This is a genomic window from Sphingomonas sp. SP3, assembly GCF_058514305.1.
In genome coordinates, this window is sequence record NZ_JBZSOE010000001.1 from 1,440,016 (window position 1) to 1,547,863 (window position 107,848).

The following is a 107,848-nucleotide window of genomic DNA, read 5'->3' on the forward strand; positions in this document are numbered from 1 at the left end:
GCGGTGCGGCCAGCGCAGGGCTCGCCAAACCAAGTCCGGTGACTCCCAGTGCTGCGATCGAGGCGCCCGAGAGAAGCGTGATACGCCGGTGCGAGGTCTTCATGTAATGTATCCCCTGTATTTAGCCCGCGGCCGCGGACCATTGTTACTACTTGGAACTGCCCCACTTGAAGGACCGCGTATGGACCGCGCCAGATGGCACGCGACGCAGCCCGCCCCCAGGCGAGACATTCCCGTAAGTGTGGCTTATCCACGCAAATGGGGAAAAGCAAAGCCGAAAAGTTGATCCGAATTGCAGATTAGCGCCTTTTGCACCCGTCGCTGTGGCACCCGCGCCACAGTAACAGGCTCCGGCCAAAGGCGTTTCTCGCGCGCGTGCTATATATTAGGGCCGCGTTGGCGGTCGCCGATTGTTCATGTTCCAGTTCAGTTGAGAGCAAGGTAAGCTCGCCGACATAGCCGTAGTCGACGGCGCCGGCGCGAATCGCTACGTGACGCCGTCATTGAAAACTCCACGATCTGTGTAGGGGGAAGTTAGAGTGGTCATTCGTTATTCTTCGCTTGCGGCGCTGCTGGCGCTTGGCGCCGCTCCGGCGCTTGCAACCGCGGCTGCGCCCGCTGCAGCTCCGGCCGCCGCAAAGCCCGCGGCCGCACCGGCCCAGACCGCGACCCGGGCAAATCTCATCAAGGGGGCCGATGCGACTTTCAAGGCGATCGACACCAACGGCGACGGCACCTTGAGCGCGGCCGAGCTCCAGGCGGCTGAGTCGACTGTCCAGCAACGGCGCCTGGCGGCCTTTCGCGCCCGCGTCGACGCGGAGTTCACCAAACTCGACACGAACAAGGACGGCCAACTGAGCAAGGCCGAATTCATGGCCGCCGCGCCGACCACGCCGACCAAGGCTCCGAACGGCGCTGCGCTCGTAACCCAGCTCGACAAGAACAAGGACGGCAAGGTGACCGCGGACGAATATCGTTCGCCGCAGCTCACGTTGTTTGACAAGGTCGACACCAATCACGACGGCGTGCTGAGCGACGCCGAGCGCAAGGCGGCCGCCGCGGCTGCGACGCAGCGTCCGAAGTAACGCTACAGAAAATTGGTTTCGTGAAGGGCCGTGCGTCACTGGCGCGCGCCCCTTTCGCGTCTTAATGACGACTCTTCCCCGGGGAGCTCGCGAGAGCTGAGAGGCGGCAATCCGGCCGCGACCCGCTGAACCTGATCGGGCTAGCACCGGTGGAGGGAGAGAGAAGATGGCCGACGCGCCTGCACGCACTGAGTTGAAAGTCACCACCGGCCCGATCCGCGGCAGTCGTAAGATTCACGTCGGCCCGCTGGGCGTCGCCCTGCGCGCGGTCGACCTCGAGCCCTCGGCGGGCGAGCCCGCGGTCGTGCTCTACGACACCAGCGGGCCCTACACCGACCCTATAGCACGCATCGACATCATGGCCGGACTTCCCGAGCTCCGCCGCGACTGGATTCGGGCCCGCGGCGATATCGAAGAAGTCTCCCAGCGCGAAGTCCGCCCCGAGGACAACGGACAACTCGGCCCCGACCGCAGCGGGGGCGTTCAGCCCTTTCCCAATGTTCGCAAGCGCGTGCTCCGCGCGAAGCCCGGCGCCAACGTCACTCAGATGCATTACGCGCGACGCGGCATCATCACGCCGGAGATGGAATATGTCGCGATCCGCGAGAACCTCGGCCGCGAGGAAGCGCTGAATTCCGCACGCGACGGCGAAAGCTTCGGCGCAGCGATCCCCGACTTCGTCACCCCGGAATTCGTCCGCGATGAGATCGCCCGCGGCCGCGCCATCATCCCCAACAACATCAACCACCCGGAATCGGAGCCGATGGCGATCGGCCGCAATTTCCTGGTCAAGATCAACGCCAACATCGGCAACAGCGCAGTCGCCTCCGACGTCGCGTCCGAAGTCGACAAGATGGTGTGGGCGATCCGCTGGGGCGCGGACACGGTCATGGACCTCAGTACCGGCCGCAACATCCACGACACGCGCGAATGGATCATCCGCAACTCGCCCGTGCCGATCGGTACCGTGCCGATCTACCAGGCTCTGGAGAAGGTCGGCGGGATCGCCGAGGACCTGACGTGGGAGATCTACCGCGACACCTTGATCGAGCAGGCCGAGCAGGGCGTCGACTATTTCACTATCCACGCCGGCGTCCGCCTGCCCTACGTCCCGCTGACCGCCAAGCGCGTCACCGGCATCGTCAGCCGCGGCGGATCGATCATGGCCAAGTGGTGCCTCGCCCACCACCGCGAGAGTTTCCTCTACGAGCGGTTCGATGAGATCTGCGAGATCATGAAGGCGTACGACATCGCCTTCTCGCTTGGCGACGGACTTCGTCCCGGCTCAATTGCCGACGCCAATGACGAAGCGCAGTTCGCCGAGCTCTACACGCTTGGGGAATTAACGAAGAAGGCGTGGGAGCACGATTGCCAGGTGATGATTGAGGGCCCCGGCCACGTGCCGATGCACAAGATCAAGGAGAACATGGACAAACAGCTCGAAAGCTGCGGGGAAGCGCCCTTCTACACCTTGGGGCCGCTGACCACCGACATCGCGCCCGGCTACGACCACATCACGTCGGGCATCGGCGCGGCGATGATCGGCTGGTTCGGTACGGCAATGCTTTGCTACGTCACGCCCAAGGAGCATCTCGGGCTCCCGGACCGCGACGACGTGAAGGTCGGGGTCGTCACCTACAAGCTCGCCGCCCACGCGGCCGACCTTGCCAAGGGCCACCCGGCCGCCAAGCTCCGCGACGATGCTTTGTCACGCGCCCGCTTCGAGTTCCGCTGGCGCGACCAGTTCAACCTGTCGCTCGATCCGGATACGGCGGAGGAATATCACGACCAGACCCTTCCGGCCGAAGGTGCGAAGACCGCCCACTTCTGCTCGATGTGCGGGCCCAAGTTCTGCTCGATGAAGATCACCCAGGAGGTTCGAGACTTCGCACGTCTGCAGGAACAAGAAGCCGCCTCGGTAGACGCCAACGAGGGCATGGCGGAGATGAGCAAGCGCTTTCACGACGAAGGCGGGGAGATCTACTTGCCGGCGGCCGAATGATGCTGGCGCTTCTAGTCTTGGCCGCGGTTCAGGCGCCCTACGTTGCCCAGGCCGAGCGTGCCGTCCGTGCCCAGCGCGCCGCCTTCAACCGCGCGCTCGCTGCCGGGAGTGTCCGTGGCGTGGCCCAGTTTCTTGCTGACGACGCGCAGATGATGACTGGCGCCGACAGCATCATCGTGTCTGGAAAGGCGGCTCAACTAGCGCTTTGGCGCGAGGATCTCAGTGGACCCAAGCGTCGGTCCTACGTCCGAACTCCCACGAGCATCCAAGTTTCTGCTGTCGGCCCGATGGCGTTCGAGATCGGCAAGTGGCGCGGGTACCAGCTGTCCGCGAGGCGCAACTGGGCGTCGGGCGATTATGTCGCCAAGTGGCGGCGGATCGGGGGCAAGTGGCTCATCGAAAGCGAGACCTACATGGCGAAGAAGTGCGGCGGCACCTTCTGCCCAACCCGTAGGTGATCGTAGCTCCTCAGATCCAGCGCCTGACCCGGCCCTTGTACGCCAGATAGTCGCGCCCGAACGTGCGTTCCAAGTAAGCCTCCTCCCGTGCGATGACCTGCGTCTGCGTGACCGCGATGACGACGGGGAGCAGGACCAGCGCGCCCACACTATCGAACAGGATCGCAAGCGCGACGTAAGTCAGCGCCATGCCGAGGTACATCGGATTGCGGGTGATCCCGTAAATGCCGGTGTCGACCAGGCAGGTGGCGGGCTTGAACGGAATGATGTTGGTCTTGCGGCTCCTCAAAAGCCCGGCGCCGGCAAACATCACGATGACGCCCGCGATGAGGAATCCGCCGGTGAGAATGTCGCGGACTGCATGGCTCAGACCGAGATGCGACAGGTTCAGCGCTCGTCCGGCATAAACGCCGATGACCAGGGCGATGATGTAGATGAGCGGCGGCGGAAAGCGCACGCCAGCGCCGTCCTGAGCAGTTTCCATTAAGCTGTTCCCCTTGGGTCATGCCGCGAACGCGGTGGATCGGAGTAAGCCACTGGCGGCGGAAAACCGCGTTGCTCAGCTAAAAGCGGCCTGCTCCCTTCGCCAATCAAACCAACGGTCCCGCCCCCAAGCCACGCTTATGAAGGAAGCGATTCGAGCGTCGATATGCGCCCGCCCCCTAGCTCGACCGCTTGGGATTAGCCGCGATCGTCTTCGGCTTCTCCTTCTTCGGCTTGCGTGCTTCCTTGTTCTTTCTCACCTGACCCTTGGCCATCGGTCTCTCCCATGCTTGATTTCGCGGTTCTACATCGGCCTGCGCGAGATGTCTTTGGTCCCTCCCCCGTCGAACCTGCCCGTCATCCGTCTATTGGGGATGGAGCGCCGCGCGCCGCCGGCGTAAAAGGATCGACGTCCGCTCGAGGGGAGCAAAAATGCGCCGCGCATTGCCCATTGCATTAGGGCTGACCATCGCCGCCGTGGCAGGAGCCGCGATCGCGGCCGACCCGCCGGTAATCCGCAAGCCGATGCCGGCGCCCAATTCGACGCCCAACGTGCCGGCGCTACCGCCTGCGGTCTTCGACAACGCGCTCGACATCGCCGGCGACGATCTCAAGGCGAAGAAGATCGACACCCGTCTCTACGTCGATGTGTTGGTCAACGCGCGGGGTCCCTATAAATTCGTCGTCGACAGCGGAGCCGATACCTCGGTGGTCGGGCTTAAGGTGGCCCACGATCTGGAGTTGCCGTTGGGCACCCCCGCGATCCTCAATGCTACCACGTCGCGTAACCTGGTCGATCGCGTGCGCGTCGACCAGCTGACGCTCGGCCCGACGACGGTGCACAACCTTGAGCTACCCGCGCTTAAGGAGTCCGATGTCGGCGGGGACGGACTGATCGGTATTGATGCCCTCTCCAAGCAACGCCTGATGCTCGACTTCGAGAAAAGGCTGATCAAGGTCGAGGACGCGTCCAAGGCGCCCAAATATGACCCGCGCGACATCGTCATCATCGCCCGGCGCGAGCGCGGCCAATTGATCCTGACTCAAGTCCGCGCCTCGCGACTGTCGCTCGATGCGGTGATCGATACCGGGTCGGAAGTGACGATCGGCAACACGGCTCTACGCGACAAGCTTTTGCGCAAGGGCCGGACCAAGTTTGAGACGGTCGTGGCCACGGGCGTCACCGGGGTCTCTATGAAATTGCAGATCGCGCGGATCGACGAGCTGCAGCTCGGGCCCGTCATGCTTCGTGACGTGCCGATTGCCTTTGCCGACGTGCCGCCATTCAAGCTGTTCGGCCTGGCCGACGAGCCCGCACTGTTGCTGGGGACGGACCTGCTTGAATCGTTCAAGCGAGTGTCCCTGGATTTCAAGGCGCGCAAGGTCCGCTTCCAGCTCAGGCGCTGCAGGACAGACGCGGTCGTGATCAGCACTTCGTCGAGCTATTCGCTGACCCGAATGTGGTCGACCGGCGGAGCGGAGACCTGCGGCGGCTGAATGCGGAACCGCCGTCCGTTTTCGGACGGCGGCTCTCCTTTCCTTGAGAGTAGGGACTAAGCAGTTTCCTCGAGGCTTTCCGGAAGGCCTGCATCCGGGTCGATCGGTGCAGCTTCACCTGCCGCGACCTCGCGGTCCCGCTTCTCGAAGAAGGCCGCCCGCTTCAGCCGCTTCTTTAGCGACTGCGACGGATTGTCCGGCGTTGGTCCGCATTTGGCGCGGTCGACCCAGCTTTCGAGCTGCTCGCAATCGCTGCTATCGGCCGTCTCGCGACGCGGCCCATTGCCCAAGTCGAAGGCCGACATCAGCGGCGGGACCATGGCTGGCTGTCCCTCGGCGATGTTCATCGGAGGCGCCGGCTCGGGCCGCATCGCAGCTTCCGATTGTTCGTCGAATTGCCACGATTCCTGCTCGCGGCGACGTCGCCGGCTGCTGATGGCAACCGCTGCGCCGCCGGCGACCAGCAACGCCAGCGCGCCGGCGCCGAGTTCAATCGTCGTCCGATCGGGCTGGGCGTCCTTCTTCGACGCCGGGGCCGCGTTATCCTGACCGTTCAGCGCGGGGCTTTGCGACAGGTCAACGATCGGCTTGGGCGGGGCCGCATAGGTTGGGGAAAGCGCCATGACCGCGGCAATCGCGGCGACGCTGGCTCGTGCATACTGCATTCTGGACGTAGTCATCATGCCGGATTCAACGGCGGACAACGCCTTACGGTGGCGAGATTATCGCCGAGTTGCGGCCTTCGAGTGACGAGCGGCGGAAGCGGAAAAGTTCCCTGAATTACCGAGATTTCATAAGACGCTCACGCCAGGGCAGGCGAGCCCTTGGGCCACCAATAATTTACCAGCAGGTTGAAACGCTCAAGCGCCTCGACATGGTGAAACCAGTCGGCGGGAATGAAGATCGCGTCGCCCGGTTCGAGCACTGCCTCCAGCGCCTTGTCGAGCGCCGCCTGATAACCGGGGTAGGTGCCGAAATCGGGGGCGGTTACGTGAACCATGCTGACCGGCGTCCCTGCCGGGCTGGGGCTGGCGGGGCCCATGTAGAGATCGTCCTCGGCCTCGGGCGGAAACAGCGTAAAGCGCCTTCGCCCTGCAGCGACGACGGCGATGTTGTCGGTGGGGTCATTGTGGGTAGCGACCTTTGCCGCATTCCCGATCCATAGGCGAGGCTCGGCACTTGGCGGCACGAGCGGCATCGGATGGGAAGCTCGAAAGCCGGGCAGGTAACGCTCGGCAATCGCCCCTTGGGCAGCCATCGCATATGGATGCGCCTGCTGTTCCTGCTCTCGAAGCACGGTGAGAAATACCGGCAACGGCGCGAATCCCCGTTCGAAGTTCAGTCCCTCGTCATTGCCGTAATGGAAGCGTCCATGCTGAGCCGGATCGGCGCGGATTACGTCGATCAGCTCCCGGCTCGCCTGACGGGACATCAGCGCCATACAATCGTGCGGATCGTCCAGCGCAGTCCTGACCAGCGGCCACGAGGCCGCGGTCCCCCGCAGAACTGCCGGCGCTCGCCGGGCCGCGATATGCTCGCGGAACTCCTCCGGGGTGGGAGCATTCCATTCTGGGATCTGCTGCATCGCCCTCAGACAGCCACCGAGCGGTGATGAAGACAAGCCCGAATTCAGACGAAACCGCCCTTCCTGCTCTCGTTTAAATGTGGTTCAACCCGCCTCGATGACCAATTTCCGTGCACGTTGCCTGTTCATTGCCCCGTTGGTTTGCCTCGCGTCCCCCGCGGCGCCCAAGGAAGTCGCCGATCCTCTCCGATTCTTCAGCGGCAGGACGGAGACGCAGGGGCTTGTGAAAGTGCTTTTCAAGAAGCCGTATAAGTCGCGAAGCCTGGGCCTCGGGCGGATCGAGGCTGACGGCAGCCTGACGTTGATCCAGCATGTGCAGGATGACGGGAAGCAGACCCATGAGCGTCGCTGGCGGGTTCGTCGAGTCGGACCTGGACATTACACCGGCACCATGTCGGAGGCGTCCGGCCCGGTCGACATTCAGCAGGTCGGGGACCGGTACGTCTTCCGGTTCAAGATGAAGGGCAACCTCAATGCCGAGCAATGGTTGAGCCCGACCCCCGACGCGTCGGTAGCCCGTACCTCGACCAAGGTGCGCAAATTCGGGGTTGTCGTCGCGACGACCGAAGGAACGGTGCGGAAGCTGGACGACAGCTGAGCCTTTTGATGCCCGCCCTCTTTTCCTATGGCACGTTGCAACAGCGGGAAGTTCAGCTCGCGAATTACGGACGGGAGCTCGATGGTCACTCAGACACGCTCGCCGGCTATCGGCTCGAGCAGATCTCGATCGACGATCCACAGGTAGTCAGGCTGAGCGGGAAGTCGATCCACGTGATCGCTCGGCAAACGGGCAACGCGGATGACCAGGTGGCGGGGACCTTGTTTGACCTGACCGACGCCGAGCTCAGAGCGACGGACGATTACGAAGTCGCGGCCTACTCGCGGATCGAGGTGAGGCTGGAATCTGGCCGGTTGGCCTGGGTCTACGTCGCCGTCTGATCAGCAGCCAAACGAGATTGACATGCTATCGCGTTTGACGATGCGAACCGCATCCTTGGGCGTACCGGGTGCAAGCTCGGCGTGGATGTCGTCGAGGTCAGGTTGGCCTTCCTTGGTGAATACGGTCAGGAAATGACGATGGTCGAGCACCTCATGCTCGTCGAGCGGCTTGCACCCGGTCGACTTCACCGTCCGCAGTCCAACCAGCATGCCGTCGGCATCGTACAGCGCGTCGTAGACCCAGTCGGCTTCGATCCCCCCCTCCTTGAGAACGCCCTGGCATTCGGCGCGAACCGCCTCGCACACCACTTCGGGATCGGGGTCCTCGGCCCAGCGGGGCTTCGGGTCGTAGAGAAAAGCAGTAGGCTCGGCGGTCGCGGCACCCGCAAGCGCGATCAGGCCGGCGATGATGACCCCCCGCACGGACGCTACTTCAGCGATTTTACCGCGGCCAAGGTCCGCGCGACGTGCTGGCTGAAATCGAGGTCATCATGGACCATCACGACCTTGCCGCGGCGATCGATCACGTAGGAGGTGCGGGTGGTGATTCCGGGGTGTGCCGCCCAGGCGACATCATAGGCTTTCTGCGTCGCGGGCGTCGCCGTCGCGACGGGAAAGGCGTTGCGGCATTCCTTGACCGAGAAGTCCTTGAGCACCGGCAGCGGGTCGGCCGACATGCCGATCACCTGCGCGCCGGCTTTCTTGAAGTCGGCGATCGATTCGCTGAAGGCGTGCGCCTCGGCAGTGCAGCCGGAGGTGAAGGCTTTGGGAAAGAAGTAAAGGACGACCGGGCCCTTCTTCAGCTGCTGGGCAAGATGCAGCTTGAACGCCTTTCCGGCAACGGCCCCGGTAGTGGTGAAATCAGGCGCCTTGGCGCCGACTTGAAGCGCCGCCGTGGCGGGCGCTGCAGCGAACATGATGGCGGTAGCGAACAGAAGCTTGCGCACGTCGGTCTCCCAGAAGTCCTGATCGCTTCGTGGGCTGCTTAGCGCGCATCGTTCAAATGTGCGAGGGCGAGTGCTTACTGATGCGGCGCGAGCAGCCCGGCCAGCACGTAAAACAGGACCATCAGCGGTCCGGTGATCAGGGTCGCGGCGACGAAGCCGAGGCGGATGATCAGCGGGTCGATGCCGGTGTAGTCGGCAAGCCCGGCGGCGACGCCCATGACCTTGGCGTCGCGCCGGTTGACGAGGAAGCGTCCGTTCATACTGTTCTTCCCTATATCCGGGGGGTTCAGGCGATCGGCAGCGAGGTCGCGGCCGAGACGAGCAGAAGCGCGGAAATGAAAGCGCCGGCGAAGAGCGTGGCGGTCTCACGGGCGGTCGAGAGAGAAGCAAACATCGAAAACCCCTTTTCAATTCGGCGGGCCCGACTGCCGGGTCCGTGCCATTATCATTGCAATGGCCGTGCCAAATTGAAAAAGTCTTGTGTTTTCAATGATCGCAAGTATCGAGCGGCAGATTTTGCTGGGCAATTCCGCCGTCTGTTGGGAAATTTCGCCAGCCGCTGATCAGCTTGACGTTGTGTTTCCGCCATCCGGGTGGAGCACCTGCCCCGTCATGTAGCTCGAGTCTTCGCAGGCAAGGAACAGGAAGCAGGGCGCGACCTCGTTCGGCTGGCCCGGCCGCTTCATCGGGGTCGATTTTCCGAACTCGGGGATCTTTTCGGGAGGCTGGCCGCCCGAGGGGTTGAGCGGAGTCCAGATCGGGCCCGGCGCGACACCGTTCACACGAATGCCCTTCTCGACGAGATTCTTGGCGAGGCTGCGGGTGAAGCCGAGGATCGCCCCCTTCGTCGAGCTGTAGTCGAGCAGCCCGGGCGATCCCTTATAGGTCGTCTCCGAGGTGCAGTTGACGATCGCCGAACCTTTGGTGAGATGCGGGAGCGCCGCCTGGGTCAGGTAGAACATGCTGAAGATGTTCGTCTGGAAGGTGCGTTTGAGCTGATCTTCGCTGATATTGGCGAGATCTTCGTCATAATGTTGCTCGCCCGCATTGTTGACGAGGATGTCGAGCTGGCCCAGCTCCTCGACCGTCTTCCTGACCGCGTCCAAGCAGAATTTCTTATCGCCAAGGTCGCCGGCAATCAGGATCGCTTTGCGCCCCTCGCCCTCGACGATCTCCTTGGTCTTCTTCGCGTCGTCATGCTCGCACAGGTAGGAAATGGCGATGTCGGCGCCCTCGCGGGCGAACAAGGCGGCGACCGCGCGGCCGATCCCGCTGTCGGCGCCGGTGATCAGCGCAACCTTGCCCTTGAGCCGGTCCGATCCTTCGTACCGAGGCTGCCAATCTGGCTTGGGCTCGAGCTGGCTCTCATGTCCCGGAAGCTGATCCTCATGGACCATCGGCTCCATCACGTCGGACATGATCAAACTCCTACTCCTTGGGCGCGACGCCCATGCCCTCGCGCTCGAATTCCTTCGCGGTCGCTTGATTGGCCTTGCTCGATGCAGGCCTCACGCCGCGCTTGCCGCGCGGAATTTTTGGCTTGGTGGCGTTCGCTTTCATGCCGCTTCAAACCCGCGGCGCTTGAGCACGGTTCCTTGCGCCTAGCCGCGCCGCGCGCTTGCGGGGATGACGGGGGCGGGGCGCGCGTCGGCGCTTGTCCGGGCCGAGCCGGAGCGGCAGCGGGCGACGAGGGTCGGAAAGTCGAACTGGGTATTGGCTTCGAGCGCGGCTGGTGTCGCGGCGGCGCACTGCTCCGCATTCTGATAGCGGGTCTGGAGCGTCGCCACCGGCGTGCACGCGCTGCCCCCGTCGGCGCAGCCCAAGATAGCGATTACGAAATAACCCGGTCCCATGTTCGTCCCCGTTTGTCAGCGGGATCAGAACCGACAATTTAATCAGTGGTTCCAGTCATTTCGCAGGGCTTCAATTGCTCAGCGCGGCCTGCCTTCCTACGTAGGGTCGCGATGGCATCCAGCGACAATCCGAAGACAGGACCGCAGAGCGGGTTCGGCCCGCTGTGGCGGTTCCTCCCGCTGCTGTGGCCGAAGGGCGAAGCCGAACTGAAGCTGCGCGTGATTGCAGCGGTGGTGCTCGTGCTGGCCGGTAAGGCAGCGGTGCTGCTGATGCCGTTTGCATACAAAGCGGTGATCGACGGCATGTCGGCGAAGACGGTCGCGTTCGGCGTGATCGCAGGCCTCGTCGCGGGCTATGCCACGGCGCGCTTCGCCGGCGTCCTGTCTGACAATCTGCGCAACGCCTTGTTCGAAAAGGTCGGCCAGACTGCCGCCAGGCGCTTGGCTGGACAGGTGTTCCGGCACATCCACGACCTGTCGCTGCGCTTCCACCTCGAACGGCGCACGGGATCGCTGAGCAAGGTCGTCGAACGCGGGACGAAGAGCATCGACATGATGCTCTATTTCCTGCTGTTCAACATCGGCCCGACCCTGATCGAGCTGACCGCGGCGTGCGTCATCTTCTTCATAAAATTTGGCGCCGGCCTCGTCGCCGCGACCTTGGCGATGATGGCGATCTACATCGTCTTTACGCGCCAGGTCACCGAATGGCGCGCCAAGCTCCAGCGCGAAATGAACGACGTCGACAACAAGGCGATCGGGCGCGCGGTCGACAGCCTACTCAATTACGAGACGGTCAAATATTTCGGCGCCGAGGAGCGCGAAGCGCGCCGCTACGACGAAGCGATCGGCGCCTTTGCGCGAGCGACCGTGCGCAACGAAGTCAGCCTCGCGTGGCTCAATATCGGGCAGGCATTCATCACCAACCTGATGATGGCCGGCGCCATGATCTACACCGTCTGGGGCTGGAGCAAGGGGCGGTTCACGCCCGGCGATGTCGTGTTCATCAACACGATGCTTCTGCAGCTCTTCCGGCCGCTCGACCTGTTGGGTTGGGTGTATCGATCGATCCGCCAGGGCCTGATCGACATGGAGGCGATGTGGAACCTGCTCGATACGCCGGCAGAAGTGGTGGACGCCCCCGGTGCGCCACCCCTCAAGGTCGGCCGCGGCCACGTCCGCTTCGAGAAGCTGCGGTTCGGCTACGAGCCCGGCCGCGACATTTTGAAGGGCCTCGACCTCGATATCCCGGCGGGCACCAGCTGCGCGATCGTCGGCCCATCGGGCGCCGGCAAGTCGACCATCGGCCGCCTGCTTTATCGCTTCTACGATCCGTCGGCCGGGCGCATCACGATCGACGGCCAGGACATCGCGAAAGTCACCCAGTCGAGCCTTCGCGGCGCGATCGGCATCGTCCCCCAGGACACCGTGCTGTTCAACGACACGATCGGATACAACATCGGCTATGGGCGGGATGGCGCCGGGCAGCCCCAGATCGAAGCTGCCGCACAGGGCGCCGCGATCGATCAGTTCATTCACAGCCTGCCCGAAGGCTATGAAGCCATGGTCGGGGAACGCGGACTGAAGCTATCCGGCGGCGAGAAGCAGCGCGTGGCGATCGCCCGCACCCTGCTCAAGAACCCGCCGATCCTGGTGCTGGACGAGGCTACCAGCGCGCTCGACAGCCGGACCGAGCAGGCGATCCAGGAAACGCTCGACCGGGTCGCCGAAAGCCGAACCACGATCATGATCGCGCACCGCCTGTCCACGGTCGTGAACGCCGAGCAGATAGTGGTGCTCGACGGCGGCAAGGTGGTCGAGCGCGGGACGCACGAGGAGCTGCTCGACCTGGACGGGCTCTACGCTGATTTGTGGACCCGCCAGGCGGCCGAGCAACTGCTTGAAGAGACTGCGGAAGCCGCCGAATAACATTCATGCTTGCGCAAGCGGCCAAGTTGTTAAAGAGCGGCGATCCTTCCCGAAAGATAAGCCGAGGAACCCCATGATCCGTCATCTCCTGCTTGCGTCCGCCGCGATTACGCTGGCCGCGGGCCCGGCCCTTGCCGCCGCCAAAAAGCCAGCGGCCGCCGCTGCCGCGACGCTCGCCGCGACCAATCCGTTCGCCAAGCCGAGCACGCTGCCGTTCCAGGCGCCCGATTTCGCCCACATCAAGGACAGCGATTATTTGCCGGCTTTGCTCGCCGGCATGGCCGAGCAGAAGCGGGAAGTCAGCGCGATCGCCAACAATCCCGACGCGCCGACCTTCGACAACACAGTCGTGGCGATGGAGCGTTCCGGGCTGCTGCTCGAGCGCACGAACCTCGCCTTCTCGGCGGTCAACGGCGCCAACACTAACGACACGTTGCAGGCGACGGACACCAAGACCGCGCCGCTGTTCGCCGCGCATAACGACTTCATCTACCTGAACCAGAAGCTCTACCAGCGCTTCAAGACGCTGCACGACAACCAGGCGAGCCTGAACCTCAACCCCGAGCAGGCCAAGCTTCTCGATGTTTATTACAAGCAGTTCGTCCATTCGGGCGCCGAGCTCAGCCCGGCGAAGCAAGCGCAACTGAAGACCCTCAACGGGCGCCTGAGCACACTTCAGACCCAGTTCGGGCAAAAGCTGCTTGCAGCCGCCAAGGCCGGCGCGCTTCACGTGGCCGACGCCTCGGCGCTGGCCGGCGTCTCGCCGGAGCAGCTGGCCGCCGCCCAGGAAACGGCGAAGGAGCGCAAGGTCGCGGGCTATGTACTGCCGTTGCAAAACACGACGCAGCAGCCGTCGATCGATTCGCTGACCAGCCACGACACGCGCCAGAAGCTGCTCGACGCCAGCCTCAACCGCGCCGAACATGGCGATGCCAATGACACGCGGGCCGTGATCCGAGAGATCGCGCAGCTTCGCGCCAAGAAGGCTGCGCTGTTCGGCAAGTCCAACTGGGCTGACTACACGCTCTACGATCAGATGGCGCAGAACCGCGACACGGCCGTCGCTTTCCTCGACCGCCTCGCGCCGGGGACGGCCGCCAAGGAGCGCCAGGAATGGTCCGACATCGTCGCCCTTGCCAAGTCACAGGGTGCGACTTTCGAGCCGACGGCAGCGGACTGGAATTACTATGCGGAGCAGATTCGCAAGAGCCGCTACGACCTAAACCAGGACGAGCTGAAGCCGTACTTCGAGTTCAACAAGGTGCTGAACGACGGCGTCTTCTACGCCGCGAACCAGCTCTACGGCCTGACCTTCACCAAGCGTACGGACATCCCGACGTGGAACCCCGACATGCAGGTGTTCGACGTCCATGACTCGGACGGCAAGCAACTGGCCCTGTTCTACATCGACCCGTGGAAGCGCGACAACAAAGCCGGCGGCGCGTGGATGTCGAACCTCGTCAATCAGTCCTATCTGCGCGGCACGATCCCGGTCGTGTTCAACGTCGAGAACTTCACCAAGCCCGCGCCCGGCCAGCCGGCGCTGATCAGCTTCGATGACGTGACGACGATGTTCCACGAATTCGGCCACGCACTTCACGGCATGTTCGCGGCGCAGACCTACCCGACCTTGTCAGGCACCAACGTCGCGCGCGACTTCGTCGAGTTCCCCTCGCAGTTCAACGAGAATTGGGCGCTCGATCCGAAGATCCTGCCCCACTACGCAGTCCATTATCAGACTGGGCAGGCGCTGCCGCAGCCGCTGGTCGACAAGATCAAGGCCGCGCGCACCTTCAACCAGGGCTATGAGAATGGCGAGGTGCTCGAGGCTGCGCGTCTAGACCTCGACTGGCACTCGCTGCCGGCGACCGCGCCGCTGCAGGATGTCGACAAGTTCGAAGCGCAGGCGCTCGCAGCCAGCGGCTTTGCGACCGACATCGTGCCGCCGCGCTACCGCTCCAACTACTTCCTGCACATCTGGAGCAACGGCTATTCGGCGGGCTACTACGCTTATCCGTGGACCCGCATGCTGGGCCAGGATGCGTTCGCGACCTTCGAGGCCAATGGCGGCCTGACCCGCGCCAACGGGCAGCGCTTCCGCGACCTGGTCCTGTCGCGCGGCAACACGCTCGATTATGCCGAGATGTACCGTGCCTGGGCCGGCCACGATCCGAAGATCGAACCGTACCTCGAATATTATGGGCTCCCGACCAACGCGACGGCAGCGCCGGCCGCCCCGGCACCCGCCCCTACGCCGGCGCCCGCTCCGGCGCCGACCAAGGGCGAACGCGGACGCTGATGATCCGGGAGCTCGGCAACCGGACTTTGGTGAGCGGCCAGATCGCTCCGGAGGAGGTTGCCGGGCTCGCCGGCATGGGCGTGACCGTACTGGTCAACAACCGGCCCGACGGCGAAGAGCCCGGCCAGCCGATGGCCGCGGATATCGAGGCCGCGGCCGAGCAGGCGGGGATCGCCTATCGCTTCGTGCCGATCATTCGCGGCATCGGCCCCGCCGACGTCGAGGCGATGCAGGACGCGATGCAGGCGGCGGGCGATGGCAAGGTGCTGGCGTTCTGCCGGTCGGGCTCGCGCTCGGCCTTCGCCTGCGCGCTGGCCCATCGGGAAGAGGGCGCTTCATCGGAAGAGATTAGCGCGAACCTAGTCCAGGCCGGGTTCGACCCCGGCCCGATCGCGCACCTGCTTTAAGCGTCGTAGGCCCCGAACAGGCGCTCGGCCTCGGGCAGGTCTTCGTCGAGCACCATGACCCGAACACCGGTGATGGCGCCGTCGGCATAGAATGAGGCCTGCGTGTCGAACACGACGGCTCCGACACCATGCTGTTCGAGAAAGATCCGGAACAGCTCGGCTTGATAGGCCCAGTTGAACCGCGCGGCCTCCACAAGCTCCGTCACCAGGGCGTGACCTTGCCCGCCGCCAGCTCCGCCGGGCGGGGCGCTCGCCCGAGCATGGCGTTGCGATGCGGGAAGCGGCCGAATTTCGCGATTATGTCGCGATGAAGCTTGGCATATTTAAGCTGCCGCTCGTCGCCGAGCTCGGTGAACAGCAAGAGCGAGCGGTTCTGGTCGCCCAAGTCCTCGCTGTGCTGGAACGGCATGTACAGGAACCCGCGCTCCTGCGGTTCAAGCTGCTCATCCAGCCCTCTGTCGACAGTGCCCCTGGCGATCGCGAGCGCGAGATGATCGGTCGCGAACTGATCGGCGTGGCCGCGAAACATGTTGCGTGGAAACTGGTCGAACAGGATCACGGCCGCCAGCGCGGTGAGCCCGTCGCTCAGGAACGCATCCGCGGGGAGTTCGCGCTTCTCCGCCCACAATTTGAGGAAGACCTGCTTGATGCGGTGGTCGAGCGCGGCGTCGCCGTTCCACCATTGGTCGTAAGTGAGCGAGAACCAGAACTTGAGGACTTGGCCGCGCCAGTCCTCCCCGCTCACGCGGCCGTGCCCCCGACCGTGAGGCCGTCGATCAGCAAGGTTGGCTGGCCGACGCCAGCGGGCACGCTCTGGCCGCCCTTGCCGCAAATGCCGATGCCCTCGTCCAATGCGAGGTCGTTGCCGATGCCCTTCACGCGGGTCAGCACGGTCGGGCCGTCGCCGATCAGGGTCGCGCCCTTGACCGGCTCGGCGATCTTGCCGCCGCGAATGCGATAGGCCTCGGTTACCGAGAACACGAACTTGCCGCTGGTGATGTCGACCTGCCCGCCGCCAAAACTCTTGGCGTAAATGCCGTCCGTGACACGCTCGACCAGCTCGGCCGGGTCATCCTTGCCGCCGAGCATGAAGGTGTTGGTCATGCGCGGCATTGGCGCATGGGCGAAGCTTTCGCGTCGCCCGTTGCCGGTTGGCGCCATGCCCATCAGCCGGGCGTTGAGCCGGTCCTGCAAATAGCCCTTGAGGATGCCGTCCTCGATCAGGGTCGTGCGGCCGGTCGGCGTGCCCTCGTCGTCGATGGTCAGGGAACCGCGGCGGCGATCCATCGCGCCATCGTCGACCACGGTGACTCCGGGCGCAGCGACCCACTCGCCGATCCGCCCCGAAAAGGCCGAGGTGCCCTTGCGGTTGAAGTCGCCCTCAAGGCCGTGCCCCACGGCTTCGTGGAGCAGGACGCCCGGCCAGCCCGGCCCGAGCACCACGGGCATTTCACCCGCCGGCGCGGCGACGGAATCGAGGTTGACCAGCGCCTGGCGAAGCGCTTCGTCGATCGCGCGATTCCACTCGGCATCTTCGAACAGCCGGCCGTAGAGATAACGTCCGCCAAGACCGTGATAGCCGGTCTCGCGACGGCCATTCTGCTCGGCCACGATCTGAACGCCGAGCCGGACGAGGGGGCGAACGTCGCTGGCGACGAAGCCGTCGCCGCGAACGATATCGATGACGTTCCAACTGGCGGCGAGGCTGACGCTGACCTGCGCGACGCGGGGGTCGCGCGCGCGGGCCGCAGCATCGATCTTCTGGCACAGCGCGACCTTCTCCGCGAACGGCACGAGCACCAGCGGATCTTCCGGGCCGTACATGGCCTGGTTGGTGCGCTGCGGCGGGGGTGCTGGTGCGCCCTTCGCCGGATCGAGCAACTGCAAGGTCGCCGCCGCGCGCTCGATCGCCGCCTCGCTGATTTCATTGGCGTGAGCAAAGGCCGTCATCTCCCCCGTCACGCCACGCAATCCGAAGCCCGAATCGCTGTGATAGTCGGCGGTCTTCAGCCGGCCGTCGTCAAAGCCGAACGCCTCGCTCGCGCTATATTGAAGATAAAGCTCGCCATCATCATGGCTCGACAGGTGCTTCGCCGCGAGCCGCCGCGCCGCATCTGGATCGAGGCTGCGATAAAGAAAGTGACGTGGGTCTTGCGCAATCATGCGCCAGAGTCCGCAGGTCCCCCCTCAAGGACAAAGCGCCGGTCGCAATAGCCGCACTCGACGAAGCCGGTGTCTTCCTCGATGCGCAGGTACACTCGGGGGTGCCCAAGCTCGGGCGTGACTTCGCCCGATCCGTCGCAAGCGACGCTGAGTGACGAGACGCGAATAACTTCGGGCGGCGGAATCTGGGATGCCATTCCCCCGAAGTAGCAACCGCCCCGCCGCCGTTCAACGGCGCGGGGTCAATTGTATTGCGCGAGCACCGTGAACGTACCGCTGTAGAGGCCGTCCGCCTGGTTGGCCCCCACGTTCACTGTGCCGCCGACGCCGACCAGGAATGCACGGGTCGAATCGATGATCACGCTGGTCGATTCGAGGTTCAGCGAGATCGGCATGCTGTGGCCATTCCCATCCGTAATTGTCGCGGGAGGCGCAAGGAACAGGTTGACCTGCTGATTGGGCGTTCCCGCACCACCGAACTGCGCGCGCAACCCGGACGTGCTCGCCAGCGCCGTCACGCCGCCCGTAACGCTTTGACCGCTTCCGTCGGCGGCGATGCTAACGGTCCCGGGCGAGCTCGAGGTTATCACGGTGCCAAAATCGAGATCGTCGATCTTGGTGAGCGTGAGCGGGACAAGCAGGATGGCTTTTCCTCCCGCGTCCGTTGTCGCCGGAACCGGCGCTGCTTCCGCGGGCGCCGCAAGCGTCGCCGCTGCGGCAGCCGCGATGATGAAATAACGATGGTCCACGCGATACACTCCCCGAGCATTCAAAATGTTCGGGCAGTTTGCCGATGCGGTCTCACCACGCATTGAACGGGCGAGGTTCCACGTAAATTAACCGTCCGCTGAAACCATGGCGGCGAAACTCAGGGGTATTGGACAGTCACGTCGAACGTGCCGACATAGGTCCCGTCAGCCTGGGCTGCGCCAACCGTCAACGTGGCGCCGACCGCAAAGTTGAACGCGCTCGTGAGCGGGATCTTGCGGTTGGAATTTCCGTCGAGCGTCCAGGTCGAAACCGTCATTGTCTGGGTCCCGCCGACGCGGGTCAGCGTGATCGGAGCCGTCGGAATACGGATATGCACGTTCGACGTTCGCGAGCCTGTGGCGGTAAAGACCGCGGCCTGCGCTGGAGGGCCTACCGGCGTGATTAGCCCGGTGGTAGTCAATGCACCGCTGACGGGATCAATGATCGCCGTGCCCGCGCCCCTAACGACGAGCTCGCCAAAGTCCAGATCGGACTGCTTGAGAATCGTCAGCGGCCTCAGCAGGCTTGCGTTACCAGAGGCGTTGCGCGCGGCCGGCACCGGCGCGCCAACCGCTGCCGCAGAAAGCAGCAACGGCAGCGCAGCGGCAATTCCGCGAACGAGAAACAGGCCGGTCATGACGAGGCTGGAGATATTGGGTTAACCTGAAAATCACTCTGACGGTTAGGGTAAACAGGCGATTCACCTTGAATGCTTGTCGCTTCTGACCGCCGCTCCTATGCCCGCGGCACCATGGATGAGCCCGCAATCCGCATCGAATCGCTGTCCAAAACCTATGCTGGCGGCAAGCGTGCGCTGAACGAAGTCAGCTTCGACGTGCCTCGCGGACAGATCTTCGGGCTGCTCGGGCCAAACGGCGCGGGCAAGTCGACCCTGATCAACATTCTCGCGGGACTGGTCGTGAAGACCGGCGGATCGGTGAACATCTGGGGCTTCGACATCGACGAGCATCCGCGTAACGCCAAGCGGTCGATCGGGGTCGTGCCGCAAGAGATCATTTTCGACCCCTTCTTCACGCCGCGCGAGACACTGGAGATCCAGGCCGGGCTTTACGGGATCGCGAAGAGCGGCCGGAAGAGTGACGAGTTGCTCGCGGCGATGCACCTCACCGACAAGGCCAACGCTTATTCGCGTACGCTTTCGGGAGGCATGAAACGGCGCCTGCTCGTCGCCAAGGCGATGGTTCATTCGCCGCCGATCCTGGTCCTTGACGAGCCGACGGCCGGCGTGGACGTCGAGCTTCGCCGCCAATTGTGGGACTATGTCCGCCGGCTCAACGCCCAGGGCGTCACCATCGTCCTCACTACCCATTATCTCGAAGAGGCCGAGGAGCTGTGCGATCGCATCGCGATCATCCATCACGGCCGCGTGATCGCGAACGAGCCGACCCGCGAGCTGGTGTCCAAGGCGCAGGAGAAAGCCGTCGTCGTCACCTTCGACAAGGATATTACCCAAGTCCCCACGCACGACCGCTTCCAGGACATCGCCCTGGTCGATGAGCGGACGCTGGAAATCACCTACCGCAAGGACCAGGCGAACGCCGGCGACGTATTGAGCGCGCTTACCGCCGCCGGCCTGTCGATCGTAGACGTTTCGACCCGCGACCCCGACTTGGAGGACGTGTTCCTGAGCCTCGTCGCGGCGGACCAGGAGGCGGCGTGAAGCCGACTGCCGACGTCCTCATCGTCGGCTCCGGGGCGGCGGGCCTAACCGCTGCGCTCAACCTCGCCGAAACGCACAAGGTCGCGGTAATCGCCAAGGGCGCGCTGGGCGACAGCGCCTCCGCCCGGGCGCAGGGCGGCATCGCCGCAGTACTCGAGGAGGGCGACAGCTTCGAAGCGCACGTCAACGACACGATGATCGCCGGTGCGGGCCTTAACGACCGCAAGGTCGTCGAGCATGTGGTCGAAGCGGCGCCGCGCGCGATCCAGCATTTGATCGAACTCGGCGTGCCGTTCGCGTCGGAAAATGGCGCGCTTCACCTGACCCGCGAGGGCGGGCACAGCCACCGTCGCATCGTCCACGTCGCCGACGCGACCGGGTGGGCAATCAGCCAGGCGCTCGAATCCGCGGCGGCCAAGCATCCAAACATCACCCTGGTGCCCGACATGGTTGCGGTGGACCTGGTGACCGGCCGCAACGCGACGCATTTTTCGACCAGCGGCGCGATCCACGGCCTCTATGCCTACAACCGCAAGAAGAAGCGGGTCGAAACACTGACTGGACGCGCGACGATCCTGGCGACGGGCGGCGCCGGGCGCGCCTACCTCTATTCGACCGCGCCACGCGGCGCGACCGGCGACGGCATTGCGATGGCGTGGCGGGCGGGCTGCCGAATCTCCAACATGGAGTTCATGCAGTTCCACCCGACCTGTCTGTACAATCTGGAAGTCAAGAATTTCCTGATCACCGAAGCGGTGCGCGGCGAAGGTGGCCAATTGAAGCTCCCCCCTGGAGTCAAAGGCGGCGGGCAAAGGTTCATGGACCGGTTCGACAAGCGCGGCGAGCTTGCCCCGCGCGACATCGTCGCCCGCGCCATCGATCATGAAATCAAGCGGCTCGGCCTCGATTACGTCCATCTCGACATTTCGCAGCGCGACCCCGACTTCGTACGCGGGCACTTCCCTAACATTTACGAGAAGCTGCTGGGGCTCGGGATCGACATCACCAAGGAGCCGATCCCGGTTGTTCCGGCTCAGCATTACACCTGCGGCGGGGTCGTGGTGGACTTGCACGGATGCACCGACGCGGCAGGACTTTATGCGGCGGGCGAGGTGACGCAATCAGGCCTTCACGGCGCGAACCGCCTGGCGTCCAACAGCCTGCTGGAGTGCCTAGTGTTCGGCGAAGCGGCGGCGAACCACATCCGCGACAATTGGGCGAGCCTTCCGGACGTGCCAGCCATCCGGGCATGGGACGAAAGCCGCGTTACCGACAGCGACGAGGAAGTGGTCATCGCCCAGACCTGGGGCGAAATTCGCCGCTTCATGTGGAATTATGTCGGGATCGTCCGCACGACCAAACGGCTGGAGAGGGCCAAGCACCGGATCGACATGCTGCGCCAGGAAGTCCGCGATTATTACGCGCATTTCCGCGTGACGCCCGACCTCATCGAGCTTCGTAACCTGGTCGAGGTGGCCGACCTCATCATCCGCTCGGCGCTGTCGCGCCACGAAAGCCGCGGGCTTCATTATACACTCGACTATCCGGAAACCTTGGCCCAAGCGAACGACACCATTCTGGTTCCGTAATAAGTTGATGGGGGGACAATGCCGGTTGAACTGAAGATCCTCGCGCTTGGCGCGGTGCTGCTGTTTATCCACATTTTCGCGGCAACACGGTTCAAGACCGCGCAATATGGCCGCGACTGGAACGTGGGCGCGCGTGACGAAGACCTGCCGCCGCCCAATGCGATGACCGGGCGGTTGATGCGCGCCCAGGCCAATTTCCAGGAGACGCTGCCAATCGCGATCATCGCGCTCCTCGGCGTGGTCGTGGCGGGAAAGACCGACTCTTCGACCGCCCTGGGCGGGGGGATCTGGCTTGGGGCGCGCGTGCTCTACTTGCCGATTTACGCGGCGGGAATCCGGTTCGTCCGGACCCTGGTCTATGCCGTATCGATCTTCGGCCTGGTGATGGTGATCAAGCCGCTGCTGTTCGGCTGACGCTTACTGGAGGGTCGGTTCGATCTCGACGCCGCCGGTCACCGCCGCGCGGTGAAATTGCATGAGCTGGACAAGGAGGTCGGCGCGGCCGTGAAGGGTCGCCTGCTCGAGCAGGGCCTGCTTGGCGCCGACGTCGAACGGGGCGACCTGCGCGATTGCGTTGACCAGCATTTCATCGTCGAGCTGCGCAACCGCCGCCCAATCGACTGCCAAGCCCAGTGCATCGCCCAGACGGCGCGCCTCGCGCTCGACCTCGGCGCGCTGAATCAACGCGAGCGGATCAGGCTCGCTGTCATCGAATTGCGCGACATCGACTTCAGCGCAGCGATACGGCGCTTCCACATCGGATTCCTTGACCAGCCGGAAGCGCTCGGAGCCAAGCAGCACGATATTGTATCGGCCGTCGTCTAGCTCCTCGACCCCGACGATCTCCCCGACGCAGCCCACACCGTAGAGCGGGGCCAGATTGTCGTCGTCGAGCCGTAGCGGCTGGATCATGGCGATCCGGCCGGCGCCGTCGATCACGTCCTTCACCATCTCCCGGTAGCGGGGCTCAAAAATATGAAGGGGAAGCTGCGAGCGGGGAAACAGGATCGCGCCCGGGAGCGGAAACAAGGGGACCCGGAGGATCCGGCTCATGTGAAGAGCAAGGCCGAGAGGCGGCGGCGCTGTGCACTCGACCAGGGGTCTTCGAGTCCCTGCGCTTCAAGCAGCTGGAGGAAGCGAGCGCGGGCCGCGCCCTCGTTCCACTCCCGGTCGCGGCTCACGATCTCGAGTAGCGCATCGGCCGCGCCGTCGCGATCGCCGGCCGCCATCTTGGCCGCGGCAAGCTCGAACCGCGCCTCATGATCGTCGGGATTGGAGGCAAGACGTGCATCCAGCGGACCAGTGTCGGCCACGGGGGCCGAGGCGACCTCGAGCGCGGCCTTGGCGCGCGCGATCTCGGGCTTTTTCCACAACTCTTCGGGCAGCTCTTCGAGCAGTTTTCGGGCTTCGTCCTTCTGGCCTGCGGCGACTAGCGCACGGGCAAGACCGCCAAGGACATCGGGTCGATCGGGCGTCATATCGCGGACCTGCTGGAAGATTGAGACCGCGCGCTCGGCCTCACCGTCGGCCAGGACCGCCTCGCCCATAGCGACGAGCGGCTCGATCTCAGCCTGCGGGACCGCGCCTTCCGGCTCGATCTTGAGCTGCGCAAGCAGCTGGTCGAGCACCTTCTTGAGCTGTCCCTCGCTGCGATAGTTGGTGAGATCGGCAACCGGTTGGCCGCGGTAGATGGCGTAGACGGTGGGGATCGACTGGATCCGGAATTGCGACGCGAGGAGCTTGTCCTTGTCGACGTCGACCTTGACCAGCTTCACGCCCTTGTCGGCATAATCCTCGGCGAGCTTCTCGAGCACGGGCGACAGCTGCTTGCACGGGCCGCACCATTCCGCCCAGAAATCGAGGATGATGAGCGCGGTCATCGAAGGGTTGATGACCTCGGCTTCGAAGCGCTCGATCGATTCGCGCTCGGCTTCGGTAAGGCCCAAAGTCGCCACTATGTTCGATGCTCCTGCTGACGCGCTGCCCATATGGCGCGGCGGGCGCGGCCTCACAAGATAAGAGGCGCTTAACCATAAGCTGTTAGCGCAACCGCCATGGACGTGGGGGAACGCCAGTCCCGGCTTTGGTGGGCGGCGGTCGGCGCAGCGACGCTGGCCGGCCTTGCGCTGCGCATTGCCATGGCCCGGGGCGCGCTCTGGACCGACGAAGCCTGGTCGGTGATCTATGCAGCGCGCGCCGTCGACCCCGCCGGCGTGTTCCTCCGCATCAACCACGACAACAATCATCACCTCTACTCGCTGTGGCTGCAGGCGGTGGGCGCGGATGCCTCGCCGTTCCTCATGCGGCTACCGGCGATCGTCGCGGGGACGTTAAGCGTGCCCCTCGCCGCATCGGCAGTGGCGAGGCGATCCGGATGGGCCGGCGTGATTGCCGCGATCTTGTTCGCCGTGTCACCGACGATGGTGAATTTCGGGTCGGAAGCGCGCGGCTATGCGCTGATGATCCTCGCCGCGCTCGGGTTCCTGTGGCTTTCGGCGGAGGCGGTCGAAGGTCGCGAAAGGCAGGGGACGCCATGGTGGTTGGCGCTTGTAGCCGCGCTCGGCATGCTGTCGCATATGACGATGGCGGCGCCGGTCGGCCTCGTCGCGCTGTGGGCTTATCTGGAGAAACGCGCGGCGCTCGGTCCGGCAAAAGCGATGAGAGACGCCGGAAGGTTGATGGGGCCGGCGCTGGCAGCGACGGCGGCCGTCGTGCTGTTCGTTTTCGCAGCGGCGGCGGCAAGCCCGACCGGCATGCAACTCGGCGGATACCTGCCGTTCGCCTGGCATGAGTTTTTCGCAGGCCTCAACGATATGACCGGCTGGACCGCAGGCCTCGACTGGTTGCGCGATTGGGTCGCGCCGCTTGCGCTGGGCTGCGTGGCTGTGTGGATCGGCCTGAGGCCGCCCAAATGGCTCGGAGCGCGGGCGCGGCTTTATGCGCTGCTGATCCTCGGCGTGCCGGTGGGCGCGGCCCTTCTCCAGTCCGGCAACAGCGGGTTCGGGCGCTATTATCTCTCGGGCGCGATCGGTCTCCTCCTGCTCGGTTCGGAATGGATTGGGCGCGGACTGAGCAAGAAAGCACCGGTTCGCGCTGCCGCTGCGGTCCTGCTCGCGGTGCTGGTGGGGACGAGCCTATGGCGCGATTCGGAGCTGATCGATCTCCAGCGCGGACGACCGGACCAAGCCGTCGCCTTGATGGCTCAAGAAGCGCCTAGTGGCGCGCGCGTCGCGCTCGAGCCCAAAAGGCTCGAGGGCGCGCTGACCGTCGCCGCAGACAAGGCACGCTACCCGGTCACCATCGCAAAGGGGTGCGCATATGCCGACTTCGTCTTCGCGGCGCAGCGCCGGTGGGAAATCACTCCGGCGACGATCGACCATTGCGGAATAAAGATGCGCGCGCTTGGATCTTCGGTGACGACGTCGCTGACCGGCGAAGCCTGGGTGCTCTACGCTCCGGAGCGCTTGCAAACGGCAGAAGCGCCTGTTAGCGGGCGCCCTCCAACGGCGAGCGATCGCCGTATTTCCGGCCGAGCGGGCGTAGCTCAGGGGTAGAGCACAACCTTGCCAAGGTTGGGGTCGAGGGTTCGAATCCCTTCGCCCGCTCCAGCCGTGAAACTAGTGCCTGAAGTGGCGCATTCCCGTGAACACCATCGCCAGCCCCGCCTCATCGGCGGCGGCGATGACTTCATCATCGCGGATCGATCCACCCGGCTGGATAACCGCTGTCGCACCGGCTTCGGCCGCAGCGAGCAGCCCATCGGCGAACGGGAAAAAGGCGTCGGACGCGACCGCCGACCCGACCGTGCGCGGCTCCGGCCAGCCGTTGGCGTCGGCGGCCTCCTTTGCGCGGATGGCAGCGATTCGCGCGCTGTCGCGGCGGTTCATCTGCCCCGCGCCCACCCCGGCGGTGACGCCATCCTTGGCGTAAACGATCGCATTGGACTTCACATGCTTGGCGACTGTCCAGGCGAACAGGCAGTCCTTCAGCTCCTGCTCGGTCGGCTGGCGCTTGGTCACGACCTTGAGTTCGTCCTCGCTGACCATGCCATTGTCGCGGTCCTGGATCAGGATCCCGCCGGCAATGACGGCGATGGTCTGGCCGGTACGCGCCGGATCGGGCAGCTCGCCGGTCAGCAGCAGGCGCAAATTCTTCTTCTTGGCGAAGATTGCCTTGGCAGCGTCATCGGCGCCGGGCGCGACGACGACCTCGGTGAAAATCTCGGTGATCGCCTCGGCTGTCTCGGCGTCCAGCACCCGGTTGCTGGCAACGATGCCGCCAAACGCGGAGACGCTGTCGCAAGCGAGCGCTTCCTTCCAAGCGTCAATCAGCGTGTCGCGGGTGGCGACACCGCACGGATTGGCATGCTTGACGATGACGATGGTGGGCGGGCCATCGCGGAACTCGGCGACCAGTTCCAGCGCGGCATTGGCGTCGTTGAGGTTGTTGTAGCTGAGCTCCTTGCCCTGGACCTGCTCGGCCTGCGCGACGCCGCGCGCTGCGGGCCCGACCGGCAAATAAAGCGCAGCCTCCTGATGCGGATTCTCGCCGTAGCGAAGCGGCATCTTCAGGGTCGAGGCACGGGTCCAGGTCTGCGGCCAGCGCTCGCCCTGGTCGGCAAAGGCGAACCATTGCGAAATGGTCGAATCATAGGCGGCGGTGAGGGCATAGGCCTTCGCAGCAAGGCGTCTGCGAAGCTCAAGCGAGGTCGCGCCGCCGTTCGTGTCAAGTTCACTTAACAGGGCCTCGTAATCTACCGGGTCGGTGAGACAAGCGACATGCGCGTGGTTCTTCGCGGCCGACCGGACCATCGACGGCCCGCCGATGTCGATATTTTCGATGATCGTATCGCGGTCCGCGCCACTCATCACCGTGTTGAGGAATGGATAAAGGTTCACGACGACGAGATCGATCGGTGCGATCTCGTGCTCGTCCATCGCCGCGGCATGTTCGGGATTGTCGCGCACACCAAGGAGGCCGCCGTGGACCTTCGGGTGAAGCGTCTTGACCCGGCCGTCCATCATTTCGGGAAAGCCGGTGAGGTCGGAGATGTCGCACACCTCGGCGCCGCTTTCGCGCAGCTTTGCCGCGGTGCCGCCGGTCGACACGATCTCGACGCCATGCCGCGCGAGGCCTTGCGCCAGAGCGTCGAGCCCGGACTTGTCGGAAAGCGAAATCAACGCCCGGCGAACCGGAACCAGGTCAGTCATCAAATATCCCTCGATTTAGCTGGTGCGGCGCAGCTGCCAGCCGATTTCGCCGCCCAATGCCGAAACTTCACCACTAACGACAAGCTGCGTCGTGCGCTGCGGGATTCCGCGCCCATCGACCCACAGGCTTTCCTCAAGGCCCAGATTGCCGCCACGGCAGCGAAAATTCCATGGCGGTGCGCCCTTCGAGCGAAGAATCGCGCCCATGCCGTCGGCCGTCACCGTTGCCTCGACGCCGGGCGCGAGATGGAACCGCGCCGCATAAGCGACCGAATCGCGGATCTTCTTGCGGCCCTTGGCGATAAGCTGATCGGCACCGCGCAATTCCTTGCCGTCATTGCCGAGCATCAGGCTGCGTTTATGGGTCAGGCCGAAGCCGCGGACATAACCGTCGTGGCTGGCTTCGAGGCGGCTCGCGTCATTGTCCTCCGTCCGGTCGATGGTCACGTCCTCGACGCCTTTGCCAAGCGATCCGTCGGGAAGGATGCTGGTCGAATTCGTGTCAGCAAGGATGAGCGTGCTGTGCGCCGCGGTACTGCGCAACGCGTCGACAAGTTCCGGCGGCAGACCGGACGGAAGAGGCCCCGGGCCGCCACAATTGACGATCAGGCGCTGGCCACCGTCCGACATTTCGAACGCAAGGGTGGAAGCCGAGCCCTGCGCCGCGATCTTCTGTGAAGGGGGCGGCGCGGCATCGAGCACCGCGATCGTGCCCAGCGCCGACATGCGCTGATAGCCCCAACCGCGGGCCTGGCGGAGCGGGCGCGCGCGCATGCCGCACCCTTCGATCAAGGCGGTCAGTCGCGAGGCACGGCCGGGGCCGCAGCCCTGCCAGCTGGACAAGGAACCATCGCCCAAAGTGACGCCGTGGAGCGCGGCTAATGACGCCGCCGTCGCTGCTTCGATCCCTTCAGGGATTTCCTGCTTGGCGGCTTGATAGCAGGCGCGCAGCAGGCCGAAGCGGTCAACCAGCAGGATTTGTTCGAACGGCGAGCGGCTGACGAGGCCGCCATCGTCGAATTGCGCCGTCGTGAGCGCCCGGGCGAGGCCGGCCTCCCCACGCGCGACACGGGGCACGCCGCCCTGGACGAGGAGTCCCGCAGCAACGACGCCGCACCACGCGGTGACGCGCTTAAGGCCGACCGGTGCCTTATCCGCGGTCGAATCGAGATGCCGCGCACCGCGCGCGAGCGTGTTGAGAAGCGCCGACCGATAGCCGCCATCGGCACTCGACAGGATGTAGGGCGCGTAAGCGGTCCAGAAGAGGACCCGCTCGCCCCACAGATGCGGTGCCCAGGCCTCGTCGACCTTGGCGCCGTGCGCGATCAGCCAGCGGCCGACGACCGCCTCGGCAAGCCGCGCGCCATTCTCTCGCGAGGCGGCCGCAGCGAGATCGCGCAGCCAGGAAAAGCCCTCGACCCGCTCCGCAATGGGGCCGGTCGCGCCAAGCGCGGCGAAGTCGAGGTCGGCCAGGTTGATCGATTCGCTGCCAACGGGGAGCCGGCCGGCAAGGATTGAATCTCCCCGTTGCCGGTCGCCCTGCACATGGTCGCGGGGGACAGCGGCAAGCTTCAGAGGCTGGCGGGAGCTCCTCAGGCGGGACAGGAACGAGCCGCGCGCCAGCTTCGAAACGAGAGCGCGTTCGGCCGACGGGTCTTGGCTCATCCCCCGCGTAGCGCCTGGATGTTTGAAGCATAGTTCGGCGGCCCCCCGCGGAATGCCGCCGTACCGGCCACGAGCACATTCGCTCCAGCGTCGATCGCCTGGGGCGCGGTCTCAGGATCAATCCCACCGTCCACCTCGATCTGCGCCGAAAGGCCTTCCTTGGCGATGCGGTTCGCGATCGCCTCAATCTTGCGAAGCTGGCTCGATATGAATTTCTGCCCGCCGAAGCCCGGATTGACGCTCATCACCAGGACGAGGTCGATTTCCTCGAGCACATAATCGAGCGCCTTGGCCGGGGTCGCGGGATTGAGCGACACGCCGGCTTTCTTGCCCAGTCCTTTCACCCGCTGGACGGTCCGATGCAGGTGCGGTCCTGCCTCGGGATGGACCGTCATGATATCGGCCCCCGCTTCCGCGAACGCGTCGAGGAAGTTGTCGACCGGGGAGATCATCAGATGGACGTCGAACGGCTTCTTGCTGTGCGGGCGAAGCGCCTTCACCACGCCTGGGCCGATCGTCAGGTTGGGAACGAAATGCCCGTCCATCACGTCGATATGGATCCAGTCGGCGCCGGCTTCATCGATCGCGCGCACTTCCTCGCCGAGCTTCGCGAAGTCGGCGGAGAGGATCGACGGGGCGATAAGGGTTGTGTTGGTCCCGTGGGCCATGGAGCCGATTAGACGGGATCAGCCCTTGCGGACAAGCCGTGCCATGAAGAAGCCGTCGAGACCGCCTTCGGCCTCAAGCAGGCCGGGCAGGATTCGAACCCAGCCTTCCGGCGATGACGTCACGAAGTCAGGCACATCTGCCTTGCCAGGCGCGTCAATGGTGAAATCGGGATGATTGGCGAGGAAGGCGCGCACGATCTCCTCCCCTTCCTGAGGCTCCAATGAGCAGACCGAGTAGACCAGAGTTCCGCCTGGATTGAGCCATTGCGCAGAGCGATCGAGGAGGCGGCCTTGCATGTCCGCGCTGCCTTGAATGATTGGCGGGCGTGCGCGGTGAAGCACCTCGGGATGGCGGCGGAAGGTTCCGGTCGCGGAGCATGGGGCGTCGAGCAGGATCGCGTCGAACGTGCGCTTTGGGTCCCAGGTCAATGCGTCGGCCATAACCAGACTGGCCGCGAGGTGAGTCCGGTCGAGATTGTCCTGAAGGCGGGCAAGGCGATTTTTCGACGAATCGATCGCGGTGACGGCATGGCCCGCGGCCGCGAGCTGCATGGTCTTGCCGCCCGGCGCCGCGCACAGGTCGAGCACGTCCTTTGCGCCTTCGGGGATCAGCCGTGCGGGAAGCGAGGCGGCAAGGTCCTGCACCCACCAGCGGCCCTCGCCAAAGCCGGGCAGGTCGGCCACCGACGTACTGTCGACGCGCGCGTGGCTAGGCGCCAGTGACTTGCCGTCAAATGCCTTGGCCTCGCTTTCCTCGGCAAAGCTGAGGTCAAGCGGCGGCCGGTTGGCGATCTGGCGCCGCGCTGCATCAACGACATCATCACCCCACGCCTGACGCCAGCGCGTCTCGACAGCATCGGGAAGGCGCGGCGCGTCGATCGGCGGGAGGCCCCGGCGCAGCAACGTGCCGAGCACGCCATGCACCAAGCGTCGCGGGCCGCCGTCGACGAGCGGCAGCGCGGTCGCCACAAGTGCGTGCCCCGGCGTTCCCAGCCCGATCTTCTGCGCAAGCGCGAGGCGAAGGACCTGGCGCGCTTTCGAGTCGTCGGGCAGGCGCTGCCGTGTCGCGCTGTCGACCAACGCGTCCAGGTCCGGCAGTCGGCGCATCGTCTCGCCGGCAATGGCGACGGCGAGCGCGTGATCGGGTGGACGAAGGCCACGGATCTGCTGGGCGGCGCCGTCGATCGTCTGGCCGCGCCGGAGCACACCATCGAGGATCTGCAACGCCGCGCGCCGGGCGGGCAGGCCTTCAACGGTTGGCATCGGCATTCGCAAGCATCATCTTGAGGCCATGAAACGGCCGAAGCATCTCGACCCGCCCGCGCACCTTAGCCCGTCGCCGCCAGTTCCCGAGCCCGAGCCTTCGAACCCCGCCGCGCCGCCCGCGGGCGAGGAAGAACGGCTCGATCCCACGCGCTACGGCGACTGGGAGAAGAAAGGGATTGCGGTCGATTTCTAGATGCCCTCGGCTCGCGGCGGCCGGGTCAGTAGCGCATCGAGCACCTGGTCGACATTGGCCCGGCCGGCGATCAGCGCATCGACCGCGTCGACGATCGGCATGTCGATATTCTTCTCGCGGGCGAGCCGCGCCAGCACCGGCGCAGTGAATGCGCCCTCTGCGACCGTCTTGCGGTCGGCGAGCAGATCAGCGGCCGCGCGGCCCTCACCGATCCCCTTGCCGAGCGAATAATTGCGCGAGCTGGTCGATGAGCAGGTCAGCACGAGATCACCGAGACCCGACAGGCCGGCCAGCGTTTCGCGCTTGGCACCATAAGCGAGCCCGAACCGGGTCATCTCGGCAAAGCCGCGCCCGATCAGCGCCGCGCGGGCGTTTTGGCCGAGGCCCTTCCCTTCGACCACGCCGCAGGCGATCGCGAGGACGTTCTTGACCGCGCCACCGATCTCCGCGCCCGCGACATCGTCCGACACGTAAATGCGGAAAGCGGGCAACGCGAGGCGTTGGCGCAGGCGTTCGGCGAGCGCCGGATCATCCGCCGCCAGGGTGACCGCGGTGGGCATGCCGCGGGCGACCTCGTGCGCGAAGGTTGGGCCCGAGAGCACCGCAACGGCAGCGTTGGGACATGCCTCCTTCGCAACCTCGTGAAGCAGGCGCCCGCTCGCCTCCTCGATGCCCTTGGCGCAGAGGATCAACGGCTTGTCGCAGTCCGCCGCGCGGCCGAGCACCGCGCGCATGTGCTGCGCCGGCGTGACCACCAGCCAGGCATCGCACGCCTCTAGATCTCCAAGGTCGGCAGTTGCGCGGATTGAGGGATGGAGCGGGATGCCGGCGAGGAAGGTCGCGTTCTCATGTGCAGCGTTGACCGATTCAACCACGTCAGGCTCGAGCGCCCAGAGCAGCGTTTCTTCCCCGCCACTTGCCGCGACCTGTGCGAGCGCGGTGCCCCAGGCGCCGCCACCAATCACCCCGAGTCTCATGCTTTCACCCCCGCGCCGCGCACCTTTTCGGCAGCTTCGTCCAGGGGCCAGCGGGCGCGCGCCGGCGCATCGAGCTCATCCGTCAAACCTTGGGCGAGACGCTCGCCCCCGGCCCAGGCGATCATCGCCGCATTGTCGGTGCACAGCCATGCAGGCGGAACGCTGAACCTGCGGCCCTCGCGCGCTGCGAGCTCGGCCAGCGCCGAGCGAATGGCCTGATTGGCGGCAACGCCGCCGGCGACGACGAGCGCCGGCGCATCGCTGGTCGAGAGCGCGAGCGCGGTGCGATCGACGAGGCAGTCGACAACCGCCTGCTGAAAGCTCGAGGCGATGTCTTCGGGCCGATAATCGCCCGAAGCGACCGCGCGCTGAACCGCACTCTTGAGACCCGCGAAGGAGAAATGGGGCTCGCCGGAACCGACCAGTGGGCGCGGCAGCGGCACCGCCTTCGGGTCGCCGCCCTGCGCAAGCTCTTCGATCGCGGGGCCGCCGGGATAGGGCAGGCCGAGCAGCTTCGCGGCCTTGTCGAACGCTTCGCCGGCAGCGTCGTCGATGGTCGTTGCGAGGCGCCGGTAATCCCCAACCCCCCGCACTTCGAGCAACTGGCAATGGCCGCCGGAGACCAGCAGGAGTAGGTACGGAAAGCCAAGGTCGGGGTCGACCAGGCGCGGCGACAGCGCATGACCTTCGAGATGGTTGACCGCGATCAGTGGCTTCCCGGCAGCGAGCGCCAGGCCCTTGCCGGCGAGCAGCGCGACCATCACCCCGCCGATCAGCCCCGGGCCGGCGGTCGCCGCGATCGCATCGACATCGTGGATTCCCACCTTCGCCTCGGCCAGCACGCGGGTGATCAGCTCGGGCAGGATCTCGACATGGGCGCGCGCGGCGATCTCCGGCACCACGCCGCCATAGGGCTGGTGCGCGCTATTCTGGCCGACCACCGCCTGCGCCAGGATGCGCCGATCGGACGTGACCAGCGCCGCAGCGCTGTCGTCGCACGACGATTCAAGGCCCAGGATGATTTTGGGGATCAATGTCATTTCGCGTCCGGCCCTTTGCCTGATCCTCTTGAGATGCACTAGGGGTGAGGGATGAACGGCCTTCGCCTCGGGACTCGCGGATCACCGCTCGCACTGGCCCAGGCGCGCAAGGTCGCCTCCGCGATCGAAGCCGCGCAGCGATGGCCAGATGGCTGGGTCCAGATCGTCGAGATCACCACGACGGGCGACCAGGTTCAGGACCGGCCCCTGGCCGAGATCGGCGGCAAGGCGCTGTGGACCAAGGAACTCGACCGCGCGCTGCTCGCTGGTGAAATCGACTTCGCGGTCCATTCGATGAAGGACGTCGAGAGCGTCCGGCCAAAGGAAATCCATATCGCTGCGGTGCGCCCGCGCGGCGACGTGCGCGATCGCCTGATCGGTGCCGAATCGATCGCCAAGCTCAGCCAAGGAGCGACAGTAGGCACGTCATCACCGCGTCGCGCGGCGCAGCTTCTTCGCCTTCGCCCCGACCTCAAAATCGTTCCGATCAGGGGCAATGTCGAAACCCGGCTGCGCAAGGTCGAAGAGGGAGAGGTCGATGCGACGTTGCTCGCCTCCGCGGGGCTGAAGCGGCTCGGGATCGATGCGGGCTTTGCAATTCCCACCGAGATCGTGCTGCCCGCCCCTGCCCAAGCCGTGATCGGGATGGAATGCCGGACCAATGACACGCGCACTCAGAGCGTGCTCAGCACCGTCAATAACGGCATCACTTATTCCTGCGTGATGGCCGAACGCTCCTTCACCCGGGCGTTGGGCGGGAGCTGCTCGTCCCCTGTCGCGGCTTTTTGCGTGCTTGAGGATGGCGATTTGAGGATGCGTGCGCAGATCTTCAGCGAAGACGGCTCCGAGATGGTCGAAGATCGCGCCGTCTTCGATTGCGACGACGTGAAAACGCCGGAGGCACTGGCGCATGACATGCTCGCCAAGGCGCCCGACGCGATCCGGAGCCTGTTCGCGGCGCAATGAGCCAAGTGCTAGTCCTGCGCCCCGAGCCGGGCGCGAGCGCGACGGTCGAGCGAGCGCGGAACCGCGGGCTCGACGTGGTGGCGATTCCGCTGTTCGAGATCGAGCGGGTTCATTGGATGGCCCCCGATATTCACGGCTTCGACGGCGTCCTGCTAACCAGCGCGAATGCCCTGCGTGAAGGCGGCGAGCCGCTCGAATCGCTGAGAGCGTTGCCGGCCTATGTTGTCGGGAACGCGACTGCGGAGGCCGCGCGGCAAGCGGGCTTCGATATCGCCGCGACCGGCGATTCGGGTGTCGAGAGGCTGCTCGATTCGATCGATTCCGACCTGAACCTGCTGCATTTGTCCGGCGAGCAGCGCCACCCCCCGCAACATTCGCGGCAGAAGATCACGCCGGTCGTGGTCTATCGCGCCAAGCCGATGGATGCGCGCCTGCCAGATAGTGGCGTCGCACTCGTGCACTCACCCCGGGCCGGGCGCAGGCTGGCGGAGTTGGTCAGTGAGCGTGCCGGGATCGCAGTTGCGGCAATCAGCAAGGCAGCGGCTGAGGCAGTCGGCAAGGGCTGGAAAGCTATCGAAGCTGCCGATCAGCCCAATGACGACGCGCTGCTGGCCGTTGCGGAACGGCTGTGCAACAATCCGCCGCGATGAACGGCACGTCTAGAGGCATGGGTTGGGGGAGCCGGCTGCTGGTTGGTCTGGTCTTGCTGCTGATCGGCGCGGCTGCCGCCACCTGGGGCCTGGCCCATTACCAACCCGCGGCGCGCGTGCTCGGCGTCACTTCACCGACGCAAGCGCCGCAAACGCCCAAGCCGATCGCGGTGACGGACGCTCAGCAGGAGCCACAAGCGCAGGCACCGGAAGACCCGCGCATCGCCAACCTCGAGAGCCGACTCGCGCAGGTCGAGAATGCGACGCAGCGCGCCGAAGGGTCGGCGGGACGCGCCGACGCTTTGGTCATCGCCTTTGCCGCGCGGCGCGCGATCGATCGCGGCGTGGCGCTTGGCTATCTTGAAAACCTGCTCGTGAACCGCTTCGGGCCGGACCATCAGAAGGCAGTCGCAACGATCATCACGGCGTCGCACCAGCCGGTACGGCTCGACAGCCTCATCACCGAATATGAAGCGCTCGGTCCTGACCTTCGCCGTGGCGGACCGCAGGACAACTGGTGGAGCGGGTTCAAGCGCGAGATCGGCAGCCTGATCCAGGTCCATCGCGCCGACCGGCCCTCGCCGAGCGCCGATGCGCGCTACAACCGCGCGCTCCAGCGGCTGAGTGTCGGCGAAGTGGACCAAGCCTTGGCCGAGACGATGCGCCTGCCGGGCGCGAGCAATGCGAATGATTGGGTGGCGCAAGCCCGCCGCTATATCGCCGTCCACCGCGCGCTCGATGAGATTGAATCGGGCGCGCTCCTGACCGGACCCGCACCCGCCGCCTGACCGGCGTCAATTTGCAGGCTTGGCAAGCGACTCGCACAATGCGATTCTTTGCCCGGCGCGCACAGCGAGTGTTCAGCCGTGTTGTGCCAAGCGATTGCAAACAGGCGATATTGTTGCGGAGCATTGAAGGCATGACGTCACTTTTGCGGGGCATCGGTACCGCTCTCGTTTTGCTCGCGTCGGTGCAGGTCGGGACCTCGTCCGCCAAGCAAGCGACCGCGCCAAAGGCTCCGGAGCCAGCGACCCGGAAGGCGGCCGCCGAGCGCCCGGCCCCAGCTGCCCCCAAATATCTTCGCGACCAGGTCGACCAGCTCGGCCGCGCCTTCAACGGCAGGGTCGGGATTGCGGTGCGCTCGGTCGACGACGGCTGGGCGACCGGTTGGAAGGAAGACGAGCTTTATCCGCAGCAGAGCGTCAGCAAATTGTGGGTGTCGATCACCGCGCTCGATGCGGTGGACAAGGGCCGGGTCCGGCTGACCGACAAGGTCACGCTCGACAACAGCGACATCACCTTGTTCCACCAGCCGATCGCGGCGCTGATCCGCAAAAGCGGGAGCTATACGACCACGCTCGACGAGCTGATGTTCAAGGCAATCACCACCAGCGACAATACTGCCAACGACAAGCTCATGCGTTCGGTCGGCGGACCCGAAGCGGTGCGCAACATGATCGCCGCCAAGCACTTGGGGTCAATCCGCTTCTACAATGGCGAACGCGCGCTTCAGTCGAAGATCGCGGGGCTGATCTGGAGCCCGAGCTATTCGATCGGCAACGCTTTCTACGATGCTCGAGACGCGCTGCCCAAGGCCGTACGCAACGCTGCGTTCAACCGCTATGTCGAAGATCCCTATGACGGCGCTGCGCCGAGCGCGATCGTGGCCGCCCTGGCGCGATTGAAGCGGGGCGAACTCCTGTCGCCTGAATCGACCCGCAAGCTGCTGTGGATCATGGGCAATACCAAGACAGGCGCGAACCGGTTGAAGGGCGGCCTCAAGCCCGGCTGGACCCTGAGCCACAAGACCGGCACCGGCCAGGTCAACGGTCCGATCCAGGCGGGATATAACGACATCGGCGTGCTCACCGCCCCGAACGGCAAGAGCTACGCGGTCGCAGTGATGATCAAGAAAACGTCGGTCCCGCTGCCGACCCGAATGACCTTGATGAACAACGTGGTTCGCGCGGTCATCAACCAGCACGACATGCTGAACGCGCCGGCGGCCGTCGGACGTCAGTGACACCGTCGGCCAAGCTTGCGGCAACGCCGGGAGTCCAACGCGTCCCGACCCGCGAGCTCGAGCTCTTCATCGTAAGGCGTTTTCTAGACCCCGAGACGTGCGCCGCCCTGGTCGCGCAGATCGACGCAAAGCGCCGGCCATCCGAGATTGCCGACGATATCGGGGTCGAAAATTTCCGGACAAGCGAGACTTGCGACCTCGACCGGCGCGATCCCGTGGTCGGCGGCGTCGACAGCAAGATTGCGAACCTGCTTGGCCTTTCGCTTGATTCGAGCGAACCGATCCAAGGGCAGCGGTACGCGCCGGGGCAGGAGTTCAAGCCGCACACCGATACCTTTGAGCCGGGCGGTTATGATTTTTACGTCCACACCGCCGACCACGGCCAGCGGACCTGGACGGCTATGATCTATCTGAACGAGCCGGAAGATGGCGGTGCGACGCGGTTCAAGCTCATCGGAAAAACCGTTAAGCCTGAAACGGGCAAGCTCCTCGCCTGGAACAACCTGCTTGCCGACGGGCGGCCGAACCCTGCGACCCTGCACCAGGGAATGAAGGTGCGCCGCGGCACGAAATATGTCGTGACCAAATGGTTCAGGGAGCGAGCGGCGGATTAGGCGCGCCGGAGCGCCCCGCGAATATCATCGGCCAGCTGCGCGAGCGAATTGGCAACCCCATCGATCGCCTGGATTACAATCACCTGGACGGTCGTGAGGGCGTCTTCCGATGCGAGCTGTTCATTAGCTTGAAGCAGGAGATGCTGGAGCCGCACGAGCTCCGCCCGAAGGCTCGGTGCCGAGCGCGAGACCGGTTCTAGCGGTTTTGGAGGAGCCGCCCCGAGCCGCGCCCGGTGCATGGTTTCATCGATCAGCTGCTGGCCCCGGCCACGCTCTCCCATCGGCAGCCAGTCCCCGGCCGAGACAGCCGAAGCGAGCTGGAGACCGCCCTTGTGCCCTGTGACCCACATCATCTGGCCGGCAACGCTTAGGCTGCCGCGGCTAAGTCGTACCGCAGTTCCGGCTGGTGGTAGCGCGGCCGCCTCGACCAGCGCCCCCCGCCGCGACAGGTTGCGGATCCGCACGGGTGTCGATCCGCCCGTTGCGTAAAGGGTGCCCGTGACGAACATGTTGCTTCGTCCCTCGCCCCGACTGTCAGGTGCCGCCGCGCTTTTCATGCGGCCTGCTAACCGCGAGGCCTGCAACAAAGTTTTGCACTTCGATCCGCTTTGGAGCGGATTGCTTATTCGATGCCGCTGGTCCCGCCGTGGCCCATCGGCTTCACGTGGACCGTTTTGATGTTGGTGAATTCGCGGATGCCGAACGCGGCGCATTCGCGCCCGTAGCCTGAATGCTTGACCCCGCCGAACGGCGTGCGCGGGTCGGAGCGGACATTCTCGTTGACGAAGCTCATGCCGGCTTCCAGCTCCGTGGCGGCGATCCGCCGGCCGCGGTCGAGGTCGGCGGTCAGCACGCCCGAACCCAGGCCGAACTCGCTGGCGTTGGCTGTGCGAATCGCGTCGGCCTCATCGTTTGCGGCGATGATCGCGGCGACCGGGCCGAACACTTCTTCGTCATGCGCGGGCTGGCCTTGCTTCACATTGCTCAGCACCGTCGCCGGATACCAGGCGCCGGGACGGTCGGGGACTTCGCCGCCGAGTAGCAAGCGCGCTCCATTGGCGACGCTTTGCTTCACCTGTTCGTGGATCTCGTCGCGCGCCTTGATGCTCTGCATCGGCCCAAGCTTGGTGCCTTCCTGCGCCGGGTCACCCATCGCGTAGGTCCGCATCGCCTCGACCATCGCCTCCTCGAACGGCTCGATGATCGAACGGACGACGATGAACCGCTTGCCGGCGATGCAGCTTTGCCCGCCGTTGACCATGCGCGCGGTCGCTGCGACCTTAGCCGCAGCCGCCATATCGGCATCCTCGAGCACGAGATAGGCATCGGAGCCGCCAAGCTCGAGCACGCATTTCTTCAACACGGAGCCGGCGGCCGTCGCGACCGCTTTCCCGGCGGCCACGCTGCCGGTCAGGGTGACGGCGGCGATGTGATCGTCCTTGATCAGCGCCTCTACCTCACTCGACGGCAGCAGCATGGTGCGGAACAGGTCGTTGGGCACCCCAGCGTCATGGAGCACCTGCTCGATCGCCAGCGCCGAGCCGGGCACATTGCTGGCGTGCTTCAGGATTGCGCCGTTGCCGGCCATCAGCGCCGGGGCGATGAAGCGGAACACCTGCCAGAACGGGAAATTCCACGGCATCACCGCGAGCACGATCCCAATCGGGTTGAAGGTCACGAACGCTTCGCCGCCGCCGATGTCGGCCGGTTCGTCGGCCAGATACTCGTGCGCGTGGTCGGCGAACCAGTCGCAATTGGCCGCGCATTTCTCGACCTCGGCGCGGCCGTCGTCGAGGGTCTTGCCCATCTCCTCCGTCATCAGCCGCGCATATTCGTCCTTGCGCGCGCGAAGCAGCTCACCCGCCTTGCGCACGATTGCCGCGCGCTCATCGAACGATGTCCTTCGCCACGACAGGAAGGCCCGGTGCGCGGCCTCCGCCGCGGCCCTCGCTTCGTCGAGCGAATGGGCGGGATAGGATTTGCCGGGTTGCCCGGTCGCGGGGTTGGTCGTCTGCAAGGAGGCGCGCTTGCCGCTGCGGGTCATTTCGAGCTGATCGGACATGGGGCGCTCCTTCGAGTCTTAAACGATATCGTCGACAGTCTGTTCGCGGGCTTCGGCATCCCGAAGCTCCTTGACGTCGGCCTTGTTCATTCGGAACAACTCACGATCCTCGGGGCCGAAGCCCTTGACCCACAAAACCGCGAAGAAGGCGACGAGGATCAGCGGCAGGCCGAGGAACAGTTGGAGCGTTTCGGGAAGCAAATAGCGAACGCCGGCGCCGACGATGACGCCGGACGCGGTTGCCCAGGCGAGGTCCCAGCGCCAGCCAGAGACCGGCGCCTTCAGCTGGCGCTTGAGCAGCCACGACTTGGCGATCGAGGCGAAAGCCAGCGCAATGCACAGCGCGATCGCGGGACCGGTCGCCTGCCATGACGGCGGCAGGCCTTCGTCGCGCATGATCAGGATCAGCGCGGCAGCAAGCCCGGCCTCAATAGCCAGCATCGCCAGGCTGATCGCCATGTTCCGCTTGCGCGCGATGTAGATGAGCGCGGCTTCGCTCACCACCGCGGCGGCGGCGATGACTTCGGCGGCGAGGAGGAAGCTCACCATCGCGGTACCGCCGGTGAACTGCGAGCCGACCAGGCCCATGACCGCGCGTCCGGGGATCGCGAGCGCGAGCGCAATCCCGAGCTGGGCGGCGATGATCCAGTAGGTGACCTGGCGCACCTGCTTGGCGATGCCGGCAAGGTCGTTGACCGCGAGGCGCCGCACGATCGCGGGACCGAGCACCGGCTCAAAGCTGGTCTTGAGCTTGGCGGGAAGCGTCGCGACCTGCTGCGCAGCATAATAAATGCCGACGAAGGTCGCCGGCACGAACGCACCGAGGACCGCAAGGTCGATCCGGCGCGAGGCCCATTCGACCGTGTCGGCGGCCGCGAGCGGCGCATTGCGCACCGCCGTGCCCCAGGCGAGCGGAAGGTCGGGCTTCCAGCCGTGCGGGATGCCGTAGCAGCGCATCAGCGGGATCAGCGCGGCGACCAGCGCCGCGACCATCGAGAAAACGTAAGCGACGATCAGGCCGTCATCCAGCGACACGTAGGACCAGGCGAAGGCGACGATGCTGATCACCCAGGGCTGGACGATCGAGCGGGCGCGCACGGTTGCGCCAACGTCGTGATGATATGCCAGGGCAGCGAGAGCGATGTCAGTCCAGGCGATCGCCAGCACGGTGATCGCGAGCATCCGGTCGAGGCCGTGGATGACGGTGGTCGGGTACATGGCGCGCGGAAAAGCGAACAGGATTGCCATGCCGACGGCCGAGCCGATCGCCGCGACCAGCATCGCATCGGCGACAACACACGCCTGCGGCTTCTTCGCGTCGGACAGCAACTGGGCAAGGCCGCGGCGGAGGCCGAGCGCCGCAAGCTGCGCGGCGAACTCGACGGTCAGGACGGCATAAGCGAACCGGCCGAGCGCGGCCGGGCCGTAAATGCGCCCGCCGATGAACAGGAACGGCAGCATCCCCGCCAGCCGGATGACAAAGCCAAGAATGTTAAGCCGGCCGCCCCGCGCCAGGGTCGCCATGTCGGCGTCGGGCGACGCCTGTTCCGGCGCGACGCGCTTGGCCTTGGTCAATGCGCCTCGCCCCAGTGCGCGCCCCAGCCGACCTCGACGTCCAGCGGCACGTCGAGCATCATCGCCGGCTCTGCGGCATTGGCCATGACCTCGCGAATTACGGCTGCAGCCGCTTCCTCACGCCCGTCCGGGACTTCGAACACGAGCTCGTCGTGGACCTGGAGGAGCATGCGCACGTCGCCCAACCCAGCCTCCGCCAGCGCAGAATCCATCCGCGCCATCGCGCGCTTGATGAGGTCGGCGCTGGTGCCCTGGATCGGCGCGTTGATCGCGGCTCGCTCGGCCCCGCCGCGGATCGACGGATTGGGCGAACGGATATTAGGCAGGAAGTGCGTGCGCCGGCCAAACAGCGTCTTGGTGAAGCCATGCTCGCGCGCGAACGCCAAGGTGCTGTGGGAGAAGGCGCGGATGCCGGGGAAGCGCTCGTAATAGCGATCGATGATCGCCTTGCCCTCATCCTTGGGCAGGCCGAGCCGCCCGGCGATGCCCCAGGCCGAGCTTCCGTAAAGGATCGCGAAGTTGATCGTCTTGGCCTGATTGCGGGTGTCGCGGTCGACCTTGCCGAACAGCTCTTCGGCGGTGATCGCATGGATGTCGGCGCCGGCGCGGAACGCCTCCTTGAGCTGGGGGACGTCGGCCATGTGCGCGGCAAGCCGAAGCTCGATCTGGCTATAGTCGGCCGAGAGCAACTTGTTGCCCGGCTCGGCGACAAACGCGTCTCGGATCTTGCGCCCGAGCTCAGTCCGGATTGGGATGTTCTGGAGGTTGGGATCGTTCGACGACAGCCGACCGGTCTGCGCGCCGGTCAGCGAGAAGCTGGTATGGACGCGGCCGCTTTCTGGATTGATCTGGGCCTGGAGCGCGTCGGTGTAGGTGGACTTAAGCTTAGTCAGCTGGCGCCATTCGAGGACAAGGGTTGCGCATGACACGCCCTCGGCGGCGAGCCGCTCGAGCTCATTTACGTCGGTCGAATATTGGCCGCTCTTGCCCTTGCGCCCGCCCTTCAGGCCAAGCCGCTCGTACAGCACCTGGCCGAGCTGCTGCGGCGATCCGATGGTGAAGGGCCCGCATGCCGCCTCGTAGATCTTTTCCTCGAGCGCCTGGATTTCGTGGCCGAACTCCGACGACAGCCGCGCGAGATAGTCGCGATCCACCTTGATCCCGCGCTGCTCCATCCGTGCGAGCACCGGGACGAGCGGCTTGTCGACCCGTTCATAGACCCGCGCCGCATTCTCCTCGGCAATGCGCGGCTTCAGGCGGAACCACAGGCGGAGCGCGATGTCGGCGTCCTCGCCGGCGTATTCGGTGGCCGGGCCAAGCGCGACCTTGTCGAAGCTGATCTGCTTCTGGCCCGACCCGCAAATCTGCTTGAACGGGATGCACTCGTGATCGAAATGCGCCTTGGCCAGTTCGTCGAGCCCGTGACCGAACGACTTTCCGGCGTCGAGATCAAAGCTCATCACCATCGTGTCGTCGATCGGGGCCATCTCAATGCCCGCCTTGTCGAACATGACCCAGTCGTACTTGAGGTTGTGCCCGACCTTGAGGACTGCCGGGTCCTCGAGCAGCGGCTTCAGCTTCGACAGGACAAGGTCGAGCGGAAGCTGGTTCGGGGCCTCGGCAAACATATCGAGGCCGCTGTGACCGACCGGGATATAACAGGCCTTGTTGGGCGCGGTTGCGAGACTGACGCCCGCAAGCTTGGCGATGATGCAGTCGATGCAGTCGGTTTCGGTGTCGATCGCGACAAAGCCCTGCGCCCTGGCTTCGGCGATCCAGCGGTCCAGTTCCGCCTCGTCCGTGACGGTCACATATTTGGAGCGGTCGACCTCGATTTTCTCGGGCTCCGCCAGCTTCTTAGGTTCCATTGACGCCATGACGTCATTGTAGCCGGCACCGCTGCTACTCCGGGCCGCGGCGGGCACGCTTCCGCCAGTCGTCAGCCGGTTGAGCAGAGTCTTGAAGCCCTGGTCGGCGAGGAACTCGGCAAGGGGCGCCTCCGGAATGCCCTTCAACGCCAGATCTTCGAGCGGCTCCGGAAGCGGCGAATCGCAAACCAGGCGAACGAGCTCGCGGCTCAGCCGTGCGTCGCCCGCGAATTCGACGAGATTCTGCTTGAGCTTCGGCTTGGTGATCTGGTCGGTTGAAGCGAGCACGGTTTCGAGGTCGCCGAACTGTTGGATCAGCTGCGAAGCGGTCTTCGGGCCGATTCCCGGCACCCCCGGGACATTGTCGACGCTGTCGCCCATCAGCGCGAGGACGTCGCCGACCTTCTCCGGCGGCACCCCGAACTTCTCCAGTACCTCGTTCCGCCCGATCCGCCGGTCGTTCATCGTGTCGAGCATGTCGACGCCGGCGTCCTCGTCGATCAGCTGCATCAGGTCCTTGTCGGAACTGACAATGGTGACCTTCCACCCAGCCTTGGTCGCCGCCGTCACGTAGCAGGCGATGATGTCGTCGGCCTCAAGGCCCGCTTCTTCGATGCATGGAATCGAGAAGGCGCGGGTTGCGACACGGATCAGCGGGAATTGCGGGACCAGGTCCTCGGGCGGCGGCGGGCGGTGCGCCTTATACTGGTCGTACATCTCGTTGCGGTGGGTATGCTCCGACGCATCGAGGATCACCGCCATGTGCGTCGGGCCCCCATCTTGCTGCGAGCCGCGGCTGAGGTCGCCGGCCAGCTTCCACAGCATGGTCGTATAGCCATAGACGGCGCCCGCCGGCTGGCCGTGCCGGTTCGTCAGCGGCGGGAGCCGGTGATAGGCGCGGAAGATGTAGCTCGAGCCATCGACGAGATAGAGGTGCGGTTGGGCGGATGGCGTGCTGGCGTCAGGCATGAAGCGGCGGGTTTAGCAGGGTGGCGGCGCGAAGGAAGCCAAGCCCAAGATAGTGTCGGAGCCCGCCACTTTCGAGCCGTCAGATCGGTAGTCCCCGAAGCAGCAATGGAAGATCGCCGCTGGTGCCGCGCGCTTCGCTCTTAAGCTTGTCGCGCAAGGGCGTGATCCGGCCGACCAGACCCATGCCAAAGCGGCGGACCGCCGAGGCGGTCTTGCCCGGAACGCCGTAGAGCCGGGTCAGCGTGTCGGTTGCAAAGGCGACGGACAGCGCATCGAGCGAGCGCCAGCGCTGGTAGCGGTCGAGCAGCTGCTTGTCGCCGAGGTCGAGGCCCAGCCGGGCACCTTCGACCAGCACTTGCGCGAGTGCGGCGGCGTCGCGGAAGCCGAGGTTCAAGCCCTGTCCCGCGATCGGGTGAATCGCATGCGCCGAATCGCCGACGAGTGCGACGCGCTGCGCGGTGATCTGCGCGGCATGATGGAAGCCGAGCGGGAAGGAAGAGCGCGGCGCCAGCATCTGCACCTTGCCGAGGAAGCCGCCCATCGCCGCTTCGGCCTCGGCTGCGAAATCATCGTCGTTGAGCGTCAGCCAACCCGCCGCATCCTCGTTCGGAACCGACCAGACGATGGCAGAGCGATGGCCTCCCGCGTCGTCGTTCATCGGCAGCAGCGCGAACGGCCCCGATGGGTAGAAGATTTCATAGGCGACATGGTCATGCGGTTGCTCATGGCGGAGCACCGAGACGATCGCCTGGTGGTGGTATTTCCAGCGCGCGATCTTGATTCCGGCCGCTTCGCGCGTCGTCGAATTGCGTCCGTCCGCAGCGACCAGAAGCGGTGCGTGGAGCTTGCGCCCGTCCTCCAGGTCGACCGTCACGCCATGATCGCCGCGGTCGACCGACGCTACCTTTGACTTCCACATCAGCCACAAATTCTTGCCCGCGTCCGCACGCGCATGGAGCGCCGTGCGCAAGTGTCGGTTCTCGTGCATCCACCCCAGCGCCTCGTCGTCATCGGCGTCAAAATGAAGCGCGCCCGGCTCAAGGCCGTCGGCGACGGCGATCCGGCGGATCGGGCAGCCCGGCTCGGCCAGGTGATCAGTGACGCCGATCGCCTGGAGCATGCGCATTGAGCTCGACGAGACCGCGCTGGTCCGGCCGTCGAACGATGCTTCGCCGCGTGGCGCAGGGTCGGCCGGATCGACGACGATCGCCGTCAGCCCGCTGGAATCGAGCGCCGACGCCAAGGCAAGTCCAACCAATCCGCCGCCAAAGATGATCACGTCCGCCCGATCCATGCGCGGGCCGATACCCCGTTCATCGCAATGACGCCACGACTTCGCTTGACCGCGGACTCCGGGTGGGGGATTCTTGGAGGCAAGAGTTTGTTAGGGGTGGGACATGGCGACTGTGGCCACGCGCGCGCCAAAGCGTGAATTGGGGCCGGACTGGCGGGATGCATTGCGCCAGGCCGTGCGCCGCTTCGCGTTCCGCGCCTGGGGCGCATTGCTGGTTGCCGCAAGCGTCGCTGCCGTAATTTCGCTGGCGAGCCATAGCCCAACCGACCCTTCGCTAAGTACCGCCGCAGGCGGTCCCCCGGCCAATTGGCTGGGAGCCACCGGCGCATATTTCAGCGATGCGCTGTTGCTCTTGTTCGGGCTGGGTTCCGTGCTCTTCTTCCCGGTGATCGCGATTGCGGGACTGCGCATGCTTAGGCTCGAGCCGGCCGGAAGGATCGGCCGCGGCCTGTTGCTGGCCGGCATCGGCGCATTGCTGATCGGCGTCGCGCTCGGCCTTACCAGCGGGTCCGCGGTATCGGGACTGCCCGGCGGCTGGGGCGGCGCGCTCGGCCTTGCGGCCGCGCATGGCGTCGATGCGGCGATCGGCCTCATTCAAAATCCGCAGATCGCGGGCCCGACCCACTTTGGCGTGCTGCTGCTGTTTGCCATCGCCGGGCTGGTGGTCGGTTACCTCGCGCTCGGCCTTTACCCCGACGAGCGCGCATGGTTCGCGGGCCTGTTCAGACGCACGCCGCGCGAGCGCCGTGCGGCGCCGCGACGCACCGAGATCCAGGAAGGGGACGACCGCATCGTTCCGGCCGCGCCGCCAAGGTCGAGGCCCGCGGTCGCGGTGGCCGAACCGGCGCGAACCGTTGCTCCCGCAACGCGCGCGCCGCGCAAGCAACCCGGCCTGGCGCTGGGCGACGCCTATGTCTTGCCGACCGTCGACCTGCTGGCCAAGCCGCCGGAAAAGGGCAAGCAGCAGATCGATCGCGCCGGGCTCGAGCGAAATGCGCGCTTGCTCGAATCGGTGCTCGACGACTTCCACGTCCGCGGCGACATCGTCGAAGTGCGGCCGGGGCCCGTGGTCACCATGTACGAGCTCGAGCCCGCGAGCGGGATCAAGGCGAGCCGCGTCATCCAGCTTGCCGACGACATCGCCCGCAACATGTCTGCCTTGTCCGCGCGCGTTGCGACGATCCCGGGGCGGAGCGTGATCGGCATCGAGTTGCCCAACCCGAAGCGCGAGACGGTCAGCCTGTCCGAGCTAATCGGAAGTCAGGCGTTTGAAGACCAGAACATGGCGCTGCCGCTGATCCTGGGGAAGAATATCGCCGGCGATCCAGTGATCGCCGACCTCGCGCCGATGCCGCATTTGCTAGTCGCCGGCACCACCGGGTCGGGCAAGTCGGTCGGCCTCAACTGCATGATCCTGTCGCTGCTCTACCGCTACGGGCCGGACGACTGCAAAATGATCATGATCGATCCGAAGATGCTCGAATTGAGCATGTACGACGATATTCCTCACCTACTCGCGCCGGTGGTCACCGAGCCGGGCAAGGCGATCCGGGCGCTTAAATGGACCGTCGAGCAGATGGAGGAACGCTATCGCATGATGGCCAACCTCGGCGTGCGCGCGCTGCCGAGCTTCAATGCCAAGGTGCGTGAGGCCAAGGCCAAGGGCGCCAAGCTCGGGCGGCGAGTCCAGACCGGCTACGACGCCGACACCGGGCAGCCGCTCTACGAGACGGAGAGTCTCGAATATGAGGTGCTGCCGCAAATCGTTGTGGTGGTCGACGAACTCGCCGACCTGATGATGACGGCGGGCAAGGAGGTCGAGTTCCTGATCCAGCGGCTGGCGCAGAAGGCGCGCGCGGCGGGCATCCATTTGATCATGGCGACGCAGCGGCCTTCCGTCGACGTCATCACCGGCGTCATCAAAGCCAACCTCCCGACCCGAATCAGCTTCCAGGTAACGAGCAAGATCGACAGCCGCACCATCCTCGGCGAGCAGGGCGCCGAGCAGCTGCTGGGCAAAGGCGACATGCTGTACATGCCCGGCGGCAAGCAGATCATCCGCGTCCACGGACCGTTCGTCAGCGACGAGGAAGTGCGCGCGGTGGCCGAGCATTGGCGCAAGCAGGGCGCGCCCGACTACGTCCAGGCGGTGACCGAGGAGCCGGAAGACGGCGGTTACCTATTCGACGGCCAGCCGACCGGCGAGGACGACGCCGAGACCCAATTGTACAAGAAGGCGATCCAGATCGTCGCCGAGAGCCAGAAGGCTTCGACCTCCTACCTCCAGCGCCAGCTTCGCGTCGGCTATAACAGCGCGGCGCGGCTGATCGAACGGATGGAGAAGGACGGTCTCGTCGGCCAGCCGGACCATGTCGGCCGGCGCGAAGTGCTGATCGATCCCGACGGGCATCCGATCTGACCTGAACGGACCGGAACCGTAAGGTTCAGTGCGCATTCAATGGGGAAAGGCCAGTTTCCGGCCAAAATTACCCAGGAGTTTGAAATGAGTTTTTCGATGAAGGTAGCGCGCGCCCTGGCGCCGGTCGCGATCGCTGGCGTCGCCGTCCCCGCCGCCGCCGCCGATTCGCCCGACATGGCCAAGCTCAAGGCGCACTTGGGCTCGGTCCAGACGATGACCGCGAACTTCGTCCAGACCGATGCACGCGGCCGCGCCGCGGCGGGCACCTTGCAGCTCAAGAAGCCGGGCAAAGTCCGCTTTCAATATGGCAGCAATGATTTGGTGCTGGTCGCCAACGGCAAGACGCTGACCATGGTCGACTACCAAGTCGGGCAGAAGTCGAGCTGGCCGCTCAACCGCACGCCCTTGGGCGTGCTACTTTCGGGATCGCCCGACCTCAAGGGTCGCGCACAGATCATTCCGAGCAATGATCCCCGCGTCGTTTCGGTGCGGGCCCGCGACCCGTCGCAATATGGTTCGCTGACCCTGGTGTTTACCCGCACCAGCGCCGCCCCGGGCGGGCTCCAGCTCTATGGCTGGACGGCGATCGACGCACAGAATCGCCGCACGACGGTCAAGCTTTCCAATGTCCGTTACAATGTCGGCGTGCCGGAAAGCGCGTTCAGCTACGCTGAACCGAAGAAGAAGTGAGATTAAAAAAGTTTCATATTGCGACCCGTTCATCGCACTTTCAGGCGCGCCTACCTACATAGAAGGTCGGTTCTGCACTTACCCGGGGTTTCCCCCTGTTACCCGGGGTTCCGCAGGATCCCTTGCGTGACGAACGCTAGGCGGCCCTCGCTCCATGCCCCCGGAGCGGGGGCCTTTTTCATATGCGTCCGGAGCGGCTAAGCGCATCAGCGTGAGCAAGCTCAAGATCGCTTCCTGGAACATCAACTCGGTGCGCGCGCGTACCGCAATCGTCGAGCGGCTGATCAAGGAACAGCAGCCCGACATCCTGTGCCTGCAGGAAACGAAGGTGCTGGACGACATTTTTCCGGCCGAGATGTTCAATCGCCACGGTTACAAGCATCGGGCGCTGAACGGCCAGCGGATGCACCACGGCGTCGCGATCCTGAGCCGGGTTCCACTTCGGGAGCCAGGCAAGCACGATTGGCAGGACAATGGCGAGGCGCGACACGTCGGGGTCCGCCTGGAATGCGGAATCCGGCTCGAGAATGTCTACGTCCCGGCGGGCGGGGACACGCCCGACCGCACCGTCAACCCCAAGTTCGGGCAGAAGCTGGACTTCATCGGCCGGATGACGCGCTGGTCCGAGGATCTGCGCGAGCCGAGCATCATCGTCGGCGACTTCAACGTCGCCCCGCTGGAATGCGACGTATGGAGCCACAAGGCGCTGCTGAATGTCGTCAGCCACACGCCGGTCGAGGTCGAGGCGCTCAACCGGCTGCGCGATGCCCACGACTGGATCGACATCGGCCGCAAATTCGTGCCCGCGCCCGAGCGCTGCTTTACCTGGTGGAGTTATCGCTCGCCCGACTGGACCAAGAACGACCGCGGTCGGCGGCTCGACCATATGTGGGCCTCGCCCGAACTCGCGGGGCATTTGATCGGGCACGAGGTGCTGGAGCCGTGCCGCAATTGGGAGCGGCCGTCGGACCATGTGCCGCTGATTCTCGAGGTCGAAGTTTGACGCGAAGCTCCCCAATGGCCCGAGCGATCGCGGCGCTTCGGGCGGGCCGGCCGGTGCGGATCGACGGGCCCACGCCGGTCGCCGTGATCGCGGTCGAGACAGCGACGGCCGAGCTGCTCGAGCTGGTCGACCCTGAGCGGGATGCGCGGCTTCTAATTAGCGGCGAGCGCGCGGCTGCCTTGTCGCTCGCGAACCTCAAGGACGCCGCCGACCCAGTTCAGCCGGTGCTGATCGAGCGATCCGATTGGCTGGATGCGGAGACCGCACTGGCAGTTGCCGACCCCGGGCGGGATTTCGACCGCGGGCCGGTCGGTCCGCTCCACCCCGTCCCCTGCGACTGCGCGGAGACGGCCAAGGCTGCGCTGATCCTGGCCCGGTCCGCGGGCCTGCTGCCTGCGCTATGGCTCGTCGAAGCCAGGGCGGCCGCCATCGCCGTCAGTGCCGGAGACATTGTGCGCTCAAACCGCGAGCCGGGGATCGAGATCGTCGCCCGAGCCAGGCTGCCGCTCGACGGCCTTCCCGAAACACAGATCGTCGCGTTCCGCGCCTCGGATGACGGCGAGGAGCATGTCGCGCTGGTCGTCGGCGCGTTCGGAGGCAAGCCGCCGCTGGTTCGCCTACACAGCGAATGCCTGACCGGCGACGTGTTCGGATCATTGAAGTGCGACTGCGGCCCGCAGCTGAAAGAAGCGCTGCGAATCATCGGCGAAGCGGGCGGCGGCGTGCTGCTCTACCTGCGGCAGGAGGGTCGGGGGATCGGGCTCGCCAACAAGTTGCGCGCTTACTCGCTGCAGGACCGCGGTCTCGATACGGTAGACGCCAACGCGAGGCTCGGCTTTGCCGACGACGAGCGCGATTATGGCCACGCGGCGGGGATGCTGCGGGCGCTCGGAGTCGAGGCGATGAAGCTGCTCACCAATAACCCCAACAAGGTCGCGGGACTGGAAGCGGCCGGGATCGAAGTGGTGGAGCGGGTGGCGCACCGCATGCCGGCCAATCCGCACAATGCCGACTATCTCGCCACCAAGCGCAGCAAGAGCGGCCACTTAATCTAGGCCGACGAGCCGCCGCGCTTCGTCAAAACTATGGACGATATGCTCGACGCCGAGCCCGCGCAGGATGTCGGCGTGGCCATCGAAGCAGTGCGAGCCGCCGGCGAAGCCGATTACCGTCGCGCCTGAGGCCAGCGCGCCCATTGCACCGGTCCGCGAATCTTCGAAGACGGCCGATCGCTCGATCGCGACGCCAAGCTCGCTCGCGGCATGGAGATAGAGATCGGGCGCCGGCTTGCCGCGTTCGACATGCTCACGCCCGCTGTAGACGTGGCGTCCGAACGCGTCGGTCAGCCCGAGATGGGCAAGATGGCCGCCGAGCCAACGCGTCGAGCTTGATGACGCGACGGCCCTGGGGAGATCGGCCGGCAGCGAGAGCACGAAGTCGACGGCCCCCGCGACGGCGCGCACGCCCTCTCGCAGCGCGCGCACGCTCTGCTCCTTGCGCGGTCGTGGAATTCGGGCGGCAGCGGCCCTCCGATACGTTGCTCGATCGCGGCGATGAATTGCGGGCCGCTCAGCCCGACGAAATGCTCAATCGCTTCTTCCGTCGTAATCCGGTGACCGAGATCGGTCAGTAGTTCCGCCAGCTGGCGGTTGCCCTCGAACTCGCTTTCGAGGAGCACGCCGTCGAAGTCGAAGATGATCGCGTCGAAGTTCCGCATTAGTCCTCGAACAAAGCCGTCCCGACCCGCACGGCGGTCGCGCCCAGCATCACCGCAGCTTTGAAATCCGCCGACATTCCAATGCTCAAGCCGGTGACGTCATGGCGTCGGGCGAGCTTACCGAGAAGCGCGAAATAAGGCGCCGGCTCAACGCCAAGCGGCGGGATCGCCATCAACCCGGCCAGCGGCAGCGGAGAGGCGCGGACGGCCTCCACCAAAGCGCCGATCTCGCCGATCGCGCAGCCGCCCTTCTGGTCTTCCTCGCCGATATTCACCTGGACGTAGACGGAAGGATGGCGGCCCGCGCTGTCTGCCTCCTTGACCAGCGCATCGAGAAGCGACGCGCGGTCGACCGAATGGACAGTATCGAACAGCTTCACCGCCTCGGCGGCCTTGTTTGATTGTAGCCGCCCGATCTCGTGCAGCCGTGCGTCGGGATGGCGCGCCAGCAGCGCCGGCCACTTGGCAAGCGCCTCCTGGACTCGATTCTCGCCGAAATCGCGTTGCCCGGCCTCGATCAGGGGCTCGATCTCTTCGGCTGGCCGGCCCTTGGTCACGGCGATGAGCTGGACGCCGGCTGGGTCGCGCTTGGCCAGCGCGGCGGCCGCTGCGATCTCGTCGCGAATTTTCTGAAGTCGTTCGGCGGCGCACGTCATGAGCGGCTTAAGGCCACAAATGTCACGCGGTTAGGCGCCAAAAACGTGAACTTAAGCCTCGGCTTAGAACTTGAAGGCGGTGCCGACGTAGACGGCCTGGCTGTCGCGACGGTCGTCCTGGAGCGCTGACATCCGGTCACGCTCGACGTTGTAGCGGACGCCGCCGGTCAGGGCGAAGCGCTTCGACAGCGAATAAGAAGCGCCGGCATCGAGCGAGACATTGTCGCCGCGACGAAGTGCCGCAAGCGGGCTCCCGGTCGTGCGCTCAGCGCCGACCGCCACTCGGGTGCTCAGGCGGTTGTTGAGCGAATAGCTAACGCCGACGATGGCGCTCTCGCGACCGCCGAGCGCCGGATTCGCATCCTTCACCTTGGCGACATCGCCGGAAACGGCGAAGCGGCGCCAGCCCACGGCAACGCCGAGGTTGTAGGTGCTGGGCGCGAGCGACGCGACCGCGGTTGCGGCGGAGGCATCAGTGAGGCGGCCGGTCGCAGGCTGCGCTGCCTGGGCACGAATCGCGACTCGAACCTGCGAAGGCCGTCCCTTGGCGGGCGCGGGCGTGAATTTGAAATCGGTCAGGGACAGGCCCTTGCCGGCAAGCGCTGCAGCCAGCTTTGGATCGGCGTTGGCCGGGGTAAACGAAGCGACCGGGTCGAAGCTCAGCGACACCGCCGGAGCGCGCTTCTTCGTCGGAGACGCGAACGCAGGAGACAGCATCAGGCCGGCCGCGGCGGCGGCCGCGAGCAGCTTGGCTTCCTTTCGTTTCGCGAGTCTCAACACGACAGACGAACTCCCTGTTCGTGAGTCGATATAGTCACAGCAAGCTGAAGGTTCCATGACTGGAATCGATTCATTTCGCGCCTGTTGCCGACAAGGCACAATATCGTTCAGCCAAGGGACACGCTTGCGAGACAAGTTTGGCCATCTATAACGCCGCCCAACTTCCGAGATGCTGCCTTTCAAGGATCGCCGATGAACCGCTTCAAAACGACCGCTGCCGCATTGATTGTTTTGGCCTTGGCCACATCCGGCTGCGCTCGGAACCGCAACCTGCCGACCGGCTATGCGCCGACCCGGCTGACCACGATCGGCGTCAACAGCTATCTGTGGCGTGCGGCGCTCGACACGGTTTCGTTCGCTCCGCTCCTCCAGGCCAACGCCAGCGATGGCGTGATCATCACCGACTGGTACGCCAACCCGCGCGTCCCGACCGAGCGCGTGAAGTTGACCGTCGCGATCCTCGACCAGGATCTCCGCGCCGACGCTATCCGCGTCTCGGCGGCGAAGCAGGTCTATGCGAATGGCGGCTGGAGCGATGCACCGGTATCCGCCGCCACGGTCCAGAAACTCGAAGACATCATCCTGACCCGCGCCCGCGATCTCCGCCGCGCCGCCGTCGGGGGATAAGCCGACACAATGACGAGCGGGCGTTTCGACCCGGGCGCGGCCGACCGCCGCTGGCAAGCGCGGTGGGAAGAGGAAGGCTGCTTCCACGCCGATAGCGCGAGCGCCAAGCCCAAGACCTACGTGCTGGAGATGTTCCCCTATCCGTCGGGGCGCATCCACATGGGGCACGTGCGCAACTACACGATGGGCGACGTCATCGCCCGATACCGGCGGATGCAGGGCCATGAAGTGCTTCATCCGATGGGGTGGGATGCATTCGGCATGCCGGCCGAGAATGCCGCGATGGAGCGCAAGGTCCATCCAGGCGAATGGACCTGGGCGAATATCCGGACGATGCGCGAACAGCTGAAACAGATCGGCTTCGCGCTCGACTGGAGCCGCGAGCTCGCGACCTGCGACCCGGCTTATTACGGGCATGAGCAGGCGCTGTTCCTCGACCTGTTCAAGGCCGGCCTCGTCTATCGCAAAGAGAGCGAGGTCAATTGGGACCCCGTCGACATGACCGTGCTCGCCAACGAGCAGGTGATCGACGGTAAGGGGTGGCGTTCGGGTGCTCCTGTCGAGCGGCGCAAGCTCAACCAGTGGTTCCTCAAGATCACCCAGTTCGCGGACGAGCTGCTCGAGGGTCTGAAGGGGCTCGAGAATTGGCCCGACAAGGTTCGACTGATGCAGGAAAATTGGATCGGCCGCAGCCGCGGCCTCCAGTTCCGCTTCCGCCTGGCCCAGCCGGTGGAGGCGACCGGCGAGGTCGAGGTGTTCACGACGCGGCCTGACACGATCTTCGGCGCGAGCTTCGTCGCGGTCGCCGCCGATCATCCGATCGCGCTTGCGGCGGCGGCGTCAAATCCCGCGGCCGCGGGGTTCATCGCCGAGTGCAAGGCGGGTGGCACCAGCGCGGCGGAGATCGAGACGGCCGAGAAGAAGGGCTTCGACACGGGGCTCCAGGTGGTCCACCCGCTCGATCCAGAATGGCGCCTACCGGTCTACATCGCGAATTTCGTGCTGATGGATTACGGGACCGGGGCAATCTTCGGCGTCCCGGGCCATGATCAGCGTGATTTCGAATTTGCGAAGCAATATCATCTGCCTATCCGGCGCGTGGTCGCCGCGAATATCGATCTCGCATCCGAACCGATCGGCAGCGAGGCCGAAAATGCGCCCGGCGTGGCCGTCAACTCACAATTCCTCGATGGTCTCAGCAGCAGCCAGGCATCAGCGGAGGTGATCCGCCGTGCCCAGGCCGCGGGTTGGGGACAAGGGACGGTCCAATACCGCCTGCGGGATTGGGGTGTTTCTCGCCAGCGTTACTGGGGCACGCCGATCCCGATCATCCATTGCGCTAAGTGCGGCGCGGTGCCGGTGCCGCGCGAGCAGCTGCCCGTCGTGCTGCCGGAAGACATCGACTTCGAGACGCCGGGCAACCCCCTCGATCGCCACCCGAGCTGGAAGCATGTTGACTGCCCGAGTTGTGGCGGCGCAGCGACACGGGAGACCGACACGCTCGACACCTTCGTCGATTCAAGCTGGTACTTCATCCGCTTTGCAAGCCAGCCCAAGGACCGGCCGTTCGATCGCGCTGAAGCCGAGAAATGGCTGCCCGTCGCGCAATATATCGGCGGGGTCGAGCACGCGATCCTGCACTTGCTCTACGCGCGCTTCTGGACCCGCGCGCTGCAGCATCTCGGACAACTGGGCATGGCCGAGCCATTCAACGGCCTCTTCACGCAAGGCATGGTCACGCACGAAACCTATCGCGCCGGCGACGGCAGCTGGCTCAGCCCGGACGAGGTCAAGAAGGACGGCGACGACTGGATTCATGTTGAAAGCGGGCATCCGGTCACGCCCGGGCGCATCGAGAAAATGTCCAAGTCCAAGCGCAATACGATCGACCCAGAACCGATCCTCAAGAAATATGGCGCCGACGCCGTGCGCTGGTTCATGCTGTCCGACAGCCCCCCGGAGCGCGACCTCGAATGGTCCGAAGCCGGGATCGAGGGTGCATCGCGCTTCGTCCAGCGGGTATGGAAGCTGGTCACGGGACTGACCCCGGGCGAGGGCGAAGACGATGGGCTGAAGCGCAAGCTCCACCGCGCCGTCGCTGCGGTCGGTGAGGCGATCGACGGGCTCCAGTTCAACAAGGCGGTGGCCCAGCTGTACGAGCTGGTCAGCGCGATCGAGAAGGCGAGGCCGTCGGCGACGCGGACAGAGGCGGTTCACGCGATGGTCCGGCTGATAGCGCCCGCCGCGCCGCATCTTGCCGAAGAATGCTGGGCGGTTCTCGGCGGCGAAGGCCTGGTCGCCAATGCCGAGTGGCCGGCCTTCGACCCGGCGCTGCTGGTCGACGATCAGGTGACGCTCGCGGTCCAGATCAACGGCAAGCTGCGCGACACATTGAGCGCCCCCCGCGGGCTGGATCGCGCCGCGGCCGAAGCGCTTGCGCTCGCATCCGACAAGGTCCAGCGCCAGTTGAACGGCGCCGCCCCGCGCAAAGTCATTGTCGTTCCCGACCGGCTGGTGAATATCGTCGCATGATGCGGCGATATCTTCCGATCCTGCTTCTTGCCGGCCTGACCGGATGCGGCCTCCAGCCGCTCTATGGAGGCGGTGCCCACAGCCCGATTGCCGCGACCCTCCGCTCGGTGAAGGTCGGGCCGATCGCGGGGCAAGGCGGTTGGCTGATACGCAACAAGCTGGTCGATCGCCTGGGCGAGACCGGCGATGGACCGGCCGACTATCGCCTCGACGTGACGCTCGACGACAACATCACCTCCTTCGGTATTCGGGGCGACCGGGCCGCGACTTATGAGCGGCGTACGCTCCGCGCGCGCTACCAGCTGGTCAGTGCCGCGACTGGGACGGTCGTGCTCGACGCGACCGCCGGATCGGACGCCGGCATCGACATCGTCAGTTCGGAATATGCAACGGTGGCGGCCGAGCAGACCGCGCTCGAAAATTTGTCGGACACGGTCGCCGACCAGATTGTCGCCCGCTTGGCGCTCTACGCGCGGGCGCAGGGCAAGAAGTGAAGGCGGCCAAGGGCAGCATCGACCGAGCGGTCGACCAGCCGAACCGCGACATCCGTTTCTATCTCTTCCACGGCCAGGACGAATCGCAGTCGCGGGCGCTCGCGGCCCGGGTCGCCGAGGCGCTCAGCGCCAGCCGCTTTCTGATCTCGTCCGCCTCGATCAAGGCCGATCCCGCCTCGCTCGCCGATGAAGCCGGCGCGATGAACCTGTTCGGGGGCACGCGCGTGGTGTGGATTGAGCCGGCGACGAAGGACATCGAGGACGGCGTGGTCGCTCTGCTGGAGGGCCCAGCGACCGAGAACCCGGTTCTGGCGATTGCGGGATCCTTGCCCAAGACGTCGCCGCTGCTGAAGCTTGCCGAAACATCGCCGATGGCGCTGGCCTACGCCTCTTATGCGCCAGAGGGCCAGGAGGCGGAGCGCATGGTGACTGATATCGGCCGCCGCTTTGGGCTGAAGGTTTCGCCGCAGGTGGCGGCCCGGATCGCCGACGCCGCCGGCAACGACCGAGCGATCGCTAGCCAAGAGCTGGAGAAGCTCGCTTTATATATCGACGCATCGCCGCACGCCCCCAAGGAGCTCGATCATGACGCGGTCGACGCCGTCGGCGCGGAGGGCAACGAGGGCGACTTCATGCGCCTTGCCGATCTCGCGCTGAGCGGAAGCGTGGGCGAGCTTGCTGATCAGCTCGCGCGGCTGCCGGCAGGCGGATCGGAGGGGATCCCGGTCGTTCGTTCGCTGCAACGACGACTGCTTATGCTGGCGCCGGCGCGCGCCCGCGTGGAGCGCGGCGAACGACCAGATGCCGTCATGGCGTCACTGGGCAGAGCATTGTTCTGGAAGGATAAAGCGATCGTCGAGCGGATGATCGGCAAATGGCGCGCGGACGAGTTGGCGACGGTAGCGGAGCGCGCCGGGCGCCTCGAGCGCGACCTGATGTTTACCGACGCCCCGGAGCGCGAAGCCTTGGGCGAAGAACTAATGGCGATCGCGCGCAAGGCGCGCAGCCGCTAGGGTCAGATCGGCTCGCCGCTGAGGCGCTGGCAGATCATGTCGAGCTGATCGAGGCTTGAATATTGCAGCGTGACCGCGCCGCCCTGCCCCTTGTGCGCGACCTTGACCGTAAGCCCGAGGATATCGCCCAGCTGGCGTTCGAGCGCGATCAGGTCCGCGTCCACCGGATGCGCGTTCCGGGCGCTGGCACGAGCAATGTCGATCCCCGGCCCAGGCTTGATCTTCTTCGCCAGCTGCTCGGCCTGGCGCACCGAGAGGCCCTTGGCGACGATTTCGCGGGTCAGTTCTTCGGGATCAGGAGCGGTTGCGATCGCTCGCGCGTGCCCCATAGTGATATCGCCTTGCAATAGCGATTGCTTCACGAACTCCGGCAATTCGAGCAGCCGTAGCAAGTTCGCGACATGGCTGCGGGACTTGTGGACCAGCTTGCCGACCTCGTCCTGCGTGTGACCATGTCGCTGGATCAGCTGGCGGTAGCCTTCCGCCTCTTCGAGCGCGTTGAGATCCTCACGCTGAATGTTCTCGATCAGCGCGATCTCGGCGACGGTCGATTCGTCGATCTCGCGCACGATTGCCGGAATCAGGTGAAGCTGCGCCTTCTGCGCAGCGCGCCAGCGGCGCTCGCCGGCGATGATCAGGTAATCGTCACCGTGTGGCCGAAGCAGGATCGGCTGAAGCACGCCGCGCTCGGAGATGGATTCGGCGAGCTCCGCAAGCGCGTCCTCGTCGAAATGCACGCGCGGCTGCTCGGGATTCGGGCGGATCCGTGCGATTTCGATCTCGCGAACCCCGCCGCGCTGTACATTGCCTTCGCCCGAAGGTCTCTGCGGCTGTTCGCCTAGGAGCGCCGAAAGGCCCCGCCCCAGTCCTGCAGCCTTGCTCATGCCGCCACAGCCAGCTGCGGCAGGCGGCCGATTACTTCGCGCGCGAGGCGGATATAGGCCTCGGAGCCTGGGCATTTGAGGTCGTAAATCAGCGCCGGGAGCCCATGGCTCGGCGCCTCCGACAGCCGCACGTTGCGCGGGACGACCGTGTCGAAGACCGCCGAGCCAAGGCATGCGCGGACGTCATCGCCGACCGCCTGGCTGAGATTGTTGCGGCGGTCGAACATCGTTAGCGCCACGCCCAAGATCGACAGCTCCGGATTGAAAGCGACACGGATTCGCTCAACGGTTTGAAGGAGTTGGCTCAGACCCTCGAGGGCAAAGAACTCGCACTGAAGCGGGACGAGCAAGTGGCGCGCTGCGACCAGTGCGTTGACCGTCAGAAGGCCAAGCGAAGGCGGGCAATCGATCAAGGCAATGTCCCACCGGCCGGGCGGAATGGCGCCCAAGGCGCGGCCGAGACGGTGCGCGCGGTCCTCAAGGCCGACCATTTCGACTTCGGCCCCAGACAGGTCAACCGTCGCAGGCAGCAGGTCGAGCCGCGGGACGCGCGTCGCGACAGACGCTTCGGCGACTGACGCACCGCCGATGAGCACGTCGTAGCTCGACTGGGTTCGTTGCGACGGCGAAACACCCAGGCCCGTCGACGCATTACCTTGAGGATCGAGGTCGATCAGCAGCACTCGCCAACCAATGGCCGCGAGCGCGGTGGCGAGGTTGATCGCCGTCGTTGTCTTGCCGACGCCGCCCTTTTGATTGGCCACCGCGATGCGGATCATTTTCTTACCCTCACCCCTGTCCCGACGACGATCCAGGAATCCGCGTCGGTGACACTTCGTTCCACGTGGAACGCACCTTGCCATGTGCGCTCAGCCTCGGCCAGTTCCTCACGCCCGTTTCTCCCCTTCGGAAGCGCCCAGACGGTATTTCTTGTGGACAGATGTGCGGATAGTTTGAGCAAATCACTCAAATTGGCGACAGCACGCGCCGTAATGACATCGAAGCTGCCGCGAACGTGCTCGGCCTTCGCGCAGGCCACTTCGGCATTGAGCTTCAGTGATTCGCTCACCTTGTGGAGGAATTCGGCGCGCAGCCGTCTTGGTTCGATCAACGTTACTGGCCCCTCGGCGAGGCAAGCGATCACGATTCCCGGCAAACCGGCTCCCGAGCCGATGTCGGCCCAAGAAGCGGCGGGATGCGGCTCAAACCGCAATAACTGCGCCGAATCGAGGATATGGCGCTCCCACACCGCGACCAAAGTCGCCGCGGAAACGAGGTTCTGCCGCTTATTCTCCTCGCGAAGGAGTGCAACGTAGGCTTCGAGCTTCTCGAATGTTTCACGTGAAACAGGCCGGCCCGCGACCTGTGCCAGGCGATCGATCACGCCGCAGCGCGCCGGCTGGCCGCGACGTAAAGCGCCGACACCGCTGCCGGCGTAACGCCTGGGATGCGCGATGCTTGATCGAGCGTTTCAGGCCGCGCCGTGGTCAGCCGCTCGACCATCTCGTTCGACAGGCCAGGTATCGCGCCATAATCGAGCTCCGCGGGAATCCACACATTCGAATCGCGCTGGACGACCGCCCACTCGCGTTCCTGGCGAGCAACGTACGGGGCATAGAGGCGATCCGCTTCCGCTTCGGCCGCTTCGGGACCTTGCGCGAGCCGGGCTTCCACCTGCGCGCGTCGCCGCGCAGACACGCAGTCTGCAGACAGGGCCACCTCACCGAGGCGTGCGGTGGCGTTGTCGGCGCGCAAGCTCAGACGATACTCCGCGCGGGCAGTCATCATCCGGTACGGCTCGCTTACCCCTTGCAGCGTAAGGTCGTCGATCATCACGCCGATATATGACGTACGCCGATCGAACCGTACGTCGCTCAAATCCAGCGCAGACGATGCCGCATTGAGACCGCTGGCTAAACCCTGCGCGGCCGCCTCCTCATAACCGGTCGTGCCGTTGATCTGCCCCGCGAGAAACAAACCGGGCAGCTCGCGCACTTCGAGTGTCGCGTTCAGGCGACGCGGGTCGACAAACTCATACTCCACTGCGTAGCCTGGCCGCACAATGTCGGCCCGCTCCAGTCCCGGGATCGAGCGGACGAAATCGCGCTGGACGTCTTGCGGAAGCGACGTCGAAATGCCGTTGGGGTAGACGAGGGGATCGTCGAGCCCTTCGGGCTCGAGGAAAATCTGGTGCGCGTCGCGCTCAGCGAAGCGCTTCACCTTGTCCTCGATCGACGGACAATAGCGTGGCCCGCGACCCTCGATCGCGCCCGCAAACAGAGGGGACCGGTCGAAATTGGCGCGGATGATGTCGTGGGTGAGCTCGCTCGTCCGCGTGATCGCGCAGCACAGCTGGGCCGGCCTGGCTCCGTCGTCCAGCGCGGACATAGTCCAGGCCTCCTTGTCGCTGGGCTGTTCCTCTAGCTGGGCCCAATCGATGGTGCGGCCGTCGAGGCGCGGCGGCGTTCCGGTCTTGAGCCGGCCCTGCCCCAGACCGATGTCGCGGATTTGGCCGGCAAGCGCGACCGAAGCCCCTTCGTCGCGCCGTCCGCCTTCGATGACCTGCTCGCCGACGAACAGCCGCGCATCGAGGAACGTGCCGGTAGCGACGACCACGGCGCGGCAAGCGAACGCCCCGGCACTCGTCTCAATCCCGGCGATCCGTCCGCCCCGGATGACCAGGCCAAGCGCTTCGGCCGTGATGATCTCGACGCCGCTCTCGCCTAGCAGTTCTGCGATCGCGGCCCGGTAAAGCTTGCGATCGGCCTGCACCCGCGGCCCCCAGACGGCGGGACCCTTGCTTCGGTTGAGCATGCGGCGATGGATTGCCGCGCGATCAGCCGCGCGCGCCATCAGCCCGTCGAACACGTCGAGCTCGCGAACCAGATGCCCCTTGCCTACTCCGCCGATGGACGGGTTGCAGGACATCTGGCCGGCGTCCTCGGGCCGAAACGTGATCAGGCCGACACGCGCTCCGCGACGGGCCGCGGCAGCCGCAGCCTCGCACCCGGCATGGCCGGCGCCGATCACCAGAACGTCGTGCATGGGCGAGCCGCTTAGAGGATTTGTTCCACGTGGAACAGTCACTTGCCGAGACAGAAGCGGCCGAACAAGGCGTCGAGCACCTCCTCCATGCCCGCCCGCCCGGTCAACCGGTCGAACGCTGCACGGGCAGCACGCAAATCCTCGGCGATGAGGATGATCTCCCGCGCGTTCGCCGCGCCACGAAGGAGGACGGCTGCCTCCGCGATGCAATCCGCCTGCCGGCGATTCAGGGCGATCGCATCCTCCACGGGGAGTAACGACGACGCTTCCGCAGCGACCGCGTCGACCAGGCCCTTCAGCCCCTCGCCCGTCGTGGCCGACACGGCAACCGATCCCTGCGGCGCGGGACCGGCGACGTCCGCCTTCGCATGCACGAGGATGACCCGGGCGGCGGGTGGAGGGTCGGCTGGCTCGCCGAGCCACAGAACCACGTCCGCCGCCTCGATCAGGCTTCCCGCGCGGTGTACGCCAATCGCCTCAACCTGGTCATCGGTTTCGCGCAGACCGGCGGTGTCGGTCAGCAGGACCGGGACCCCGTTTAGTGCCAGGGGCACCTCGATATGATCGCGCGTCGTCCCCGGGATATCGGTGACGATCGCGCGCTCCTGTCCAGATATCACATTGATTAGGCTAGATTTTCCAGAATTTGGTGGCCCCGCGACCACGACTCGGACGCCGTCTTTCAGCGGTTCGAATCGCGGAAGCGCCAGCCAGCGCTCAAGTTCGTCAGCCAGTGTCGCGCAATCGCCCGCCATCGCCGGATCGGCCGCGTCATCCTCATCATAATCGACCGCGCGCTCCGCAATCGCCGAGAGGGTGAGCAGCCGCTCCTGCCACTCGCCGATCTGCTTGCGAAGGCCGCCCTCAGCCATCGCCAACGCGGCTTTGCGCTGCGATTCGGTCTCGGCCTCGATCAGGTCGGCGAGGCCCTCGGCCTCGGTCAGATCGATCCGCCCATTCTCGAACGCGCGTCGGGTGAATTCGCCGGGCTGAGCGAGGCGCAATCCGTCAATATTTTGCAACGCGCCGAGCACGGCGTCGACCACCGCCCGTCCGCCGTGGCATTGAAATTCCACGCTATCCTCTCCGGTTGAGCTGGCCGGCGCATCGAACCGAAGGAGCAACGCCTCGTCAAGCAAGTCGCCGGTGTTCGGATGGCGCAGCTCGCGCACCGCGGCAGTCCTGGCTTCGGGCAGCGAGCCAGCAAGCGCGACCCCGGCGGCATGCGCCCTGGGCCCACTGACGCGGATAACCGAGATCGCAGCCGGAGGTCGGCCGCTCGACAGCGCGAATATCGTGTCGGTCATGACTTCAGGTGAAAAGCGGCGCGACGTGCGGCGCCACGTGCCCCGCGCCGTCGTAGATCATCCTGAGCGCGACCCACAGGATCACGATCAGCCCGACCCAGGCGATCCACTTGTACCGGTCGATGTAGCGGGCGATGAAGTTGGCCGCGATGCCCATCAGCAGCACCGACAGGATGAGGCCGAAGACGAGGACATAGGGATGGTCACGGGCCGCGCCAGCCACCGCCAGCACATTGTCCAGGCTCATGCTGACATCGGCGAGGGCGACGCCCCAGGCGGCGCTGGCGAAGCTCTTCGACGCCTTCACCCCCGAATGCTCGTCACCGACGATCTCTTCCGAGCCCGCGCTCTCGTCCTTGTGGCGAATCTCGCGGTACATGCGCCACGCCACCCAGACGAGCAGCAAGCCGCCGGCGAGCACCAGTCCGGTGATCTGTAGCAACTGCGTGACGATCAGCGCGAAGGCGATCCTCAGGACCAGCGCGGCGATCACGCCGATCATGATGACTCGTCTACGCTGCTCGGCCGGAAGACCGGCGGCAAGCGCCCCAACGACGATCGCGTTGTCGCCCGCAAGCACGATGTCGATGAACAGGATCTCGAAGAAGGCGGTCAACGCCGCCGGGGTAATCATACCGAGGTCCATGTCCTCGGGACTAGCCGAGGTGGAGCACGCTCCTCAACCCCAGCACATGCTCACCGCCGACCCAGCCCTCGTAGATCATCGAGCAGGCGACCCACAGGATCACCGCGAGGCCGATGTAATTGATCCAGTGGTAGCGATGGATCAGCCGGGCGACGTAATTGGCGGCAAAGCCCATGAACAGGACCGAGAAGGTCAGGCCGATGAACAGAAGCGCCGGGTTCTCGCGGGCGATCGACGCGACCAGCAGCACATTGTCGAGGCTCATGCTGAGGTCGGCGATTGTGATCTGGATCGCCGCCTGAAGCAGGGTCTTGCTGGCAGGCGGCCCCTCGATCGCTGCGGTCGTAGGGTCGTCGGCGATGACCGGCTGCGCCGGGTGCAGCTCGCGCACCATGTTGTAGGCGACCCACAGCAGCAGAAGGCCGCCGGCGAACACCAGGCCGGTGACCTTCAGGAGCTGCGTCGCGAGGAGCGCGAAGGTGATCAGGAAGACCAGCGCCATCCCGACGCCGAACATCAGCACCTTCTTGCGGTCGCGCTCCGGAAGGCCCGAGGCGAGGCTGCCCATGATGACGACATTGTCGCCGGCCATGGTCAGGTCGCCGATGATGATTTGGCCGAGCTTCGCCAGGCCGCCCGCCGTCAGGATGGCGCCAAAGTCGAAACCGGCCAGCATCGGTCCTTACTGATTCATCGAGGCGAAGAAGTCCTCGTTGGACTTGGCGTCCTTCATCTTGTCGAGAAGGAACTGCATCGCATCGACCGTGCCCATCTGCATCAGGATCCGGCGCAGCACCCACATCTTGGTGAGCGTGGCCTGCTCGACCAGCAGCTCTTCCTTGCGGGTGCCGGACTTGCCGACATCCAGCGAGGGGAAGATGCGCTTGTCGGAGACCTTGCGGTCGAGCACGATTTCGCTGTTACCGGTACCCTTGAACTCTTCGAAGATGACCTCGTCCATCTTCGACCCGGTATCGATGAGCGCGGTCGCGATGATCGACAGCGACCCGCCTTCCTCGATGTTGCGGGCGGCGCCGAAGAACCGCTTCGGCCGCTGCAGCGCGTTGGCGTCGACACCGCCGGTCAGCACCTTGCCCGAGCTCGGCACCACGGTGTTGTAGGCGCGGCCAAGCCGGGTGATGGAGTCGAGCAGGATCACGACGTCCTTCTTGTGCTCGACCAGGCGCTTGGCCTTCTCGATCACCATCTCCGCCACCTGGACGTGGCGGCTTGCCGGCTCGTCGAAGGTCGAGGAAATGACCTCGCCCTGCACGCTCCGCTGCATGTCGGTGACTTCCTCGGGCCGCTCGTCGATCAGCAGGACGATCAGGAACACCTCGGGATTATTGTCGGTGATCGCGCGCGCAATGTTCTGCAGCAGCACGGTCTTGCCGGTGCGCGGCGGAGCGACGATCAGCGCACGCTGACCTTTGCCAAGCGGGGCGACAATGTCGATCACCCGCGCGCTCTTGTCCTTTATGGTCGGGTCAAGCGTATCGAGCTTGAGCTTCTGATCGGGATAGAGCGGCGTGAGGTTGTCGAAATTGACGCGGTGGCGAACCTGTTCGGGATCGTCGAAATTGATCGTCGTGACCTTGGTCAGCGCGAAATAACGTTCGCCCTCCTTGGGGCCGCGGATCTCGCCCTCGACGGTGTCGCCAGTGCGAAGCCCGAAGCGCCGGACGATCGACGGAGCCACGTAAATGTCGTCAGGGCCGGCGAGATAATTGGCTTCCGGAGAGCGGAGGAATCCGAATCCGTCGTTCAGCACCTCGATGGTGCCGGAGCCCATGATCTCGACTCCGTTCTCGGCCTGAATCTTCAGGATCGAGAACATCAGATCCTGCTTGCGCATCGTCGATGCGCCCTCGACGCCCATTTCCTCGGACATCGCGACCAGCTCGGCCGGGGTTTTCTTTTTCAGTTCTTTCAAATGCATAGGATATTCTTTTCTTGGGGAATTTGGCTCGAGCTTCTCATGAATGCGAAGGCCGAAAACGCGGCAGGACGCCGCTTTGGGAAGGAACAGCTGGCCGGCAATTTAAGGAAACTGGCCGGAGCCGCTCTTTAGTGGAGGTATGTCTGCGCTTGCCCGCTGTCAATCAGCGCCGGTCAACGCAGCGCCGATTCAGAACGGGCGAACGATGACCAGGACGACGATCAGGGCCGCCGCTATGCCCGGGATTTCGTTGATCATCCGAACCGCCTTGCCCGACAAGGGCCGCTCGCCCCGCGCCAGCTTCTTGCCATAAGCGCCGAGCCAGCCCTGATAGCCGGATAGTGCGACCACCAGCAGCAGCTTGGCGTGAAACCAGCCCTGGCTGAAGGCGTCGACGTTGAAGGCGAGCATCAACCCGAGGATCCAGACCGCAATCATCGCCGGATTGAGGATGATCGAACGAACGCGCGCCTCGCGCTCGATCCAGGCCCGGTCCTCGGCCGAACCGGGGGTCGTTTCCTGATGATAGACGTAGAGCCGGGGGAGCAGGAACAGGCCGGCCATCCAGAAAATCACGAAGGTGACGTGCGCCGCCTTTACCCATGGGTAAGCGACGCCGAGGAAGCCCACGTAGCTGCTCACTTTCCCCCCTTCACCTGGGCCAACAACTGCTCGACATGCGCGATCGGCGTGTCCGGCAGGATGCCATGCCCGAGATTGAAGATGTGAGGACGGCCGGCGAAAGCGTCAAGGATAAGCCGCGCGGCATTCATCAAAGGTTTCCCCCCGGCGATGAGCGCGAGGGGATCGAGGTTGCCCTGTACGGGCAGGCCCTTCGGCAGCTGGCTTGCCGCCCATAGCGGATCGACGGTCTCATCGATCCCGATCGCGGAGACGCCGGTTTCCGACGCATAGGCAGCTAGCTTCCCACCAGCGCCCTTGGGAAAGCCAATCACAGGCACACCCGGATGCTTCTTGTTGATCTTCGCCACGAGGCGTGCGGTCGGGGCGGTTACCCACGCTTCGAATTGCGCCGGCGACAGGCTGCCCGCCCAGCTGTCGAACAATTGCACGGCCTCGGCCCCTGCAGAGATCTGAGCGGAAAGGTAGTCGTAGGTGGCTGCCTCGATACGCTTGACGATCTCGCCGAACGCCTTGGGGTCGCGATAGGCGAAGCGCCGGGCCTCGGCCTGTTCGCGGCTACCCTGGCCCGCGACCATGTAGGTCGCCACCGTCCACGGGCTCCCAGCAAAGCCGATCAACGTCTTCGCAGGATCGAGCCTAGCTTTGACCTTGCGCACAGTCTCGTAAATCGGATCGAGCCGCGCCGGATAAGGCTTGAGGCCATCGATCGCGACATGGGTGAGCGGCGGCGTCAGCCGCGGACCTTCACCCGCGACGAAGCTCAGATTCTGTCCCAGTGCGAAGGGCACGATCAGGATATCGGAAAACAGGATCGCGGCATCGAGCTGAGGGAAGCGCATGAGCGGCTGGAGCGTGATCTCCGCGGCCGCATCGCTGTCATAAACGAGATCGAGAAAACCGCCCTTGTGCGCGCGCAGCTCCCGATATTCCGGAAGGTAGCGCCCAGCTTGGCGCATCATCCACATTGGCACCGGGTCTCGCCGCTCACCCCGAAGGACGGACAGCAAGGGCTTATCGGCCTGCGTGCTTGGAAGATCGGCAGGCTTGAGCGCCACCCTCTTCTCTCCCTTATATATATTTAGAATAAGATTGATGATGTAGTAGGCCGCGGGAGAACGGGGCTTAGTCGCGGCTCCCTGAATTGCCAACAACCGCCGGAAAAGCCGACTCTCGGGGATTACGCGAGTCGGTCCGATTCCCACCCATGATTCACAGGCTGGGGATCGAATCTGTCCCCGTGGATGAAAGTTCGAACAGCCGTCGCAATGGGTCGGACAAAGCGCCGATTGAGCCCGCCCCCATCTCCGCGCTAGGCCTGTCCGGTCGCTTTTCCACAAGGTTGTTCTTTGCCCCTGATTCTTGCCTCGACCAGCCCGATCCGGCGGCACATGCTCGACGCCGCGGCCGTCGCTTATGAGGCGACGCCGCCCAATGTCGACGAGGCCGAGGTAAAGGCCCGCTACTCGGACCCGGCGCAAATCGCCGGCGAGCTGGCCGCGGCCAAGGCTCGCAGCGTGTCTGGCGAATGGGTGATCGGCAGCGACAGCGTGGTCAGCGTCGGCGGGCGGCTGTTCGACAAGCCGCGCGATCGCGACGAAGCGACCGACCATCTCTGCTCCTTTTCCGGCAAGACGATGGTGCTGACGAGCGCCGTAGCGCTTGCGCGCGATGGAGCCGAAGACTGGCGGCATGTCGACAGCGCGATCTTGGAAGTTCGCGCGCTCTCCGACGAATTCATCGCAGCCTATCTCGATGCGGAATGGCCCGAAGTCGGCTATTGCGTCGGCGTATTCCGGCTGGAGGGCCGCGGCGTGCAGTTGTTCAAGGAGATCAAGGGCGATCATTTCACGATCCTGGGCATGCCACTGCTGCCGCTCCTTGGCGCGCTTCGAGAGCGCGGCTTGATCCTGTCATGATCCGCATCGCCCTGACCGGCTCTATCGGCATGGGAAAATCGACCGTCGCCGAGATGTTTCGCGGCGCCGGCATTCCGGTGTTCGACGCCGATTCGATCGTGCGCCGGCTCCAGGCCGAGGACGCCGATGTCATCGCGGCGATCGGAGATCGGTTCGGAGGCACGGTCAAGGATGGCGTGTTGGACCGCGAGCTGCTTGCTTCTCAGGTCCTCGGTCATCCTGAAGAACTCGCCGCGCTTGAAACGATCATGCATCCCGCGGTTCATTCCGAGCGGGCGCGCTTCCTGCTCGGCAACCGCGAGAAACCGGTGCTGCTGTTCGACATCCCCCTGCTGTTCGAAACGCATGGCGAAGAAGCGTTCGACAAAGTGATCGTTGTTTCGGCGCCGGGAAACATCCAGCGCGAGCGCGTATTGGCGCGACAGGGCATGACCGAGGCCAAGCTCGCTTCCATCCTCGCCCGACAGATGCCGGATGAGGAGAAGCGGCGGCGCGCCGACTTCGTAATCGATACCGGTGGCGACCTATCCACAACTGAAAGCCAGGTGCGCGACATAATCGCTTGTCTCGGACTCCCCACGCGTGGTTAGATTCGCCGCGTGCGGGAAATCGTCTTCGACACTGAAACCACGGGGTTAAATCCGTCCGGCGGCGACCGGATGGTCGAGATCGGCTGCGTCGAGATCTTCAACCGCGTCGAAACCGGCCGCCATTTCCACGCCTACTTCAATCCCGAGCGCGACATGCCGTTCGAGGCCGAGATGGTGCACGGCCTGTCCAACCTGTTCCTGTCCGACAAGCCCCGCTTTGCAGAGACCGCCGAGGCGCTGCTGGAGTTCATCGAGGATTCGCCGCTGGTGGCGCACAATGCGGGCTTCGACTTCGGCTTCCTCAATCACGAGCTCGAGCGCTGCGGCCGGTCGCCGGTCGGCATGCATCGCATGGTCGATACGTTGACCCTCGCCCGCTCGCGCCATCCCGGCGCCAAGCACAGCCTCGACGCCTTGTGCGTTCGCTTCGGCATCGATCGTAGCCATCGCGTCAAGCACGGCGCTTTGCTCGACGCGCAACTGCTCGCCCAGGTCTATGTCGAGCTAACCGGTGGACGGCAGATCGGGCTCGGTCTTGTCGCCGAGGCGGGTAGCGTCTCGGTCGGAGTTTCATCCCGTCCCGTCGTCGCTAGGGAGCCCCGCCCCGCCCGGCCGCATTTTGCGGCAATTGAGGAACTGGAACGCCACCGCGCGTTTATTGCAAAGCTGGTCAACCCGCTCTGGGCACGGTTCGCAGCCGTTCAGTAAGGGCGAGTTGACGGCGGGTTCAGGGCGGTCCTAAGCGCCCCTAGATCATCAGGGAGCGAGGCCAGTGGACGTTCGGGTCGCGGGGCATCAGGTCGATACCGGCGAGTCGCTGCGCGAGCATGCCCAGCGCAGGGTCGCCGACATCACGGAGAAGTATTTTGCCCGCTCGGTTGGCGCGAACGTGACGTTCGGCCGCGGGCCGAACAACGACTTCACTTGCGACATTATCGCGCCCGTCGTTCAGGGCGTCGTGCTGAAGGCATCGAATAGCGCGCGAACCGCCGAATTGGCGTTCAACGGCGCGGCAGACCGAATCGAAAAGCAGCTTCGCCGTTACAGCAACCGGCTGAAGGAACATAAGGTCGACGACACTGCTGCGGCCTATGTCGAAAACGCCGGCTACACGGTCTTTTCCGGCGCTACCGGGCAAGAGGAGCCGCAGGTCGACAATCCGGCGATTGTGGCTGAAACGCGGATCGACATTCCCGAAGCGAGCGTGTCCGACGCCGTCATGCTGATGGATCTTCGCAACACGAGCGCGTTGCTATTCCGAAACAGCGGCACCGGCGAGTTCAACATGATCTACCGCCGCGAGGACGGAAACATCGGTTGGGTTGAGCCGCAAGCGGCCTGAACCCATCTCCAACATCAAGCGGCCAGGTGCGAACGGTCGCGCCGCCTAGAGTTACGACCATGCAGCTTGCCGATTTCCTCGACTTTGACGCGATCAAGACCGCCCTTCCCGGCGGCAACAAGCGCTCATTGCTTCAGCAACTGGCGAACCTCGCTGGCCAGCGGCTCGAGGTCGATCCTGCAGCGGTCCTCGCCAGCCTGACGGAACGCGAATCGCTCGGCTCGACCGGTTTCGGCCAGGGCGTGGCGATTCCGCACGGCAAGATCGAGGGCCTGACCCGGATCTACGGGCTGTTCGCGCGGCTTGGCGAAGCGGTCGACTACAAGGCGATCGACGGCCGCCGCGTCGACCTCGTCTTCCTCCTCCTGTCGCCGCCCGATTCCGGTGCCGAGCATCTGAAGGCCCTGGCCTCGATCAGCCGCGTGACGCGCAATGCCGCGACGCTCGAGAAGATGCGCGGCGCGCGCAGCCGCGACGCCCTTGCGGCGGTGTTGATCGGCGCCGACGAGCGCGACGCTGCTTAAGGACGCAGCTTGAGCAGGTTGCCAACGCATGTCGAAGTGGCCGGCATCTTGCGCAAAGTGGCGGCTGACGGAGATTTCGCCACAGTAATGAGGAAAGGCGATCCTGATCGCGGCTCCCTGCTCATTTTCGTCTCCAGCCGAGGCGCATTGCATGCGGCCCTGGAGCGCGTTTTGAGCCCTCAGGGCGATTATCGCTGGCAAGCCGCCAAGCTGCCCGATTCGATGGGTTCCACGGAAATCAGCGATTTCCTCGCCAAGCGTGCACGGTTCGACGACGATTTGTGGGCGATTGAACTGGATATCGCGGACCCCGAACGGTTCATCGCTGAAACGACCGGTTTGGGTTGACCCCACCCGTCAAGCGATAGAAACCCTGCTTAACAACAAGAGCGGGGGGCACCTTCTCGGCAAGAAACGATGATGGTGCCACGCGAGACGGGGTATCGCCTAAGAACGCAGCGGAAGTAGTCGCAAGTAATAAAGCGTTCTGATTTTGGTGGTCCACCGCAGATTTAATGGTTTAAATGTTGGCTTCTTTTCGCCCGGGGCTGCTCATTGTGGCGGCTCTATCAGCGACGTACATGGTTCCTGCCCAGGCAGGGCCTTCCGGTGAGCCTCTGCTCCCGATGGCAAGCGCGACTCTTCCGAAGGTCGCAGTTCCCCAATTGCTCGACCCGCAGGGCGAGCCTCAACTAGCCGGCCCGCAGGCGGATGACGCCTCGCCGGCCGTTACCGATGATTCGACCGACGCGGCCTCGGCCGTTCCGGCGGTCAAGCCGAACGGTGAATTGTCCGAGATGGTCACGCAGCTGCGCGATGCCACGCCTGGCACCCGCGAGCTCGAATGCCTCGCGACCGGCATCTATTTCGAATCGAAGAGTGAGCCGCTCGCCGGCCAGCTGGCCGTCGGCCAAGTGATCGCCAACCGCGCGAACTCGGGGGGGCGTTTCCCCTCCTCTTATTGCGGCGTGCTGTTCCAGCGCAGCCAGTTCTCGTTCGTTCGCGGTCGTTCGCTTCCGTCGGTCCCTCGCGCCAGCAAGCAATGGCAGACTGCGGTCGCGATCGCCAAGATTGTCGACCAGGGCCTCAAGGCATCGTCCATCGGCAACGCGATGTTCTTCCACGCCCGCTACGTGTCGCCTGGTTGGCGGCTGAAGCGTGTGGCATCGATCGGGAACCACATCTTCTACCGATAAGAATTCAGACGCGGGCGGGCAGCGGGCGCGCTTTGGCTCGCCCGCTTTCCTTTTGGCTCTGTTGCCATTTCGTTCTATCAAATGGCGATGGCCACGCAGCTCGATTCTCTCTGCTTCACTGACGCCCCGCTGGTCGCTGCCGAAGTTGCGCGCGGTGTGACGCGGCTGTTCTGCCGCCAAGACCTGTTCGCGGTTTGTGAGATGCCGTTGCGCAACGGCCGGCGCGCCGACCTGATGGCAATCGACGCCAAGGGCGGCCTGACGATCGTCGAGATCAAGGTCGCCAAGGCCGACCTTCTCGGCGACGGCAAATGGCTCGATTATCTCGATTATTGCGACCGCTTCTTCTGGGCGGTCCCTCCCTACCTCGCCAAATTCCTTGAAGAAGATCGCTATCTGCCGGGCGAAGCCGGGCTGATCGTGGCCGATCGTTATGACGCAGCCGTGATCCGCGAGGCGGTGCATCGCCCCTTGGCTCCGGCGCGGCGCAAGGCTGAGCTTCTCGATTTTGCCCGCCGGGCCGCCAGGCGCCTGTCGGCGCAGGTCGACCCCTCGCTTGGCGAAGCTACTTAGCGGCCGCGGAAGCGCCCGGCTTCGGCTTCTTGTTCTGGATCAGCTGCAGGATCTGCCGGCCGCGCGTGTCGCGCTCGGCATATTCCCGCGCCGAATAGCCTTGGGCGGCGTCGACCTTGTCGGGGTTGGCTCCGTGCTCGAGCAGAAAGCGCACCATTTGAACCTGGCGGAGCTGGACCGCGATGATGAGCGGCGTCTCGCCTTGCCGGTTGGTGCCGTCGACTTTCGCACCTAGGTTGAGCAGCCATTCGGCTGCGTCCTGGAACCCGATTCGGGATGCGGCGATCAGCGGCGTTTCGCCGGCGGCACCCTGCAGATTGGGGTCTGCGCCCTTGTTGAGCAGGAACCCGGTCCAGTCGCTGTCGCCGCGGCTGATCGCGATGATCAGCGCGGTATTGCCCTTGCCGTCGCGGGCATCGACGATGGTCGGATGATCGTTCAGCAGCTGAGCGGCCTTGTCGCCGTTTCGCTTCTGGACTGCCGATATGAAATCGAGGCTGTCGTAGCTTAATTGCGCGACGGCCGGAGCTTCGACAACCAGCAACGCCAGCGCCCCAATCGCGATTCTCAAATACCCCATGGACTTAGGCCCCGAACTACCCGCTTGATCGACTTCGCCTAGCAGAGCAAGGGTGGCCTTGTCATGAATGCGCGCACGCCATTTTGGGAGAAACCGCTCGTTGCGCTCGATCGCGGCGAGTGGGAATCGCTGTGCGACGGCTGTGGCCGCTGCTGCGTGCATAAGCTCGAAGACGAAGAAACCGGCCTGCTCTACGCCACGAACGTCGCGTGCAAGCTGCTCGACCGCAGCAATGGCCGCTGTCTCGACTACAAGAACCGGATGAAATTGGTGTCCGACTGCGTGCGGCTCGACCGCTCCAATCTCGGCAGCCTCGACTGGTTGCCCGAAACCTGCGCCTACCGGCTGCGCGCGGCGAACAAGCCGCTTCCCGACTGGCATTATCTGATCTCCGGCAGCCGCGGGACCGTGCACGAGGCCGGACAATCGACGCGCGGGTGGACGGTCAGCGAAGATGATGCCGGCGAGCTCGAATATCATGTGGTCGAGCGCCCGATCTGAAGCCGCGCTGGCGGCCGCACTGCCCGTTCCGATTGATATTCACCCGATGCGCAACGCGCGCCGCCTGCGGCTTCGCTTCGACGAAGCGAGTGGGGTGCTGAAGCTAACCTGCCCGTGGCGAACGAGCCGCAAGTCTGCGCTGGCCTGGGCAATCGATCAGCGCGAATGGATCGACAAGCAGCTTGCGAACAGCGAGCCCGGCGAGCCGTTCGCGCCGGGCGCGGTGATCCCGATTGAAGGGAATGACGTTCGCATTTGCTGGACCGCGGGGGGCGCCCGCACGCCGCAGCTAAGCGGAAGCAAGCTAATTTGCGGCGGCCCCGAAGCGGGCCTCGCGAGGCGGATTGAGCGATATGTAAAACGCCTTGCGCTCGACACGATGTCGAAGGAGGTAGCGGAGTTCGCGCAGGCCGCGGGGGCGTCTGCTCGCAAGGTCAGTATTGGCGACGCGGGGTCGCGTTGGGGCAGCTGCTCGTCTCAGGGCAGGATCCGATTGAGCTGGCGGCTAATCCTCGCTCCGCCCGCGGTGCGGCGGTACGTCGTGGCGCACGAAGTCGCCCATCTCGTCCATCTTAATCACGGCCGCGAATTCAAGGCGCTCGAAGCGCGCTTGCTGGGTCCTGGCGTCGCCGAGGCGAAAGCAATGCTACGGCGCGTTGGGCCTCGGCTCCGGCGCGTCGGCCGGGGCTAACGGGTCGGGCTGGCGCGGCGGCGGAGCCGGCTGCGGCTGGCGCTGCGGCGGATATTGGTTGGATGGCCGCTGTTGCGGCGGGAAGGCCTGGTCAAGGTCCTGCTGGCTGGGTTCGCCGGTGCCGTCCGGCCTGACCATCGACTGTCCGGGATAACCCGATTCGGGCGGCGGCGTGCCGATCGGCATCCCGTTCTCGTCGACCATCGGCGCCATGCCGTTCATGTCATAGCCCGCGTCGCCATAGACTTCTTCTTCCGGCGTCAGCTGCCAGTCGGGCATCGGCACTTGCGTTTCGAACTGCTCCACAGGCCGATTGGCGACCGCGACGGCCATGAAGTCGTGGAAAGCCCGGGCAGGCGCGGTGCCACCCTGGAGGCCGGTGACGGTACGCGCGTCATCACGGCCCATCCAGACGCCCGTCGTCAGCCCGCTCGAGAAGCCGATGAACCAGCCATCCTTATTGGATTGGGTGGTTCCGGTCTTGCCGGCGACCGGCCGGCCGATTTGAGCTGCGCGGCCCGTGCCGGTCAGCACCGCCGACTGCAGCAGGTCGGTCATTTCCGCCGCGACCCACGGCGCCACCAGGACGCGCTCGTCGTCGCCTTCCCGCGTGTAAAGCTGGCGGCCGTCTGCGGTGATCACCTTGCGGATTGCGTAGGGCGTCACCGCGACGCCCTTGTTCGCGACCGATGCGAAGGCGCGCGTCATGTCGAGCAGCCGAACGTCGCTCGTGCCGAGCACCATCGAGGGGAAGGTCGAGATCGGCGTCGATATGCCAAAGCGGCGCGCCATGTCGGCGATGGTCGAAAAGCCCAGCTGCGAGCCGATCTTGGCGCTGATCGTGTTGATTGATCGCGAGAAGGCTTCGCGCAGGCTGACCGGGCCAAGGTTTGTCCGGGTCGAGTTGCGCGGGCTCCAGCCGTCGATAGTGACGGGTTCGTCGACGATCGTGTCGGTCGGCTTCATCCCCGATTCGAGCGCGGCGAGGTAGACGAACAGCTTGAAGGCAGAGCCGGGCTGGCGGGTCGCCTGGGTCGCTCGGTTGTAGATCGAATCGACGTAGTCTTTGCCGCCGACCATGGCGCGGACCGCGCCATCGCGGTCGATCGCGACCAGCGCCCCTTGCGTGCCGGCAGGCGCGTTGGCGCGAATCGCGTTGCTCGCCGCGACCTGCATTCCGGGGTCGAGCGTGGTCCACACGTCGATCGGCTCGGAAGTTTCATCGATAAGCGTATCGAGCTGGGGCAGCGCCCAGTCGGTGAAGTAGCGAACGCTGTTGTTGTTGGTGGTCTGCTGGATCTTCACCGCGGCCGGGTCGACCCGCGCGGCAGTATCGCTGGTGATGAAACCATTGTTGACCATCGTCTGGATGACGACGCCCGATCGGGCGCGGGCCGCCTCGACGTCCGCGGTCGGGGAATAATTGGATGGCGCTTTGACCAGGCCCGCGATGATCGCGGCCTCGCCCAGGCTCAGGCGATCCGCGCCATGGCCGAAGAATTTTCGCGACGCTGCGTCGATCCCATAGGCCCCGCCGCCGAAATAGACGCGGTTCAGGTATAGCTCGAGAATCTGGTCCTTCGAGAATTTGCGCTCGAGCGCGAGGGCAAGGATCGCTTCCTTGATCTTTCGCCCGAAGCTGCGGTTGTTGGTAAGGAAGATGTTGCGTGCCAGCTGCTGCGTGATGGTCGAGCCACCCTGGCGGAAATGCCCGGTCTTGATTCGCACGCCGATCGAGCGCGCGATGCCGATCGGGTCAACGCCGAGGTGGCTGCGGAAGCGCCGGTCTTCGGTCGAAACGATCGCGGCGCGCATTTCGACCGGGATCTGGTCGTAGGGCAACCACTTACCGAAGCTCGGGCCGAGCGACACGAGCACCTGGCCGTTGGCCGCGCGAACGCGGATCATCTGGCCAAGGTCCGAGCGTTTGGTGAGATCGGAGTAGCTCGGGAGATAGGCGCTCGCGACCGCGACGGCGACGATCAGCGCCAGCAGCCCGAGGATCGCGGCATAGGCAATGCCCTTGATTATACTCGTCAAGGTTGAGCGGCCAGACGATGCCGATGAGGAAGTGCGCGCCATTCAGGCGGTGGGATAGAAAGCTCGGCGCGGTGCGACAATAGGCGGGGCACATAAGCGGGATGGCGAACCGAAGGTTAGCCGGGAATTAACCCTGTTTTAGCGTCTCTCCCGATAGACCGTTCGGCATGGGCGCCTTCAAGGTCCAAGCCCTGATGCTCGCGGCGTTCGCCGCGACCGTGGCCACGTCGTGGCCGGCGGCCGGTCAGTGCCGCCTGTGCTCGGCGCCGGTGACGAGCCGCGATGAGAATGCCCCCAAGCAGGACGTCCAGATCGAGGTCGAAAGCAGCATCAACTTCGACCGGCTGATCCTGGTCGGGGAAGGCGATGGCGCGGCGGTCATTCGTCCGGACGGCTCGCGCGCCGCGGAAGGCGCCGTGAGTGACGTCGGGTCACGGGCGATGGTCGGAACTGCGACGGTCCACGGCGAGCCTGGGCGGGCCGTCCGCGTCGAGCTTCCGCAGCGCATCGAGCTCTATTCCCTGAGTGGCGGGCGAATCAGCTTCGACCAGGTGGTCAGCGACTTGCCTTCGCTTCCGAGGCTCGATTCGGCCGGGAACCTCAGCTTCCGATTCGGCGGGCGAATCCGAATCACTGGTGATGCAGGCGGCGATTACCGCGGCGATTTGCCAATTACCGTTGAGTATCAGTGAACCTTGTTTCCCTCTCTTGGCCGCATCCGAGAGAGAAGGGTCCGAAACGGTCGAATCACTAATCGCCGATTAACCAAGCCCCTGAGGAAAGCCGTAAGCGGGCAGGGTTAATAGCAGCGCCACGGATGACCAGGCTCGGTGTCGGGGCAGCCGCCATACTGACTGAACCAGTGGGGAATATGAGATGACCAAAGTTCTTCGTTTGACTGCGATGGCGGCGTCGGTTGCCGCGCTCGCGCTGACCGCGACCGAGGCCGCTGCCGCTCCGGTCAACGCCACGAGCAATGCGACCGCCAAGGCCCGCATCCTGAAGCCGCTGGTGCTTGCGAGCACCGCGAACTTCGACCTCGGCATCATCGTGCTGGCCGGATCGGGTTCATATACCGCGACCGTCTCGCTCGACCGCGCCAACACCTTCAACTGCGACGGTAACAGCGGCAACGTGACCTGCTCGGGCACGCACACCCGCGCTGCTTACAACGTCGCCGGTACGCAGGGCCAGAACGTGACGATCGCCTCGGGCCCCGTCACGATGACCAACGGTACGGACAACCTGACCCTTACGCCGGATCACAACACGACCGTCGCGCTGACCAACTCGGGCGCTCCGGGCACCGATTTCTTCGTCGGCGGCTCGCTCAGCATTCCGAGCACGACGTCGGACGGTGTGTACACGGGCACCTTTGCCCTCACCGCTGACTATCAGTAAGTCGGACCAGAGTTAGCGGCGCCAGACGCCGCACCAAGTGGAGGGGTCGCCGGTCTCGGCGGCCCCTTCTTCTTTGCCCTCTTCCGAATCATGGTTGACCGAAAATCAACCATTTTGGCCCAAACGGCGTCGGTTATGCGCTCGGTTTGGCAGCGGTGGACCAGCAACGGTCGGGCGGTAGCCCTGGCGGCAGCATGCTCCGCCGGCCTCTGCGCGTCGCCGGCAAGTGCAGCCACACAGAACGCCAGTGTCACCGCGAACGTGGTCAAGCCGCTCACACTCACCTCGCTGCAGAATCTCGACCTCGGCACGATCACGACCAAGCTCGGCACCTGGTCAGGCGCGACGGTCGGCATCTCGCGGACCGGGGTCTTCAGCTGCAATTCGGCCAACCTGGTGTGCACCGGCCTGACCCAGGTCGCGCGCTACAATGTGACGGGTAGCAACAAGCAGAACATCACGATCGGCGCGCCCAATGTGACGATGGTCAATCAGGCGGACGCGTCGAAGACGCTGACCATGGTCCTCGACAGCCCGGGCACCATCCAACTCACCTCGTCGGGCGCGCCAGGCAACAATTTCGATATCGGCGGCTCGATCACACTGAGCTCTACCACCGCGTCCGGAACCTACCAGGGCACGTTCAACATCACCGTCGACTACCAATAATCGCCGAAAACCGCCGCTAAAGCGGCATGGTTAGCCGAAAAATAACCATTCTGGACCAAAGAGGAGGCGATCGCTCCACATTGGAGCAAGCGGAAGGATCGCTCGAATGAGCCGGTGGACGTTCAAAACTCCAATTGCACTGCTTGGCCTTGCCGTCGCGGCCGGCTTCGCCGCTCCCGCCCAGGCCGGCGTTGGCGACCTGCTGGTCGCGCCGACGCGCATCATCCTTGATGGGCGCCGCGGTACCGAGATCGTGCTCAACAACGTCGGCGATGCGCCGGCGACCTATCGCATCTCGGTCGAATTCCGGCGGATGACGGCGGACGGTCAGCTCGAGGACGTCAGCAACCCGACGCCGCAAGAGCAGGCGGCAGCCGACATGATCGTCTACGCTCCCCGGCGGGTGACGCTTGCGCCGCACGAGCCGCAATCGATCCGAATCGCCGCGCGGCCGCCCCAGGGGTTGGCCGACGGCGAATACCGTGTTCATCTTTTGTTCCGCGCTATCCCACCCGCCACGCCGGTCGTTCCGGCTTCAGCCGAAGCGCCCAAGGGCGTGCATCTGCAGCTCATCCCGATCTACGGCGTGACGATCCCGGTCATCGTTCGCCTCGGCAACCTTGAGGCGACGGCGGGCCTGTCGAACGTCGAGCTTGAGAAGAAGGACGGGAAGCCGATGGTCGGGCTGGAGCTCACCCGAACGGGCTCACGCTCCACCTTCGGTGAGGTTCGCGTTTACAAGCCTGGGGTAAAGGATCCGATTGCCGTCCAGCGCGCGGTTGCAGTCTATACCGAGCTCACCGAGCGCCATGTCGCGATCCCGATCGACGAAAGTTACAAAGGACCGGTCGCCGGCCCGGTGACGGTCCAATATTTCGAAACGTCCGACGAAGGCGCCCAAAAGGTCGCCGAGACGCAGGCGGTGCTCCGCTAAGGGGCGCGAGGACCGGGCGAAGGACTCACCATGCTTGGCCGCCGGAACTGGCTGCGCAAGGCGGCGCTGCTGCTGGCGGTCTGCGCCGGCGGCGTCGGCGCGTCGACTGCGCCGCCACCGATGGCGGCCGCGTGGACCGCGGACCCCGACGACCAGTTCCTTCTTGACGTCAACATCCGCCAGCTGCGCCTCGGCGACGGCGTGCGCGCCTACAACACGCCCGAAGGCACGTGTGTCGTCTTAGGCGACTTTTTGACGACGCTGGATGTGCCGGTGAAGGTCGATCTCGGCGCCAGGATCGCGAGCGGCTGGGCGTTCAAGGAATCCAACCGCATTTCGATCAATTATGGCGCCGGAACCGCCGCCTACGGCACCCGGAATGAGGCAATTGCGCCCGGCACCATTCGCGAAACGCCCGAAGGCTGGTGCGTCCAGGCCAGTGCCTTGTCGCGCTGGTTCGGGATCGGCGTCAATGCGATGACCTCGGGCTCGGTCCTGCTCCTCCAGTCGCAGGCCAAGCTGCCAGTTGAGCTCGCCATGGAGCGGCAGATGCGCGCGCAGCGCATCAAGCCCGCCAAGTTCGACCTTGCGAGCCTGCCGCAGGTGCGCGTGCCCTATCGCATGTGGCGTTCGCCAGCGCTCGACTTCGTGGTCAGCGCCGGCGTCACTTATCGTGCGCGAGACGGCATGCGCGTCGATCGCCAGTCGTCGGTCTATGCCGCGGGCGAGATCGCGCGCCTGTCCTACGACGCGCAGATCAGCACCGACCAGAAGGGCATGCCCTCGGCGGTGAGGGTTCGTGCGTTCCGCTCCGATCCCGACGGCAATCTGCTCGGACCGGCCCATGCCACTCACTTCGGGGTTGGCGATGTCGAGGGGTTCGACAGCAAGTTGACCGGTTCGTCCGCATTCGGCCGTGGCGCGGTCGTCACCAATCGGCCACTCAATGCGCAGACGGCGTTCGATCGGTCACGCTTCGAAGGCGACCTGCCGCCCGGCTGGGAGGCGGAGATCTACCGCAATGACGAACTACTCGGGTTCGCCAAGGCGACGTCCGACAATCGTTATGTCTTTGACGATGTTCAGCTTCTCTACGGAGAGAACCGCGTTCGCGTGGTTCTTTACGGGCCGCAGGGGCAGATTCGCACGCGCGAGGAGTTGATCAACGTCGGCCAGGACAATGTGCCGCCCGGCAAGACCTGGTACTGGGCAGGCTTCAACCAGCCCGGCCGAGATATCTTCGCGCTGCATAAGCCTCCGGACGGGACCGATCTGCCCAAGGCGCAAGCCACGGTCTCGCTCGAGCACGGCATCGACGATCGAACGTCGGTGGCCGCGCTTGCGCGCATGATGCTGATCGACGACCAGCGGGTGACCTTTGTCGAGGGGACGGTCCGCCGCTCGCTCGGTCTTGCGATTCTGGAGCTCGGCGGGGCCCGGGAGACGACGGGTGGGACGGCCGCGCGAGCTCAGCTGCTCGGCAAGATCGGCCCCGTAAATGTCAACGCGGAAGCTCTTATCGCAAATGATTTTCATTTGCGTGGAGGGAACAAGGAAAGCATGCGAAGCTACAATCTGGCGCTCGACACGCCGGTGAAAATCGGCCGAACGGTGATTCCGGCGCACGCCTCCGTGCAGTTGTCCGATCTCAAGGGCGGCTCGAAGCAACTCGACGCGGCGGCGCGACTGTCGGCCAATTTCAATCGCTTCAGCCTGTCGTCCGGGGTTCGTTACCGGAAAGAATATTCATCGGGGTCGAAGCCGCCGGGTGAGCTCAGCCTCGAATTCATCGGCAGCGGCCGGGTGGGTGACGTGCGTTTGCGCGGCACGACGGAGTTCGACGTGTCGCCCACCGCGCGGCTGCGAAGCGCCGAGCTGTCGGCTTATTGGTCGGCGAGCGATAATGCCGATTGGGAGGGCGGCCTCGCTTACGACGTCGGCAGCCATCAGGCGCGCGCGCGGATTTCCCATATCCGGCGCCTCGACAGCATGGCGATTGCGCTGACCGGCGAAGCGGCGACCGATGGATCGGTCGCTCTCGGCATCAATTTGAACTTCTCGCTCGATCCGGCGCGCGGCTTCTCGATGTCGCGGCGTCCGTTGGCGCAGGCCGGATCAGTTCATGCCGTGGTCTATCGCGACCTCAACGACAATGGCGTCCAGGACGCGGATGAGCCGCTCGAAAAAGGGGCGCTCATCACCACCGGGACGAGGCAGGCCGACCGGCCCACCGACGCGAAGGGCTCGGTGACCGTCGCCGGCCTTACGACTTATGCGCCGGTGGCGGTCGGAATCGATGAAACCAGCCTGTCCGACCCGATGCTCGTTCCCAAGAAGGCGCTGCAGGTTATCGTTCCGCGGCCGGGCGTGCCCGCCGAGGTGCGGATCGGCCTCGTCGGCGGTGGCGATATCGAGGGCGCGCTGGTCAAGAGCGGCGGGCTCGGCTTTGAAGGCGTCGATCTCGAGTTGGTCGACGCGGCCGGCAAGGTCGTCGCGACGGCGCGGACCGACTTCGACGGCTTCTTCCTGTTCGAACGCGTCGCTTATGGGGATTACACATTGCGTGCGAGCAAGGAATCGGCGGCGGCCGCCAAGATCGTCAGCGATCTCGGGACGAAGGTCTCGGTAAAGCCGGACAAGTCGATCGTGCGGGTCGGCGCGATCCAGGCGCGCCCGCTTCCCGTCCTGGCCTCGGCCGGCCAGTTGGCGGGCCCATCGCCGGCCGCTCCCTAGAATTCTGCAAGTCCCCGGCAGGGGATGGTGCGGTCGAGAAGACTCGAACTTCCACGGCCTTTCGGCCACAGCGACCTCAACGCTGCGCGTCTACCAGTTCCGCCACGACCGCACGTCATGAAAAGGGCGGCTGAGCGCCGCCCGTCTGGCAAGGCGCGGCCTCTAGCAAAGGCCCCTGGAGGGCGCAATGCCACGAACGACGCACAAATAGCGTCCTGATCCGGGACAGGCTTTAAGACTTTCTTTACCATCGGGGCATCGCGGCGTTACTCCTGTGCCATGCTCTGGATTGCCGCAGTCGCCACGCTTGCTTCAGCGCCGCAGAACGCGACGCCGCAGCCGACGCGCGCCATCGCCCAGGCCACCGCTACCGTTCGGATTATTTCGGGAGCGCGGATTAGTCTCGATGGCCAGGCCAGCGCCGACGCACCCTCTCCAACCGACGGCGTGGTCCACACCGAAGGCTCGGCCCAGACCGCTCGACTAATCGAATTTCAGTAAAAGTTAGAAGCGGTTAGCCTCCGCCAGAGCCGAGCGAGATGGTCAGCTCTTCGCCGCCGGGCGGGACGTTGACCTCGGCGCTGTTGAAGCTCGCGCTCGCGCCTGGGGCAAGGCTCCGCGCGGGCGGCGCGATCGTCCACCGATACACAATTTGGCCGGCCCTCGATTTCAGCGCGGCCTGGAGCGGCGGAACGTCCTGCTCCTTGCCGGTGGGATTGATGACGCGGCCGGTGACGGTCAGCAGCTCGTTGCCGCTTTCCAGTTTTTGCCTGTCCATATGGGTTGTGACCAGCTCAAGCGGGCTTGCGCCGGCGGCGGCAAGCCCGAGCTGCGCCTTCCACGCCGCGGGCGCAAGGAACCAGAATGCCGCAGCGAGCGCGACGATCAGGACGATGACCAGCAAGATTGGGAGAAGCGACCTGCGGCGCCGCGGCTCGACCTCGCTCGCGACCGGGAACGGACTGAACTCGTCGTCTTGCGGCTCGGCCTCGGGCGGCTCGCGCCAATCCGATTCCTCAGCAGCAACCTCTTCCTGGTGCTTGGCAACCCCCATCGGATGACCTGCATAGGTCGCGCCTTCGGTCGCGGCGCTATGATGAACGATCGGGTCCGGTAACGGGTCGGTCTCACCCTCGAGCGCCGCCTCTTCGAAGGCGCGCTCCTCGATCTCCGGCCCGCTGCGGGGCTCGATAAGCGTGGCTTCGGCCAGGCTCTCGTCCTGGTCCTCTTCAACCCGCTCCAGCTCGGCCTGAAACTCCGGCTCAGGCAGGGCCTCGTCGATCAACGGCGACTCTTCCGGCGCCGCTGCCGTATCCTCGTCGGATTCCTGGTGCCAGCTATGCTTGCACGAAGCGCAGCGCACCTGCCTTCCACCCGGCGGGATGGCGCCATCCTTCACCACATATTGCGTTCCGCAACTCGGGCAGGTGAGGATCATATTACAAAAGCCCTCTTTCGGGACGGTGAGGGCAAGCTAAACAGGAATGATTGAGGCTTGGCAAGGCAACAGCGCCGGGGCCAGCCGCGAAGTCGGGAAGGATCGGGAAGCTGCCAGCAGTCGCGGAATTCGACAGCGTCGGCCTGCGCTACGGCACGGGCGCAGAAGTACTGCGCGATCTCGACTTCCGGCTGTCGAGCGGCGGCTTCTATTTCCTGACCGGTCCGTCGGGCGCCGGGAAGACATCGCTTCTGAAACTCCTCTACCTCGCCCAGCGGCCGACCCGCGGGCGGATCAAGCTGTTCGGCGAGGAGTTGAGCGAAGCGCCGCGCGACGATCTGCCGCCCTACCGACGACGGATCGGCGTCGTGTTTCAGGACTTTCGCCTGATCCGCCATCTTTCGGCGTTCGACAATGTGGCGCTGCCGCTGCGCGTCTCGGGCGCGGCCGACGAGGCGATTGAAGGACCGGTGCGGGAGATGCTCGCCTGGGTCGGGCTTGCTGATCGGGCAAGCGCGCGGCCGCCCACGCTGTCGGGGGGCGAGCAGCAAAGGGTCGCGATCGCCCGCGCAGTGATCAACCGTCCCGAGCTCCTCGTCGCCGATGAGCCGACCGGCAACGTCGATTCGGACATGGCCGAGCGGCTGATGGGCCTGTTCGCCGCGCTCAATCGGCTGGGTACGACTGTCGTCGTCGCGACTCACGACATCAGCCTGATGAAGGCCACGCCCGGTGCGCAAATGATCCGCCTCGAAGGCGGCACATTGGTCGATCCGACCGGAAGCCTGAAGAATCCGCCCGGGAGGCCCAACTGATGCTCGATTGGGTCTTCGCCTCGCCGGCGGAACGGCGCCTGCTGGGGGGCGCCCCGATGCGTGGACCGACACCGTGGGTGATCGCGATCATGAGCTTCTCTTGCCTGTTGATCGCGGCCACCGGCCTCGTGCTGACCAACACGGCGAGCACGCTTAGCCGCGCGATCCAGGCGCGCTACGCGGTCGAGTTGCCCGGCGGCGGCGGTGATGTCGACCGCCTGCTCAGGGCCGTGCGAGCGGTACCGGGTGTCAGTTCTGCCGTTGCAGTTCCCCAGGCCGAGATGCGGGCGACCCTGGAGCGCTGGCTGGGCCCGGCCGCCCAAAGCAGCGAGCTTCCCGTCCCCGCACTGGTCAACTTCGACCTGAGGCCCGGCGCGCACCTTGACGTCATCGAGCGGCAGGTTGCCGCCGTTGCACCGGAGGCGCGGATCATCGCGCATAAGGAAAGCGTCGGCCCGCTGCTCCACTCGCTGCACGTGCTGCAATGGGTCGCATTCGGGCTCGTGTTGCTGCTGAGCGGCGCAGCCGCAGCGGCGGTCGTGCTCGCCGCGCGCGGCGCCATCGACACTCATCGCTTCACGATCGAGGTCATGCACGGCATTGGTGCCACGGACATTCAGGTGACCAACCTGTTTCAGCGCCGGATCGCGATCGATGCCCTGGCGGGAAGCATTGCCGGGGCAATCGCCGCGGCAATCGTACTCTTGCTGCTGGCGAGTGGAGCGGCCTTCGCCGGCGATCTCGCCGGCGGCGCCGTACTTCGCCCTTTAGACCTCGCCTTGCTCGCGCTGCTTCCGCTGGCGCTGACGGGCCTCGCCACCTGGGTTGCACGCGCGGCTGTGCTCGCGGCATTGCGTGAGGCTCTATGATCGCGCGCTTCGGCTCCCTGCTCGTCCTGCTCTACGCGTTAGGCTTCATCTTTTTCGCCTTCACGCTCGGAAAGCCAGCGCCGACGACCCTCGCGGCGACCGACGCGGCCGTTGTACTGACCGGTGGCAAGGGCCGGATCGAGCATGCAATCGACGTGCTTCGCGATCACAAGGCCAAGCGGTTGCTGATCGCCGGGGCAGATCCGTCGGTGACCAAGGCGGATCTAGCCCGCCGCGTCCCCGGCAGTTCCAAGTTGATCAAATGCTGCGTGGATCTGGGATCGGAATCGGTCGACACCCGCTCAAACGCCGAAGAGGCGCTGCGTTGGCTCTCCAAGCATCGCTACAAATCGATCCGGCTAATCACGAGCGACTGGCACATGCGCCGGGCCAGTTATGAATTCGATCGTGTGCTGGGTCATGGCTACACAGTGGTCCCGGACGCGGTCCGGTCGGAGCCGAGTTTCCTGACCCTGTTCGGCGAATATAACAAGTATCTGCTTCGCCGGGTCGCGGTGTGGGTCGATCTTTGACGACCGTGGCCCGTTCGCTGCTCTACGCGGCGTTATTCTATCCAGCGACGGCGCTCTGGGTTCTGGCCGGCGTGATTGTCAGCCCCTTCGGCAGGCGCCCGACACTCAGGGTCGTCCTCAACTGGATCGAGATGCACCATTGGCTGACCCACCATGTGCTCAACATTCGAACGAGGGTCGAAGGCTCTGTCCCCGCGGGCCCGCACCTCATCGCGGTCAAGCACCAGTCGGTGCTGGAGACGACGGAGATGGTCCGGATCACTCAGCTCCCGGTGATCGTCATCAAGCGCGAGCTGGTGGATATCCCGCTCTTCGGACTCATGACCCGGCGTTATGGCGTCATCCCGGTCGAACGGTCGGCTGGGGCTAAAGCGCTCCGTCAGATGGTCAAATATGGCGAGGAAGCGGTGGCCGAGGGCCGGTCGGTTCTAATCTACCCTGAAGGAACGCGCGTTAGGGTCGGAACGATGCCCCCGCTCAAGTCGGGCTTTGCCGCGCTCTATCGCGCGCTCGGTCTTCCGGTCGTGCCGGTCGCGGTCGACAGCGGCCGTCTCTGGGGGCGGGGGCTGATCCACCAAAGCGGAACCGTCACGCTGAAGGTTGGGAAGGTCATTCCAGCGGGCCTGAAGCGCGACGAGATCGAGGCGCGCGTCCACGCCGCGATCAATGCGTTCGAACTAGGAGCGGAGGCGAGCGCCTAGCTTTTCTGCCGCAGCGGTGATGCGCTTCGAAATCTCGCCGATCTCGGCATCGGTGAAGCTCTTGTCGCCAGGCTGGAGAACCACCTCGAACGCGAGCGACAGTCCATCGGTGCTTTCAAACCGGTCGAACAGGCGAACGTCGACGATAGCGTCCTTGTCGCTGCCGCGGATCGCGCGGACCAAAGTGTCGGCCGTCACCTCGGCAGGGACGACGAAGGCGAAATCGCGCGTGATCGACTGCAGCGCAGGCGGGGTATAGGCTGAGCGTGCATGGCCGCTCGACCGCGGCGCCGGAATCGCGTCGAGGTAGATGTCGGCGGCAACCACGCCGGCGGGCGCATCCAGGCTCTTCTGCAGCCCGGGGTGGAGTTCGCCGAAGCTCGCGACGATCGTCTTTGGACCGAGCCGCAAGGTCGCCGACCGGCCCGGGTGCCAGGTCGGCCCCGCGTCCGAGAACACCTGCAGGTTGGAAACCGGCGCACCGGCAGCTTCGAGCAGCGCGAGCGCTTCGGCTTTTGCATCAAATGCGTCGAAGGCCTGCGCCTTGCCGGCCCGCCAACCGCGCTCGATCTTGTCCCCGGCAAGCAGCAGCGAGAGCGTCGCATGTTCTGCGTCGCCGAGATAGCGCCGGCCGACTTCAAACAAGCGGACGGATGACGCGCCGCGATCGAGGTTGCGCCGCGCGGCCGAAATGAGGCCAGGTAGCAGCGACGGCCGCATCACTTTCATTTCTTCGCTGATCGGATTGGCGAGGCGCCAGTCGCCGCCGCCGAAGGCAGTCGCTTCCTCGTCGGAGATGAAGCTCCATGTCACTGCCTCGTTGAGGCCGCGTGCCGCGGCGGTTCGACGGAGCTGGCGCTCGGTCAGCTGCGCCCGGGTCGCGGTCGGCTTTGCGACACCCGGAGCGCGCTCGAGCGGCACTGCGGAGACCTGGTCGTAACCGGTGATCCGGGCGACTTCCTCGACGAGGTCGGCCGGACCTTCGACGTCACGCCGCCACGTCGGCACCGTTGCCTCGTTGCCGCTCAACCCGAAGCCGAGGCTTTGAAGGATCTCGCGCTGGCGCTTCTCGGGCACGGCGATCCCGCCGAGCGCGCGGGTGCGCTCAGGATCGAACTTGATCTTCCGCTGCTCGATCGGCGGCTGGCCGGCGCGTTCGAGCGCTGACGCCTCACCGCCGCAAATGTCGAGGATCAGGCCGGTGAGGATCGCAAGCCCTTCGTCGAGGAAGCCCGGATCGACTCCGCGTTCGAAGCGTGCGCGCGCGTCGCTGCTGAGGCCCAATGCCTGGCCGGTCCGGGCGATGCGATCGGGCGTGAAGTAAGCGACCTCCAGCATGACGTCGGTGGTCGCCTCGCTAACTCCCGAATCCTCTCCGCCCATGATGCCGCCGATGTCGTGGACCTGCGCATCGTCAGCGATCACCGTCATGAACGGCTGGAGCGTGTAATCCTTCTCATTGAGGGCGAGGACCTTCTCGCCGTCCCTGGCGGCGCGTGCAGTCAGCCCGCCTTTGAGCTTGGCGATGTCGTAAGCGTGGGCGGGCCGCCCATGGTCGAGCATCACATAATTGGTGATGTCGACCAAAGCCGAGATCGGGCGCTGGCCCGCTGCTTTCAGGCGCTGCTGCATCCACTCGGGCGACGCTCCATTCTTGAGCCCGCGAACGGCGCGGCCGAAGAAAGCCGGGCAACCCTCGGGGTCCTCGATGCGAACCGGCACCGGGCATGGGAACGCGCCTTCGACCTGGGGCACGGCAAGCGGCTTCAGCGTTCCGATCCCGGCGGCTGCGAGGTCGCGAGCAATGCCGCGAACACCCATACAATCCTGCCGGTTCGGCGTAACGTTAACGTCGAACAGGGGATCATTGAGCCCGGCATAATCGGTGAAGGGCGTTCCGACGGGGGCGTCCTCGGACAGCTCGATGATCCCCGTATGGTCGTCGCCAAGCTGGAGCTCGCGGTAGGAGCACATCATGCCCCGGCTCTCGACCCCGCGGATCGCCGCGACCTTCAGGGTGAAGTCGGTGCCGGGAATATAGGTCCCGGGCGCGCCGAAGACGCCGACCAGCCCGGCGTGCGCATTGGGCGCTCCGCACACGACCTGGATCATCTCGCCCGTGCCGGCGTCCACCGTCAGCACCTGCAGCTTGTCGGCTTGCGGATGCTTCTCGGCGGTCAGCACCTTGGCCACCGTGAACGGCGCTAGGGCCTCCGCGGGATTGGACAGGTCCTCGACCTCGAGCCCGATCGCGGTCAGCTTGTCGGCAATCGCCTCGGCGGACGCATCGGTGTCGAGGTGGCTCTTCAGCCACGACAAAGTGAACTTCATGCGCCCACCCCCCCCGACAGGGTCGGCACGTCCAGCGCGCGGAATCCGTAATGTTTGAGCCAACGGATATCGCCGTCGAAGAAGGCGCGCAGGTCGTCCATGCCGTATTTCAGCATGGACAGCCGATCGATCCCGCAGCCGAAGGCGAATCCTTGCCATTCGTCGGGGTCGAGCCCGATGTTCGCGATGACTTTGGGGTGGACCATGCCGCTGCCGAGAATCTCCATCCAGCCTTCCTGTCCGCCAACCACGCGGCGGCCCTTGTCCATCGACCAGCCGACATCGACCTCGGCCGACGGCTCGGTGAACGGGAAATAGGACGGGCGGAAGCGCATCACGATGTCGTCGCGCTCGAAGAAGGCCTTCACGAAGGTCTCGAGCGTCCACTTGAGGTGGCCGAGCGTGATCGCCTTGTCGATCACGAGGCCCTCGACCTGGTGGAACATCGGGGTGTGAGTGGCGTCGCTGTCCGAGCGATAGACCCGTCCGGGCGCAATCACACGGATCGGCGCGCCATGCGCTTCGCCGGCGCGGATCTGGACCGGCGACGTATGGGTGCGGAGAACGCGCGGCTCATCCTCACCTTCGCGCGGCTCGAGATAAAAGGTGTCCTGCATCGCGCGGGCCGGATGGTTCTCCGGCATGTTGAGCGCGGTGAAATTGTACCATTGGGTCTCGATCTCCGGCCCTTCGGCGACGGCGAAGCCGAGATCGGCGAAGATCTCCGCGAGCTCGTCCATCACCTGGCTGACGGGATGCACCGACCCTTCCGGCGTTTCTGGAGCAGGCAGCGACAAGTCGAGCTTCTCGGTCGCGAGCCTCCGCTCGAGGTCGGCGGATTCCAGTGCCGCCTTGCGGGTTGCGATCGCGTCGGTGACGGCTTCGCGCAGCGCGTGGATTTTGGGCGCTTCGGCAGTGCGCGTGTCCGGATCCATCGACCCGAGCGATTTCAACTTGGCGGTGATCTCTCCCGATTTGCCGAGCATGCGGACGCGCAGCGCCTCGACCGACGCGAGGTCGGGCGCGCTTGCGATTTCGTCGATGATCTCCGGGTTTCCCGCCATCCAAGGCGCTCTAGCCGCCCCGCAGCGCAAAATGCAAAGCCATGTGCTAGGAGGCGCGCATGAGCGACTGGCCCGAGCTTAGCCTAAAGCGCGATCATGAAACCTGGACCGTGCTCCACCTTGCCGCGCAGATGCTTGGCAAAATCCGTGTCGCGTACGCCCCCTGGATGAACCACGGCTGGCATGTCGCGCTTCAGCCCAATGCCCGCGGCTTCTCGACCCTGCCGACGGCGGCGGGCGACGGCCGCACGTTCACCTTGACGCTCGACCTCTGTCGTCACGCGATGGTGCTTTGGGCGAGCGATGAGACCCGAGAGGAAGTCCCGCTCAACGCCGGGAGCGTCGCGGCGCTTCACAAGCGCCTCATCGCAATGCTCGACCGTCACGGCCTGCCGTCCACGTTCGATGGAATGCCCAACGAGATCGAAGGCGCGGTGCCGTTCGCCGATGATCATGTGGCGCGCGATTACGATCGCGAATCCGCTTCCCGATTGCGCGAGGCGTTCGCGGCGGTACTTCCGGTATTCGCCCGTTTTCGCGCCGGTTTCGAGGGCAAGGCCAGCCCGGTGCAATTGTGGTGGGGCGCGTTCGACCTCGCGGTCAGCCGCTTTTCGGGCAAGAAGGCGCCCCCGCACCCGGGGGGAATGCCGGGCCTGCCCGACCGGATCGCGCGCGAAGCCTATAGCCGCGAAGTGACCAGCGCTGGGTTCTGGGCGGCCGGCGCGGCCGAGGCCGAGCCGTTCTTCTACAGCTACATCTACCCGGAGCCTGACGGCTATCGCGCGTCGAAGCCGAGCGCGGGCAAGTTCGACCAGACCTATGGCGAATTCGTGCTGCCCTATGCCGAGGTCCAGGCATCGAGCGATCCGGAGAAGATGCTGCTTGGCTTCTTCCAATCGACCTATGACGCCGCCGCGAACCTTGCGAACTGGGCCCGCGCCGATCTCGAGCGCGAACCGGTGGCGCCTTAACGCTTGGGTTCGATGATCAGGACGTGGAGGTCGCGGGTCGGCCGCCAGTTCTTGTGGCGCACCTCGAACCGCGTCGGGCTGATCTTCCTGATTCCTGTCTCGCAGAAGCTGACGAGGTTACCCGGCTTCCCCTTGTCCACCACCAGACGGAAGTCGCCGATCGGCCGCGCCCAATTGGCGCCGGTGGTCAGAATATAGTCGATGCGGGTGTCCGGCATCTCGGGTCCGACCGCCGCATCCTTGCCGGCGCGCCGGTCAACGGCCGCGATAAATTCGGCGTCCATGCAATAATAAGCGATCGCCTGCTTGGTATCTTCGGTTTTGCGGAATTCCTTGAAGGCGACTTCGCTGTCGACGCTTCCCCCGACGCCCGGGATGTAGCGATGGTCGACGATGAGGTCGCGGCCGGCGGGGAAGCGCTGCCGCCACCAATATTTGTCCTTCACCGTCCACAGCGGGATCAGGTGATGCTTCATCCCCCTCCCGTCATAGTCATACTCCTCGTCGCCCGCGATCCCGAGCGCGACTAGGCGCTTCTTCTCGGTGGCGGGAAGCCGGTCCATCGCCGTCGTCGCCGCGTCGAGATTCTCCGGCGCGATGGGAATGCGCAGCCGCTTCAGCAACGCGCTGTGGTCCTTATCTTTAACCGTCGCCTTTCGTTCGAGCGTCGCGGCCACCGGCCGGCCGCCCACGCTGGTCTTGAAGCCGGACGGATAGCCGACGTCCCCGCCATATTCTTCGCCAAGGTCGCGATCGGGCATTGGGAAGGCCACGATCGTCTCCACGTCCTTCGAACTGCGGTTGCGGAAGATGTAATGGATGCGGATTTCAGCGGCGGAGACGAACAGGTCTTCGCTGACAAGGTCGATTGCCTCGGTCCGCTCCAGCACCAGCCCGCCGGCGCCCGTGCTCGCCGTCGAATCGTTGGCGAGCGCGGACCCAGTCATCATCGCCAGCGCGCCTGTGAAAGCGAGAATGTGGCGCATCGTCGTCCCCCTCTGGGAATGATGCGACACCGTGCGCGGCCGGGCAACAAAAAGGGCGCCGGATCGCTCCGACGCCCTTCGCTCGTTCCTTTGAGGAAGTGGCTTAAGCCGCCTTCTTCTCCAGCGCGCTCTTCGCCTGGGCGATGATGGCGCTGAACGCTTCCGCTTCGTGCATCGCGATGTCGGCGAGCACCTTGCGGTCGAGCGTGATGCCGGCGAGGTTCAGCGCGTGGATGAACTGGCCATAGGTCAGCCCTTCCGCGCGAACCGCGGCGTTGATGCGCTGGATCCACAAGGCGCGGAAGCTCCGCTTCTTCACCTTCCGGTCGCGATAGGCGTACTGCCCGGCCTTCTCGACGGCCTGGCGGGCGATCCGGATCGTGTTCTTGCGGCGGCCGTAATAGCCCTTCGCATTTTCCAGGATCCGCTTGTGCTTGGCGCGGGTGGTTACACCCCGTTTGACGCGTGCCATTTATCCGGCCTCCTTATTTCAGGCCGTACGGGGCCCAAGCCTTCACGCGCGCCGTATCGGCGTCGGCAAGGATCTTGGTACCGCGGTTCTGGCGGATGTACTTGGCGTTGTGGCTGATCAGGCGGTGGCGCTTGCCCGCGACACCCATCTTGATCTTGCCCGTCGCCGTGAGCTTGAAGCGCTTTTTGACGCCGCTCTTGGTCTTGAGCTTGGGCATTTTCGTCTCCTTGTTGCGCAACTGGGCGCGACGTTATCCAATCGCCACGGCATGCCTTCCGGCCGGGCCATTGGTTTTTCCAACGATCTGGAAAGCGCGCGCCTATAGTCAGCGAACGCCGTTGAGGCAAGCGCTTACCAGGGAAGTTCGGATCCGTCGCGCCGCAAAAAGCGCCCGGTCTGCTCGATGGTCAGCCGGTCGATCAGCGCGCGCATCGAGCTGACGCTGTCCTCCGCCGTGATCTCGGCGCCCGCCCCACCCATGTCGGTCTTGACCCAGCCGGGGCTGAACAGGACGCAGGCAATGCCGCGCGACCGGCCTTCGAGCGCGAGGCTGCTCCACGCCATGTTGAGCGCCGCCTTCGACGTCCGGTAGGGGACCCAGCCGCCGCCATTGTCGCCGATGCTGCCCATGCCGCTGGAGATGGCGATCATCTTGCCGCCCTCGGCCATGCGGGCGAGCAGCCCCTTGCCGAGCTGGTAAGGCGCGATCGCGTTGACCATCATCATCGCCTGCCAGCCGCGCGCGTTGTCCGGTCCTTGCGTCGCCTTGGGCTGGCTGGTCCCCGCATTGGCGATGAACAGGTCGAGCGATTGCTCGACCGTAAAGGCCGCGACGGCATCGGCATTGCTTAGGTCGAGCGGCTTCACGGTAACGCCGAGCGCGTCGAGCTCCTGGCTAGAGTGCCGCGCCGTCGCGATCACGTCCCAGCCGTCGGCTGCATATTGCCTCGCGAACTCGAGCCCGATGCCGCGATTGGCGCCGGTGATCAGGACCGTCGGCATCAGTCGTGCCCCGCGGCATAATCGCTCGCGCCCATGAAGTGGAGCGAGACATAGGGTTCGTCGCCGACCACCCAGCTGTCGTGGCCGGGCGGAATGTAGAAGACGTCGCCGGCGCGCATCTCGATCACCTTACCGTCGTCCATCGCCGCCGTCGCGCATCCCGATACGACCATCCCGACATGCTCGACGTGGCAGGATGTGGCGCCATTCGCCGCGCCGACATGCTCGGACCATCTCCAGCCGGGCTGGTAGGTCGCGCGGCCGATGGTCATGCCGCCGAGCGTCACCAGCTCGAACTTGCCTTTATCGAACTCGCGCACCTCATCGGGCGCTTCGAAACGCTTGAGGACAACGTCGAGATTCATCAGTCGAAAAGGCTGGAGACCGACGCTTCGTCCGAAATCCGCTTGATCGCTTCCGCCAGCAGCGGCGCGATGCTGAGGCGGCGAATCTTGCTGCCCTTGGGGTCGGGCTCTCCGGTCCAGATGGTGTCGGTTACGACGAGCTCAGTAAGCTCCGACTTGGCGACGCGCGCCGCGGCGCCGCCCGACAGCACGCCGTGGGTGCAATAAGCGAACACCTCGACCGCGCCCTGTTGCTTCAAGGCGGCCGCCGCGTTGCACAGCGTTCCCGCCGAATCCACGATGTCGTCGATCAGCACACAGGTCCGCCCGTCGACGTCGCCGATGATGTTCATGACTTCCGATTCGCCGGCGCGCTCGCGGCGCTTGTCGACGATCGCCAGCGGGGCGTTGCTGAGGCGCTTGGCGAGGCCGCGGGCACGGACCACGCCGCCGACGTCCGGCGATACCACCAGCAGGTCGCGGTTGCCGAGCCGCGCCTGGATATCGGTTGCGATGACCGGTGAGGCAAAGAGGTTATCGGTCGGGATGTCGAAGAAGCCCTGGATCTGCCCCGCGTGAAGGTCGATCGACAGGACGCGATTGGCGCCCGCCGTGGTGATCAGGTTGGCGACCAGCTTGGCCGAGATCGGCGTGCGCGGCCCGGGCTTCCGGTCCTGCCGGGCGTAGCCGAAATAAGGGAGCACGGCGGTGATCCGCTTGGCTGACGCGCGGCGGAGCGCGTCGATGCAGATCAGCAGCTCCATCAAATTGTCGTTGGCCGGGTAGCTCGTCGACTGGATCACGAACACGTCCTCGCCGCGAACGTTTTCGTTGATCTCGACGAATACTTCCTCGTCGGCGAAGCGGCGCACGCTCGCGTCGGTCAGCGGCATTTCAAGATATTCGGAAATCGAACGGGCCAGCGGCGCGTTGCTGTTCCCGGCAAGCAATTTCATGTGGGCGGCCCCATATCCCCGAGCAGTGAAGGGCAGCCTTAGCGGCGGCAATGCCGGGGCGCAAAGGTTGCTGCAGCAGGCTCGCGCGCTAAAGGCTCGAACAGAATGACCGACAGGTTGAAGATCGCCTTTGCCCAGATGAACCAGCGCGTCGGCGACCTCGACGGCAATGCCGCGGCGATGCTCGAGATGCGGCGACGGGCCGAAGGCGCCGACCTCCTGATGTGCCCGGAGCTTCAGGTGACCGGCTATCCGCCCGAGGACCTGGTGCTGAAGCCGGAATTCGTGCGGCGGGTCCATGAAACGACCGATCGGCTGGTCGCCGCGACGGTTGACCCGGGCCCGGCGATGCTCGTCGGGACGATCATCGCCGAAGAGGGCCTCAACTATAATGCCTTCATCCTGGCCGCTGGCGGCAAGGTCGTGGCCCGCATCCTGAAGCATGAGCTCCCGAACTACGGCACGTTCGACGAAAAACGCGTATTCGCGCCCGGGCCGCTGCCCGAGCCGATCCTGTTCAAGGGCGTGAAGATAGGCGTGCCCATCTGCGAGGACATCTGGCAGGAGGTGGTCTGTGCCCATCTCGCCGATGCCGGCGCCGAAATCCTGCTCGTGCCCAACGGCAGCCCCTACGAGCTCGACAAGGACGACATTCGCTACAAGCTGGTCCGAAGCCGCGTCCTCCAGACGGGCCTTCCGCTAGCCTACCTCAACCGCGTCGGCGGCCAGGACGAGCTGGTGTTCGACGGCTCGTCCTTCATCCTCCACCCGGACGGCGAGCGCGTCGTCCAGCTGTGCGATTGGGAGGAAGCGCTGCTAATCACGGATTGGGAGCGGACCAGCGAGGGCTGGCGCTGCACGACGCGCGAGACGCACGAACTCGATGCGTTCCCGCAGGATGTCTACCAAGCAATGATTGTCGGGCTTCGCGACTATGTGCAGCGTAACGGCTTTCCCGGCGTGATCCTCGGCTTGTCGGGCGGCATCGACAGCGCGCTCTCCGCGGCGGTCGCGGTCGACGCGCTCGGTGCCGACAAGGTTCGCGGTGTGATGCTGCCGTCGAAATATACGAGCGACGAAAGCCTCGAGGACGCGCGCGAGTGCGCCAGGCTGCTTGGTTGCCGCCATGACGTCATCTCTATCGCCCCGGGCGTAAAGGCTTTTGACGAAATGTTGCCCAGCATGAGTGGGCTAGCCCAGGAGAACGTCCAGGCGCGGCTTCGCATGGTCACGCTGATGGCCGAATCCAATTCCGGCGGGGAAATGCTGCTGACCACCGGCAACAAGAGCGAGATGAGCGTCGGCTACGCCACGCTCTACGGCGATATGGCGGGCGGCTATTCGGTGCTTAAGGACGCGTACAAGACCACGGTCTTTGCGCTGTCGCGGTGGCGCAACGCCAACAAGCCCGAGGGCGCGCTCGGGCCCGACGGGCCGGTGATGCCGGCGCGGGTGATCACCAAGCCGCCGAGCGCGGAGCTTCGCCCCGATCAGAAGGATGAGGACAGCCTGCCACCTTACTCTGCGCTCGACCGGATTCTCGAGGGGCTGGTCGACAAGGAAATGTCAGTGGCTGAGGTCGCTAACCTCACAGGCGAGGACGCGGCGCTGGTCGCCGATATTGAGCAAAAAGTGCTGCGAGCCGAATATAAGCGCCGCCAGGCGCCCCCCGGGGTGAAGATTGGCGCCCGCAACTTCGGGCGCGATCGGCGCTACCCAATCACAAACGCCTTCCACACCGGCAAATAGCGACTAATCTTTCGCCACTCGCGGGTGGAGGGGGCTATGTTCCAGACCGTTCGGCACTGGTGGGGGAGCGGCCGCGGTAAGGTCACCGCGCGCCTTTTCCTGTTCGAATTTGTGGTCGTCGTCGCGGGCGTTCTCACAGCGCAGGCGCTCGCCAACTGGGTGGGCGACCGGGCCGAGCAGCGAGCCGTGAACGAAGAAGACAAAAGGGTCCGCTACGAGATCGGGCGCACGCGGCAGGTTACGCGCATCTGGGCGGCGGCAACTCCATGCCTCATCGAACGGGTGGAGCGGATCGCGCGTGCGGCCTCGACCGGCAACGCGGTCGATCCGGCCAGCCTCAAGGTACCGCGCTTCATCGGCTACACGGTCGAGCCATTTTCGCCGGACATGAATCGCGAGTTCCACGATCGCTTTGGGAATGAGCGGGTGGATAATTACGCCGTGGTCTCGACGGCCAGCGCCACGCTGGTCAGCACGTATCGAGACGTGCGCACCGGCTGGGATCGATTTGCCCTTCTCGACACTGCGCTGGGCCCGACGTCCGCCGCGGACCGCGCCACGGTACGCGATGTCGCCGTCCAGCTGCGCTCACAGCTCGAACTGATCGGCGCGTCCGCGGACATGATCGAGAGGACGTCGGCGCGTCTCGGAATAGAGCCGCGCACGTCGGACGCGGACTTCGGCGCCGTAATGCCCGTGAAAAACTGCGACGAGATCTGGCGGACCGGCCGGATATGGCGTGAAGCCGGGCACTGACGGCGACAGTTGCTGGTCACGCCTGAAGTCTGCGACTAGGCGGCATCCATGACCGTCGTCACCCGCTTCGCCCCCTCACCGACCGGCCGGCTTCATGTCGGCAATATCCGGACCGCGCTCCACAACTTCCTGTTTGCGCGGAAGAATGGCGGCAAGTTCCTGCTGCGCATCGACGATACCGACCGCGAGCGCTCGACCCCCGAATTCGACGCCGCGATCCGCGACGACCTCGATTGGCTGGGCCTCAAACCTGACGCCATGGTGCGCCAGTCGGAGCGCTTCGCCGTCTACGAGCGCGAGTTCGAGCGGCTGAAAGAGGCCGACCGAGTCTACGCCTGTTACGAGACGCCGGAAGAGCTCGACCTTCGCCGCAAGGTGCTGCTCGGCCGGGGGCTCCCGCCGGTTTACGAGCGCAAGGACCCGAACGAACCGGCTCCGGAAGGCCGCGCGCCGCATTGGCGCTTCCGGCTCGACCATGATTCGCCGATCGAATTCCGGGACCTCGTTCGGGGCGAACAGCGCTTCGACCCGAAGCTTCTCTCCGACCCGGTCGTCCGGCGCGAGGACGGCAGTTGGCTCTACCTGCTGCCGAGTGTGATCGATGACGTCGACCTTGCGGTCACGCATGTCGTGCGCGGCGAGGATCATGTGTCCAACAGCGCCTCGCAGACGCAGATGTTCGTCGCGCTCGGCGCCGAGCCGCCGACCTTCGCCCATGAGGCTTTGCTTGTTGCGGCCGAGGGGAAACTCTCCAAGCGCCTCGGCTCCTACGGAACCGAGCATCTGCGCGAGGAGGGCGTCGAGCCGATGGCCTTGCTGTCGGTGCTGGCGCGGATCGGCACGTCGCAGCCGGTCGAGCCCATCGCCGCGCTCGACGAACTCGCTGCGAGCTTTGACTTTGCGCATTTCGGCCGGGCGCCGGCCCATTTCGATCCGCATGAGGTCGAGCTGATCAACGCGCGGCTGCTCCACGGCCTCGATTATGGCGCGGTCGCGGATCGCCTGCCCAAGGAGGCAAGCGAAGAGGATTGGCTGCTGCTTCGGCCCAACCTCGAGCGGCTGGCCGATTTCGGCGATTGGCTCGCTGTGCTCCACGGCGACATCGAACCCCCCGCGCTTAGCCACGAAGAGCGGCTGCTGGTGAAGGACGCGGCCGGGATTGCTGAATCGCTCGACTGGTCGCCCGAAGCTTGGCGCTCACTTACCGACCAGCTCAAGGCATCGAGCGGCAAGAAGGGGCGCGAGCTGTTTCACCCGCTTCGCCTCGCGCTGACGGCACGCGACAGTGGGCCCGAAATGGCGGGCCTGCTCGCGCGCATGGGCCAGGACCGCGCTGTCCGCCGCCTCGACGCGGCCGCCAAGCGTTAGATCCACCGTTCACCGCAGGCGGTAATTTTCCGGCTTGCGGAACAAAGGTAATGATGTAACATTCCTTCTACGAGTATCGAGTAAAGGAGGGTTTTATGCTCGCCTATGCCGCCAACCGCCCGAAGGCGGGCTCCCGTCGCTCCAGCCCCAATGCGATGCTTGCGATCATCGCGCTCCATGTCGGCGCGCTTGCCGTCGTGATGAGCGCAAAGATGGATCTGCCTAACCGCATCCTCAATCGCCCGATCGAAGTGCGATTGCTACCGACGCCCCAGCCTCCGCCCGCGAACGATCCAGTGAAGGCGCCGCAACAACAGCAGCCGGCCTACACTCAGCCGCAGGAGCAAATACCGCTCCCGCCGATCGACAACCCTTTGGTCGACCCAATGCCGCGGCCCACCGTCGATCCAATCCCCGGACCGGGCGTGGATCCAGGTCCGAGCGTCGTCCCTCAGCGCCAACCCCTGCTCGCCCGTATCGGCGCTAAACTGCTGACGCCGCAGTCGGAGCTGAAGCCGCCCTATCCGCAGTCGAAATTGCTCGCGGAGGAGGAGGCCACGCTGAAGCTCCGGCTGACGATCGATGAGCGCGGCCGGGTGATTGCGGTTGAGCCGATCGGACCGGCAGACTCCGCTTTCCTCGATTCGGCGCGCCGCTACCTGATCGCGCACTGGCGATATCAGCCGGCGACGGAAGGAGGCAGGGCGACGAGCTCGACCGAGGTCATTACGCTGCGTTTCCAGCTCGACGGCTAGGCACTGACGGGACGTGCGCCTATCTTCGGGCGCATGTCCTGGTTTCCTTCCCCCTCCAGTCCTCGGGCCGCGTTGCGCGATCTCGTCAACGTGATCCGGCACAGCGGCCGCGAGCAACGGATCGGCGCGGCGCTGGCGCTGCTGGTCACGGCCATCATCGTCATCGAATTCGTCGTAGACTCCAAGTTCGGCATGACCGTCCCCGAGCGCGAGACCGTGGTGGACATCTACCCATCAAACCGAACCGACGCCGAGATCATCGCCGACCAGAAAAAGGACCAGGCGAAGAAGGAAGCTGCGCAGAAGAAGCAGCAGGAAGATTATCAGAGGCTGGCGAAGCGGCTGCATATTGACTGACGACCGGCAGTGGATGGCGCGCGCGATTGCGCTGGGCGATGCGGCGCGGGGACGGAGCGCGCCCAATCCCAATGTCGGCTGCGTGATAGTTTCTCCTTCGGGAAAGCTGGTCGGGGAAGGGGCCACGGCGCCCGGCGGGCGGCCCCATGCCGAAGCGGTTGCACTCGAGAAGGCCGGCGGCAAGGCCAAGGGCGCGACAGTCTACGTGAGCCTCGAGCCTTGCGTCCACGAGAGTGAGCGCGGCCCCGCCTGCACCGCCCTTCTGCTCAAGGCGAAGCCGGCGCGAATGGTGATCGCGCTCAAGGATCCTGATCCGCGCACCGCGGGGCAGGGCATCAAGAAGCTCCGCGCCGCCGGAATCGAGCTCACGCTCGGCGTAGGTCGGAGCGCCGCGAAGCGCTCGCTTTCCGGCTGGCTGACCCGGCTCGAGCTTGGCCGCCCCCGAATCACCTTGAAGCTAGCGCTGTCGATCGACGGCAAGATCGCGCTTCCTTCGGGCGAATCGAAATGGATCACCGGGGAGGATGCGCGCCGGCATGTTCATGAGCAGCGCGCCAAGAGTGACATGATCCTGGTCGGGCGCGGCACTTATCTGGCCGATCAGCCTCGCCTCGACGTCAGGCTTCCGGGCCTCGAGGAGTCGTCGCCGCGCCGGGCCTTGCTCACGCGCGGGGAAGCGGTCGACGGTTGGGAAATTCTTAGAAATCCGCAGGATGTGCGCCGGCTTCATGACGTCAACGACCTCCTGGTCGAGGGCGGTTCGTCGACGGCCACGGCATTCCTCAGTGAGGACCTGGTCGACCGGATCCTGATCTACCGCGCCCCGATCATCGTCGGCGAAGGCAAGTCGAGCTTTGGCTATGTCGGCCTCGACGCGATCGCGGACGCTCATGGCCGCTGGCAGCTTGTCCGCGAACAGCGCCTCGGCGTCGACCGGCTGGAAGTTTACGAGCGGGTTCGCGAAGGTTAGGGCGCGGCGATGTTCACCGGGATCGTCACCGACGTCGGCACCGTCCGCAGCGCCGAGCAGCGGGGGGACCTTCGCGTCGTTATCGACACGCACTACGACACGGCGACCATCGACCTCGGCGCATCGATCGCCTGCTCGGGTGTGTGCCTGACGGTGGTCGATAAAGCTCCAGGCTGGTTCGCGGTCGATGTGTCGGGTGAGACCGTGTCGCGCACCGTGGCCGACCTCTGGCGCGAAGGCGCGCTGCTCAATCTCGAGCGGTCGCTGCGCCTTGGTGATGAGCTCGGCGGCCACATCGTCACCGGCCATGTCGATGCCGTCGCCACGGTGGTCGGCACCTGTCCGGAAGGTGATTCGGTGCGGGTTGGCATCAGCGTGCCGCGTGAGCTCGGGCCGATGATCGCCGCCAAGGGTTCCATTGCTCTCGACGGCGTGTCGCTGACCGTCAATGAGGTGCGCGAAGCCGAAGACGGGTCCACGCATTTCGCGGTGAATATCATCCCGCATACCTCCGAACACACGTCGTTGCGCGACTTGGCTGCGGGACGACAGCTCAATGTCGAGGTCGACGTGCTTGCTCGCTATATCGACCGGATGCTGGCCGCCCGATCACAATAGGAACATCATTGTTCCTTCTTTTCATCACACTATAATGTGATTATTCCGGCTGTATGTCTGCAACGCTCATCGATCGCATCGAAGCGATCATCGCCACCGGGGAGGTCAGCCGCGCCGGCTTGGCTCGCGCCGCCGGCCTTCATCCCAATAGCCTCAGGAAATTGGGTTCCTCCGAGTGGAATCCGACTGCGGACACGCTCTCTCGCCTCGAAAAGCTGATCCAGCGCAGCGCCGGCGATGCACTGGTCGGGCCGGAAGAGATCATCAACGAAGCACGCAACGGGCGCATGTTCATCCTTGTCGACGATGAGGATCGCGAGAACGAAGGTGACCTCGTCATCCCCGCGCAAATGGCGACCCCCGACGCGATCAACTTCATGGCCCGCCACGGCCGCGGCCTCATTTGCCTCGCGCTCGGCAAGGAACGCGCCGACCAGCTCGGGCTGGAACCGATGACTCGCACCAACCGCAGCCGCAACGAGACCGCTTTCACCGTGTCGATTGAAGCGCGCGAGGGCATTTCCACCGGCATCAGCGCCGCCGATCGCGCACGCACGATCGCCGTGGCAATCGATGCCGCTAACGGCCCCGACGCGATCGTGTCACCCGGCCATGTCTTCCCGCTGATCGCGAAGCCCGGCGGCGTGCTAGTCCGCGCCGGCCATACCGAAGCGGCGGTCGACGTCGCGCGGCTCGCCGGCCTCAACCCGAGCGGCGTGATCTGCGAGATCATGCGCGAAGACGGGACCATGGCGCGGCTCGAGGACCTTACGGACTTCGCGCGCGCGCACGGGCTGAAGATCGGCACGATTCGCGACCTCATCGCCTACCGCCTCAAAAAGGATCATCTGGTCGAGCGCGTTGCCGTCAGCCCTTTGGTGTCGTCGAGCGGCGCGCAGTGGCAGGCGCAGGTTTTCCGCGACAAATCGAGCGGCGAAGAACAGCTCGCCCTGGTTCACGGCACGCTCGATCCCAATGAGCCGGTGATGGTACGAATGCACAGTCTCGACCTGTTTGCCGACGTGCTCGGCGAATCGGGTCCGCGCTCCGGCGTGTTCCAGGGCGCCATGCGGATGATCGAGAACGCAGGGTCCGGCGTGGTCGTGGCGCTTCACGCCGCTGCGCCTGGCTCGCTGTCCCGGTCGATCGACCTTCGCGCCGGCAAGCCGGTCGAAGGCGGCGACGCCGTCCGGGGTTACGGTACCGGCGCCCAGATCCTCGCCGCGCTCGGGGTCCACGACATGATCCTGTTGACCAACACGCATCACTCGCCCGTCGGCCTTGCGGGCTACGGCCTCGCCATTGTCGAGGAACGGAAGATCGAGGTGCAGGGCTGATGGCAACGATCCTGATTGCCGAAGCGCGCTTCTATCCGCACCTCAACGACATGCTGCTTGCCGGGGCGCGAGCGGCGATAGAGGCCGCCGGCCACAAGCATGAGACTCTCACCGTACCCGGTGCGCTCGAACTCCCGGGCGCGATCGCGCTTGCCGCTCGAAGCGGGCGCTTCTGCGCCTTCGTCGCGCTCGGCGTGATCATCCGCGGCGAGACCTATCATTTCGAAGTGGTGTCGAACGAAAGCGCACGCGGGCTCATGGACCTGACCTTGCAGGGCTATGCTGTCGGCAACGGCATTCTGACCGTCGAGGATGAGGCGCAGGCCATCGCGCGGACTGATCCGGCGCAGGGCAACAAGGGGGGCGGCGCGGCCGAAGCCGCGCTCGCTCTGTTCAATCTGCGCGAAAAATACGCGCCCTAGGCGGCCTGCGCTTCTTCAAGCGTCGGATAGTCCACGTAGCCGCGCGCATCGCCCGAATAGAAGGTCGACGCATCGCCGTCGTTGAGGGGGGCTCCGCTCGCGATCCGCTTCACCAGGTCCGGGTTGGCGATGAACAGCCGGCCGATGCTGACGCCGTCGGCGGTGGTCGCCGAGACCCGGCCCCAGGCGTCCTTCCAGTCATAATCGCTGTTGATCAGGATCTTGCCTGAGTAGCGGCTGCGCATCGCCGGGCTGACCGCCGCGCTCGGCACCGCGCCAGCCGATGTCGGGCGGCTCGGCTCGCGAAGCTCGATCCACGGCACCTTCAGCTCCTCGAGCCGGTCGGCGAGCGTCGCGAACAGCGGAATCGGGTCGCTGTCCTCGACCCCTTGCGAATTGATGTTGGGCGAGAAGCGGATGCCGACCTTGTCGATGCCGATCTCGTCGCCGACAGCTTTTAGCACTCGGGTCGCGAAGCGCAGGCGGTTGTCGATCGAGCCGCCATATTCATCGTCGCGGAAGTTGGAGCTGTCGCGCAGGAATTGGTCGACGAGATAGCCGTTGGCGCCGTGGACCTGGACGCCATCGAAGCCCGCACGGATCGCGTTGCGCGCCGCGTTCACATAGTCGCCAATGATCCGCTCGATGTCGTCGCGCGAGGCGGCGCGGGCTTGGGTATAAGGCTTCTTGCCCTCGTAGGTGTGGGCGTAATCGGGCGCCGTCGTCGCCGACGCGCTGACCGGCTCGCCGCCGCCAAGGTCGGGATGAACGAGACGACCCATGTGCCACAGCTGCGCGACGATCCGGCCGTCGGCGCGGTGGACGGCGTCGGTGACAAGCTTCCAGCCGTCGACCTGCGCGTCGTTCCACAGGCCCGGCGCGTCGGGCCAGCCGAGGCCTTCGCGGCTGATTCCGGTGGCTTCGGTGATGATCATGCCGGCGCTTGCGCGCTGGGCGTAGTAAGCGGCCATCAGGTCATTGGGCACCGCTTCGCGGTTGGACCGGGCGCGAGTCAGCGGCGCCATCACCAGGCGATTGGGGAGGTGGATGGAGCCGAGCTCAAGCGATTCGAACAGACCGACCATTTGGATGCTTCCTGTTTGTTTCCTAGCCAGTGGCCCCGGCGCAAAAAATAGTTTCAAGCAGCAACCATTCAATCACGATTGAAATGCGGAATCGATAAGCTGCCCTTATAGGCGTCCTCTTCCGTTGGCCCTTCCGCGCGCCTGCGCGAGTCCCTAAGCCCGTGATCATGGATGAAAGGGTTGCGCACCGCTTCGCATTTCCCGGCTTGCTGCTCGGGGCATGGGCGCTCGCGTTCGGACCCTGGTTCGTCAGGCTCGCGGACGTCGGCCCGGTGGCGACCGGCTTTTGGCGGCTGGCGATCGCGCTCCCGTTTCTCTGGGCGATCGCGAAGGCGTCCGGGCAACCGGCCCATCTGCCGCGCCGCGGCCTGACGATCGCAATCCTCGCGGCGGCGATCTTTTATGCGCTCGACCTCGCTTTGTGGAACGTCGGCATCCGCATGACGAAGCTCGGCAACGCGACCCTGTTCGGTAACGCCGGCAGCCTGGTCTTCGCCTGCTGGGGGCTGTGGCTCGCGCGGCGCTTGCCGCTGATGCAGGGGATCGCGTTGGTCCTCGCGATCGCCGGGTCGATCCTGCTGATGAGCAGCAGCTACGAGCTGTCTTCGAAGAATCTCGCCGGCGACGTGTTCACCCTGATCGCCGGGGTACTTTACGGCGGCTATCTGATCCTAGTCGACCGGGTGCGTGCCAACCTGCAGCCGCTGCCGCTGCTATTCCTTGCGACCTTGTTCGCGGCACCAATCCTGCTCGCGATCAGCCTTGCGAGTGGCGAGCGGGTGTGGCCGCACGACTGGACGCCGGTCCTGCTCTTCGCTCTGTCGAGCCAGGTGCTCGGCCAGGGCCTGCTCGTGTTTGCGCTCGGCAATTTATCGCCGCTGGTGGTCGGCCTCGTGCTGCTCAGCCAGCCCGCCATCGCCGCGCTGATCGGTTGGTTCGCCTATGACGAGCGGCTGAGTGCGGTCGACTTCATCGGCGCGGCGGCCATCGCGGCGGCGCTGATCCTGGTCCGCCTGCCGTCTCCGGGGTTGCGCCGGCGCCTGCGCGAGGCCAGTGCATCGGTGCCATGACCGACCCCAAAAGCGATCCGAGTCCCCTCGAACGGCTGCGGCGCCAGCTCGGGCTGGCGATCGGTGAGAATGCGGTGTTCGACGGCTGGACCAAGGCGGCTGTCGATTCGGCGGCGGCGCAGCTCGGCATCGACCCGGTCCAGGCCCGGCTCGCCGTTCCCAAAGGCCAGGCGGCGATGATCGACCTTTACATCCGGGAGGTCGATCGGGCGCTCGAAGCCTGGGCTACGCCACAGCGCATGGCCAAGCTGAAGATCCGCGAGAAGATTCGCGCCCTGGTGTGGAAGCGCCTCGAGATCATGGGGCCGGCACGCGAGGCGGTGCGGCGCGGCCTCGCCATCCTCGCCATGCCGCAGAACGTGCCGCTGGCGCTGCGCATCTCGTGGCGGACGGCCGATCTCATGTGGCGGCTGGCCGGTGACACCAGCACCGACTTCAATCACTACACGAAGCGTATCACGCTAGGCGGCGTCTATGGTTCGACCCTGCTCGCCTGGCTCGACGACCAGAGCGAAGGCTGGATCGCGACAGGTGAATTTCTCGACCGCCGGATCGACGCCGTGATGAAGTTCGAGAAGTTGAAGGCGGAATGGCGCGGATCGGCCGATCGCCGGCTGAGCGTCACGAGGTTCCTCGGGCGGCTGCGCTACCCGCCGCGCTAGGCGGCTATTGATAATCATTCGCAGCAAAGCTAGGCGTCGCTCATGCTGCGCCGCTTCCTGCTGAGCCTCGCCTTGCTCTTCGCCTGCGCGCCGACCTTGGCCGCCGCGCCGTCCGGCGAGGTGCAGACTACCTGGCAACTGCTCGATTATCTCTCCGTCGACTATGGTGGCGCGGTCAAGGACGGGAAGGTCATCAGCGCGTCCGAATATGCGGAAATGCGCGAATTTTCCGGCTCCGCAGCAGACAAGATCGCCGCGTTGCCCGCCAGCCCGGCCAAGGCGGCCTTGGTCGACGAAAGCAAGCGGTTCGCCGCGCTGATCGAGCGGAAGGCGAGCCCGGAGGACGTCGCCACCGCGGCTCATACCCTGGGCCAGCATCTGCTCGCAGCCTACCCGGTTCCATTGGGGCCGAAGCAGGCGCCGGATCTCGCGCGCGGAACGCAGCTGTTCCAGGAAAACTGCGCCGCCTGCCACGGCGCGAAGGGCGATGCGCAAACGCCGATGGCCAAGCAGCTCAATCCGCCCCCGATCGCCTTTATCGATCGCGAGCGCGCCAAGCAGCGCAGTCCGTTCGCGCTCTATCAGGTCATCAGCAATGGTCTCGACGGCACCGCGATGCAAAGCTTCGCCCAGCTCCCCGACGCCGACAAATGGGCGCTCGCCTTCCACGCCGGGGGTTTCGCTTACCCGGAAGCGCTGGCCCGGCAGGGCAAGGCGATCTGGGACAATGATGCTGCGGTCAGGTCCAAGGTGCCCGACCTTGTCGCCTTGAGCTCGCTGTCGGAGGCGAAACTCGCGGAAGAAATCGGCGCCGACAAGGCCGGCCCGGTCATCGCTTACCTTCGCTCGCATCCGGACGCGATCGGCGCAAAGGGGTCGAGCCTCACGCTGGTGCGCGATCGCCTGTCGCAAAGCCTCGCCGCCTATCGCGCCGGCAATCGAAGCGAAGCCAAGTCGCTCGCTTTGTCCGCCTATCTCGACGGCTTCGAGCCGGTCGAAGCTGCGCTGAGCGCGCGCGACGCAACGCTGCTCGCCGAAGTCGAAAAGCAAATGGCCGGGCTCCGCTCGGCGATCGATCGCGGCGAAAGCACCGACCAGGTCGAACAGCGGATCAATGCGCTCGACGGCTTGTTCACTGAGGTCGAAGGCGCCCTCGCCCCTGACCGGGGAAGCGCGGTTTCAACCTTCGTCGGCGCCGCGACGATCCTGCTGCGGGAAGGCCTCGAGGCGCTCCTCATCGTCGTCGCAATGCTCGCCTTCCTGAAAAAGGGCGACCGCACCGAAATGACGCGCCCCGTGCACTACGGCTGGATCAGCGCGCTGATCGCCGGCGTGCTCACCTGGTGGGCGGCGACTGAGCTCATCACCATTAGCGGCGCCACTCGCGAGCTGACAGAAGGCTTCGGCTCCGTCTTCGCCGCTCTCGTCCTCCTGTTCGTCGGGATATGGATGCACGGCAAGGCGCAGGCCGATGAATGGCAGCGCTATATTCGCGAGAAGCTCGGCGATGCTGTGACCAGCGGGTCGGCGTGGTTCCTATTCCTGCTCGCGTTCGTCGCCGTTTACCGCGAGATCTTCGAGACGATCCTGTTTTACGTCGCGCTCGCGGCTGAAGGTTATGTCGGCGCGCTCATCGCCGGCGCTCTGTCAGGCGCGGTGGTTCTGGCTGGCATCGCCGTCGCGATGCTGAAGTTCAGCCAGCGCCTCCCGATCGGAAAATTCTTCGCCTACAGCTCGGCCCTGGTCGCGGTCTTGGCAGTGGTCCTCGCCGGCAAGGGCGTCGCCGCGCTGCAGGAAGCCGGCTTGGTTGGCGTCACCCCCGAAGCTCTCCCGCGCATTCCGGTCCTCGGCATCTTCCCAACGCGCGAAGGTGTCGCCGCACAGCTCCTCACGCTGCTCGTCCTGCTTGCCGGTTTCGCTTGGAACCGGCGCCGGTCCGCTGCCCGGCTCGCCGCAGCCTAATCTACTGGACGCCGGAGCCGCTCGGCCTATAGCTGTCCTCAAGAAGAGGAGAGCGAAATGGCGGGCGTGAACAAGGTGATCCTGGTCGGCAATCTGGGGGCGGATCCGGAGCCGCGCTCGCTCAATAACGGCGGCGAAGTCGTGAACATGCGAATCGCTACATCCGAAAATTGGAAGGACCGCGACGGCAACCGCCAGGAGCGGACCGAATGGCATAATGTCGTGATCTTCAACGAGAACCTGGGCAAGGTCGCCAAGAGCTATTTGAAGAAGGGCTCGAAAGTCTACATCGAAGGCCAGATCCAGACCCGCAAATGGCAGGACCAGAGCGGCAACGACCGTTACACGACCGAGATCGTGCTCCAGAAATATCGCGGCGAGCTCCAACTGCTCGACAGCCGTGACGGTGGCGGCGGTGGCCGGGGCGCCTTCAGCGAAGATTTCGGCGGCGACGATTACGGCGGCAGCAGCGGCGGTTCATCACGCTCGCAGTCGCGACCCCAGCCGGCGGCGTTCGACACCGATCTTGACGACGACGTCCCGTTTTGATTGGGCCGTCCTGATCGTTTGATCAGTCCTCGTCCTTGCGACCCTTGAGCGCGGCCAGAACGGCGAACGGGCTGGCCTGTTCTTCCGACAACACACCCGCTTCCTTGAGCGCCGATTCGGCGCTGGCGCTGCGCGGATACGGGTCGAGGCTGAGCGCCAGCGTATCGGCGATGGCGCTTCCAAGGTCGATCGCTGCGCCGTCGTAGAACACGACGTCGCAATCCTGCTCGCCAAGCTCGATATCCTGATCCGCTCCGGCTGCCGGTTGCTCGGGGACGAACAGCAGCTCGAACGGCTCGTCGATATGCGCGGCGACGGGCTCGCCCGTCACCACGCAGCTCTGCGTGACCGACGCGCCTAGCCGCCCGGTGGCCCGAACCTTGTCGCCCGTTCGGGACATGACAGCATGGGCCTCCAGCCGGTCCAGCGCTTCGAGGCCGAGCCGCTTGCAGATCGCGCCGCATTCGCCCTCGTCGGCAACGAGATCGATCCGCTCGCCTTCGCCGATCTGGTCGAGGCGCAGATGATGTCCGAACCGGTCGGTCATCGGATCTTCCCTTCAATTAGCGACGCGACATCGCAGCGCGCGAGCCGCGTCCATGTGTCTTGCAGGCTGGCCGCCGCCGCGTCGAGCACGCCTGCTGCGGGCTCCTCCTTATAAAGTCCGTCACGCGCCGCTTCGCGCCAGTCGCCGCTGTGGCTGACGACATTCCGGATGAAATCGGTCCGCCGGCTCAATGAGCCGACGAGCTTGCGAACAGTCTTCCCCAGGGTCGGGTCGCCGATTCCGAGCTCCCGATGCTCCGACTCCATTACCTCGATGAATCGTTCGGTAAGCGCCACCGACAGCGCGGTGCCATCATCGCCCAGCTGCTCGAGCCTCACGATGGTCATCGCGGTGATCGTCGCCAG

118 protein-coding genes and 2 tRNA genes (2 of these 120 running past the window's edge) are annotated in these 107,848 nt (G+C 65.2%); 63 read left to right on the forward strand and 57 right to left on the reverse strand.

Going from position 1 to position 107,848, the window contains the following annotated elements:
- Positions 1 to 103: the 5' end (the start) of a hypothetical protein gene (locus AC4K8G_RS07485; protein WP_491733532.1), read on the reverse strand. Its footprint begins 6,926 nt before the window's first position; only the first 103 of its 7,029 coding nucleotides appear in the window; the start codon lies at positions 101 to 103; its stop codon lies beyond the left edge, outside the window.
- A 436-nt stretch (positions 104 to 539) separates the two neighbouring features.
- On the opposite strand from AC4K8G_RS07485, the gene AC4K8G_RS07490 reads away from it, so the two are divergent.
- From AC4K8G_RS07490 to AC4K8G_RS07500, 3 genes are all read left to right on the forward strand, one after another.
- A complete protein-coding gene (locus AC4K8G_RS07490) occupies positions 540 to 1,085 on the forward strand; it encodes an EF-hand domain-containing protein (RefSeq protein WP_491733533.1) in 546 nt (181 codons plus the stop codon).
- A 166-nt stretch (positions 1,086 to 1,251) separates the two neighbouring features.
- A complete protein-coding gene (gene thiC, locus AC4K8G_RS07495; protein ID WP_491733534.1) occupies positions 1,252 to 3,087 on the forward strand; it encodes a phosphomethylpyrimidine synthase ThiC in 1,836 nt (611 codons plus the stop codon).
- The gene (locus AC4K8G_RS07500; protein WP_491733535.1) at positions 3,084 to 3,545 is read left to right on the forward strand and encodes a YybH family protein; all 462 of its coding nucleotides are present in this window, start codon (positions 3,084 to 3,086) and stop codon (positions 3,543 to 3,545) included. The genes thiC and AC4K8G_RS07500 overlap by 4 nt, the downstream gene beginning before the upstream one ends.
- Before the next feature lie 10 nt (positions 3,546 to 3,555).
- On the opposite strand, the gene AC4K8G_RS07505 is transcribed toward AC4K8G_RS07500, so the two are convergent.
- A complete protein-coding gene (locus AC4K8G_RS07505) occupies positions 3,556 to 4,029 on the reverse strand; it encodes a methyltransferase family protein (protein WP_491733536.1) in 474 nt (157 codons plus the stop codon).
- Positions 4,030 to 4,460: 431 nt separating this feature from the next.
- Here AC4K8G_RS07505 and AC4K8G_RS07510 point away from each other — a divergent pair, with 431 nt between their 5' ends.
- A complete protein-coding gene (locus tag AC4K8G_RS07510; protein WP_491733537.1) occupies positions 4,461 to 5,525 on the forward strand; it encodes a retroviral-like aspartic protease family protein in 1,065 nt (354 codons plus the stop codon).
- Between the two features lie 56 nt (positions 5,526 to 5,581).
- Here AC4K8G_RS07510 and AC4K8G_RS07515 read toward each other — a convergent pair whose 3' ends face one another.
- Together AC4K8G_RS07515 and AC4K8G_RS07520 are read right to left on the reverse strand one after the other, a co-directional pair.
- Entirely contained in the window at positions 5,582 to 6,148 is a 567-nt protein-coding gene (locus tag AC4K8G_RS07515) for a hypothetical protein (protein ID WP_491733538.1), read from the reverse strand.
- A gap of 179 nt (positions 6,149 to 6,327) precedes the next feature.
- Positions 6,328 to 7,110, reverse strand: coding sequence for a cupin-like domain-containing protein (locus AC4K8G_RS07520; RefSeq protein ID WP_491733539.1), 783 nt, complete (start codon positions 7,108 to 7,110; stop codon positions 6,328 to 6,330).
- A gap of 97 nt (positions 7,111 to 7,207) precedes the next feature.
- On the opposite strand from AC4K8G_RS07520, the gene AC4K8G_RS07525 reads away from it, so the two are divergent.
- Together AC4K8G_RS07525 and AC4K8G_RS07530 are read left to right on the forward strand one after the other, a co-directional pair.
- Complete coding sequence (locus tag AC4K8G_RS07525; RefSeq protein WP_491733540.1) at positions 7,208 to 7,708, forward strand: DUF3833 family protein; 501 nt, start codon at positions 7,208 to 7,210, stop codon at positions 7,706 to 7,708.
- 8 nt (positions 7,709 to 7,716) lie between these two features.
- Positions 7,717 to 8,049 (forward strand): gamma-glutamylcyclotransferase family protein, encoded by a 333-nt coding sequence (locus tag AC4K8G_RS07530; protein WP_491733541.1) that lies wholly within the window; start codon positions 7,717 to 7,719, stop codon positions 8,047 to 8,049.
- Here the strand turns inward: AC4K8G_RS07530 and AC4K8G_RS07535 are convergent, their stop codons facing one another.
- The 6 genes from AC4K8G_RS07535 to AC4K8G_RS07560 all read right to left on the reverse strand — a co-directional run bounded on the left by AC4K8G_RS07535 (position 8,050) and on the right by AC4K8G_RS07560 (position 10,849).
- Positions 8,050 to 8,472, reverse strand: a complete 423-nt coding sequence (locus tag AC4K8G_RS07535) for a hypothetical protein (RefSeq protein ID WP_491733542.1) — start codon at positions 8,470 to 8,472, stop codon at positions 8,050 to 8,052.
- A gap of 5 nt (positions 8,473 to 8,477) precedes the next feature.
- Positions 8,478 to 8,966, reverse strand: a complete 489-nt coding sequence (locus tag AC4K8G_RS07540; protein WP_491734435.1) for a peroxiredoxin — start codon at positions 8,964 to 8,966, stop codon at positions 8,478 to 8,480.
- 104 nt (positions 8,967 to 9,070) lie between these two features.
- On the reverse strand, positions 9,071 to 9,256 hold the full coding sequence (locus tag AC4K8G_RS07545) for a PspC domain-containing protein (protein ID WP_491733543.1): 186 nt from the start codon (positions 9,254 to 9,256) through the stop codon (positions 9,071 to 9,073).
- Between the two features lie 303 nt (positions 9,257 to 9,559).
- Positions 9,560 to 10,414 (reverse strand): SDR family oxidoreductase, encoded by an 855-nt coding sequence (locus tag AC4K8G_RS07550; protein ID WP_491733544.1) that lies wholly within the window; start codon positions 10,412 to 10,414, stop codon positions 9,560 to 9,562.
- A gap of 10 nt (positions 10,415 to 10,424) precedes the next feature.
- Complete coding sequence (locus AC4K8G_RS07555) at positions 10,425 to 10,556, reverse strand: hypothetical protein (protein ID WP_491733545.1); 132 nt, start codon at positions 10,554 to 10,556, stop codon at positions 10,425 to 10,427.
- Between the two features lie 41 nt (positions 10,557 to 10,597).
- On the reverse strand, positions 10,598 to 10,849 hold the full coding sequence (locus AC4K8G_RS07560) for a hypothetical protein (RefSeq protein WP_491733546.1): 252 nt from the start codon (positions 10,847 to 10,849) through the stop codon (positions 10,598 to 10,600).
- 111 nt (positions 10,850 to 10,960) lie between these two features.
- On the opposite strand from AC4K8G_RS07560, the gene AC4K8G_RS07565 reads away from it, so the two are divergent.
- The 3 genes from AC4K8G_RS07565 (at position 10,961) to AC4K8G_RS07575 (ending at position 15,484) form a co-directional block, all read left to right on the forward strand.
- On the forward strand, positions 10,961 to 12,778 hold the full coding sequence (locus AC4K8G_RS07565) for an ABCB family ABC transporter ATP-binding protein/permease (protein WP_491733547.1): 1,818 nt from the start codon (positions 10,961 to 10,963) through the stop codon (positions 12,776 to 12,778).
- A 73-nt stretch (positions 12,779 to 12,851) separates the two neighbouring features.
- Positions 12,852 to 15,077 carry a M3 family metallopeptidase gene (locus tag AC4K8G_RS07570; RefSeq protein ID WP_491733548.1) on the forward strand — a complete coding sequence of 742 codons (2,226 nt, stop codon included), beginning with the start codon at positions 12,852 to 12,854 and terminating at the stop codon, positions 15,075 to 15,077.
- Entirely contained in the window at positions 15,077 to 15,484 is a 408-nt protein-coding gene (locus AC4K8G_RS07575) for a protein tyrosine phosphatase family protein (protein ID WP_491733549.1), read from the forward strand. The genes AC4K8G_RS07570 and AC4K8G_RS07575 overlap by 1 nt, the downstream gene beginning before the upstream one ends.
- Here the strand turns inward: AC4K8G_RS07575 and AC4K8G_RS07580 are convergent.
- From AC4K8G_RS07580 to AC4K8G_RS07605, 6 genes are all read right to left on the reverse strand, one after another.
- On the reverse strand, positions 15,481 to 15,690 hold the full coding sequence (locus tag AC4K8G_RS07580; RefSeq protein WP_491733550.1) for a putative signal transducing protein: 210 nt from the start codon (positions 15,688 to 15,690) through the stop codon (positions 15,481 to 15,483). The two genes, AC4K8G_RS07575 and AC4K8G_RS07580, sit on opposite strands and share 4 nt — an antisense overlap.
- Entirely contained in the window at positions 15,687 to 16,229 is a 543-nt protein-coding gene (locus AC4K8G_RS07585; RefSeq protein WP_491733551.1) for a DUF924 family protein, read from the reverse strand. The genes AC4K8G_RS07580 and AC4K8G_RS07585 overlap by 4 nt, the downstream gene beginning before the upstream one ends.
- A complete protein-coding gene (gene tldD, locus AC4K8G_RS07590; RefSeq protein WP_491733552.1) occupies positions 16,226 to 17,647 on the reverse strand; it encodes a metalloprotease TldD in 1,422 nt (473 codons plus the stop codon). Before tldD ends, AC4K8G_RS07585 begins: the two co-directional genes overlap by 4 nt.
- Complete coding sequence (locus AC4K8G_RS07595; RefSeq protein WP_491733553.1) at positions 17,644 to 17,844, reverse strand: zinc-finger domain-containing protein; 201 nt, start codon at positions 17,842 to 17,844, stop codon at positions 17,644 to 17,646. The genes tldD and AC4K8G_RS07595 overlap by 4 nt, the downstream gene beginning before the upstream one ends.
- Positions 17,845 to 17,889: 45 nt before the next feature.
- Complete coding sequence (locus AC4K8G_RS07600; protein ID WP_491733554.1) at positions 17,890 to 18,396, reverse strand: DUF4402 domain-containing protein; 507 nt, start codon at positions 18,394 to 18,396, stop codon at positions 17,890 to 17,892.
- A gap of 119 nt (positions 18,397 to 18,515) precedes the next feature.
- Positions 18,516 to 19,034, reverse strand: coding sequence for a DUF4402 domain-containing protein (locus AC4K8G_RS07605; RefSeq protein ID WP_491733555.1), 519 nt, complete (start codon positions 19,032 to 19,034; stop codon positions 18,516 to 18,518).
- 114 nt (positions 19,035 to 19,148) lie between these two features.
- Here AC4K8G_RS07605 and AC4K8G_RS07610 point away from each other — a divergent pair, with 114 nt between their 5' ends.
- Genes AC4K8G_RS07610 through AC4K8G_RS07620 form a run of 3 tightly spaced genes read left to right on the forward strand, consistent with a single transcriptional unit; the run spans position 19,149 to position 22,081 of the window.
- Positions 19,149 to 20,078 (forward strand): ABC transporter ATP-binding protein, encoded by a 930-nt coding sequence (locus tag AC4K8G_RS07610; RefSeq protein ID WP_491734436.1) that lies wholly within the window; start codon positions 19,149 to 19,151, stop codon positions 20,076 to 20,078.
- Complete coding sequence (nadB, locus tag AC4K8G_RS07615; protein ID WP_491733556.1) at positions 20,075 to 21,667, forward strand: L-aspartate oxidase; 1,593 nt, start codon at positions 20,075 to 20,077, stop codon at positions 21,665 to 21,667. The genes AC4K8G_RS07610 and nadB overlap by 4 nt, the downstream gene beginning before the upstream one ends.
- Positions 21,668 to 21,685: 18 nt before the next feature.
- Positions 21,686 to 22,081, forward strand: coding sequence for an MAPEG family protein (locus tag AC4K8G_RS07620; protein WP_491733557.1), 396 nt, complete (start codon positions 21,686 to 21,688; stop codon positions 22,079 to 22,081).
- Positions 22,082 to 22,084: 3 nt separating this feature from the next.
- Here AC4K8G_RS07620 and AC4K8G_RS07625 read toward each other — a convergent pair whose 3' ends face one another.
- Together AC4K8G_RS07625 and AC4K8G_RS07630 are read right to left on the reverse strand one after the other, a co-directional pair.
- Entirely contained in the window at positions 22,085 to 22,720 is a 636-nt protein-coding gene (locus AC4K8G_RS07625) for an LON peptidase substrate-binding domain-containing protein (protein WP_491733558.1), read from the reverse strand.
- Entirely contained in the window at positions 22,717 to 23,622 is a 906-nt protein-coding gene (locus AC4K8G_RS07630) for a tetratricopeptide repeat protein (RefSeq protein WP_491733559.1), read from the reverse strand. The genes AC4K8G_RS07625 and AC4K8G_RS07630 overlap by 4 nt, the downstream gene beginning before the upstream one ends.
- A 99-nt stretch (positions 23,623 to 23,721) precedes the next feature.
- Between AC4K8G_RS07630 and AC4K8G_RS07635 the strand changes: the two genes are divergently transcribed.
- Both AC4K8G_RS07635 and AC4K8G_RS07640 read left to right on the forward strand, forming a co-directional pair.
- Complete coding sequence (locus AC4K8G_RS07635) at positions 23,722 to 25,221, forward strand: glycosyltransferase family 39 protein (RefSeq protein ID WP_491733560.1); 1,500 nt, start codon at positions 23,722 to 23,724, stop codon at positions 25,219 to 25,221.
- A tRNA-Gly gene (locus tag AC4K8G_RS07640) sits at positions 25,201 to 25,275 on the forward strand. Before AC4K8G_RS07635 ends, AC4K8G_RS07640 begins: the two co-directional genes overlap by 21 nt.
- Before the next feature lie 9 nt (positions 25,276 to 25,284).
- On the opposite strand, the gene purH is transcribed toward AC4K8G_RS07640, so the two are convergent.
- Genes purH through AC4K8G_RS07660 form a run of 4 tightly spaced genes read right to left on the reverse strand, consistent with a single transcriptional unit; the run spans position 25,285 to position 30,479 of the window.
- The gene (purH, locus tag AC4K8G_RS07645; protein ID WP_491733561.1) at positions 25,285 to 26,877 is read right to left on the reverse strand and encodes a bifunctional phosphoribosylaminoimidazolecarboxamide formyltransferase/IMP cyclohydrolase; all 1,593 of its coding nucleotides are present in this window, start codon (positions 26,875 to 26,877) and stop codon (positions 25,285 to 25,287) included.
- A 15-nt stretch (positions 26,878 to 26,892) separates the two neighbouring features.
- On the reverse strand, positions 26,893 to 28,542 hold the full coding sequence (locus tag AC4K8G_RS07650; RefSeq protein ID WP_491733562.1) for a heparinase II/III family protein: 1,650 nt from the start codon (positions 28,540 to 28,542) through the stop codon (positions 26,893 to 26,895).
- A complete protein-coding gene (rpe, locus tag AC4K8G_RS07655; protein WP_491733563.1) occupies positions 28,539 to 29,210 on the reverse strand; it encodes a ribulose-phosphate 3-epimerase in 672 nt (223 codons plus the stop codon). Before rpe ends, AC4K8G_RS07650 begins: the two co-directional genes overlap by 4 nt.
- 18 nt (positions 29,211 to 29,228) lie before the next feature.
- Positions 29,229 to 30,479: an RsmB/NOP family class I SAM-dependent RNA methyltransferase gene (locus AC4K8G_RS07660; protein ID WP_491733564.1), complete on the reverse strand. Its 1,251-nt coding sequence runs from the start codon at positions 30,477 to 30,479 to the stop codon at positions 29,229 to 29,231.
- Positions 30,480 to 30,501: 22 nt separating this feature from the next.
- On the opposite strand from AC4K8G_RS07660, the gene AC4K8G_RS07665 reads away from it, so the two are divergent.
- Positions 30,502 to 30,669, forward strand: a complete 168-nt coding sequence (locus AC4K8G_RS07665) for a DUF1674 domain-containing protein (RefSeq protein WP_491733565.1) — start codon at positions 30,502 to 30,504, stop codon at positions 30,667 to 30,669.
- Here AC4K8G_RS07665 and AC4K8G_RS07670 read toward each other — a convergent pair.
- Together AC4K8G_RS07670 and tsaD are read right to left on the reverse strand one after the other, a co-directional pair.
- Entirely contained in the window at positions 30,666 to 31,646 is a 981-nt protein-coding gene (locus tag AC4K8G_RS07670; protein WP_491733566.1) for an NAD(P)H-dependent glycerol-3-phosphate dehydrogenase, read from the reverse strand. The two genes, AC4K8G_RS07665 and AC4K8G_RS07670, sit on opposite strands and share 4 nt — an antisense overlap.
- Positions 31,643 to 32,686 carry a tRNA (adenosine(37)-N6)-threonylcarbamoyltransferase complex transferase subunit TsaD gene (gene tsaD / locus AC4K8G_RS07675; RefSeq protein WP_491733567.1) on the reverse strand — a complete coding sequence of 348 codons (1,044 nt, stop codon included), beginning with the start codon at positions 32,684 to 32,686 and terminating at the stop codon, positions 31,643 to 31,645. Before tsaD ends, AC4K8G_RS07670 begins: the two co-directional genes overlap by 4 nt.
- Before the next feature lie 51 nt (positions 32,687 to 32,737).
- Between tsaD and hemC the strand changes: the two genes are divergently transcribed.
- The 5 genes from hemC to AC4K8G_RS07700 all read left to right on the forward strand — a co-directional run bounded on the left by hemC (position 32,738) and on the right by AC4K8G_RS07700 (position 36,939).
- A complete protein-coding gene (gene hemC / locus AC4K8G_RS07680; protein WP_491733568.1) occupies positions 32,738 to 33,652 on the forward strand; it encodes a hydroxymethylbilane synthase in 915 nt (304 codons plus the stop codon).
- Positions 33,649 to 34,302 (forward strand): uroporphyrinogen-III synthase, encoded by a 654-nt coding sequence (locus tag AC4K8G_RS07685; RefSeq protein WP_491733569.1) that lies wholly within the window; start codon positions 33,649 to 33,651, stop codon positions 34,300 to 34,302. Before hemC ends, AC4K8G_RS07685 begins: the two co-directional genes overlap by 4 nt.
- Positions 34,281 to 35,090: a hypothetical protein gene (locus AC4K8G_RS07690; protein WP_491733570.1), complete on the forward strand. Its 810-nt coding sequence runs from the start codon at positions 34,281 to 34,283 to the stop codon at positions 35,088 to 35,090. The genes AC4K8G_RS07685 and AC4K8G_RS07690 overlap by 22 nt, the downstream gene beginning before the upstream one ends.
- 131 nt (positions 35,091 to 35,221) lie before the next feature.
- The gene (locus AC4K8G_RS07695) at positions 35,222 to 36,325 is read left to right on the forward strand and encodes a serine hydrolase (protein WP_491733571.1); all 1,104 of its coding nucleotides are present in this window, start codon (positions 35,222 to 35,224) and stop codon (positions 36,323 to 36,325) included.
- Positions 36,322 to 36,939 (forward strand): prolyl hydroxylase family protein, encoded by a 618-nt coding sequence (locus tag AC4K8G_RS07700; RefSeq protein WP_491733572.1) that lies wholly within the window; start codon positions 36,322 to 36,324, stop codon positions 36,937 to 36,939. The genes AC4K8G_RS07695 and AC4K8G_RS07700 overlap by 4 nt, the downstream gene beginning before the upstream one ends.
- On the opposite strand, the gene AC4K8G_RS07705 is transcribed toward AC4K8G_RS07700, so the two are convergent.
- From AC4K8G_RS07705 to AC4K8G_RS07725, 5 genes are all read right to left on the reverse strand, one after another.
- Positions 36,936 to 37,448 carry a hypothetical protein gene (locus AC4K8G_RS07705; RefSeq protein ID WP_491733573.1) on the reverse strand — a complete coding sequence of 171 codons (513 nt, stop codon included), beginning with the start codon at positions 37,446 to 37,448 and terminating at the stop codon, positions 36,936 to 36,938. The genes AC4K8G_RS07700 and AC4K8G_RS07705 overlap by 4 nt on opposite strands.
- Before the next feature lie 113 nt (positions 37,449 to 37,561).
- Complete coding sequence (locus tag AC4K8G_RS07710; protein WP_491733574.1) at positions 37,562 to 39,001, reverse strand: NAD-dependent succinate-semialdehyde dehydrogenase; 1,440 nt, start codon at positions 38,999 to 39,001, stop codon at positions 37,562 to 37,564.
- Positions 39,002 to 39,019: 18 nt separating this feature from the next.
- Entirely contained in the window at positions 39,020 to 40,576 is a 1,557-nt protein-coding gene (locus AC4K8G_RS07715; protein ID WP_491733575.1) for a lipopolysaccharide biosynthesis protein, read from the reverse strand.
- Positions 40,573 to 43,413, reverse strand: coding sequence for a DNA polymerase I (gene polA, locus AC4K8G_RS07720; protein WP_491733576.1), 2,841 nt, complete (start codon positions 43,411 to 43,413; stop codon positions 40,573 to 40,575). The genes AC4K8G_RS07715 and polA overlap by 4 nt, the downstream gene beginning before the upstream one ends.
- Positions 43,414 to 43,492: 79 nt before the next feature.
- On the reverse strand, positions 43,493 to 44,707 hold the full coding sequence (locus tag AC4K8G_RS07725; RefSeq protein ID WP_491733577.1) for a UbiH/UbiF/VisC/COQ6 family ubiquinone biosynthesis hydroxylase: 1,215 nt from the start codon (positions 44,705 to 44,707) through the stop codon (positions 43,493 to 43,495).
- 103 nt (positions 44,708 to 44,810) lie between these two features.
- Here AC4K8G_RS07725 and AC4K8G_RS07730 point away from each other — a divergent pair, with 103 nt between their 5' ends.
- The 4 genes from AC4K8G_RS07730 (at position 44,811) to ribA (ending at position 49,874) form a co-directional block, all read left to right on the forward strand.
- On the forward strand, positions 44,811 to 47,126 hold the full coding sequence (locus tag AC4K8G_RS07730; RefSeq protein WP_491733578.1) for an FtsK/SpoIIIE family DNA translocase: 2,316 nt from the start codon (positions 44,811 to 44,813) through the stop codon (positions 47,124 to 47,126).
- Between the two features lie 84 nt (positions 47,127 to 47,210).
- Positions 47,211 to 47,816 carry a LolA family protein gene (locus tag AC4K8G_RS07735; RefSeq protein WP_491733579.1) on the forward strand — a complete coding sequence of 202 codons (606 nt, stop codon included), beginning with the start codon at positions 47,211 to 47,213 and terminating at the stop codon, positions 47,814 to 47,816.
- A 211-nt stretch (positions 47,817 to 48,027) separates the two neighbouring features.
- Positions 48,028 to 48,819 (forward strand): exodeoxyribonuclease III, encoded by a 792-nt coding sequence (locus tag AC4K8G_RS07740; RefSeq protein ID WP_491733580.1) that lies wholly within the window; start codon positions 48,028 to 48,030, stop codon positions 48,817 to 48,819.
- Positions 48,820 to 48,833: 14 nt separating this feature from the next.
- Complete coding sequence (ribA, locus tag AC4K8G_RS07745) at positions 48,834 to 49,874, forward strand: GTP cyclohydrolase II (protein ID WP_491733581.1); 1,041 nt, start codon at positions 48,834 to 48,836, stop codon at positions 49,872 to 49,874.
- Here the strand turns inward: ribA and AC4K8G_RS07750 are convergent.
- On the reverse strand, positions 49,866 to 50,303 hold the full coding sequence (locus tag AC4K8G_RS07750) for an HAD family hydrolase (RefSeq protein WP_491733582.1): 438 nt from the start codon (positions 50,301 to 50,303) through the stop codon (positions 49,866 to 49,868). The two genes, ribA and AC4K8G_RS07750, sit on opposite strands and share 9 nt — an antisense overlap.
- Positions 50,304 to 50,323: 20 nt before the next feature.
- Between AC4K8G_RS07750 and AC4K8G_RS07755 the strand changes: the two genes are divergently transcribed.
- Positions 50,324 to 50,452 carry a hypothetical protein gene (locus AC4K8G_RS07755; RefSeq protein WP_491733583.1) on the forward strand — a complete coding sequence of 43 codons (129 nt, stop codon included), beginning with the start codon at positions 50,324 to 50,326 and terminating at the stop codon, positions 50,450 to 50,452.
- An 83-nt stretch (positions 50,453 to 50,535) separates the two neighbouring features.
- Here AC4K8G_RS07755 and AC4K8G_RS07760 read toward each other — a convergent pair whose 3' ends face one another.
- Both AC4K8G_RS07760 and AC4K8G_RS07765 read right to left on the reverse strand, forming a co-directional pair.
- Positions 50,536 to 51,192 (reverse strand): YggS family pyridoxal phosphate-dependent enzyme, encoded by a 657-nt coding sequence (locus AC4K8G_RS07760; protein ID WP_491733584.1) that lies wholly within the window; start codon positions 51,190 to 51,192, stop codon positions 50,536 to 50,538.
- Between the two features lie 63 nt (positions 51,193 to 51,255).
- Positions 51,256 to 51,972 (reverse strand): porin, encoded by a 717-nt coding sequence (locus AC4K8G_RS07765; RefSeq protein WP_491733585.1) that lies wholly within the window; start codon positions 51,970 to 51,972, stop codon positions 51,256 to 51,258.
- A 192-nt stretch (positions 51,973 to 52,164) separates the two neighbouring features.
- On the opposite strand from AC4K8G_RS07765, the gene AC4K8G_RS07770 reads away from it, so the two are divergent.
- From AC4K8G_RS07770 to holA, 4 genes are read left to right on the forward strand one after another with little or no spacing between them, the layout of a single operon-like run.
- The gene (locus AC4K8G_RS07770) at positions 52,165 to 52,599 is read left to right on the forward strand and encodes a DUF3576 domain-containing protein (protein ID WP_491733586.1); all 435 of its coding nucleotides are present in this window, start codon (positions 52,165 to 52,167) and stop codon (positions 52,597 to 52,599) included.
- Between the two features lie 9 nt (positions 52,600 to 52,608).
- The gene (leuS, locus tag AC4K8G_RS07775) at positions 52,609 to 55,131 is read left to right on the forward strand and encodes a leucine--tRNA ligase (RefSeq protein WP_491733587.1); all 2,523 of its coding nucleotides are present in this window, start codon (positions 52,609 to 52,611) and stop codon (positions 55,129 to 55,131) included.
- Positions 55,131 to 55,625, forward strand: coding sequence for an LPS assembly lipoprotein LptE (gene lptE, locus AC4K8G_RS07780; RefSeq protein WP_491733588.1), 495 nt, complete (start codon positions 55,131 to 55,133; stop codon positions 55,623 to 55,625). Before leuS ends, lptE begins: the two co-directional genes overlap by 1 nt.
- Positions 55,622 to 56,638 carry a DNA polymerase III subunit delta gene (gene holA, locus AC4K8G_RS07785; RefSeq protein WP_491733589.1) on the forward strand — a complete coding sequence of 339 codons (1,017 nt, stop codon included), beginning with the start codon at positions 55,622 to 55,624 and terminating at the stop codon, positions 56,636 to 56,638. Before lptE ends, holA begins: the two co-directional genes overlap by 4 nt.
- Before the next feature lie 2 nt (positions 56,639 to 56,640).
- Here the strand turns inward: holA and AC4K8G_RS07790 are convergent, their stop codons facing one another.
- The 10 genes from AC4K8G_RS07790 to hemE all read right to left on the reverse strand — a co-directional run bounded on the left by AC4K8G_RS07790 (position 56,641) and on the right by hemE (position 66,159).
- Entirely contained in the window at positions 56,641 to 57,522 is an 882-nt protein-coding gene (locus tag AC4K8G_RS07790) for a ParB/RepB/Spo0J family partition protein (RefSeq protein WP_491733590.1), read from the reverse strand.
- Positions 57,519 to 58,301, reverse strand: a complete 783-nt coding sequence (locus AC4K8G_RS07795; RefSeq protein ID WP_491733591.1) for a ParA family protein — start codon at positions 58,299 to 58,301, stop codon at positions 57,519 to 57,521. Before AC4K8G_RS07795 ends, AC4K8G_RS07790 begins: the two co-directional genes overlap by 4 nt.
- Positions 58,298 to 58,906 (reverse strand): 16S rRNA (guanine(527)-N(7))-methyltransferase RsmG, encoded by a 609-nt coding sequence (gene rsmG, locus AC4K8G_RS07800; RefSeq protein WP_491733592.1) that lies wholly within the window; start codon positions 58,904 to 58,906, stop codon positions 58,298 to 58,300. The genes AC4K8G_RS07795 and rsmG overlap by 4 nt, the downstream gene beginning before the upstream one ends.
- Positions 58,903 to 60,567 (reverse strand): tRNA uridine-5-carboxymethylaminomethyl(34) synthesis enzyme MnmG, encoded by a 1,665-nt coding sequence (gene mnmG / locus AC4K8G_RS07805; RefSeq protein WP_491733593.1) that lies wholly within the window; start codon positions 60,565 to 60,567, stop codon positions 58,903 to 58,905. The genes rsmG and mnmG overlap by 4 nt, the downstream gene beginning before the upstream one ends.
- 38 nt (positions 60,568 to 60,605) lie before the next feature.
- Positions 60,606 to 61,874: a tRNA uridine-5-carboxymethylaminomethyl(34) synthesis GTPase MnmE gene (gene mnmE / locus AC4K8G_RS07810; protein WP_491733594.1), complete on the reverse strand. Its 1,269-nt coding sequence runs from the start codon at positions 61,872 to 61,874 to the stop codon at positions 60,606 to 60,608.
- Between the two features lie 4 nt (positions 61,875 to 61,878).
- Complete coding sequence (locus AC4K8G_RS07815; protein WP_491733595.1) at positions 61,879 to 62,520, reverse strand: TerC family protein; 642 nt, start codon at positions 62,518 to 62,520, stop codon at positions 61,879 to 61,881.
- Between the two features lie 10 nt (positions 62,521 to 62,530).
- On the reverse strand, positions 62,531 to 63,196 hold the full coding sequence (locus AC4K8G_RS07820; protein WP_491733596.1) for a YjbE family putative metal transport protein: 666 nt from the start codon (positions 63,194 to 63,196) through the stop codon (positions 62,531 to 62,533).
- Positions 63,197 to 63,202: 6 nt separating this feature from the next.
- Positions 63,203 to 64,459, reverse strand: a complete 1,257-nt coding sequence (rho, locus tag AC4K8G_RS07825; protein WP_491733597.1) for a transcription termination factor Rho — start codon at positions 64,457 to 64,459, stop codon at positions 63,203 to 63,205.
- A 189-nt stretch (positions 64,460 to 64,648) separates the two neighbouring features.
- Entirely contained in the window at positions 64,649 to 65,089 is a 441-nt protein-coding gene (locus AC4K8G_RS07830) for a CopD family protein (RefSeq protein WP_491734437.1), read from the reverse strand.
- Positions 65,090 to 65,097: 8 nt separating this feature from the next.
- The gene (hemE, locus tag AC4K8G_RS07835; RefSeq protein ID WP_491733598.1) at positions 65,098 to 66,159 is read right to left on the reverse strand and encodes a uroporphyrinogen decarboxylase; all 1,062 of its coding nucleotides are present in this window, start codon (positions 66,157 to 66,159) and stop codon (positions 65,098 to 65,100) included.
- 291 nt (positions 66,160 to 66,450) lie between these two features.
- Here hemE and AC4K8G_RS07840 point away from each other — a divergent pair, with 291 nt between their 5' ends.
- The 8 genes from AC4K8G_RS07840 to AC4K8G_RS07875 all read left to right on the forward strand — a co-directional run bounded on the left by AC4K8G_RS07840 (position 66,451) and on the right by AC4K8G_RS07875 (position 71,245).
- Positions 66,451 to 67,020 (forward strand): Maf family protein, encoded by a 570-nt coding sequence (locus AC4K8G_RS07840; RefSeq protein WP_491733599.1) that lies wholly within the window; start codon positions 66,451 to 66,453, stop codon positions 67,018 to 67,020.
- A complete protein-coding gene (gene coaE / locus AC4K8G_RS07845; RefSeq protein ID WP_491733600.1) occupies positions 67,017 to 67,610 on the forward strand; it encodes a dephospho-CoA kinase in 594 nt (197 codons plus the stop codon). Before AC4K8G_RS07840 ends, coaE begins: the two co-directional genes overlap by 4 nt.
- A gap of 9 nt (positions 67,611 to 67,619) precedes the next feature.
- The gene (dnaQ, locus tag AC4K8G_RS07850) at positions 67,620 to 68,318 is read left to right on the forward strand and encodes a DNA polymerase III subunit epsilon (RefSeq protein WP_491733601.1); all 699 of its coding nucleotides are present in this window, start codon (positions 67,620 to 67,622) and stop codon (positions 68,316 to 68,318) included.
- Positions 68,319 to 68,382: 64 nt separating this feature from the next.
- The gene (gene hpf, locus AC4K8G_RS07855; protein ID WP_491733602.1) at positions 68,383 to 68,952 is read left to right on the forward strand and encodes a ribosome hibernation-promoting factor, HPF/YfiA family; all 570 of its coding nucleotides are present in this window, start codon (positions 68,383 to 68,385) and stop codon (positions 68,950 to 68,952) included.
- Positions 68,953 to 69,011: 59 nt separating this feature from the next.
- Positions 69,012 to 69,476: a PTS sugar transporter subunit IIA gene (locus AC4K8G_RS07860; RefSeq protein WP_491733603.1), complete on the forward strand. Its 465-nt coding sequence runs from the start codon at positions 69,012 to 69,014 to the stop codon at positions 69,474 to 69,476.
- Between the two features lie 9 nt (positions 69,477 to 69,485).
- Positions 69,486 to 69,824 carry a DUF1491 family protein gene (locus tag AC4K8G_RS07865; RefSeq protein ID WP_491733604.1) on the forward strand — a complete coding sequence of 113 codons (339 nt, stop codon included), beginning with the start codon at positions 69,486 to 69,488 and terminating at the stop codon, positions 69,822 to 69,824.
- Positions 69,825 to 70,033: 209 nt separating this feature from the next.
- Positions 70,034 to 70,672 (forward strand): cell wall hydrolase, encoded by a 639-nt coding sequence (locus AC4K8G_RS07870; RefSeq protein ID WP_491733605.1) that lies wholly within the window; start codon positions 70,034 to 70,036, stop codon positions 70,670 to 70,672.
- Positions 70,673 to 70,759: 87 nt separating this feature from the next.
- Positions 70,760 to 71,245: an MmcB family DNA repair protein gene (locus AC4K8G_RS07875; protein ID WP_491733606.1), complete on the forward strand. Its 486-nt coding sequence runs from the start codon at positions 70,760 to 70,762 to the stop codon at positions 71,243 to 71,245.
- Here the strand turns inward: AC4K8G_RS07875 and AC4K8G_RS07880 are convergent.
- The gene (locus tag AC4K8G_RS07880) at positions 71,238 to 71,825 is read right to left on the reverse strand and encodes an ankyrin repeat domain-containing protein (RefSeq protein WP_491733607.1); all 588 of its coding nucleotides are present in this window, start codon (positions 71,823 to 71,825) and stop codon (positions 71,238 to 71,240) included. The genes AC4K8G_RS07875 and AC4K8G_RS07880 overlap by 8 nt on opposite strands.
- A 63-nt stretch (positions 71,826 to 71,888) precedes the next feature.
- Here AC4K8G_RS07880 and AC4K8G_RS07885 point away from each other — a divergent pair, with 63 nt between their 5' ends.
- Both AC4K8G_RS07885 and AC4K8G_RS07890 read left to right on the forward strand, forming a co-directional pair.
- On the forward strand, positions 71,889 to 72,326 hold the full coding sequence (locus AC4K8G_RS07885; protein WP_491733608.1) for a YcgN family cysteine cluster protein: 438 nt from the start codon (positions 71,889 to 71,891) through the stop codon (positions 72,324 to 72,326).
- Positions 72,327 to 72,372: 46 nt separating this feature from the next.
- Complete coding sequence (locus AC4K8G_RS07890) at positions 72,373 to 73,017, forward strand: M48 family metallopeptidase (RefSeq protein ID WP_491733609.1); 645 nt, start codon at positions 72,373 to 72,375, stop codon at positions 73,015 to 73,017.
- On the opposite strand, the gene AC4K8G_RS07895 is transcribed toward AC4K8G_RS07890, so the two are convergent.
- Entirely contained in the window at positions 72,973 to 75,099 is a 2,127-nt protein-coding gene (locus AC4K8G_RS07895; protein ID WP_491733610.1) for a transglycosylase domain-containing protein, read from the reverse strand. The genes AC4K8G_RS07890 and AC4K8G_RS07895 overlap by 45 nt on opposite strands.
- A gap of 125 nt (positions 75,100 to 75,224) precedes the next feature.
- On the opposite strand from AC4K8G_RS07895, the gene AC4K8G_RS07900 reads away from it, so the two are divergent.
- The 5 genes from AC4K8G_RS07900 to AC4K8G_RS07920 all read left to right on the forward strand — a co-directional run bounded on the left by AC4K8G_RS07900 (position 75,225) and on the right by AC4K8G_RS07920 (position 80,794).
- On the forward strand, positions 75,225 to 75,749 hold the full coding sequence (locus AC4K8G_RS07900; RefSeq protein ID WP_491733611.1) for a DUF4402 domain-containing protein: 525 nt from the start codon (positions 75,225 to 75,227) through the stop codon (positions 75,747 to 75,749).
- 184 nt (positions 75,750 to 75,933) lie between these two features.
- Positions 75,934 to 76,458: a DUF4402 domain-containing protein gene (locus tag AC4K8G_RS07905; protein ID WP_491733612.1), complete on the forward strand. Its 525-nt coding sequence runs from the start codon at positions 75,934 to 75,936 to the stop codon at positions 76,456 to 76,458.
- A 261-nt stretch (positions 76,459 to 76,719) separates the two neighbouring features.
- Positions 76,720 to 77,127 carry a DUF4402 domain-containing protein gene (locus AC4K8G_RS07910; RefSeq protein ID WP_491733613.1) on the forward strand — a complete coding sequence of 136 codons (408 nt, stop codon included), beginning with the start codon at positions 76,720 to 76,722 and terminating at the stop codon, positions 77,125 to 77,127.
- Positions 77,128 to 77,233: 106 nt separating this feature from the next.
- Positions 77,234 to 78,061 (forward strand): fimbrial biogenesis chaperone, encoded by an 828-nt coding sequence (locus tag AC4K8G_RS07915; RefSeq protein ID WP_491733614.1) that lies wholly within the window; start codon positions 77,234 to 77,236, stop codon positions 78,059 to 78,061.
- A gap of 30 nt (positions 78,062 to 78,091) precedes the next feature.
- Positions 78,092 to 80,794: an MSCRAMM family protein gene (locus AC4K8G_RS07920; protein ID WP_491733615.1), complete on the forward strand. Its 2,703-nt coding sequence runs from the start codon at positions 78,092 to 78,094 to the stop codon at positions 80,792 to 80,794.
- A 25-nt stretch (positions 80,795 to 80,819) separates the two neighbouring features.
- Here AC4K8G_RS07920 and AC4K8G_RS07925 read toward each other — a convergent pair.
- Positions 80,820 to 80,906: transfer RNA gene (locus tag AC4K8G_RS07925), tRNA-Leu, on the reverse strand.
- A 167-nt stretch (positions 80,907 to 81,073) separates the two neighbouring features.
- On the opposite strand from AC4K8G_RS07925, the gene AC4K8G_RS07930 reads away from it, so the two are divergent.
- Positions 81,074 to 81,295 carry a hypothetical protein gene (locus AC4K8G_RS07930; protein WP_491733616.1) on the forward strand — a complete coding sequence of 74 codons (222 nt, stop codon included), beginning with the start codon at positions 81,074 to 81,076 and terminating at the stop codon, positions 81,293 to 81,295.
- Between the two features lie 13 nt (positions 81,296 to 81,308).
- Here the strand turns inward: AC4K8G_RS07930 and AC4K8G_RS07935 are convergent, their stop codons facing one another.
- On the reverse strand, positions 81,309 to 82,232 hold the full coding sequence (locus AC4K8G_RS07935; RefSeq protein WP_491733617.1) for a zinc-ribbon domain-containing protein: 924 nt from the start codon (positions 82,230 to 82,232) through the stop codon (positions 81,309 to 81,311).
- A gap of 110 nt (positions 82,233 to 82,342) precedes the next feature.
- Here AC4K8G_RS07935 and ftsE point away from each other — a divergent pair, with 110 nt between their 5' ends.
- Genes ftsE through AC4K8G_RS07955 form a run of 4 tightly spaced genes read left to right on the forward strand, consistent with a single transcriptional unit; the run spans position 82,343 to position 85,150 of the window.
- Positions 82,343 to 83,047, forward strand: a complete 705-nt coding sequence (ftsE, locus tag AC4K8G_RS07940) for a cell division ATP-binding protein FtsE (RefSeq protein WP_491734438.1) — start codon at positions 82,343 to 82,345, stop codon at positions 83,045 to 83,047.
- A complete protein-coding gene (locus AC4K8G_RS07945) occupies positions 83,047 to 83,916 on the forward strand; it encodes a cell division protein FtsX (RefSeq protein ID WP_491733618.1) in 870 nt (289 codons plus the stop codon). Before ftsE ends, AC4K8G_RS07945 begins: the two co-directional genes overlap by 1 nt.
- Positions 83,913 to 84,449 (forward strand): YdcF family protein, encoded by a 537-nt coding sequence (locus tag AC4K8G_RS07950; protein ID WP_491733619.1) that lies wholly within the window; start codon positions 83,913 to 83,915, stop codon positions 84,447 to 84,449. Before AC4K8G_RS07945 ends, AC4K8G_RS07950 begins: the two co-directional genes overlap by 4 nt.
- Before the next feature lie 5 nt (positions 84,450 to 84,454).
- Positions 84,455 to 85,150, forward strand: coding sequence for a lysophospholipid acyltransferase family protein (locus AC4K8G_RS07955; RefSeq protein ID WP_491733620.1), 696 nt, complete (start codon positions 84,455 to 84,457; stop codon positions 85,148 to 85,150).
- Here AC4K8G_RS07955 and pheT read toward each other — a convergent pair.
- A complete protein-coding gene (pheT, locus tag AC4K8G_RS07960; protein WP_491733621.1) occupies positions 85,127 to 87,481 on the reverse strand; it encodes a phenylalanine--tRNA ligase subunit beta in 2,355 nt (784 codons plus the stop codon). The genes AC4K8G_RS07955 and pheT overlap by 24 nt on opposite strands.
- Positions 87,478 to 88,545 carry a phenylalanine--tRNA ligase subunit alpha gene (gene pheS, locus AC4K8G_RS07965; RefSeq protein WP_491733622.1) on the reverse strand — a complete coding sequence of 356 codons (1,068 nt, stop codon included), beginning with the start codon at positions 88,543 to 88,545 and terminating at the stop codon, positions 87,478 to 87,480. The genes pheT and pheS overlap by 4 nt, the downstream gene beginning before the upstream one ends.
- Before the next feature lie 59 nt (positions 88,546 to 88,604).
- On the opposite strand from pheS, the gene AC4K8G_RS07970 reads away from it, so the two are divergent.
- Positions 88,605 to 89,516 carry a DUF5996 family protein gene (locus tag AC4K8G_RS07970; RefSeq protein ID WP_491733623.1) on the forward strand — a complete coding sequence of 304 codons (912 nt, stop codon included), beginning with the start codon at positions 88,605 to 88,607 and terminating at the stop codon, positions 89,514 to 89,516.
- Here the strand turns inward: AC4K8G_RS07970 and AC4K8G_RS07975 are convergent.
- The 6 genes from AC4K8G_RS07975 to AC4K8G_RS08000 all read right to left on the reverse strand — a co-directional run bounded on the left by AC4K8G_RS07975 (position 89,513) and on the right by AC4K8G_RS08000 (position 93,276).
- Positions 89,513 to 90,502: a DUF4424 family protein gene (locus tag AC4K8G_RS07975; RefSeq protein ID WP_491733624.1), complete on the reverse strand. Its 990-nt coding sequence runs from the start codon at positions 90,500 to 90,502 to the stop codon at positions 89,513 to 89,515. The two genes, AC4K8G_RS07970 and AC4K8G_RS07975, sit on opposite strands and share 4 nt — an antisense overlap.
- 103 nt (positions 90,503 to 90,605) lie before the next feature.
- The gene (gene rplT, locus AC4K8G_RS07980; RefSeq protein WP_491733625.1) at positions 90,606 to 90,974 is read right to left on the reverse strand and encodes a 50S ribosomal protein L20; all 369 of its coding nucleotides are present in this window, start codon (positions 90,972 to 90,974) and stop codon (positions 90,606 to 90,608) included.
- A 13-nt stretch (positions 90,975 to 90,987) separates the two neighbouring features.
- Positions 90,988 to 91,191: a 50S ribosomal protein L35 gene (gene rpmI, locus AC4K8G_RS07985; protein ID WP_192588494.1), complete on the reverse strand. Its 204-nt coding sequence runs from the start codon at positions 91,189 to 91,191 to the stop codon at positions 90,988 to 90,990.
- A gap of 134 nt (positions 91,192 to 91,325) precedes the next feature.
- Positions 91,326 to 91,976 carry an SDR family oxidoreductase gene (locus AC4K8G_RS07990; protein WP_491733626.1) on the reverse strand — a complete coding sequence of 217 codons (651 nt, stop codon included), beginning with the start codon at positions 91,974 to 91,976 and terminating at the stop codon, positions 91,326 to 91,328.
- Positions 91,976 to 92,341, reverse strand: a complete 366-nt coding sequence (locus AC4K8G_RS07995) for a cupin domain-containing protein (RefSeq protein ID WP_491733627.1) — start codon at positions 92,339 to 92,341, stop codon at positions 91,976 to 91,978. The genes AC4K8G_RS07990 and AC4K8G_RS07995 overlap by 1 nt, the downstream gene beginning before the upstream one ends.
- Positions 92,341 to 93,276, reverse strand: a complete 936-nt coding sequence (locus AC4K8G_RS08000; protein ID WP_491733628.1) for a ribose-phosphate pyrophosphokinase — start codon at positions 93,274 to 93,276, stop codon at positions 92,341 to 92,343. The genes AC4K8G_RS07995 and AC4K8G_RS08000 overlap by 1 nt, the downstream gene beginning before the upstream one ends.
- 105 nt (positions 93,277 to 93,381) lie before the next feature.
- Here AC4K8G_RS08000 and AC4K8G_RS08005 point away from each other — a divergent pair, with 105 nt between their 5' ends.
- The 9 genes from AC4K8G_RS08005 (at position 93,382) to ribH (ending at position 101,608) form a co-directional block, all read left to right on the forward strand.
- The gene (locus tag AC4K8G_RS08005; protein ID WP_491733629.1) at positions 93,382 to 95,025 is read left to right on the forward strand and encodes an NAD+ synthase; all 1,644 of its coding nucleotides are present in this window, start codon (positions 93,382 to 93,384) and stop codon (positions 95,023 to 95,025) included.
- A gap of 36 nt (positions 95,026 to 95,061) precedes the next feature.
- Positions 95,062 to 95,781, forward strand: coding sequence for a hypothetical protein (locus tag AC4K8G_RS08010; protein ID WP_491733630.1), 720 nt, complete (start codon positions 95,062 to 95,064; stop codon positions 95,779 to 95,781).
- Positions 95,782 to 95,829: 48 nt separating this feature from the next.
- On the forward strand, positions 95,830 to 97,149 hold the full coding sequence (gene gltX, locus AC4K8G_RS08015) for a glutamate--tRNA ligase (protein ID WP_491733631.1): 1,320 nt from the start codon (positions 95,830 to 95,832) through the stop codon (positions 97,147 to 97,149).
- A 95-nt stretch (positions 97,150 to 97,244) separates the two neighbouring features.
- Positions 97,245 to 97,904 carry a TonB family protein gene (locus AC4K8G_RS08020; RefSeq protein ID WP_491733632.1) on the forward strand — a complete coding sequence of 220 codons (660 nt, stop codon included), beginning with the start codon at positions 97,245 to 97,247 and terminating at the stop codon, positions 97,902 to 97,904.
- Positions 97,905 to 97,976: 72 nt separating this feature from the next.
- Positions 97,977 to 98,261 (forward strand): hypothetical protein, encoded by a 285-nt coding sequence (locus tag AC4K8G_RS08025; RefSeq protein ID WP_491733633.1) that lies wholly within the window; start codon positions 97,977 to 97,979, stop codon positions 98,259 to 98,261.
- Entirely contained in the window at positions 98,254 to 99,231 is a 978-nt protein-coding gene (gene ribD / locus AC4K8G_RS08030; protein ID WP_491733634.1) for a bifunctional diaminohydroxyphosphoribosylaminopyrimidine deaminase/5-amino-6-(5-phosphoribosylamino)uracil reductase RibD, read from the forward strand. Before AC4K8G_RS08025 ends, ribD begins: the two co-directional genes overlap by 8 nt.
- Positions 99,232 to 99,240: 9 nt before the next feature.
- Complete coding sequence (locus tag AC4K8G_RS08035) at positions 99,241 to 99,849, forward strand: riboflavin synthase (RefSeq protein WP_491733635.1); 609 nt, start codon at positions 99,241 to 99,243, stop codon at positions 99,847 to 99,849.
- Positions 99,850 to 99,902: 53 nt separating this feature from the next.
- On the forward strand, positions 99,903 to 101,186 hold the full coding sequence (gene ribB / locus AC4K8G_RS08040) for a 3,4-dihydroxy-2-butanone-4-phosphate synthase (protein WP_491733636.1): 1,284 nt from the start codon (positions 99,903 to 99,905) through the stop codon (positions 101,184 to 101,186).
- The gene (gene ribH / locus AC4K8G_RS08045) at positions 101,186 to 101,608 is read left to right on the forward strand and encodes a 6,7-dimethyl-8-ribityllumazine synthase (RefSeq protein ID WP_491733637.1); all 423 of its coding nucleotides are present in this window, start codon (positions 101,186 to 101,188) and stop codon (positions 101,606 to 101,608) included. Before ribB ends, ribH begins: the two co-directional genes overlap by 1 nt.
- Here the strand turns inward: ribH and AC4K8G_RS08050 are convergent.
- The gene (locus tag AC4K8G_RS08050) at positions 101,605 to 102,693 is read right to left on the reverse strand and encodes an alkene reductase (RefSeq protein ID WP_491733638.1); all 1,089 of its coding nucleotides are present in this window, start codon (positions 102,691 to 102,693) and stop codon (positions 101,605 to 101,607) included. The genes ribH and AC4K8G_RS08050 overlap by 4 nt on opposite strands.
- Before the next feature lie 167 nt (positions 102,694 to 102,860).
- On the opposite strand from AC4K8G_RS08050, the gene AC4K8G_RS08055 reads away from it, so the two are divergent.
- Genes AC4K8G_RS08055 through ssb form a run of 4 tightly spaced genes read left to right on the forward strand, consistent with a single transcriptional unit; the run spans position 102,861 to position 106,936 of the window.
- Positions 102,861 to 103,763 carry a DMT family transporter gene (locus AC4K8G_RS08055; RefSeq protein WP_491733639.1) on the forward strand — a complete coding sequence of 301 codons (903 nt, stop codon included), beginning with the start codon at positions 102,861 to 102,863 and terminating at the stop codon, positions 103,761 to 103,763.
- Complete coding sequence (locus AC4K8G_RS08060) at positions 103,760 to 104,425, forward strand: COQ9 family protein (protein WP_491733640.1); 666 nt, start codon at positions 103,760 to 103,762, stop codon at positions 104,423 to 104,425. The genes AC4K8G_RS08055 and AC4K8G_RS08060 overlap by 4 nt, the downstream gene beginning before the upstream one ends.
- A 42-nt stretch (positions 104,426 to 104,467) precedes the next feature.
- Complete coding sequence (locus AC4K8G_RS08065; protein ID WP_491733641.1) at positions 104,468 to 106,387, forward strand: FTR1 family protein; 1,920 nt, start codon at positions 104,468 to 104,470, stop codon at positions 106,385 to 106,387.
- 57 nt (positions 106,388 to 106,444) lie between these two features.
- A complete protein-coding gene (gene ssb / locus AC4K8G_RS08070; protein WP_491733642.1) occupies positions 106,445 to 106,936 on the forward strand; it encodes a single-stranded DNA-binding protein in 492 nt (163 codons plus the stop codon).
- A gap of 22 nt (positions 106,937 to 106,958) precedes the next feature.
- Here the strand turns inward: ssb and AC4K8G_RS08075 are convergent, their stop codons facing one another.
- Positions 106,959 to 107,483 (reverse strand): YceD family protein, encoded by a 525-nt coding sequence (locus AC4K8G_RS08075; protein ID WP_491733643.1) that lies wholly within the window; start codon positions 107,481 to 107,483, stop codon positions 106,959 to 106,961.
- Positions 107,480 to 107,848, reverse strand: the 3' portion of a protein-coding gene (locus tag AC4K8G_RS08080) for a ubiquinol-cytochrome C chaperone family protein (RefSeq protein WP_491733644.1). The gene runs 144 nt beyond the window's last position; the window shows 369 of its 513 coding nt (coding positions 145-513); its start codon lies off the right edge, out of view; its stop codon occupies positions 107,480 to 107,482. Before AC4K8G_RS08080 ends, AC4K8G_RS08075 begins: the two co-directional genes overlap by 4 nt.

What these genes read in the sequence shown, in the direction of transcription:
- thiC (WP_491733534.1), top strand. Translation starts at nt 1,252, where the DNA reads ATGGCCGACGCGCCTGCACGCACTGAGTTGAAAGTCACCACCGGCCCG.
- AC4K8G_RS07500 (WP_491733535.1), top strand. Translation starts at nt 3,084, where the DNA reads ATGATGCTGGCGCTTCTAGTCTTGGCCGCGGTTCAGGCGCCCTACGTT.
- AC4K8G_RS07505 (WP_491733536.1), bottom strand. Translation starts at nt 4,029, where the DNA reads ATGGAAACTGCTCAGGACGGCGCTGGCGTGCGCTTTCCGCCGCCGCTC.
- AC4K8G_RS07510 (WP_491733537.1), top strand. Translation starts at nt 4,461, where the DNA reads ATGCGCCGCGCATTGCCCATTGCATTAGGGCTGACCATCGCCGCCGTG.
- AC4K8G_RS07515 (WP_491733538.1), bottom strand. Translation starts at nt 6,148, where the DNA reads ATGGCGCTTTCCCCAACCTATGCGGCCCCGCCCAAGCCGATCGTTGAC.
- AC4K8G_RS07520 (WP_491733539.1), bottom strand. Translation starts at nt 7,110, where the DNA reads ATGCAGCAGATCCCAGAATGGAATGCTCCCACCCCGGAGGAGTTCCGC.
- AC4K8G_RS07525 (WP_491733540.1), top strand. Translation starts at nt 7,208, where the DNA reads ATGACCAATTTCCGTGCACGTTGCCTGTTCATTGCCCCGTTGGTTTGC.
- AC4K8G_RS07530 (WP_491733541.1), top strand. Translation starts at nt 7,717, where the DNA reads ATGCCCGCCCTCTTTTCCTATGGCACGTTGCAACAGCGGGAAGTTCAG.
- AC4K8G_RS07540 (WP_491734435.1), bottom strand. Translation starts at nt 8,966, where the DNA reads ATGTTCGCTGCAGCGCCCGCCACGGCGGCGCTTCAAGTCGGCGCCAAG.
- AC4K8G_RS07545 (WP_491733543.1), bottom strand. Translation starts at nt 9,256, where the DNA reads ATGAACGGACGCTTCCTCGTCAACCGGCGCGACGCCAAGGTCATGGGC.
- AC4K8G_RS07550 (WP_491733544.1), bottom strand. Translation starts at nt 10,414, where the DNA reads ATGTCCGACGTGATGGAGCCGATGGTCCATGAGGATCAGCTTCCGGGA.
- AC4K8G_RS07555 (WP_491733545.1), bottom strand. Translation starts at nt 10,556, where the DNA reads ATGAAAGCGAACGCCACCAAGCCAAAAATTCCGCGCGGCAAGCGCGGC.
- AC4K8G_RS07560 (WP_491733546.1), bottom strand. Translation starts at nt 10,849, where the DNA reads ATGGGACCGGGTTATTTCGTAATCGCTATCTTGGGCTGCGCCGACGGG.
- AC4K8G_RS07565 (WP_491733547.1), top strand. Translation starts at nt 10,961, where the DNA reads ATGGCATCCAGCGACAATCCGAAGACAGGACCGCAGAGCGGGTTCGGC.
- AC4K8G_RS07570 (WP_491733548.1), top strand. Translation starts at nt 12,852, where the DNA reads ATGATCCGTCATCTCCTGCTTGCGTCCGCCGCGATTACGCTGGCCGCG.
- AC4K8G_RS07575 (WP_491733549.1), top strand. Translation starts at nt 15,077, where the DNA reads ATGATCCGGGAGCTCGGCAACCGGACTTTGGTGAGCGGCCAGATCGCT.
- tldD (WP_491733552.1), bottom strand. Translation starts at nt 17,647, where the DNA reads ATGATTGCGCAAGACCCACGTCACTTTCTTTATCGCAGCCTCGATCCA.
- AC4K8G_RS07595 (WP_491733553.1), bottom strand. Translation starts at nt 17,844, where the DNA reads ATGGCATCCCAGATTCCGCCGCCCGAAGTTATTCGCGTCTCGTCACTC.
- AC4K8G_RS07605 (WP_491733555.1), bottom strand. Translation starts at nt 19,034, where the DNA reads ATGACCGGCCTGTTTCTCGTTCGCGGAATTGCCGCTGCGCTGCCGTTG.
- AC4K8G_RS07610 (WP_491734436.1), top strand. Translation starts at nt 19,149, where the DNA reads ATGGATGAGCCCGCAATCCGCATCGAATCGCTGTCCAAAACCTATGCT.
- AC4K8G_RS07620 (WP_491733557.1), top strand. Translation starts at nt 21,686, where the DNA reads ATGCCGGTTGAACTGAAGATCCTCGCGCTTGGCGCGGTGCTGCTGTTT.
- AC4K8G_RS07625 (WP_491733558.1), bottom strand. Translation starts at nt 22,720, where the DNA reads ATGAGCCGGATCCTCCGGGTCCCCTTGTTTCCGCTCCCGGGCGCGATC.
- AC4K8G_RS07635 (WP_491733560.1), top strand. Translation starts at nt 23,722, where the DNA reads ATGGACGTGGGGGAACGCCAGTCCCGGCTTTGGTGGGCGGCGGTCGGC.
- purH (WP_491733561.1), bottom strand. Translation starts at nt 26,877, where the DNA reads ATGACTGACCTGGTTCCGGTTCGCCGGGCGTTGATTTCGCTTTCCGAC.
- AC4K8G_RS07650 (WP_491733562.1), bottom strand. Translation starts at nt 28,542, where the DNA reads ATGAGCCAAGACCCGTCGGCCGAACGCGCTCTCGTTTCGAAGCTGGCG.
- rpe (WP_491733563.1), bottom strand. Translation starts at nt 29,210, where the DNA reads ATGGCCCACGGGACCAACACAACCCTTATCGCCCCGTCGATCCTCTCC.
- AC4K8G_RS07660 (WP_491733564.1), bottom strand. Translation starts at nt 30,479, where the DNA reads ATGCCGATGCCAACCGTTGAAGGCCTGCCCGCCCGGCGCGCGGCGTTG.
- AC4K8G_RS07665 (WP_491733565.1), top strand. Translation starts at nt 30,502, where the DNA reads ATGAAACGGCCGAAGCATCTCGACCCGCCCGCGCACCTTAGCCCGTCG.
- AC4K8G_RS07670 (WP_491733566.1), bottom strand. Translation starts at nt 31,646, where the DNA reads ATGAGACTCGGGGTGATTGGTGGCGGCGCCTGGGGCACCGCGCTCGCA.
- tsaD (WP_491733567.1), bottom strand. Translation starts at nt 32,686, where the DNA reads ATGACATTGATCCCCAAAATCATCCTGGGCCTTGAATCGTCGTGCGAC.
- hemC (WP_491733568.1), top strand. Translation starts at nt 32,738, where the DNA reads ATGAACGGCCTTCGCCTCGGGACTCGCGGATCACCGCTCGCACTGGCC.
- AC4K8G_RS07685 (WP_491733569.1), top strand. Translation starts at nt 33,649, where the DNA reads ATGAGCCAAGTGCTAGTCCTGCGCCCCGAGCCGGGCGCGAGCGCGACG.
- AC4K8G_RS07695 (WP_491733571.1), top strand. Translation starts at nt 35,222, where the DNA reads ATGACGTCACTTTTGCGGGGCATCGGTACCGCTCTCGTTTTGCTCGCG.
- AC4K8G_RS07705 (WP_491733573.1), bottom strand. Translation starts at nt 37,448, where the DNA reads ATGTTCGTCACGGGCACCCTTTACGCAACGGGCGGATCGACACCCGTG.
- AC4K8G_RS07710 (WP_491733574.1), bottom strand. Translation starts at nt 39,001, where the DNA reads ATGTCCGATCAGCTCGAAATGACCCGCAGCGGCAAGCGCGCCTCCTTG.
- polA (WP_491733576.1), bottom strand. Translation starts at nt 43,413, where the DNA reads ATGCCTGACGCCAGCACGCCATCCGCCCAACCGCACCTCTATCTCGTC.
- AC4K8G_RS07725 (WP_491733577.1), bottom strand. Translation starts at nt 44,707, where the DNA reads ATGGATCGGGCGGACGTGATCATCTTTGGCGGCGGATTGGTTGGACTT.
- AC4K8G_RS07730 (WP_491733578.1), top strand. Translation starts at nt 44,811, where the DNA reads ATGGCGACTGTGGCCACGCGCGCGCCAAAGCGTGAATTGGGGCCGGAC.
- AC4K8G_RS07735 (WP_491733579.1), top strand. Translation starts at nt 47,211, where the DNA reads ATGAGTTTTTCGATGAAGGTAGCGCGCGCCCTGGCGCCGGTCGCGATC.
- ribA (WP_491733581.1), top strand. Translation starts at nt 48,834, where the DNA reads ATGGCCCGAGCGATCGCGGCGCTTCGGGCGGGCCGGCCGGTGCGGATC.
- AC4K8G_RS07760 (WP_491733584.1), bottom strand. Translation starts at nt 51,192, where the DNA reads ATGACGTGCGCCGCCGAACGACTTCAGAAAATTCGCGACGAGATCGCA.
- AC4K8G_RS07770 (WP_491733586.1), top strand. Translation starts at nt 52,165, where the DNA reads ATGAACCGCTTCAAAACGACCGCTGCCGCATTGATTGTTTTGGCCTTG.
- leuS (WP_491733587.1), top strand. Translation starts at nt 52,609, where the DNA reads ATGACGAGCGGGCGTTTCGACCCGGGCGCGGCCGACCGCCGCTGGCAA.
- lptE (WP_491733588.1), top strand. Translation starts at nt 55,131, where the DNA reads ATGCGGCGATATCTTCCGATCCTGCTTCTTGCCGGCCTGACCGGATGC.
- AC4K8G_RS07790 (WP_491733590.1), bottom strand. Translation starts at nt 57,522, where the DNA reads ATGAGCAAGGCTGCAGGACTGGGGCGGGGCCTTTCGGCGCTCCTAGGC.
- AC4K8G_RS07795 (WP_491733591.1), bottom strand. Translation starts at nt 58,301, where the DNA reads ATGATCCGCATCGCGGTGGCCAATCAAAAGGGCGGCGTCGGCAAGACA.
- mnmG (WP_491733593.1), bottom strand. Translation starts at nt 60,567, where the DNA reads ATGCACGACGTTCTGGTGATCGGCGCCGGCCATGCCGGGTGCGAGGCT.
- mnmE (WP_491733594.1), bottom strand. Translation starts at nt 61,874, where the DNA reads ATGACCGACACGATATTCGCGCTGTCGAGCGGCCGACCTCCGGCTGCG.
- AC4K8G_RS07815 (WP_491733595.1), bottom strand. Translation starts at nt 62,520, where the DNA reads ATGGACCTCGGTATGATTACCCCGGCGGCGTTGACCGCCTTCTTCGAG.
- AC4K8G_RS07820 (WP_491733596.1), bottom strand. Translation starts at nt 63,196, where the DNA reads ATGCTGGCCGGTTTCGACTTTGGCGCCATCCTGACGGCGGGCGGCCTG.
- rho (WP_491733597.1), bottom strand. Translation starts at nt 64,459, where the DNA reads ATGCATTTGAAAGAACTGAAAAAGAAAACCCCGGCCGAGCTGGTCGCG.
- coaE (WP_491733600.1), top strand. Translation starts at nt 67,017, where the DNA reads ATGATCCGCATCGCCCTGACCGGCTCTATCGGCATGGGAAAATCGACC.
- AC4K8G_RS07860 (WP_491733603.1), top strand. Translation starts at nt 69,012, where the DNA reads ATGCAGCTTGCCGATTTCCTCGACTTTGACGCGATCAAGACCGCCCTT.
- AC4K8G_RS07875 (WP_491733606.1), top strand. Translation starts at nt 70,760, where the DNA reads ATGGCCACGCAGCTCGATTCTCTCTGCTTCACTGACGCCCCGCTGGTC.
- AC4K8G_RS07880 (WP_491733607.1), bottom strand. Translation starts at nt 71,825, where the DNA reads ATGGGGTATTTGAGAATCGCGATTGGGGCGCTGGCGTTGCTGGTTGTC.
- AC4K8G_RS07885 (WP_491733608.1), top strand. Translation starts at nt 71,889, where the DNA reads ATGAATGCGCGCACGCCATTTTGGGAGAAACCGCTCGTTGCGCTCGAT.
- AC4K8G_RS07890 (WP_491733609.1), top strand. Translation starts at nt 72,373, where the DNA reads ATGCGCAACGCGCGCCGCCTGCGGCTTCGCTTCGACGAAGCGAGTGGG.
- AC4K8G_RS07895 (WP_491733610.1), bottom strand. Translation starts at nt 75,099, where the DNA reads ATGGCGCGCACTTCCTCATCGGCATCGTCTGGCCGCTCAACCTTGACG.
- AC4K8G_RS07900 (WP_491733611.1), top strand. Translation starts at nt 75,225, where the DNA reads ATGGGCGCCTTCAAGGTCCAAGCCCTGATGCTCGCGGCGTTCGCCGCG.
- AC4K8G_RS07905 (WP_491733612.1), top strand. Translation starts at nt 75,934, where the DNA reads ATGACCAAAGTTCTTCGTTTGACTGCGATGGCGGCGTCGGTTGCCGCG.
- AC4K8G_RS07915 (WP_491733614.1), top strand. Translation starts at nt 77,234, where the DNA reads ATGAGCCGGTGGACGTTCAAAACTCCAATTGCACTGCTTGGCCTTGCC.
- AC4K8G_RS07920 (WP_491733615.1), top strand. Translation starts at nt 78,092, where the DNA reads ATGCTTGGCCGCCGGAACTGGCTGCGCAAGGCGGCGCTGCTGCTGGCG.
- AC4K8G_RS07930 (WP_491733616.1), top strand. Translation starts at nt 81,074, where the DNA reads ATGCTCTGGATTGCCGCAGTCGCCACGCTTGCTTCAGCGCCGCAGAAC.
- AC4K8G_RS07935 (WP_491733617.1), bottom strand. Translation starts at nt 82,232, where the DNA reads ATGATCCTCACCTGCCCGAGTTGCGGAACGCAATATGTGGTGAAGGAT.
- AC4K8G_RS07945 (WP_491733618.1), top strand. Translation starts at nt 83,047, where the DNA reads ATGCTCGATTGGGTCTTCGCCTCGCCGGCGGAACGGCGCCTGCTGGGG.
- AC4K8G_RS07950 (WP_491733619.1), top strand. Translation starts at nt 83,913, where the DNA reads ATGATCGCGCGCTTCGGCTCCCTGCTCGTCCTGCTCTACGCGTTAGGC.
- pheT (WP_491733621.1), bottom strand. Translation starts at nt 87,481, where the DNA reads ATGAAGTTCACTTTGTCGTGGCTGAAGAGCCACCTCGACACCGATGCG.
- pheS (WP_491733622.1), bottom strand. Translation starts at nt 88,545, where the DNA reads ATGGCGGGAAACCCGGAGATCATCGACGAAATCGCAAGCGCGCCCGAC.
- AC4K8G_RS07970 (WP_491733623.1), top strand. Translation starts at nt 88,605, where the DNA reads ATGAGCGACTGGCCCGAGCTTAGCCTAAAGCGCGATCATGAAACCTGG.
- AC4K8G_RS07975 (WP_491733624.1), bottom strand. Translation starts at nt 90,502, where the DNA reads ATGCGCCACATTCTCGCTTTCACAGGCGCGCTGGCGATGATGACTGGG.
- rplT (WP_491733625.1), bottom strand. Translation starts at nt 90,974, where the DNA reads ATGGCACGCGTCAAACGGGGTGTAACCACCCGCGCCAAGCACAAGCGG.
- rpmI (WP_192588494.1), bottom strand. Translation starts at nt 91,191, where the DNA reads ATGCCCAAGCTCAAGACCAAGAGCGGCGTCAAAAAGCGCTTCAAGCTC.
- AC4K8G_RS07990 (WP_491733626.1), bottom strand. Translation starts at nt 91,976, where the DNA reads ATGCCGACGGTCCTGATCACCGGCGCCAATCGCGGCATCGGGCTCGAG.
- AC4K8G_RS07995 (WP_491733627.1), bottom strand. Translation starts at nt 92,341, where the DNA reads ATGAATCTCGACGTTGTCCTCAAGCGTTTCGAAGCGCCCGATGAGGTG.
- AC4K8G_RS08000 (WP_491733628.1), bottom strand. Translation starts at nt 93,276, where the DNA reads ATGAAATTGCTTGCCGGGAACAGCAACGCGCCGCTGGCCCGTTCGATT.
- AC4K8G_RS08005 (WP_491733629.1), top strand. Translation starts at nt 93,382, where the DNA reads ATGACCGACAGGTTGAAGATCGCCTTTGCCCAGATGAACCAGCGCGTC.
- AC4K8G_RS08010 (WP_491733630.1), top strand. Translation starts at nt 95,062, where the DNA reads ATGTTCCAGACCGTTCGGCACTGGTGGGGGAGCGGCCGCGGTAAGGTC.
- gltX (WP_491733631.1), top strand. Translation starts at nt 95,830, where the DNA reads ATGACCGTCGTCACCCGCTTCGCCCCCTCACCGACCGGCCGGCTTCAT.
- AC4K8G_RS08020 (WP_491733632.1), top strand. Translation starts at nt 97,245, where the DNA reads ATGCTCGCCTATGCCGCCAACCGCCCGAAGGCGGGCTCCCGTCGCTCC.
- AC4K8G_RS08035 (WP_491733635.1), top strand. Translation starts at nt 99,241, where the DNA reads ATGTTCACCGGGATCGTCACCGACGTCGGCACCGTCCGCAGCGCCGAG.
- ribB (WP_491733636.1), top strand. Translation starts at nt 99,903, where the DNA reads ATGTCTGCAACGCTCATCGATCGCATCGAAGCGATCATCGCCACCGGG.
- ribH (WP_491733637.1), top strand. Translation starts at nt 101,186, where the DNA reads ATGGCAACGATCCTGATTGCCGAAGCGCGCTTCTATCCGCACCTCAAC.
- AC4K8G_RS08050 (WP_491733638.1), bottom strand. Translation starts at nt 102,693, where the DNA reads ATGGTCGGTCTGTTCGAATCGCTTGAGCTCGGCTCCATCCACCTCCCC.
- AC4K8G_RS08055 (WP_491733639.1), top strand. Translation starts at nt 102,861, where the DNA reads ATGGATGAAAGGGTTGCGCACCGCTTCGCATTTCCCGGCTTGCTGCTC.
- AC4K8G_RS08060 (WP_491733640.1), top strand. Translation starts at nt 103,760, where the DNA reads ATGACCGACCCCAAAAGCGATCCGAGTCCCCTCGAACGGCTGCGGCGC.
- AC4K8G_RS08065 (WP_491733641.1), top strand. Translation starts at nt 104,468, where the DNA reads ATGCTGCGCCGCTTCCTGCTGAGCCTCGCCTTGCTCTTCGCCTGCGCG.
- ssb (WP_491733642.1), top strand. Translation starts at nt 106,445, where the DNA reads ATGGCGGGCGTGAACAAGGTGATCCTGGTCGGCAATCTGGGGGCGGAT.
- AC4K8G_RS08075 (WP_491733643.1), bottom strand. Translation starts at nt 107,483, where the DNA reads ATGACCGACCGGTTCGGACATCATCTGCGCCTCGACCAGATCGGCGAA.